The sequence below is a fragment of the Geobacillus sp. GHH01 genome, assembly GCF_000336445.1.
Taxonomy (GTDB): domain Bacteria; phylum Bacillota; class Bacilli; order Bacillales; family Anoxybacillaceae; genus Geobacillus; species Geobacillus zalihae.
In genome coordinates this window covers 2,653,539-2,768,881 of record NC_020210.1, presented here as the reverse complement: position 1 = coordinate 2,768,881, position 115,343 = coordinate 2,653,539, and the positions used below count along the sequence as shown (strand labels likewise).

Genomic DNA, 115,343 nt, shown 5'->3' with positions numbered 1-115,343 from the left:
ATGACATTCGCCGCTCGATCGACGACCATGGCGAAGTGTTGGATGCCGCAAGCGACCGCCTCCGCTCGCTGCGCGGGCAAATTCGGTCAGTGGAAGCGCGCATCCGCGAGAAACTCGAGAACATCATCCGCTCGCCGTCGGCGCAAAAGCGGCTGTCGGACGCCATCATTACGATCCGCAATGACCGATATGTCATCCCGGTGAAACAAGAGTATCGCGGCGCCTACGGCGGCATCGTCCACGACCAGTCAGCGTCCGGGGCGACGCTGTTTATTGAACCGCAGGCGGTCGTCGAGTTGAACAACGCGCTCCGCGAAGCGCGGGCGAAAGAAAAGCAAGAAATCGAACGCATTTTGCGCGAACTTTCGGCAAAAGTCGCTGAGCAGGCCGAGCCGCTTGCGCGGGCGGTTGAGTCGCTTGCGGCGCTTGATTTTGCGTTCGCCAAGGCGAAATACGCCCGCCGGCTGCAAGCCGCGAAGCCAGCGGTCAATAGCCGAGGCTATCTTCGTTTTTTGCAGGCACGCCATCCGCTGCTGGATCAAGAAAAGGCGGTGCCGAATGACATTGAACTCGGCGGCGACTATACGACGATCGTCATCACCGGGCCGAACACCGGCGGAAAAACGGTGACGTTAAAAACGATCGGCTTGTTGACGCTCATGGCGCAAGCGGGGCTGTTCATCCCGGCGGCCGACGGATCGGAAGCAGCGGTGTTCCGTTCCGTTTTCGCCGATATTGGCGACGAGCAGTCGATCGAACAAAGCTTGAGCACGTTCTCGTCCCATATGGTCAATATCGTTGACATTTTGCGCCATGTCGATGGTGAAAGCCTTGTGCTGTTTGACGAGCTTGGGGCTGGCACCGACCCGCAGGAAGGGGCGGCGCTCGCGATCGCCATCTTGGATGAAGTGCACGGGCGCGGGTCGCGGACGGTGGCGACGACGCATTATCCCGAATTGAAAGCGTACGGCTACAACCGCCCCGGTGTCGTGAATGCGAGCGTCGAGTTTGACACCGAAACGCTCCGCCCGACGTATAAACTGTTGATCGGCATCCCCGGCCGCAGCAACGCCTTTGATATTTCGCGCCGCCTTGGGCTTGATGAACGCATCATCGAGCGGGCGAAAGCGCAAGTGAGCGCGGAAAGCCATAACGTCGAAAACATGATCGCGTCGCTTGAACGGAGCAAAAAGCAAGCGGAGGAAGAGGAAGCGCGGGCGCGGGCGGCGCTGGAGGAGGCTGAGCGTCTGCGCGCCGAATGGGAACAAAAATGGGAAGAGCTCGAAGAAGAAAAAGCGGAGCGGCTGGCGGAAGCAACGCAAAAAGCAGCCGACATCATCCGCGCCGCGGAACGCGAAGCCGAGCGGATCATTCAAGAGCTGCGCCGCTTGCAAAAAGAAAAGCAGGCGGAAGTGAAAGAGCATGAGCTCGTCGAGGCGAAAAAGCGGCTCGCTGCCGCTATGCCGAAAGTGGAGAAGCGGAAAAAGGCGAAAAAGGCTGCTTCACGCCATGTGTTCCAGCCGGGTGATGAAGTGAAGGTGACGAGCCTCAACCAAAAAGGCTACTTGATCGAAAAAGTGTCGGACGACGAATGGCAAGTGCAGCTTGGCATTTTAAAAATGAAAATCCGTGAACGCGATTTGGAGTATATCGGCAGTGCGCCGGCGAACGACGTGACGCCGATTGCGACGGTGAAAGGCAAGGACGCCCATGTGAGCCTCGAGCTTGACTTGCGCGGCGAACGGTACGAAGACGCTCTCCTTCGGCTTGAGAAGTACTTGGATGATGCTGTGCTCGCTGGCTATGCGCGTGTTTCGATCATTCACGGCAAAGGAACGGGCGCGCTCCGCCAAGGAGTACAGCAGTTTTTGAAGCAGCATCGGGCGGTGAAAAGCTTCCGATTTGGTGAGGCGAATGAAGGCGGCACTGGGGTGACGATCGTGGAACTGAAATGATGGGGGCGATGGCAATGGCGTCGTTTTGGGAGCACGACATGGTGAAAACGGCGGCCAATTTCAGCGTCGCCGTGCTGTGCATCGTCGTCTTTTTAGCCGTATTTGAATTGGTGACGAAGTACAAAAACTGGGAAGAGATTCGCAAAGGCAATGTGGCGGTGGCGATGGCAACCGGCGGAAAGATTTTTGGCATCGCCAACATTTTTCGCTATGCGCTCGCCCGCCATGAATCGCTGCCGTCGATGATCGGCTGGGGGCTGTACGGGTTTTTGCTTCTGCTGGCCGCGTACTTTATTTACGAATTTTTGACGCCGAAATTCAATATTGATGACGAAATTGCCAATGACAACCGGGCCGTCGGCTTGATTTCCATGGTGATTTCCGTCGGTTTGTCGTTTGTCATCGGCGAAGGGATTCAGTAAAGGGGAACAAACGAATGAACGCAGTAGTCAAATGGTTGTTGATCGCAGTCGGACTGCTTTTGATCGCCGGCATCGTCTATATGGCCGTGCGCAACCGATCGGTTGATGTGTTGGCGAAAATCTTGTTTGTCATTTGCGCGTGCTTTTTCTTCGTTGGTTTGGTGTACTGGTTTTGGTGACGTCTCGCTCAGGCGAGGCGTTTTTTTGATGAAAAATTAGAAAAAGTAAAATAAAATAGAAGTAAGGGGGGATTGGGATGGAAAAACCGTGGCTCGCTCACTACCCGCCGGAGATTCCGCATACGCTCGACTATCCAAAGAAAACGCTTTCCGACTATTTGCGGGAGACGGCGGAACAATTCGGAGACCATGAGGCGATCGACTTTTTCGGAAAGACGATGACGTTTCGCGAGCTGTACGAGCAAGCATTGACATTCGCGCATTATTTGCGGACGATCGGATTGAAAAAAGGGGATCGGGTGGCGGTGATGCTGCCGAACTGCCCGCAGGCCGTCATCAGCTACTATGGGACGCTCCTAGCCGGCGGCATCGTCGTGCAGACGAATCCGCTTTACACCGAGTATGAGCTTGAATACCAGCTGAACGACAGCGGCGCCTCGGTGCTCGTGACGATGGATCTTCTGTATCCAAAGGCGGAAAAGGTGAAAGGGAGGACGCCAGTCAAACATTGGATTGTCACGAGAATGCAAGATTATTTGCCCACGGTGAAGAAATGGCTGTATCCGCTTGTGCAGCGGAAGCAAAACATGCCGATTGTCCGCATCGCGGAAAGCGAAACTGTTCATCTGTTCCGCACGATCATGAGCTGCAAAGAGACGGCGCCGATCGGGGAGGACATTGATCCGGTGGAAGATGTGGCGCTGCTGCAATATACAGGCGGCACGACGGGGCATCCGAAAGCGGCCATGTTGACGCATCGCAATTTGATCGCCAATACGCTCATGTGCGCTCATTGGGTGTATAAATGCGAAAAAGGAAAAGAAACGGTGCTCGGTGTGCTTCCGTTTTTCCACGTGTACGGCATGACGACGGTGATGAATTTGTCCGTGATGATGGCGAGCAAAATGGTGCTGCTCCCGCGCTTTGATGTCAAGCAAACATTAAAAGCAATCGAGCGCACCCGGCCGACGATGTTCCCAGGCGCGCCGACGATGTATATCGCTTTGTTGAATGAGCCCGACTTGGCCAAATATGATTTATCCTCGATCAACGTCTGCATCAGCGGCTCCGCTCCGTTGCCGGTTGAGGTGCAGGAGCAGTTTGAACGGGTGACGGGCGGAAAATTGATTGAAGGCTATGGGTTGACCGAGGCGTCCCCTGTCACCCACAGCAACTTCCTTTGGGATGGGGAGCGGGTGAAAGGAAGCATCGGCGTTCCGTGGCCGGATACGGACGCGAAAATCATTTCCTTGGAAACGGGTGAGGAAGCAAAGCCGGGCGAGCGTGGAGAACTCGTCGTGCGCGGGCCGCAAGTGATGAAAGGCTATTGGAACCGTCCGGAGGAGACCGAGCAAGTGCTGCGCGACGGTTGGCTGTATACAGGTGACATCGGCTATATGGATGAGCGGGGGTATTTTTATATCGTCGACCGCAAGAAAGATGTCATTATCGCCGGCGGTTACAACATTTACCCGCGCGAAGTCGAAGAAGCGCTGTACGAGCACCCGAAAGTGCAGGAAGCGGCCGTGATCGGCGTTCCGGATCCGTACCGCGGCGAGACGGTGAAAGCGTTCGTCGTGTTAAAGCCGGGGGAGATGTGCAGCGAACAGGAGCTTGACGCGTTTATGCGCCAGCGCCTGGCTGCTTACAAAGTGCCGCGCATCTACGAGTTCCGCAGCGAATTGCCGAAGACGGCGGTCGGCAAAATTTTGCGCCGCGTGTTGGTGGAAGAGGAGAAAAAGAAGCTTGACAAATCGGCAGAATTGCCCGTAAAATGAAAATATGAATGATGGTTCATTCATTTGGCGGATGGAAAGTGAGAAAAGGAGAATCCATATTGCGGAGGGAAAAGCCGAAATTTAAGCAAATCATTGACGCTGCCGTCGTCGTCATCGCCGAGCACGGCTACCATCAAGCACAGGTGTCGAAAATCGCCAAGCAGGCCGGTGTCGCCGACGGCACGATCTACCTTTATTTTAAAAACAAAGAGGATATTTTAATTTCGCTTTTTCAGGAAAAGATGGGGGCGTTCATCGAGAAAATTGAACAAGAGACAGAAGGAATTTCAAGCCCCCTAGAGAAATTGTATGTATTGGTGAAAACTCATTTTTCCGCCCTCGCCGCTGATCCGCATATGGCGGTCGTGACGCAGCTTGAGCTGCGCCAGTCGAACAAAGAGCTGCGCCATCGCATCAATGAGGTGCTGAAAGGATATTTGCGGCTCATCGACCGCATCATCATGGAGGGGATGGAAAAAGGGGAGTTTCGCCAAGATTTAGACGTCCGGCTCACTCGGCAAATGATCTTTGGCACCCTTGATGAAACGGTGACGACGTGGGTGATGAACGAGCAAAAGTATGACTTGGCCGCCCTCGCCGATCCGGTGTACGAACTGCTCGTCAAAGGGTGCGCCGCCGGGCGTTAGGAAAGGCAGAAAGGGGAGAGGCTTCATGGAGCATTTTCGCATAGCGAAAGAGGAGTTCGTCGCCGTCGTGACGTTTTCGCGGCCGCCGGCGAACGCCCTTTCATCAGCGGTTTTGAAAGAGCTTTCAACCGTGTTGGACGAGCTCGAGACCGATCCGGAAGTACGCGTCGTGCTGCTTCATGGCGAAGGAAGATTTTTCTCAGCCGGCGCCGATATTAAAGAATTCACGTCCATCGCTTCCGCTGAGGAGGCATCCGGCTTGTCGCGCAACGGCCAACTCGTGATGGAGCGGATCGAACGCTTTTCCAAACCAGTCATTGCGGCGATTCACGGCGCCGCATTAGGCGGTGGGTTGGAGCTGGCTATGAGCTGCCACATTCGCGTGGTGGCGGAAAACGCCAAACTCGGCCTTCCGGAGCTGCAGCTTGGCATCATCCCTGGATTTGCTGGCACGCAGCGGCTTGTGCGCTACGTCGGCTTTGGCAAAGCGGCGGAAATGATGTGGACGAGCGAGCCGATCACCGGACTCGAAGCGGTTGAATGGGGGCTTGCCAACAAGGCGGTGCCGGAAGAGCGGCTTCTTGATGAAGCAAAAGCGTTGGCGAAAAAGATCGCCGCCAAAAGTCCGCTTTCCGTCCGTGCGACGATTGAACTGCTCAACGCCGCGAAGGAAAAATCGTTTGCCGAGGCAGTGCGCGAGGAAGCGGAATGGTTTGGCCGCGTGTTTGGATCCGAGGATGCAAAAGAAGGCGTGCAGGCGTTTTTGGAAAAACGGCCGCCTGTCTTTAAAGGGAAATGATCCCTGTAAATATCTGAATGTTGGAACATGAAACAATGTTCGACCAAACCGAGGAGGGGAACGACATGAACATTTTTGTGTTGATGAAACGCACCTTTGACACGGAAGAAAAAATCTCCATCGTCAATGGCAAGATCAACGAGGAAGGCGCTGAATTCATCATCAACCCGTACGACGAATACGCCATTGAAGAAGCCATTCAAGTCCGCGACAAACACGGCGGTGAAGTGACGGTCGTCACCGTCGGCAGCGAGGAAGCGGAAAAAGAGCTGCGCACGGCGCTCGCCATGGGCTGCGATAAAGCGGTGCTCATCAACATTGACGATGATGTCGAAGAACAAGACCAATATACGACGGCGAAAGTGCTCGCTGAATACTTAAAAGACAAAAACCCGGACTTGATTTTAGCCGGCAACGTCGCTATTGACGGCGGTTCCGGGCAAGTCGGCCCGCGCGTTGCGGAATTGCTCGGCATTCCGTATGTGACGACGATCACGAAGCTCGACATTGCCGACGGCGGCAAAGTGACCGTTGTGCGCGACGTCGAGGGGGATGAGGAAATCATCGAAACGTCGCTGCCGCTCCTTGTCACCGCTCAACAAGGGCTGAATGAACCGCGCTATCCGTCGTTGCCGGGCATTATGAAGGCGAAGAAAAAGCCGCTTGACGAGTTGGAGCTTGACGACCTGGATCTTGATGAAGAGGATGTCGAAGCAAAAACGAAAACGATCGAAGTGTTCTTGCCGCCGAAGCGCGAAGCGGGCAAAATTTTGCAAGGCGAGATCGCTGATCAAGTGAAGGAACTCGTTCAGCTGCTCCGCTCCGAAGCGAAAGTGGTATAAGCGGAAACCGCTGTCGGCGTTCGGATGAAGCACAACGGGGAATCAAAGGATAGGGGGACTGAAACATGGCACGTAAAGTATTGACCTTAGCAGAAGTGCGGGATGGATCGCTGCGGAACGTTTCGTTTGAAGCCATTGCAGCGGCCAAAACGATCGCCGAAGGCGGGGAAGTCGTCTCGGTGCTCGTCGGCGACCAAGTGCAGGCGCATGCGAACGAACTCATTTACCGCGGTGCCGACCGCGTCGTCGTCATCGAACATCCGAATTTGAAATTTTATACATCAGATGGCTATTCGCAAGCGTTAAAAGCCGTGATTGACAAAGAGCAGCCGGAAGGCATCGTCTTCGGCCATACGGCGCTCGGCAAAGACTTGTCGCCGAAATTGGCCATCAAGCTCGACGCCGGCCTCGTTTCCGACGTCATCGCCGTCGAAGAGGCAGGCGGCAACATCGTCTTTACCCGTCCGATCTACTCCGGCAAGGCGTTTGAAAAGAAAATTGTCACCGATGGCATCATCTTCGCGACCGTGCGTCCGAACAACATCGCGCCGCTTGAGCGCGACGAGTCGCGCACAGGCAGCGTGGAAGCGCTCGCCGTCGAGATTAAAGACTTGCGCGCGATTGTCAAAGAAGTCGTCCGCAAAACGGCGGAAGGCGTCGACTTGACCGAGGCGAAAGTGATCGTCGCCGGCGGCCGCGGCGTCAAAAGCGCCGAAGGCTTCAAGCCGCTCAAAGAGCTCGCCGAAGTGTTGGGCGGCGCGGTCGGCGCTTCGCGCGGGGCGTGCGATGCCGGCTATTGCGACTACTCGCTGCAAATCGGACAAACGGGAAAAGTCGTCACGCCGGACCTTTACATCGCCTGCGGCATCTCAGGCGCCATCCAGCATTTAGCGGGGATGTCCAACTCGAAAGTCATCGTCGCCATTAACAAAGACCCGGAAGCCAACATCTTTAAAGTCGCGGACTACGGCATTGTCGGCGATTTGTTCGAAGTCGTTCCGCTCCTCACCGAAGAGTTCAAAAAACTGAAAGTGCATTCGTAATGAACAACACGGGCGGCTGCAGCCGTCCGTTTTTTGACGGATAAATTCCGCGGCAAAAGCGAATAGTAGAAACGAAGCAAAACATTCGCGCCGACTTGCATTCCATGGTATACTTTGCTTGCAGCATTCAAGAAGATGGGAGGGAATCCATATGGCGATTGTCAACGCCACTGACCAAACGTTCGCCGCAGAAACGAAAGACGGCCTCACGCTCGTTGACTTTTGGGCGCCATGGTGCGGACCGTGCCGCATGATCGCTCCGGTGCTGGAAGAGCTTGACCGCGAAATGGGCGACAAAGTGAAAATCGTCAAAGTGAATGTCGATGAAAACCAAGAAACAGCGTCGAAGTTCGGCGTCATGAGCATCCCGACGCTGCTTCTGTTCAAAGATGGCCAACTTGTCGACAAAGCGATCGGCTATCAGCCGAAAGAGGCGCTTGTGGAGTTTGTGAGCAAGCATGCGTAATGTCGATGACCAAAAATCCAGAGGGAGGGACCTCTGGATTTTTTTGATGGCCTCAAAAAATGATTGACAACAGGAAGCATTTTCTTTATATTAATAACCAACAATTCATATTGGTTATATAGGAATTATACATTTTTTATTCATAGTTTTTCTATAGTTATAGTTTATTTTTGGGAGGTGATGCCGCTTCGCTTTATTCCGTTGCGAATTAGATGAGGAAAACGAGGAGGGACAATGATGGATCAATGGTTAAAACAGAAGAAAGCACTATGGATGCTGGCCATCGTCTTTTTGTTATGGATGGGCTCCGGATGCGACGCACATAGCGGGAAGGAAGACAAAGGATCTGCTTCGTCGCAAAAAGGGGAAGCAAGCGAGGTCATTCGGATCGGCTATCAAAAATATGGCACGCTCAATATGCTAAAAGCGCGCGGGGATTTGGAAAAACGATTGAAAAAGTTGGGGTATACGGTGCAATGGTCGCTGTTTCCCGGTGGGCCCCAACTGCTTGAGGCGATGAACGCGGGCAGCTTGGATTTTGGCCATACAGGTGAAGCGCCGCCTGTATTTGCCCAAGCAGCTGGAACACCGCTTTTATACGTGGCGACCACGCCGCCGAATCCGGCTGCTGAAGCGATTTTAGTCCCCAAAAATTCGCCAATTCGCACGATCGCGGACTTGAAAGGGAAAAAAGTGGCGTTGAACAAAGGATCGAACGTTCACTATTTGCTTGTCCAGGCGTTGGAAAAAGCAGGATTGAAACTTTCTGACATCCAGCCCGTTTATTTGCCTCCCGCAGACGCGCGCGCTGCTTTTGAGCAAGGAAGCGTCGATGCGTGGGTCATTTGGGATCCGTTCTACGCCGCGGCGGAGCAAGGCGGAAAAGCGCGTGTCATAGCAGACGGGCAAGGATTAGCAGCCAACCGGGAGTTTTTCTTTGCTTCTCGATCGTTTGCGGAAAAGCATGCGGATGTTGTCAACATCATTTTGGAAGAGCTGAAGAAGGTCGATCGCTGGGCAAGCAATGATCCGAAAGGAGTAGCCGCGTTTTTGGCTCCGGAGCTCGGCATTGATGAACAGGCGCTGGAGACGGCAGCCAAACGGCGCACATACAACATTGAGCCGGTCACCGATGAAGTCGTGGCTCAACAGCAGCAAATCGCCGACCAGTTTTTTCAGTTAGGGCTGCTGCCAAAGAAAATAGACGTGAAAGAGGCGGTTTGGCGTGAGGGGAAATGAAGAAATGCGCACAAGAGTGATGAGAGGCTGAATGTATGATAGAAAGCCGGTCTGCCTCCTTGACAACATGATCGTGGTTAGGTTCGAATGCGTCATCCAACAGGCTGAAAGGGCAGACAACTTTTGGACGAGAATCGATGGAAAGGAGTGGAAATGAAGTGAAATTATCAAGGTGGACGGGATGGGCTGGGGGGAAGGCTGTGCCGTGGGCGTTGCCGATCGGTCTACTCGCTGCATGGCAAGCGGCAGCAGCAGCTGGTTGGCTGTCTTCGCGAGTGCTGCCGGCGCCGACTGATGTGATTGTTGCGGCGTGGAATCTTGCTTCGAACGGAGAATTATGGAAACATTTGTCCGTCAGTTTTTGGAGAGCGCTGACTGGCTTTGCCATCGGCGGATCGATCGGATTTCTTCTCGGCTTGCTCAATGGAGTGTTTCGTCCGGCTGAGCGATTGTTGGACACATCGATCCAAATGATTCGCAATATTCCGCATTTAGCATTGATCCCGCTCGTTATCTTATGGTTTGGCATTGGAGAGGAGGCGAAAGTGTTTCTTGTCGCGTTAGGCGTGCTGTTCCCGATGTATGTCAACACCTTGCACGGCATCCGCAATGTCGACGCCGGCTTGCTGGAAATGGGGCGCGTCTATGGGCTTGGACCATGGCAGCTGTTTTGGCGCATTTGGCTGCCTGGTGCGTTGCCTTCGATTTTAGTTGGATTGCGCTATGCCCTTGGCATTATGTGGTTGACGCTCATCGTCGCGGAAACGATCGCGGCCGACCGCGGCATTGGATATTTGGCCATGAATGCGCGCGAGTTTATGCAGACCGATGTCGTTGTTTTCAGCATTTTGCTTTACGCGCTGTTCGGCAAGCTGGCCGACAGCATCGCCCGTTTTCTAGAAAGAAGATGGCTTCGTTGGAACGTCAATTATCAGCATATATGAAAATCGCCAAACAATGTCAGGCGCTTCAACAAATGTCCATAAGGCTTGGAAACGAATGTTGGAAGGAGGATCAATGAATGGGACCGGGACGAGGGGCGGAGTTGATTTTGGAACAAGTGGGAAAACAGTTTGGGGACAAACACGCGTTGCGCCGCGTCAATTTGGTGGTGAAGAGGGGAGAGTTTGTCGCCATCATTGGCCGCAGCGGATGCGGCAAAAGCACTCTGTTGCGCTTGGCCGCCGGATTGGAGGAGCCGACGTCCGGCCGGATCCTGGTGGATGGGGAGGAGCTGCGTGGGCTCAATGAGAAGGCACGTGTCATGTTTCAGGACGCCCGCTTGCTGCCGTGGCGGCGCGTCATGGATAACGTCGGGCTCGGATTGAAAGGGGAATGGGAGCCGAAAGCGCTGGAGGTGCTCGAGCAAGTGGGGCTGGCTGACCGTGCGGACGATTGGCCGACCGTGCTGTCAGGAGGACAGCGCCAGCGCGTGGCCCTTGCCCGCGCCCTCATCAGCCATCCGCAGCTACTGTTGCTCGATGAACCACTTGGAGCTCTTGATGCGCTCACTCGGATTGACATGCAGCGTCTCATTGAACGGCTTTGGCTTGAACAGAAGTTTACGGCTTTGCTTGTTACGCACGATGTTGATGAAGCGGTGATGCTGGCGGATCGAGTAATCCTCATCGAAGACGGGGTGTGCACACTTGATGTGCCTGTGCGTCTGCCGCGGCCGCGCCAGCGCGGCGATGCGGCGTTCGCCGATTTGGTGGATACGATTTTGCGTCGCATTTTAGGCACAAAGCCGGAGGAGAGAGCGATCGCTTCAGTTTCCATCGGTGAGAAAAGGAGGGCGTTGTAGATGAAAAAACGGTTGGTTTGGCTATCTGTGTTAAGCGCATGCTTATGCCTGCTGCTGGCGGCTTGCGGGCAAGAACGAGGCGCCTCCCCCGCCTCGTCCAAGGATTCGGCGTCAGCCGATTCATGGCCGAAAGAGCTGCATATTGGCTATCAAAAATCATCGTTTTGACTATTTTTGAAAGAAAAAGGATACTTGGAAAAACAATTACAAAAGCATGGTGTTCAAGTCAAATGGTTTGAATTCCAATCCGGTCCCCCCCTTCTGGAAGCGTTGAATGCCGGACAAATCGACATCGGTTATGTCGGCGGGGCTCCCGCGGTGTTGGCGCAGGCGAACCCGGATTCACAGTTGGTGTATCTTGCCTACGAACCGGAAGTTGCGCGGGCGATCATTGTGCCCAAAACATCGTCGATTCAAACCGTTGCTGATTTGAAAGGAAAAAAAGTGGCTTTCGGCAAAGGATCAAGCGCCCATTATACACTATTGACGGCATTAGAGACAGCTGGATTGACACTTAACGACATTACTCCGGTGTATTTGCAGCCGTCTGAAGCGCGAACTGCGTTTGAGCGTGGTGATGTGGACGCCTGGGTCATTTGGGATCCGTTCTTGGCCGATGCCGAAGTGAACGGCGGTGCGCGCATTTTGATGGATGCGAAAGGACTTCCCAAACAATATGGATTTATCGTAGGACGGAATGGGTATGTGAAGCAGTATGCAGATGTAGCGAAGACGGTCATTGCACAACTGAATAAAGTTCATCAAGAAATCCACTCCTCTCCCGATGAAGCCGCCAAACTATTGGCTAAAGAAACGAAAATTGGCGAAGAGATTTGGAAACGGACGTTGAGCCGAAGAGGATATGGGGTGTTTCCGCTGACGAAGGAGGTGGTCGACGCCCAGAAACGCATTGCGGATCGTTTTTATGAGGCCGGGGTGATTCCAAAACGGGTCAAAGTGGAAGACGCTGTGGTCGTCATAAAGGGACAATAAGGAAATCCTGTAACATTCACACTTCATCAATACAAGCTGTTCCACTGAAAATGATAGGGCATTGTGAAAAGCCGAATTCCCCTTGAACAACGCTCTTCCAAGGGGATGTTAAGGACAGCGGGGCATAAAAGAATGTGGGGGGAAAACAAATGACAACGGTGGCCATTATTTCTGGAAGTCCGTCGCGCGCCTCGAAAACGAATCGAGTGGCCGAATGGGTGAGCGAGCAATTGCAACGGATCGGCCATACGGTATATTTCATCCGATTGCGCGATTTGCCGGCGGAAGATTTGCTTTATGCGCATTCATCAAGCGATTCGATTGTGAAAACACATGATTGGATCCGCCAGTCACGAGTGGTGGTTGTACTAAGTCCAGTGTATAAGGGAAGTTACACCGGCATTTTAAAAGCGTATTTGGATTTGCTGCCGGAAAAGGCGTTTGCTGGGAAGCTAGTTGTGCCGATTGTTACGGGGGGGACCATTGCTCATCTGTTGGCTCTCGAATACGCGCTCAAACCCATTTTCTCCATTTTGGGAGCGCGGGAAATCTTGCATGGCGTCTTTATTTTGGATTGGACATTGGGGCATGATGACGAAGGCCGCCTCGTGTTTTCGGACGACTTGTTGTCGAGGATGGAAGAGGTGATTCATTCCATTTCCCATGGCTCTGAAAAAACGATCATGAGATAAGGAGGAAAACAATATGAAAGTCCTTTGGTTTATTCCTTCTCATGGCGACGGACGGTATTTAGGGACGGCAAAAGGCGGCCGCTCGCCGGAATACAGCTATTTCAAACAAGTGGCCCAAGCGGCTGATCGATTGGGATACGAAGGGGTGCTCATTCCAACGGGGAAATCGTGCGAAGATCCATGGCTGTTGGCGGCAGCGCTGGCAGCGGAAACGAGGCGATTGCGTTTTCTTGTCGCTGTTCGCCCAGGATTGATGACGCCAACATTGGCGGCGCGCATGGCCTCCACGTTCGATCGCATTTCCGATGGCCGGCTGCTTGTAAATGTCGTCACCGGCGGCGACCCCGTTGAGTTGGCGGGGGATGGGCTGTTTTTGTCACATGACGAACGGTATGAAGCGACGGACGAGTTTTTGACGATTTGGCGCCGATTGCTGGAAGGAGAAGAAGTGACGTTTGCAGGAAAGCACGTGTCAGTCAAAGGGGCGAAATTGTTGTTCCCGGCTGTGCAAAAACCGTATCCGCGCCTCTTTTTCGGCGGATCGTCGGATGCCGGCCAACAGGTTGCCGCCCGCCATGCGGACGTCTACTTGACTTGGGGGGAGCCGCCTAGACAGGTGAAAGAAAAAATAGAACGGGTAAGGGAACTCGCTCGCCAAGAAGGGAGAGAAATCGAATTTGGCATTCGTCTCCACATCATTGTTCGCGAAACAGAAAAAGAAGCGTGGGAAGCGGCAGAGCGATTGATTCAGTATGTAGATGACCGGACGATTGAAGAGGCGCAGCGGGTGTTTTCCCGTTATGACTCTGTCGGGCAGCAACGGATGCGCGAGCTGCACAGGGGGAGGAAAGAGTCGTTGGAGATCAGCCCAAACCTTTGGGCGGGGATTGGGCTCGTTCGCGGCGGCGCGGGCACCGCGCTTGTCGGTGATCCGGAAACAGTGGCTGAACGTCTCCGTGAATACGAGCAACTCGGCATCCGTTACTTCATTTTATCAGGTTATCCGCATTTGGAAGAGGCGTATCGCGTGGCGGAATTGTTATTCCCGTTGTTGTCATTGGATGTTCCTTCTTCTTCCATTCGCAGCGAGGTAGTGGGTCACGAGTTTTTTCCAAATGTGATTAAGGTGTGATCGGTTCTAAAAAAGGGGGGATGCGCTGCAAAAGAGCATCCATCCTTTTTTATTTTTGATTGACTTTGAAATTCATGTTCTTTTATAATCGTGCTTGTGTGATATTGATTATCATTTTTAATGGTCTATGGGGGGATCGATCATGTCATGGAAATGGAAGTGGCTCGCCGTGTTCGCCGCCGCGGCGTTGGCGCTTGGCGCGTGCGGCCAGAGCAAACAGACGGCGGGAACAGAAAAAGAAAGCAGCAACCAAACGGCTGTGGAAAAACAAGAAAAGCCGAAAGAGGAAGAGAAGACGGAGAACGAGAAGGAAGAAGCGGAAGTCGATTATGCGGGAGCGTTCAGCGAAGCGCTCGCGGAGCTTGAGAAGGCGAAGCAAGGCGGGGCGGTCGACTTCGGCAAAGTGGAGAGCATCTACAAAGAAAAGCTGCAGCCGCTTGTACAAAAACGTGACGCGGAATTTGAAGATACGCTTGACCAACATATTACCAACGCACTGGCCGCCGGCAAAGACGGGTCGCTTGAGCCGTTGGTTGTCAAGCAAATTTTTGACAAGCTGATGCAAAAAGTGTTTTACACGACGATCAAACATGAGTTTACCGAAGCAGAAGAGCATTGGGCCAATAAGGAAGAAGTAAAGGAAGAGCTTGAGGAAGCGAAGGCATTTTACGCGATTTTGCAGTCGACCGTGGAAAAGCGCGATGTGGCTTACGGAACGAAGTTGGTTGACGCGATCAACGGGGCGTTTGCCCAAATGGAGCAAGCGGTGCAAAACGATGATGCGCTCTCATTTGCCCTCGGCAAGCAAGTCGTGGACAAAACATTGATGAAAACATTCTATTTAGCGAGCGGAGCGCTGCCGCACGGTTATGCAGCGAAGGCGGCAGCCGAGGCGAAAGAAAACGCGGAAGACGCGAAAGTGGAACAGGCGGAAGGCTGGGCGTTTTATCAATCCGTCTATCCGTATATGAAACGGCATGCTGCGGAGGAGGCGGACTACATTTTGAAACAGTTTGACCTGCAAACCGATGTCAAAACGCTCGATCCGAAAGCGGTGAACCATGCGTTCGTGCGCGGATGGGCGAAAGTGGCGCTTCACGAATATGAAGAAAGCAAAGAAAATTGGGGGCAAGACAAGTCGGTGATCACCGCCTTAGAAGGCGCGCTCTTTATTAACATGATCGAACAGGATATCAAAACGCTGCTCGGCGACAAAGCATACACCGACTTGAACGAACAGGCGACACGCTACCTAGAGGCGGCAAAGGCAAAAAACAAAGCTGAGGGTGACAAATGGCTGCCGCAAATTGAAGCCGCCCTGCAACAAGTGATCGAAAAAGCGAAATAACCTAGCAAACAAGGGCGTCCTGTGGACGCCCTTGTTTGACGAAGGAGGCAGCAGATTTGATGTCGGCAGAGTGCTCGAGGGTGGATGTCAGGCAGCTTGTGTGCCTTCAGGGCAGCCGTCTGTCCGGAAACGTTTGGTTTTTTTCATGACGCCGCGACTTTTCCGAGCGGCTGTGGTAAGATGCTGATGGATAGTCCATTTTGTAATGGGGTGAAACCGTTGAAAATCGTTGTCACTGGAGGAGCCGGATTTATTGGCAGCCATCTAGCCGCCCGGTTAAGCGGACTCGGATATGACGTGGCTGCAGTGGATTGTTTTCATCCCTATTATCCTGCCGAACGGAAAGCGCGGCAGTTTCAGACACTCACCGGCGGTCGGGTGCCGCTTGTCCGCTTGGATTTGCTTGATGGGGAGCGAACGAAAAGGTGGCTGGTCGAGTTTCGCCCCGATGTCGTCTACCATTTGGCGGCGCTGCCGGGCGTGCCGTATTCCCTCGAGGAGCCGTTCGCGTATATCGATTATGACATCAAAGCGACGGTCAATGTGTTGGCGGCGGCGGGGGAAGCGGGAGTCAGCCATGTGCTGTTTGCTTCGTCGTCATCCGTCTATGGCGACCGCGGCAACGTGCCGCTGAAAGAAGAAATGGCTGATGGCCGCGTCGTGTCGCCGTATGCGGCGGCGAAATACGGAGCGGAATCGTTTTGTCATGCCTATGCCCATTTGTATGGCTACCAAATGACGATTTTCCGCTATTTCACCGTTTACGGGCCGTGGGGTCGTCCGGATATGGCGATCGGCACGTTTTTGCGCCGATTGTTGGTGGGCGAGGAGATTGTCGTGTATGGCAAGGGGACGGCGCGCGATTATACGTACATCGATGATATTGTCGCCGGCATGGCCGCGGCGCTTCACCGCAGCGGCGGGCGAAGCGAAGTGTTCAACTTGGGCGCCGGGGCGCCCGTCACCATGGAGCAGCTGCTCGCTGAGTTGCGGAAGCACTTTCCCGATATGAAAATCGTGCACGCGCCGGAGCGGAAAGGCGATGTGAAAGCGACATGGGCGGACATCACAAAGGCGGAGCGGGCGTTTGGTTACAAGCCGAAGGTGGCGTTTGCCGAAGGGCTCGCCCGCACGGTGGCGTGGGCGCGCGAATATGAGCGGTAGGGCGGCCAAGGCGGGGCTGCAGGCCGCCGGGGTGGCCATGGTTGTTCTGTTTGGTTGGATGACGTATCGCTATTTTGACGGCCGTGCGTTGCTTCGGCATCTCGCCGGGCTGGCCCGCCATCCGGCGGATATGGCTGCCGCCGTTTTCGTGTATGGCGCGTCCTTTTGGCTGCGGGCATGGGCATGGAAGCAATATGTCGGGAAACCGATCGCCTTTGCCGTCTATTGGCGTGGGGTGTTGCTCAGCTTGTTGATCAATCATCTCGTCCCCGTCAAAATGGGCGATGCCGCCCGCGTCGCTGTGCTTGCCCGCCAGCCGGGTGTTTCCGCCGCTGAGGCGATCGAGTCGGTTGCGGTCATGCGGTTATTGGACATGGCGGTGCTGGGCGGTTTTGCGGCAGCGGGGGTGTATGTGTACATGCATCGGATTCCCGGCCTTCCGCTGGTGGGGGCGGCCGCTGCCGCAGGGGGGGCGCTTGTGCTCGTGATGTTTCGCCGTCCGCTCCGCCTCGAACGGTTATGGCGCCGATGGCGGACGGTGTTGCAGGGCCGCCGCGGCGCGGAGATCGCTGCGGCTGTGGCGGCGAGCTGGTTGTGTGAAGCGGCCGTCATTGGCGTGATCGCCAAAGCAGTCGGCATCCCGCTTTCCTTTGGACAGGCGGTGTGGGCAAACAGCGCGGCCGTTTCCGGCCAGATCGCCCAAGTCGTCCCCGGCGGGATCGGAACGTATGAGGCGGTGATGGCGTTTGCGTTGACCCGGCTCGGCGCACCATGGGAGAAAGCGTATGCGGCGGCAGTGTTGACCCATGCGTTTAAGTTTTTGTTTTCTTACGCCGCCGGGGCCATGGTATTGTTGCTTTGGCGGTCCGATTGGCAGATGGTGCGGGGTGTATGGAAAAAGGAAAGGGAGAGGCGATGAAAGAAGCGTCACGATTCGAAAAAATGGCGGCGCGCTGCTGGAATTTGCTGAATGAAGGAAAGCCGTTTACGCCGATTTTTGTCGCGGGAACGATGACGATCTACCATGCCGCTGATTGGATGGGCGGCTCATGGGGATGGATGCTTGGTCTGGCGGCGGCGCTGCCGCTGTTTGTCATCTACTATGTCTATGATTATCCGCTGTTTTTGCGCAATTATTTATGGATTCCTTACGTTGTGTTTCTCATCGTTTGGTCGTTTGCTGATGCGGCGCTGCTGCTGTTGGCGTCGGGGCTTTACTTTTTCTTTACCGTCTTTTTTTGGGGAACGCTCTATTACCATTTGCGCATCGGCACGTCATGGTGGAATTTCACCCGCTTTTGGAAGCTCGTGCTGAAAAACAGCGATTCGACGAGCGGCAACGCTCAAGAGCAGCTGCCGAAAGTCTTTCTCCTTTTATCTGTTTGGGAATATGCGTCGATCCAAGTGGAACGAGGGGCGGATTTGGCGCCGCTGTGCGGGGCGCTTTGGCTGTTTGCTGCTTTGGTGTGGCTGTTTTCATGGATTTTGCATCGGAATTTGTTCGACTGGCAGCCCGAGATCATTCCGACTTATACGAACAATGTGCCGAGTCCAACCGTGCCGATCAGTGACAAAGTGTATGTCATCGTGATTGATGGGATGCGCAAAGACCGGTTTGAAGCGGCCAACGCCCCGTTTTTGAAACGGCTGCGCGCGCAAGGGACGGAATTTGCGCAAATGGAGACCGTGTACCCGGCGCGTACGGTCGTTTGCTTTACATCGATGTTGACGGGCACGTATCCGTTTGAGCACGGGATTCGCTCGAATATGGTATGGAAGCTCGGAGCGAAAGTGGAAACGATCTTTGACTCGCTCCGCAAAGTAGGGAAAACAGGCCGCTTGCTTGGCATCGCTCATTTGGTCGATTCGTTCGGAGATGATGTCGAAACGGTGACGGCCGTCATGCCTAACGAACTAGCTGACCGCTATATTATCGAGCGGGCGAAACGCATTGTGGAAGAGCAGCACCCGGACTTGCTTGTCGTACAATTGATCGCCACCGACCAGACCGGCCATAGCCGCGGGGTGCTGTATGACGAGTATATTGAAAAAATTGAAGAAGCCGATGCGCTGATCGCCGAGTTTGTCGCCTGGCTTGAGGAGCGAGGCGAGCTTGAGCGCGCGACGCTGATCGTCTGCGCCGACCATGGCCAAGCGGATGGCATCGGCGGCCACGGCCATCTCGATGAAGGGGAGCGGTATGTGCCGTTTTTCATGTACGGTCCGGCGATTGAGGCAGGGAAACGGGTTGATGAGAAAAGAAGCCTCGTCTCGCTGGCGCCGACGATCGCCTATTTGCTTGGCGCGCCGTATCCAAGCCATAGCCGCGGCCCGGTTTTGATCGAAGCGATGCGAAAGGAGGAGAGCGATGAAACAGCAACACGTCATCGTTTTTTTGCCGGCGCACAATGAGGAAGGGGCGATCGGAGAGGTGATTCGCCGCATTCCGCGTCATTTCCATCCCGATGTAGAGGTCAGCGTCTTGGTCATTGATGACGGGTCGACCGACCGGACTGCTGAAGCGGCGCAAGAAGCGGGAGCCGATTACATTTGCCGCTGGCCGGAAAACCGCGGCCTCGGGGCGGCGGTGCGGCGAGGGCTCAAAGAGTGTGTCCGTCTTGGCGCGGATATCGGCGTGATGATCGATGCCGATAACGAATATCCGCCGGAACAAATTCCTGACCTTTTGGCGCCGATTTTCGCCGGTGAGGCCGACTATACGATCGGCTCGCGCTTCCTTGGCACGATTCGCGGCATGAAATGGCACCGCCGCCTCGGCAACTATGCCTTTACGTGGCTGCAGTCGCTCCTGCTCGGCCAGCGGCTGTACGACGGGCAATCCGGCATGCGCGCGTTTTCCCGCCAAGCGATGGAAGAGGCGGAAATCATCCACGATTACAATTACGCCCAAGTGTTGACGCTCAACTTAGTGCGCAAAGGGTTTCGACTAAAGGAAGTGCCGATCCGCTACCAAGTGCGGACGACCGGCCGTTCGTTCATCAAGTTCACCGCCTATATGACCGCGGTCATCCCGGCCATCTGGAAGGAAATGCGCCGCCCGGTAACAAAAGCGGTCATTGACCGAAAAGCGCATCTGCTTTCTTTGGAGCGGGAGCGCCATTGTTCGTGAGGCGGCCGCCTTGGGCCGCCGGCCATTTTTCCAATATTGACAATGATGGTGATAATGATTATCATTGATCTTGATGGAGGGGGATCAGAAACGTGAAAACATCCCGTTTCTTTTTTTACATAGCAGTGATCATTATTCTCAATCTCATTCCGCTGAAAGCGTTCGCCTATTCGTATGGAGATCCGAACAAAGAAGCGGTTGCTGAGGCGTATAAAGAGATGAAAGAAAAGTTGAACGAGCAGCCGCCGAACTTTGCCGCAGCGAAGGAAATTTTCGGAACCATAAAAGAAGAAATCGACATGCACATGGGGCCTGAGCCGTCCAAGGCGGTGCTTGCAGCCATCGAAGCGAAGGACCGCCAGGCGGTGATCAAAGACATGGAAAAAATTTTAGTGCTCAATATCGCCCGACGTTTGGACAATATTGAGGCGAACTTTGATCAGTACGACACGAGCAAGCGGCTGTTGGCGAAGGCGTTTGCGACGTATGAGGCGCTGTCGCCGATCATCCAAGGGAAAGACCCTGCGCTTGACAAACAGCTGCGCACCGAGTTTGACAAGGCGCTTCAGTCGCTTGGCAACCCGGGGCTGTTTGGCGTCGGCGAGAAAAAATCAGACATCGAAACGTTCAAGAAAAGCAAGGAAACCATTTTATCGGCGTTGCAAAAGCAATTTGGCCTCAAAAGCCTAAAAGTCGGCCATTTTTCGGAAAGCGCCACGGAAAAGCCGGATGCAGTGCAAAAGAAAGAGTGGACCGATTTGTCCGAGGCCAAAAACTGGATTCCGCTCATCGTCATCGCTGTGGTGATCATCGGGACTGTCTTGATTTACGCACGTCGCCGGAAGCGTGCTTAGTCTAAACTGAATGGGAGGCGGGGGCATGGAAGTTCAAGCGCTGCTTATCACGTTTCGTGAAGCGCTGGAAGCGCTGCTGATTGTCGGCATCATTACATCGTATTTGAAACGGGTCGGTCACCGTGAATACACGAAATATGTATGGCTTGGCGCCGCTCTTGCTGTGGCGGCGAGCGTCGGCGTCGCCATGTTGTTTCAGCTCGTCTTTACCGGTTTTGCGGCAATGGGAAGCGAGACGTATTTGAAAATCGGCATCATGGTCATTTCCGCGTTGCTCTTGACGCAAATGGTGTTCTGGATGGCCGAACATAGTCGGGACATGAAAAAAAGCGTGGAAGGGAAAATGGATCAGTTTGTCACCGCCGGCAATGTCGCCGGCATGGTCATCCACTCGTTTTTGGTCGTGCTGCGCGAAGGAGTGGAAACGGTCTTCTTCTTCGCCGCCATTACGCACGGCAACATCGGCGCGGCGATGCAAGGCTGGGGAGCGGCGACCGGGGTCGTCATTGCCGCTTTTGTCAGCTACTTCTTCTTTAAAGGGACGATGCGCATTCCGTTGAAGACGTTCTTTAAAGTGACTGGCGCGTTTATCGTCCTAATTGCCGCCGGACTGCTCGTGCAAGCCATTTCGATGATGCAGGACATCGGCCTCATCGGCAGCGTCATGCCGCACGTATACGATTTGACGTGGCTGCTTCCGGAACATCCGATCGATTACGAACATTACGTGCGCGACCATGGCGTCGCCCCTGTCTTTTCCGGCGAAGTCGGCGTCTTTTTAAAAGCGCTGTTCGGTTATTCTTCAATGCCGTCGCTTGAAGAAGTGTTGGCCTATATCGGCTACTTCGTCGTCGTGTATTTGTTGGTGGCGAGCCGCCGCGGTCAAAAGAAGGCCGTGGTTGAGAAGCCGGCGGTTGCCTCGTTGGAGGAACAAGCCAAAAACGTCATGTAACGTACAAGGACGCTGCGCCTTGTACGTTTTCTTTGGAGGGAAACACGGTGGACAAACGGTTGGGCGATGATCGCTTTTGGATGAGCTTTGGTGTCGGAATGGCTGCTTTGTTGGCCGGCGCCGGTTTGTATGGGGCGAACCCGTATGCGGCCTCGTGGGACGAAGTTGACTTTGCGCGGGCGCTGGAACGCTATGATTTATTGGCCATGCAGCCGCATTTCCCGGGCTATCCGTATTTGATTCTTGGCGGCATGGCAGTGCACGCTCTGGTCGCCAATCCGGCCAAAGCGCTTTCGATCTTGAATGTGCTCGTGTTGTTTTCCGCCGCCTTTCCCATCGTTTGGCTGCTCGCTCGCCATATGCCGCGTTCAGCGGCGCTATGGGCGGCGCTTTCGGTGCTTTCTTCAAGCTACGTGCTCCTTGCCGCCGCCAGACCGATGTCGGACGGCGCGGCGCTTGGCGTGCTTTGGTGGTACATATGGGCGGTGGAATGGGCGCGGCGGCGAACAACATGGATGGCGCAGCTTTGGCCGGCCGCGTTGTTCAGCATCCTCATGGGCATCCGTTTGTCTTATGCCCCGTTTGCTGCTGCGTTGTTGATCCTTTGGCATGAAGACTGGAAAACGCACCGCCGCCTCGGCCGCGTGGCGGCATCGCTGTTGGCGGCGGCCGCCTTTCAATTTGTTTGGGTGGCGGCGGTCGCGGCGACGGAAGGCGGCCTTTGGCCGTTTTTCAAGCTTGGCTGGGCGTTTGTCGTCGGTCATTTCAGCGACTGGGGGGGAACGGCGGCGGCGAGCCCGCTTCCATTTTGGGAGCGGGTGCGCCGCTTTGTCCTTGACAACTTTCTTTGGACCGGCATGGCCAGCCGAAATGCTTGGCTGCTGGCTGCCTATGCAGTGGTCGGCGCCATCGCCTGGCGCACTGGGCCGTTTCGGCTGCCGCGCCCGCTTGTCGTTTCCGCGTTGCTGTATGCTTTGTGGGCGCTTTTCGGACAAAACATTGACAAGCCGCGTCATCTCCTTCCGCTCGTTCACATTGCGCTCGTTTTCGTGTGGGGGCGCGTATTGGCTGCACCGCGATCATGGAAGCATGTGTTGGCGGCGGCGGTTGTGCTGCTGCAGGCTGCAATCGGCATCGGGCAGCTGTGCGAGCAGGCAAAGACGCCGCCGGCAGTGTATCAGCTTGCGGACGATTTGCGTGACAAACGGCAGCCGTTTGTGGTATATACGTGGGAAGAGACGCGCGTCCTAGACTATTTGAACGTGCCCTTTCCACATAAAGACGTGCTCCATTTTTCCTTCTTTTTGCAAGACAAAGAAAACTACCGCCATGCTGCGATATATATGACCAATCACGTTGTCCAAGGGTTCGAGGCTCAAGGGATCGATGTTTCCCGCCATGTGCGCAAAGTGAAAACGTATCGTTCCAGTCTGCTTGCTGATCCGGTGTATGGGACGATTACGCTGTACGAATGGGTGGATGGAGAGTGAGGTGATGGCCAATGAACGAGCGGCTGAAAGAAAAGCTGGCCGTGCTGCCGGAACAGCCGGGTTGCTATTTGATGAAAGACAAACACGGAACGGTCATTTACGTCGGCAAAGCGAAGTCGCTGAAAGCGCGCGTCCGCTCGTATTTCACCGGGACGCATGACGGCAAGACGCAGCGGCTTGTTGAGGAGATCGCTGATTTCGAATACATCGTCACCTCGTCAAACGCCGAGGCGCTCATTTTGGAGATGAATTTGATCAAAAAGCATGATCCGAAATACAACGTCATGCTGAAAGATGATAAAAGCTACCCGTTTATTAAAATCACCGCGGAAAAGCATCCGCGCCTGCTGATCACCCGCAAAGTGAAAAAAGACGGGGGCAAATATTTCGGCCCGTATCCAAACGTGCAGGCGGCGAACGAAACGAAAAAGCTGCTCGACCGCTTATATCCGCTCCGCAAATGTTCGACGCTGCCTTCGCGCGCCTGTTTGTATTACCATATGGGCCAATGCCTCGCCCCGTGCGTCCACCCGGTGTCGGACGAACAAAATAAGGCGATGGTTGAACAAATCGTCCGCTTTTTAAACGGCGGGTATGAAGACGTGAAGCGGGAGTTGGCCGAGAAAATGCACGAGGCGGCGGAAGCGCTCGAGTTTGAACGGGCGAAAGAATACCGCGATCAAATCGCAGCGATTGAGATGACGATGGAAAAGCAAAAAATGATGCTCAACGACTTCATCGACCGCGATGTATTCGGCTATGCGTACGACAAAGGCTGGATGTGCGTGCAAGTGTTTTTCCTCCGCCAAGGAAAGCTGATCGAGCGCGACGTGTCGATCTTCCCGCTTTACCAAGACCCGGATGAGGAAATGCTTACGTTTTTGGGTCAGTTTTATGCGAAAGCGCATCATTTGAAGCCAAAAGAAGTCGTCCTCCCGTCCGACATTGACGGCGAGCTCGCCCGCGAATTGCTCGGCGTTGCCGTCGTCCAGCCGAAAAAAGGGAAGAAAAAAGAGCTTGTTGAGCTGGCGAGCAAAAACGCGGCCATTGCTCTGAAAGAAAAATTTTATTTCATCGAGCGGGACGAAGAACGGACGATCAAAGCGGTCGAACGTCTCGGAGAGCGTCTTGGCATTCCGGCGCCGCGCCGCATCGAGGCGTTTGACAACTCGAACATTTACGGGGCCGATCCGGTCTCGGCGCTTGTCGTTTTCCTCGATGGCAAGCCGGCGAAAAAAGAATACCGGAAATATAAGGTGAAAACGGTCGCGGGGCCGAACGATTATGAAACGATGCGCGAAGTCGTGCGCCGCCGCTATACGCGCGTGTTGAAAGAAGGATTGCCGCTTCCCGATTTGATCATCATCGACGGCGGCAAAGGACACTTGTCGGCGGTGCGGGATGTGCTCGAAAACGAACTTGGACTGGATGTGCCGCTGGCTGGATTGGCGAAAGACGAAAAACATCGCACATCAGAGCTTTTGGCCGGCGACCCGCCGGATGTCGTGCCGCTTGACCGGCAAAGCCAAGAGTTTTATTTATTGCAGCGCATCCAGGATGAAGTGCATCGGTTTGCCGTTATGTTTCACCGAAAGACGCGGCAGAAAACGATGTTCCATTCCGTGCTTGATGACATTCCCGGCGTCGGGGAAAAGCGGAAAAAAGCGCTGTTAAACTATTTCGGATCAGTCAAAAAGATGAAAGAGGCGACCGTTGATGAGCTGCAACGGGCGAACATTCCACGGGCGGTGGCGGAGAAAATCTATGAAAAACTGCGTCAACTACCCCCACTTAGCTAACGCTTGAAGTGGGGGCTTGCAACTCCCCAGAAGTGCGAGCGGACTTTGTCCTCCTTCCTTGACTTGGGGTTGCATCAGGGGCAGGTTGACAACTGCCCAACGACACAGGTCATGCCTGCATCGTTACCGATTCTCTCGGTGTGTCTGTTGGCAGTACTTGGCTTCCACACACAACAGACGGACCTACGCTCGATGTTTTGCGGTTGCAACGTTTCCTGCAACCAACTCCATCCATCGAGCAGCCGTGATTGGAGTGCCTTTATTAAACGGTTGTCTCCACATCTTTATTCTATCATACACAAAAGAAAGGGGGAACGCGCATTCCTCTCCCACTTACTCCCTTTGGTCGTTGAAGTGGGAGTCTCCTGCGCGAAATAGGATGAATAATGGCTGAACGGACGCCCGTTTTGCGAGCGGACGCCCGTTCTTTGCATGTCATTCGATCGCCTGCTTCCGATCCCATTTCACCAAAATGCGCGCTTTGCCGTCCCGCTTTGGCGGCAGTTCGACCGCTTCGGTGACGAACCGCTTTTGTTGTTCGATTTGCTGGGCGAGAAATCCAGCCTCAAGCTGGAACGAGCAGCTGCCGTACAAGGAAAAGCGGGCGGCGATGATGGGGCCCGACAGCTCGATATAGAGTTCGTCGTTTCGCTCTTCGCCGGTTGATAGCTCCCCCCAGCCCGCCCGTTCAAAAAATACGGCGACGTCATCGAGCGTTCCGAGCGGGTAGCTCCGCGCCAGCTGTTTGCCGGCCCAGTACAGCAGCGAAGCGGCATCTTTGCCAAGCAGCTCGGGAAGAAGCGAATGGCGAAGCAGCTCAGTCCCGAAGGCGGAAAGCGCAATTGACCCAAACATTTGATATTGGTCCTCTAATGGTGGCTGTTTCATCGTTTTCCCCTCTTTCTATCCATTTCCCCATTATAGCTGAATTGCTGCCGGAGTGCATCCTCTTTCCTAAGGTGGCGCAACTATGAGAATGTTTGAACATTTTGTGTCAGTGTTTTCTTGACGCTTGTACAATGTGGGAGTACAATGAATGTGACAAGCGAATAGGGGAATGGAAGACGTTTCCGTTTCCGCATGGCGAGCGAGAGGGACATATTTTTTATTCAATTGAAGGGGGTTTACATAATGGCAGGGAATCGCGAGTTTTACTATCGCCGGCTCCATTCGCTGCTGGGGGTTGTTCCCGTCGGCATCTTTTTAGTGCAGCACTTGGTCGTCAACCATTTTGCGACCCGTGGGCCGGAAGCGTTTAACCGGGCGGCGGCGTTTATGGAAAACTTGCCGTTCCGCTATTTTCTTGAAATTTTTGTTATTTTTCTTCCATTGTTGTTCCACGCTGTATACGGCATTTATATCGCGTTTACAGCCAAATTCAACACTCGCCAGTACGGCTATTTCCGCAACTGGATGTTCATGCTTCAGCGGATCACCGGCATCATTACATTGATTTTTGTCGTCTGGCATGTGTATGAAACGCGGGTGCAGGCTGCATTCGGCGCCGAAGTGAACTACGACATGATGGCCAACATTGTCGACAATCCGTTTATGCTCGGATTTTATATTGTTGGAATCTTGTCCACGGTCTTTCACTTCGCCAACGGCTTATGGTCGTTCTGCGTCAGCTGGGGGTTGACGGTGTCCCCTCGTTCGCAGCAAGTATTTACGTACATTACGATGATCATTTTCATCGCGCTTTCCATTGTCGGCATTCGCGCCATCTTGGCGTTTGCGTAAGACAAGCGTTCCATTCCTAAGGAATGATTCAACGATGAACTGCTGCGTTGGCTCGTGACAAACGTGCTCTAGCCGTTCGCCGAACGATCGCTTGGTCGATGGCGGGCCGGCAAGGCAAAACGTGCGGCATGCAAGCAAAAGCAGCAATCTATTAGGGAGTGAGTAGCTATGAAAAAAGGGAAAATCATCGTTGTTGGCGGTGGGTTGGCCGGTTTGATGGCCACGATTAAAATCGCCGAAGCAGGAGTGCCTGTCGAACTGTTTTCGCTCGTTCCGGTAAAGCGTTCTCACTCCGTCTGTGCCCAAGGCGGCATTAACGGAGCGGTCAACACGAAAGGGGAAGGCGACTCGCCGTGGGAGCATTTTGACGACACCGTCTATGGCGGGGACTTCTTGGCGAACCAGCCTCCGGTCAAAGCGATGTGTGAAGCGGCGCCGGGGATCATTTACATGCTCGATCGGATGGGCGTCATGTTCAACCGGACGCCGGAAGGGTTGCTTGATTTCCGTCGTTTCGGGGGGACGCAGCATCACCGGACCGCCTATGCTGGAGCCACGACCGGGCAGCAAATTTTGTATGCACTTGATGAACAGGTGCGCCGCCATGAAGTGGCCGGGCTCGTCACGAAGTACGAGCATTGGGAGTTTTTAGGCGTCGTTTTGGATGACGAGCAAATTTGCCGCGGCATCGTCGCACAAGATTTGCGGTCCATGGAAATCAAAGCGTTTCCAGCCGATGCCGTCATTTTGGCGACCGGCGGCCCGGGGATCATTTTTGGGAAATCGACGAACTCGGTCATCAACACTGGTTCAGCGGCTTCGATCGCCTATCAGCAAGGCGTTTACTACGCGAACGGCGAGTTCATCCAAATTCACCCGACCGCGATCCCAGGCGATGACAAGCTTCGGTTGATGAGCGAATCGGCGCGCGGGGAAGGCGGACGCATTTGGACGTATAAGGACGGGAAACCGTGGTACTTCCTTGAGGAAAAATATCCGGCTTACGGAAACTTGGTGCCGCGCGACATCGCCGCCCGGGAAATTTTCCACGTCTGCGTCGATTTGAAGCTCGGCATCAACGGCGAAAACATGGTGTATTTGGATTTGTCACATAAAGATCCGAAAGAGTTGGATGTCAAGCTCGGCGGCATTATCGAAATTTACGAGAAGTTCATGGGCGAAGACCCGCGCAAAGTGCCAATGAAGGTGTTCCCGGCCGTTCACTACTCGATGGGCGGCTTATGGGTCGACTATGACCAAATGACGAACATCAAAGGGTTGTTTGCTGCCGGCGAGTGCGATTATTCGATTCACGGCGCGAACCGCCTCGGGGCAAACTCGCTTCTGTCGGCGATTTACGGCGGAATGGTCGCCGGCCCGAACGCCGTCCGCTACATCCGCGGTCTCGAGAAATCGGCCGATGCGATGCCGTCGACGTTATACGACAGCTATGTGAAACGGGAGCAAGAAAAGTGGGAAAACATTTTGGCGATGGACGGCACGGAAAACGCCTACGTGCTGCATAAAGAGCTCGGTGAATGGATGACGGCAAACGTGACGATCGTCCGCTACAACGACCGGCTGCTGAAGACCGATGAGAAAATTCAAGAGCTGATGGAGCGGTATAAAAACATCAGCGTCACCGATACGTCGAGATGGAGCAACCAAGGAGCGACGTTTATCCGCCAGCTGTACAACATGCTGCAGCTCGCCCGCGTCATTACGCTTGGCGCTTACTATCGCAATGAAAGCCGCGGCGCGCACTACAAGCCGGAGTTTCCGGAGCGCAACGACGAAGAATGGCTGAAAACGACGATGGCCCGCTACACGCCAGACGGTCCGGCGTTCCATTATGAAGACGTTGACGTCTCGTTGATTAAACCGCGCAAGCGCGACTACAGCAAAAAGAAAGAGGAAGTGAAGTAAGATGAGCGAGAACAAAACGGTTCGATTCATCATCACCCGTCAAGATCGTCCGGATTCTGCTCCGTATGAAGAGGAGTTTGTCATTCCGTACCGCCCGAACATGAACGTCATTTCGGCGCTCATGGAAATTCGCCGCAATCCGGTCAACGCCAAAGGGGAAAAAACGACGCCGGTCGCTTGGGAAATGAACTGTCTGGAAGAAGTATGCGGAGCCTGTTCGATGGTCATTAACGGCAAACCGCGCCAGGCGTGCGCCGCACTCATTGACAAACTCGAGCAGCCGATCCGCCTTGAGCCGATGCGCACATTCCCTGTCATCCGCGACTTGGTCATCGACCGGAGCCGGATGTTTGATGCGTTGAAGCGAGTGAAAGCATGGATTCCGATCGACGGAACGTACGACTTGGGCCCGGGGCCGCGCATGCCGGAGCGGAAGCGGCAATGGGCGTACGAGCTGTCCAAATGCATGACGTGCGGCGTCTGCCTGGAAGCGTGCCCGAACGTCAACAGCAAGTCGAACTTTATCGGCCCGGCGCCGCTGTCGCAAGTGCGGCTGTTTAACGCCCATCCGACCGGGGCGATGCATAAAGCCGAACGGTTGCGGGCGATTATGGGCGACGGCGGACTGGCCAACTGCGGCAACTCGCAAAACTGCGTGCAATCGTGCCCGAAGGGCATTCCGTTGACGACATCGATCGCGGCGTTAAACCGCGAAACGACGATTCAAATGTTCCGCGATTTCTTTGGCAGCGACGAAGTGTAGCGGCAGAATCAAAATCCCCTTCATTCGAACAGACATGAGGGGGATTTTTTGTTTTGCTGGACAAGCGGCAGCCAACCGTCTCCGGCGAATCGAAAGATAAAGAAGAAAAGGCTCTTCATCACAAAGTGTACTTGAAAAAGAAAGACGATCATGATAAAGAAAAACCAAAACAGCATTTTTTCCTTTTTATACCACACATCTCTTTGAACAACATTGCTATCATGTTTGTCTTTAAAAGTCATTTGGTGATGAACCGAAAAAAAAAAAGACCCATTTTTCTATTAGATAAGCAAATTTTCGTCACCGCCGCTCTTGCTCTCACATACGATATGGCGAGGAAATACCCATCCGGCAGTTCGGGCCCATTGAGAGCAAGGAGGGTTACAACCGTTGAAGGACAAATCATTTCAATCGAAGCCGCTTTTGACAAAAAGAGAAAAAGAAGTCTTCGAATTGCTCGTGCAAGACAAGACGACGAAAGAGATCGCCAAAGAGCTGTTTATCAGCGAGAAAACGGTCCGCAACCATATTTCGAATGCGATGCAAAAGCTTGGGGTCAAGGGGCGCTCGCAAGCTGTCATTGAATTGCTTCGAATGGGCGAACTTGAACTATAAACGATGCCGGCTTTCCTTGTTGGACAGCCGGCTGTTATGTTCCCTTGCGGCCGGACGAGGCTTGGCGCCCGTCCGGCCTTCGTCCGCGGCGGCCGCCGCATTTTTTTGTTGATTATCTTTGCCGGTGTTGTAAAATGAAAAGTAAGAATAGCTGTCGACGCAAGCCGCCGTTTGAGGCTGGCCGCGGAAACGATCAAGGAGAGATGGTATGCCGTCTGCGATGAATGAACAAACGGTCGCCGAGTTGGAAAAATTGCTTCGCTATATCGCCGCCAATTTGAAACAGCGCGGCCGTGAAATTTTAACCAACTATCCGATCACCCCACCGCAATTTGTCGCCCTGCAGTGGCTGCTTGAAGAAGGGGACTTGACGGTCGGCGAGTTATCGAACAAAATGTATTTGGCGTGCAGCACGACGACCGACTTGGTCGACCGTATGGAGCGGAACGGACTTGTCGCCAGAGTCCGCGATGAACACGACCGCCGCGTCGTCCGCATTCACTTGTTGGAAAAAGGCGAGCGCATCATTGAGGAAGTGATTGAAAAACGCCAGAGAGATTTAGCTAAAGTGTTGGAAAATTTTTCTGAAGAGGAAATCGTTCTCTTTGAGCGTTGTTTGCGCAAATTGCATCAAGAAATGACGAAAGAATGAGGCGATCACTTGGAAAGAGCAATTGGTGTCATTGACTCAGGAGTCGGCGGTTTGACCGTCGCCAAAGAAATTATGAGGCAGCTGCCGAAAGAACAAATTATTTACTTAGGCGACACCGCCCGTTGCCCGTACGGGCCGCGGCCGGTGGAAGAAGTCCGTCGATTTACGTGGCAAATGATTGATTACTTGCGGCAATATCCCTTGAAAATGCTTGTTATCGCCTGCAACACCGCGACGGCGGTCGCGCTTGACGACGTGCGGGCGAAGCTTGACATTCCTGTGCTTGGCGTTATTCATCCCGGCGCTCGCGCGGCCCTGAAAGCGACTAGGCGCGGGCACATCGGCGTCATCGGCACGATTGGCACGATCCGAAGCCGGGCGTATGAAAAGGCGCTTCAATCCATCAATCCGCGCGTCCAAGTCGAGAGCTTGGCCTGTCCGAAATTCGTTCCGCTTGTGGAAAGCGGCGACTTTGAAGGGCAGGAGGCGATGGCGATCGTCGCCGAATCGCTCGCTCCGCTCCGTCCGCTGCCGATCGATGTGCTGATTTTAGGCTGCACGCATTATCCGTTGCTCGCGCCGCTCATTCGCACGTATATGGGCAAACGCGTGAAGCTCATTTGCTCGGGCGGTGAGACGGCTCGTGAAGTGAGCGCGATTTTGCACCACAGCCAGCTCCTTTACACCGGCGAGCGCGAACCGGAGCATTTGTTTTTCACGACCGGGCCGAAAGAGCTGTTTGAAAAGATTTCCGGGAAGTGGTTTGGCAAGCCGATCGGCACGGTCGAAGCGATTCGGCTGTAACCAACCAATCCTTTAGCGTCCATGCGCTAAAGGATTTTTTTATTCTATTTTGGAAAACGGCTCGTATACATAGTAGTACAAACTACGAGTAGGAGGGAACGTCAATGAAACGGACGACTCAAATATGGGCGGCGCCGCTGCTCGCCTCGCTGTTGTTGCTTGGCGGCTGCGGTTTGTTTGGGCGAGATGAGGCGGTGAAGGAGATCGATCCGCCGCAAGAGACGAGTTATGTCAAAGACGGCCAAGCGCTTCAGGAAGCGACGGAAAGCCAAAAGGAAGGGAAAGAGAAAGCGAAGGCCACCGAGACGGTGAAAAGAGAGCTGTACTTGATTGACAAAAACGGCTTTGTCGTGCCGCAAACAGTGGAATTGCCGAAAACGCAGGCCGTGGCGAAACAAGTACTCGAATATTTGGTTGAAGACGGACCCGTGTCAGAAATGTTACCGAACGGCTTCCGCGCGGTCATTCCGGCCGGAACGACGGTGCTTGGCACAAAATTGGAAAAAGACGGAACGTTGATCGCTGACTTTTCGCCGGAATTTAAAAACTATAAGCCGGAGGACGAAAAACGAATTTTGCAGTCCATTACGTGGACATTGACGCAATTTGACAATATCAAGCGCGTCAAAATCCGCATCAACGGCTACGATCAAAACGTGATGCCGGTCAATAAAACGCCGATCCAAGATGGGGTAAGCCGCGCCGATGGCATCAATATGGAAGCGAACGGCGTGCCAGACATTACGAATACGCATCCGGTCACCGTTTATTTTGTCGCCCAACAAGGGAACAGCACATACTATGTGCCGGTGACACGGCGTGTGTCCAATAAGGAGAAAGATGATATTGCCGCGGCCGTCAACGAACTGATTCAAGGACCAGAGCAAGGGAGCGGGCTTGTCGGCGTCTTTCAGCCGGACGCGAAGCTTGTCGATGCCCCGAAATACGAGGATGGCAAAGTGACGCTCAACTTTAACGAAGGCATTTATGGAAGCAACAAGAAAAATGTCATTTCCGACGTCGTGTTGAATTCTCTCGTTTTGTCGCTCACGGAGCAAAAAGGAGTCGAAAGCGTGGCGATCACCGTCAATGGCAAAGCCAATCTTGTCACGGAAGATGGCAAGCCGCTCACCAAACCGGTCGCTCGGCCGCAAAACGTCAATACCGGGACATTTTAACCGGTTGGTGCTGACTGGCTGGAAACGAATAGGACGTTATGGTATAACAAAGAGGTGGAAACGTATTCTGCCTCTTTCTTTTTTTCGCTAGGCGGAAAGAAATGCGGCGTCTGGCATTCCGTTGAAGATGGAGAAAAGGAGGACTCAGTTGATGAGAGCGGACGGACGAAGCAGTTGCGAGCTGCGCCCTGTACATATACACCCGCATTACATGAAGCACGCTGAAGGGTCGGTGCTCATTGAAATCGGCGACACGAAAGTCATTTGCACGGCGACGGTCGAAGAGAAAGTGCCGTCGTTTATGCGCGGCGGCGGCAAAGGATGGATTACGGCCGAATATGGGATGCTGCCGCGGGCGACAGAGCAGCGGAATGTGAGGGAAGCGAGCAAAGGAAAAGTGTCGGGGCGGACGATGGAAATTCAGCGCTTAATCGGCCGCGCGCTTCGCTCGGTTGTTGATCTTGAACAGCTTGGCGAGCGGACCATTTGGATCGATTGCGACGTCATTCAGGCGGATGGCGGAACGCGGACGGCGTCGATCACTGGTGCGTATGTGGCGCTTGTGTTGGCGCTTGCCAGACTGGTGGAAGAAGGGAAGCTCGAGGCGCTTCCGATCCGCGATTTTCTCGCCGCTACCTCGGTCGGCATCGATCCGGAGCATGGGGTGATTCTTGATTTAGATTACAACGAGGATGCGCGGGCGAAAGTGGATATGAACGTCGTCATGACCGGAGCCGGTCAATTTGTTGAGATTCAAGGAACCGGAGAGGAAGCAGTTTTTTCGCGCGCCGAGCTTGATGAATTGCTTGAAGCGGCGCAAATCGGCATCGAGCAGCTCATCGCCGTTCAGCGCCGCGCATTGGGCGAGTGGGCGGCGCGCATCGGCGAAAAAAAAGAAGCGGCAGAGGAGGACACAGAGTGAAGGAGATCGTCATCGCGACCAAAAACGCTGGCAAAGTGCGCGAGTTCGCCGCTTTGTTTGCCAAGCGGGGCGTCGAAGTGAAATCGTTGCTTGACTTTCCGGACGCTCCGGATGTCGCAGAAACGGGAAGCACGTTTGCGGACAATGCCGTGCTCAAAGCAGAAGCGGCGTCGCGGCGTCTAAAGCGGCCGGTGATCGCCGATGATTCCGGGCTCGTGGTCGATGCGCTCGGCGGCCGGCCGGGCGTTCATTCGGCCCGTTATGCCGGGGAAGATAAAAACGATGCACGCAACATCGCCAAGCTGCTTCGCGAGCTTGACGGGGTGCCGATGGAGCAGCGCACGGCTCGTTTTCATTGCGCGCTCGCCGTCGCGATCCCAGGGCGGCCGACCGCCGTTGTCGAAGCGACATGCGATGGTTATATCGCCGAAGTGCCGCGTGGGGAGGGGGGCTTTGGCTATGATCCAATCTTTTACCTTCCGGAGTGGGGAAAAACGATGGCGGAGCTTGCGCCGGAGGAAAAAAATCAAATCAGTCATCGCGCCAAGGCGCTGACGAAGCTCGATGAGCAGTGGGAGGAGATCGTCGGTGGAAAGGGGCGGACGGAATGAAGGCGGTGATTGTGAGCGACAGCCATGGGCTGACTGCCGAACTTGCTGAAATTGTCAACCGTCATCGCCATGAAGCGGATTTGTTTATCCATTGCGGTGACTCGGAGTTGGAGGTGGGGGCGGACGAGATCGCCCCGTTTGCCGTCGTGCGCGGCAACTGCGATTTCGCCGCGTTTCCTGCTGAGCGCATCGAAGAGGCAGGCGGCGTTCGGTTGTTTGTCACCCACGGCCATTTATACGGGGTGAAAACGTCGCTTTTGCGTTTATCCTATCGCGCGCAAGAAACAGGGGCTCACGTCGTTTGTTTCGGTCACTCGCATTTGGCCGGCGCCGAGCAAATGGATGGGCGGTTGTTCATCAACCCCGGCAGCATTGCTTTGCCGCGCGGAAGAAAAGAAAAAACGTACGCGGTGTTGACCATCGGCGGCGGGCGCGTGCATGTCCAATTTTATGAAGTGAATGGGCAGCCCGTTTCCGGAATGGAACGAACCTTTTCGATCTAAGCGGACAAAACGTCCGCTATTTTTTGTTTTTCGTCTTTGGCAGTTAGAGCGCGTCCGCTTTCTATGAGCCGCCAAGAAAGAAAAAATTTTTGAATCGGCAAAACCTTGATTCTATCATAATGTAAGCGCATTCAAATAGTTTGACCAATCGGAATTTTCGAAAAACGTTATTGACGGCGCAAAGGTTTCGGATTATTATAATTTTCAAATAAGAGAAACGACTCAATACAATGATCAAGCCGTTCAAAGCAACTGCTGACTGATCAAGGAAGAGGGGAACCGAAGTGGGCGAACAATGGATCTTTTTAAACGGAGAATTTGTGACAAAAGAAAACGCCAAAATTTCCGTGTATGACCATGGATTTTTGTATGGCGACGGGGTATTTGAAGGCATTCGCGTCTATAGCGGCAACGTATTCCGCCTCGAAGAACATATAGATCGGCTATACAATTCCGCGAAATCGATTTTGCTCGACATTCCGTACACGAAGGAAGAAATGATTGGCCACGTGCTCGAAACGATCCGCCGCAACGGCTATCAAGATGCGTACATCCGCCTGGTTGTTTCGCGCGGGGTCGGCGATTTAGGACTGGATCCGTACAAATGCAAAACGCCGCAAATCGTGATTATCGTCGAGCCGCTCGCGCTCTTCCCGAAGCATTTATATGAAACCGGCATCGAAGTGGTGACAGTGGCGACGCGCCGCAACCGCTCTGATGTGCTGAGCCCGAAAGTCAAATCGCTCAACTACCTAAACAATGTGCTTGTCAAAATCGAGGCGCATTTGGCGAACGTAAGCGAAGCGCTGATCTTAAACGATCAAGGCTATGTCGCGGAAGGTTCGGGAGACAATGTTTTCATCATCAAAAACGGCGTCATTTACACGCCGCCTGGGTATGTCGGGGCGCTTGAAGGCATTACGCGCCAAGCGATCATCGAAATCGCGGAGGATCTCGGCTATACGGTGAAAGAGGAGCCGTTTACCCGCCATGACGTCTATGTCGCGGATGAAGTGTTTTTGACGGGGACGGCGGCCGAAGTCATTTCGGTCATTAAAGTCGATGGCCGGACGATCGGCGACGGGACGCCGGGACCGCATACCAAGCGGTTGCTTGAAGAATTCCGCCGCCGCGTGGTCGTCGAAGGAGTAAAGGTGTATCCGACGAACGCCAATGTCGGTTGATCGTCCATGACAAGTGGATAGCGAAAAAGCGTTGACGAGGATAAGTAGTCAGCGGGGCCAACATCCACAGAGAGCCGGGGGAGCTGCGAACCGGTGATGTTGCCGCTTGATGAACTCACCTCTGAGCGCCAGCCTGAACGCCGGACGGCTAGTAGGGCTGGACGAGTGGAGACGCGCGCTTCACTCGTTACCAAAATGAGCGGCCGGCTTCGGCTGGCCGCTCCTGAGGCGGCCGTCACGGCCGTGAAGAAGGGTGGTACCGCGGAAAGGAAACCTTTTCGCCCCTTTGGCTGGAAATGACAGCCATCGTGGGCGGAAAGGTTTTTTATATGGATGACAAATCACAGGGAGGATCGATGATGACAAAAATGAAAGTCGAGGAACAAGAAAAAGCGAGGACGAAGGCGAGAATGAGCGGGTCGCTGATGCTCATTGAAGCGCTCAAGGAAGAAAAAGTCGAAGTCATCTTCGGCTATCCAGGGGGGGCGGTGCTCCCGCTGTATGACGAGTTGTATAAAGCCGGCGTGTTCCACGTGCTGACGCGGCATGAGCAAGGGGCCATCCATGCGGCGGAAGGATATGCGCGCATTTCTGGAAAACCGGGGGTCGTCATCGCCACCTCCGGCCCGGGAGCGACCAACATCGTCACCGGGTTGACCGACGCGATGATGGATTCGCTGCCGCTCGTCGTCTTTACCGGGCAAGTGGCGACAAGCGTCATCGGTTCGGATGCGTTTCAGGAGGCGGACGTTGTCGGCATTACGATGCCGATTACGAAACACAACTACCAAGTGCGCGACATCAGCGAGCTGCCGAGAATCATTAAAGAGGCGTTTCACATCGCGACGACCGGGCGCCCCGGACCGGTGTTGATCGATATTCCAAAAGACATTACGACGGCCGAAGGGGAGTTTGATTACGATCAAGACGTTCATTTGCCTGGCTATCAGCCGACGACGCAGCCGAACCATTGGCAAATCCGCCGGCTTGTCGAGGCGGTCAGCCAATCAAAGCGGCCGGTCATTTTAGCCGGCGCTGGCGTCTTGCACGCCAATGCGTCCAATGAATTGCGGCAATACGCCGAACAGCAAAACATTCCGGTCATTCATACGCTCCTTGGCCTTGGCGGTTTCCCGGCCGACCATCCGCTGTTTTTAGGCATGGCCGGCATGCACGGTACGTATACGGCGAATATGGCGCTGTGTGAATGCGATTTGCTCATCAACATCGGCGCCCGCTTCGATGACCGGGTCACCGGCAATTTAAACTATTTCGCGCCGAAAGCGACCGTCGCCCATATCGACATCGATCCGGCGGAAATCGGCAAAAACGTGCCGACGAAAATTCCAATCGTCAGCGATGCGAAAGCCGCCTTGCAAGAGCTGATCGCCCAGCAAGGCAAGCCGGCGGACACCGCGGCGTGGCTTGAGCAGCTTGACGAATGGAAGCGGCGCTTCCCGCTCCATTATGAGCCGGAAGCCGGCACGATCAAACCGCAAAAACTGATCGAGATGATCTATGAAATGACAAACGGCGAGGCGATCGTGACGACGGACGTCGGCCAGCACCAAATGTGGGCGGCGCAATATTACAAGTTCAATCGACCGCACCGGTGGGTGACGTCCGGGGGGCTCGGCACGATGGGCTTCGGGCTTCCGGCAGCGATCGGCGCCCAGCTCGCCGACCGGAGCGCTACGGTCGTTTCGATCGTCGGCGACGGCGGCTTCCAAATGACGTTCCAAGAACTGTCGGTCATTCAAGAGCTGGGGTTGCCAATTAAAATCGTCATCGTCAACAACCAGGCGCTCGGCATGGTGCGGCAATGGCAGGAGCTGTTTTACGAAAAACGGTACTCCCATTCGCTCATCCCGAATCAGCCGGATTTTGTAAAACTCGCTGAAGCATACGGCATACCGGGGCTGCGGGCGAAGACGGAGGCGGAAGCAGCTGAAGTGTTAAAACAAGCGTTTGCGATGGATGGGCCGGTGCTGCTTGATTTCCATGTCCGCGCCGACGAGAACGTGTATCCGATGGTGGCGCCCGGCAAAGGGCTTCATGAAATGGTGGGGGTGAAAGCGTGCGAAGAATTATCACGATGACGGTCAACAACCGCCCGGGCGTGTTAAACCGCATCACCGGGCTGTTTACGAAGCGGCATTACAATATCGAAAGCATTACGGTCGGGCATACGGAAATCGAGGGCGTTTCGCGGATGACGTTCGTCGTCAACGTTGACGATGAACGGACGGCGGAGCAAATCATTAAGCAGCTGAACAAGCAGATTGATGTGTTGAAGGTGAATGACATCACCGACCAAGCGATCGTCGCCCGCGAGCTGGCGCTCATTAAAGTTGCCGCTCCTCCGGCGGTCCGCCAGGAAATTTACACGCTCATCGAGCCGTTCCGCGCCTCGATCGTCGACGTAAGCAAAGACAGCCTCGTCATTCAAGTGACCGGCGAGCCGGAGAAAGTCGAGGCGTTGATTGAACTATTGCGCCCGTACGGCATTAAGGAAGTGGCGCGCACGGGAACAACCGCGTTCACCCGCGGGGCGCAAAAAGCGACCACGAACCAGAAAACGGCGTTTATCATTTAACAACCATCAATACAAAACCGCACCCATGCGCAGTCATGGCGCCATCGCAGCATTTGCGCTGTTTCTTGACCAACATTTATCTACAGGACAAAGGAGAGGGTAATCATGGCAAAAGTCTACTATAACGGGGATGCAAACGAACAATATTTGCAAGGGAAAACGGTCGCGATCATCGGCTACGGCTCACAAGGCCACGCCCATGCGCAAAACTTGCGCGACAGCGGCGTCCGCGTCATCGTCGGGCTGCGAAAAGGAAAATCGTGGGAGCAAGCAGAGCAAGACGGGTTTGAGGTGTATTCCGTCCGCGAAGCGGCGAAGCAGGCTGATATCGTCATGGTGCTGCTGCCGGATGAGAAGCAGCCGGCCGTGTACAAAGAGGAAATCGAGCCGGAACTCGAGCCAGGCAATGCGCTTGTGTTTGCGCACGGCTTTAACATCCATTTCAGCCAAATCGTCCCGCCGAATCATGTTGACGTCTTCTTGGTTGCGCCGAAAGGCCCAGGCCATCTCGTGCGGCGCACATATACGGAAGGAGCGGGCGTGCCGGCGCTCATCGCCGTCTACCAAGATGTGACCGGACACGCGAGAGAAACGGCGCTCGCCTACGCGAAAGCGATCGGCGCTGCTCGAGCTGGGGTGTTGGAGACGACGTTCAAAGAAGAGACGGAAACCGACTTGTTCGGTGAACAAGCGGTGCTGTGCGGTGGGCTGACGGCGCTCATCAAAGCCGGGTTTGAAACGCTCGTTGAAGCCGGGTATCAGCCGGAAGTCGCCTATTTTGAGTGTTTGCATGAGATGAAGCTCATCGTCGATCTCCTTTACGAAGGCGGTTTGTCGTGGATGCGCTATTCGATTTCCGATACGGCGCAATGGGGCGACTTTATCACCGGCCCGCGCATTATTAACGACGCTGTGAAAGCGGAAATGAAAAAGGTGCTCGATGACATTCAAACCGGCAAATTCGCGAAGAGCTGGATTTTGGAAAACCAAGCGAACCGTCCGGAGTTCAACGCCATCAACCGGCGTGAGAATGAGCATTTGATTGAGATTGTCGGACGCGAACTGCGAAGCATGATGCCGTTTGTGAAGGCAAAACAAGTCGAGGCGGTGGTGCCAGGTGCGAAAAATTAAGTTTTTTGATACCACATTGCGTGATGGGGAACAATCCGCTGGTGTGAACTTGAATTTGCAAGAAAAGTTGGAAATTGCCCGTCAACTTGAACGGCTGCGGGTTGACATCATCGAGGCGGGTTTCCCCGCCTCATCGAAAGGCGATTTTGAGGCGGTCAAACAAATTGCCGAAACGGTGAGAACATGCTCGGTCACCGGGCTGTCGCGCTCGGTCCGAAGCGACATTGATGCGGCGTGGGAGGCGTTAAAAGGCGGCGCGGAGCCGCGGCTCCACCTATTCATCGCCACCTCGCCGATCCATATGGTGCATAAATTGCGGATGACGCCGGAACAAGTGATTGAAGCGGCGGTTGAGGCGGTGAAATACGCGAAGCGCTTTTTCCCGATCGTCCAATGGTCGGCGGAAGATGCGTGCCGAAGCGAGTTGCCGTTTTTGGCGAAAATCGTCGCCGAAGTGATCAAAGCCGGCGCCTCGGTGATCAACATTCCGGATACGGTCGGCTATATTACGCCGAAAGAATACGGGGAAATTTTCCTCTATTTGCAAAACAATGTTCCGAATATTGAAAAGGTTTCACTCTCCGCTCATTGTCATGATGACTTGGGCATGGCGGTGGTGAACTCGCTATCGGCCATTGAACATGGAGCGACGCAGGTCGAGTGCACGATCAACGGCATCGGCGAGCGGGCCGGCAATGCGGCGCTTGAGGAAATCGCTGTCGCCCTTCACATCCGCAAAGACTACTATCAAGTGGAAACGCGCCTCAATTTGCAGGAAATTAAGCGCACAAGCAATCTTGTCAGCAAGCTGACCGGGGTCGTCGTTCCACCCAACAAAGCGGTCGTCGGCAAAAACGCGTTTGCGCATGAATCGGGCATCCATCAAGACGGCGTCTTAAAAGAAAAAACGACATACGAAATCATTTCGCCGGAGCTCGTCGGCGTGCCGTCGAATTCGATGGTGCTCGGCAAACATTCCGGCCGCCATGCGCTTCGCAACCGGGTTGAGGAGCTCGGCTACACGTTGTCCGATGAAGAAATCAATCAGCTGTTTGTCCGTTTTAAAGAATTGGCGGACAAAAAGAAGGACATTACCGACGACGATTTAATCGCGTTGATTTTCGAAGAGAAGTTCGACCACTTTAAAGATTTTTACCAATTGTCTTCCATTCAAGTGCAATACGGGACGAATCAAATTCCGACAGCGGTAGTTGTACTGAAAGACGGGAAGGGGAATGAAATCCAAGAAGCGGCGACCGGCGCCGGCAGCGTCGAGGCGCTGTACAATACATTGGAACGTTGCTTCCAAACGCCGGTGACGCTGCTTGACTACCGGATCGAATCGGTCGGCGGCGGCCGCGATGCGTTGGCCCAAGTGTTCGTCAAAGTGCGCGCCCATGACATCGAGACGAGCGGGCGCGGCACTGCACAAGACGTGTTGGAAGCATCGGCGAAAGCGTACATCAACGCCATCAACCGTGTGTTTATGATCGAAGCGATGCGCGGCGAAAACGAGAAAGTGGCAACACCATAAAACGGGGGGATTCAGAATGGGAAACTATCGGATTGCCGTCTTGCCAGGGGATGGCATCGGAAAAGAAGTGACGTCCGGAGCGGTCGAGGTATTGAAAGCGGTCGGCATCCGGTTTGGCCACGAGTTTACGTTTGAATATGGATTGATCGGTGGAGCGGCGATCGATGAGGCGGGGACGCCGCTCCCCGAGGAAACGCTCCGCCTTTGCCGAGAAAGCGATGCGGTGCTGCTTGGGGCGGTCGGCGGTCCGAAGTGGGATGACAACCCTCCGCATTTGCGCCCGGAAAAAGGATTGCTTGCCATTCGCAAGCAGCTCGACTTATATGCCAACTTGCGGCCGGTTGTTTGCTATGACAGTTTGGTTTCCGCTTCGCCGTTAAAACCGGATCTCGTGCAAGGCGTCGATTTTGTCATCGTCCGCGAGCTGACCGGCGGCATTTACTTCGGCCAGCCGAGCGGCCGCGTCGTCGAAAACGGCGAAGAAAAAGCAGTGGACACCTTGCTATATAAAAAGGAAGAAATTGAGCGGATCGTCCGCATGGCGTTTATACTCGCACGCGGGCGGAAGAAAAAAGTGACTTCGGTCGACAAGGCGAACGTCCTTTCGTCAAGCCGTCTATGGAGGGAAGTGGCCGAAGAGGTGGCGAAGCAGTTTCCGGACGTCACGCTTGAGCATATGCTTGTTGACAATGCCGCGATGCAGCTCATCCGTGCGCCGAAGCAGTTTGATGTCATTGTGACAGAAAACATGTTTGGCGACATTTTAAGCGATGAAGCCTCCATGTTGTCCGGTTCGCTCGGGATGCTGCCGTCAGCCAGCTTATCCGCTTCCGGTCCGAGCTTGTATGAGCCGGTGCACGGTTCAGCGCCTGATATCGCCGGCATGAACAAAGCCAATCCGATTGCGGCGATTTTGTCAGCTGCGATGATGCTTCGCCTGTCGTTCGGGCTCACCGCGGAAGCGGAGGCGGTCGAGCACGCGGTGCGGCAGGCGCTCGATCAAGGTTTGCGCACTGCCGACTTGGCGCCAAGCGGCGGCCGCATCGTATCAACGAACGAAATGGTCGAAGAAATCAAAACAGCGGTGCTGGATTATACGGCCATTGCTCAAATTATGACCGTTTATGCCTAAGACGTGCGAGGTGAAAGCCAATGAAGCCGAAAACGATCATCGATAAAATTTGGGAAAACCACGTCGTCTACCGTGAGGAGGGCAAACCGGATTTATTGTACATCGATTTGCACTTAGTGCATGAAGTGACCTCGCCGCAAGCGTTTGAAGGGTTGCGGCAAAAAGGACGGAAGGTGCGGCGGCCGGATTTGACCTTTGCGACGATGGACCATAACGTGCCGACCGTTAACCGATTTGTGATTACCGACGAAGTGGCGCGCAACCAAATCGCTGCGCTTGAGCGCAACTGCCGCGAGTTCGGCATTCCGCTCGCCGACCTAAACAGCGAAGAGCAAGGAATCGTTCACGTCATCGGCCCAGAGCTCGGGTTGACCCAGCCGGGAAAAACGATCGTTTGCGGCGACAGCCATACGTCGACGCACGGGGCGTTTGGCGCCTTGGCGTTTGGCATCGGCACGAGCGAAGTCGAGCATGTATTGGCGACGCAAACGCTTTGGCAGCATAAGCCGAAAACGCTGCAAATCTGCATCAACGGCCGCCTCGGCAAAGGAGTGACCGCCAAAGACGTCATCTTGGCCATTATCGGCCGCTATGGCGTTGGCGTCGGCACCGGTTATATTATCGAATTTACAGGGGAAGCGATCCGACGCATGTCGATGGAAGAGCGAATGACGATTTGCAACATGTCGATTGAAGCTGGGGCGAGAGCCGGCCTCATCAGCCCGGATGAAACGACGTTTGCCTATTTGCGCGGCCGCAAATATGCGCCAAAAGGCGAGGAGTTTGACAAGGCGGTGGAACGGTGGCGGGCGCTTGCAAGCGATGAGGGGGCGGAATACGATAAAACGATTGAAATCGATGCGTCGACGATCGCTCCGATGGTGACGTGGGGGACGAACCCCGCGATGAGCACTTCCGTCGATGGCGTCGTGCCGCATCCCGAGCAATTTGAAAGCAAAACAGAGCAAAACGCGGTGCGCCGGGCGCTTGAGTACATGGGGCTCAAGCCGGGCACGCCGATTACGGATATTCCGGTGCAGCACGTCTTCATCGGTTCGTGCACCAACTCACGCCTCAGCGATTTGCGCGCGGCGGCGAGCATCGTGAAAGGGAAAAAAGTGGCTCCGGGTGTACGGGCGCTCGTCGTGCCTGGATCGCAGCAAGTGAAAAAACAAGCCGAGGCGGAAGGGTTGGCGCAAATTTTCATCGACGCCGGTTTTGAATGGCGCGACTCCGGCTGCAGCGCCTGTTTGGGCATGAACCCGGACATCATTCCGGAAGGCGAGCACTGTGCGTCAACGTCGAATCGCAACTTTGAAGGGCGGCAAGGAAAAGGGGCGCGCACGCATCTCGTCAGCCCGGTGATGGCCGCGGCGGCTGCGATTTACGGACATTTTGTCGATGTGCGCCAGCTTGAAGCCGAGCCGGTCTGTTAAATTGACGATCGTGATGGCAAAAGAGGCGGCGCGGCATCCTAGGAAGCCGAGCTCCTTTGCCATCAGTGACATCCATAACGGAAGGGGGAAAGGACGATGAAGCCGTTTACGATCCATCGCGGAAAAACCGCCGGCATCGATCGTGCGAATATTGATACCGATCAAATCATTCCAAAGCAGTTTTTGAAACGGATTGAACGCACTGGCTTTGGCCAGTTTCTCTTTTACGATTGGCGGTATTTGAGCGACGGCACGCCAAATCCGGAGTTTGAGCTCAACCGCCCGGAAAACGAAGGGGCGACGATTTTAGTCGCCGATGAAAACTTCGGCTGCGGCTCATCGCGCGAACATGCGCCGTGGGCGCTGCAAGATTACGGATTCCGCGTCATCATTGCCCCATCGTTTGCCGATATTTTTTACAACAACTGCTTAAAAAATGGGCTGTTGCCGATCCGGCTGGATAAAGAGGATGTCCGCTACTTGCTGCGCCAAAGCGAGCGCGCAGACTATGAACTGACGGTTTCGCTTGAAGAACAGCGGGTATTTGACGATGAAGGATTTTCGCGTCCGTTTGACATCGACCCGTATCGAAAACAGCTGTTGCTAAAAGGATGGGACGAAATTGATTTGACGTTTGTGTACGAAGCGCATATCGCCGCCTACGAACGACGGCATTGTCCACGGCCGTAAGCGCCATGTGTTCCGGGAGGCAAGGAGAGATGGGCTGCTCTGCCAATCGGCGGGAGCAGCCTTTTTCGCGTTTGACGGCGCCTGCGTCCAGAGGCCGGCTGCTTTTTGGCAAACAAGCGGTTTGTGTTACCCAGCAAGGCGCGGGTTGTTTCGCTAGGGAAAACTTGTTACACTGATGGTAAATGCAAATGGGAGCGGGCGAAGATGGCCGGGAAAAAAGGAAAAATCATCATGTTTCCGCAAACGAAAGAACGGCTGATGGAAGAGGCGTTTGCTGCGCTCGAGGCGAAGCGGTATAAAGAAGCGCTCCGCTTTTTGCGCGCCGCCGAACAGCTTGGCGACCACAGCTTTCCGGTTCGGCTTGGGCTGGCTGTCTGTTGCTATGAGCTTGGGGAATATGATGAGGCGGAGCGGCGTCTTGCCGGTTTGCTTGACGAGCAACCGGGCAACGGTGAACTGTTGCAAATGTATATTGCCATATTGTTGCAAACGAATCGATACAGCAAGGCCGAAACCGTGATCCGCCACGCCTTGCGCCGTCCGTCGTTATCCGTTTCGCTGCGCGAACAGCTTCACCAGCTGCTTCGATTCAGTGAAAAAATGAATGCCCGCACGCTTCCGCCCGCGGAGTGGAAGCGGGTGAGACGGCTGCTTGAGTCCGGGGACATTGCTGAGCAGCTGCAACTGATTAAACAACTGGAAAAAGAAGACATCGAGCCGGTGCTGCCGTTGCTCAAGCAATATTTACGCGCACCGGAAAAAAGCCCGATGGCGAAAACGATGCTCCTTCGCCTGTTGACAGGGAAGCGAGTCAACGAAACGGTGACGGTTGAGAAATTTGGCCGTTGCATGGAGGTCGTCCCGTCAGCGTTGGACGAACAGACGGAAACGGAATTTGCTTCATCGCTGCTGGGTCGGCTTGAACAGCAGCTCGCGGCGGAAAGCCCGAGTTTGTATGAAACGGCGGCGGACATTTGGCTTCGCTATGCATATGTGTTGTACCCGTTTCCGCCAGAGCCGGCGGATGCAGCGGCCTGGCTTGCTGCTCTCCATTGGATGGCGAGCCGGTTTTTAGGCTTGGATGCTGACGCGACCGCCTTGGCCGACCGCTACGGTGTGGAGGCGGCGGAGATGGCAACGCTTTGCCAAAAGCTATACGAAATAGAGGAACTTTCCTCCCTCTAATGGCTCGTTCTCTGTTGAAACATGGCTGTTGTATGTTATAATATAATGGCTGTGCTATGTATCTGTTTTCGCATACTTGTCTACATAATTGGGCATCATAAAAAGATCTGGACAAGCGGAGTGCGCTATGGTCCGAGCAATGATTTCAGGTGGAGGGAACAAGGATGTCAGTCAAATGGGAAAAGCTTGAAGGGAACGAAGGCGTATTGACCGTTGAGGTCGACGCCGAGAAAGTGAACAAAGGCTTGGACGCCGCGTTTAAAAAAGTGGTGAAAAACATCACGCTTCCGGGCTTCCGCAAGGGGAAAGTGCCGCGCGTTCTGTTTGAAAAACGCTTCGGCGTCGAAGCGCTCTATCAAGATGCGCTCGACATTTTGCTGCCAGAGGCGTATGCCAAAGCCGTCGAAGAGGCAGGCATCGAACCGGTGTCAATGCCGGAGATTGACATTGAGCAAATGGAAAAAGGCAAAAGCTTAATTTTCAAAGCGAAAGTGACCGTAAAGCCGGAAGTGAAGCTCGGTCAATACAAAGGGCTTGAAGTGGAAAAAATGGATACAACCGTGACGGACGAAGATGTCGAAAACGAATTGAAACGTTTGCAAGAAAATTACGCCGAACTTGTCGTGAAAGAAGACGGGACGGTGGAAAACGGCGATACGGTCGTCATCGATTTCGAAGGGTTTGTCGACGGCGAGCCGTTTGAAGGCGGCAAGGCGGAGAACTATTCGCTTGAAATCGGCTCTGGAACGTTCATTCCGGGGTTTGAAGAACAGCTTGTCGGCATGAAAGCCGGCGAGGAAAAAGAAATCCAAGTCACATTCCCGGATGAATACCACGCGAAGCAATTGGCCGGCAAACCGGCGACGTTTAAAGTGAAAGTGCATGAAGTGAAAGCGAAGCAATTGCCGGCTTTGGACGATGAGTTTGCCAAAGACGTCGATGAAGAAGTCGAAACGCTTGACGAACTAAAGGCGAAAATTCGCGCCCGTTTGGAAGAGGCGAAAAAGAACGAGGCGGAGACTGCCTTGCGCAATGCGGTTGTCGAAAAAGCGGCAGCCAACGCCGAAATGGATATTCCGGAGGTTATGATCAAAAACGAAACCGACCGGATGCTTCGCGAATTTGACCAACGCCTGCAAATGCAAGGTTTGAACTTGCAGTTGTATTATCAATTCTCCGGCCAAGATGAAGCGTCGTTGCGCGAGCAAATGAAAGAAGATGCCGAAAAACGGGTGCGCGCGGCGTTGACGCTTGAAGCGATCGCGAAGGCCGAAAACATTGAAGTGACCGACGAGGAAGTAAACAAAGAGCTCGAAAAAATGGCGGAAGCCTACAAGCTGAGCGTGGACAAGCTGAAAGAGCTGCTCGGCAGCTTAGATGGCGTCAAAGAAGATTTGAAATGGCGGAAAACAGTTGATTTTCTTGTAGAGCACAGCAAGGTTGCGGCATAATATATCTTAAGGAAGGAACAAGGCGCGAGACTTCGTGCCTTGTTCTTTATCCACAACCATGGCGCCTGAATGGCAATTTTCAAACTTTTCCAAATGGACGACGGTTTTTTCATTCGCTTTCTCAGGAACATGTATGGTAAAATAGCGAATACATACGTTTTTACGACATAAGAGATGGCGGAAATGGATACATAAGCAGGCGCGATTTCGTTGGCAAGGGGTGAATGATATGTTTAAATTCAATGATGAAAAAGGGCAGTTGAAATGCTCGTTCTGCGGCAAAACACAGGATCAAGTGCGAAAGCTCGTTGCCGGTCCGGGGGTTTACATTTGCGACGAGTGCATTGAGCTATGCACGGAAATTGTTGAAGAGGAGCTCGGCAATGAAGAGGAATTTGAATTTAAAGACGTGCCGAAACCGTTGGAAATTCGGGAAATTCTAGATGAGTACGTCATCGGTCAAGATGAGGCGAAAAAATCGCTCGCCGTTGCGGTTTACAATCATTATAAACGGATCAATTCCGGCAGCAAAATCGATGATGTCGAGCTGTCGAAAAGCAACATTTTAATGATCGGGCCGACCGGGAGCGGGAAAACGCTGCTGGCGCAAACATTGGCGCGCATTTTGAACGTGCCGTTTGCCATCGCCGATGCCACCTCGCTTACAGAGGCCGGCTATGTTGGCGAAGACGTCGAAAACATTTTGTTAAAGCTCATCCAAGCGGCGGATTATGACGTCGAACGGGCGGAAAAAGGCATTATTTACATCGATGAAATTGACAAAATCGCCCGCAAATCGGAAAACCCTTCCATCACTCGCGACGTATCCGGCGAAGGGGTGCAACAGGCGCTGTTGAAAATTTTAGAAGGCACCATTGCCAGCGTTCCGCCGCAGGGCGGTCGCAAACATCCGCATCAAGAATTCATTCAAATCGATACGACGAACATTTTGTTCATTTGCGGTGGAGCGTTTGATGGCATTGAGCCGATCATCAAGCGCCGTCTTGGCAAAAAAGTGATCGGTTTTGGCGCGGAAATGAACCAGACGGATGTCGACGAGAAAAACTTGTTGTCGAAAGTGCTGCCGGAAGACTTGCTCAAATTCGGACTGATTCCGGAGTTCATCGGCCGTCTGCCGGTCATTACGACGCTCGAGCCGCTCGACGAACAGGCGTTGATCGACATTTTGACGAAACCGAAAAATGCCATTGTCAAGCAATACCAAAAAATGCTTGAGCTTGACGGCGTTGAGCTCGAGTTTGAAGAAGCGGCGCTCCGTGAAATCGCGAAAAAAGCGATTGAGCGGAAAACGGGCGCGCGCGGCCTTCGCTCGATCATCGAAGGCATTATGCTCGATGTGATGTTTGAGCTGCCGTCGCGCGAAGATGTGCAAAAGTGCATCATCACGCTCGACACGGTGCGCGGCACAAAGCCGCCGACGCTGATCCGTCATGACGGCACCGTCATCGAGCTGGAACGGAAAACATCTGCCTGATGGGAAAACCGCCTTTTTTCGGCGGTTTCTTTTTTTGCCGCCCATGCCCTGGGCGCCGGTCGGCGCTTTTTTTGTTTATTCCCGCCAGTTCGCGGAGATACTATCATACTACATACCATCTAAAGGCAGGAGGATATCGGGGCATGGATTGGACGAACATCGTACTGGTCATCCAGCTGTTTTTCGGGGTCATCATCGGCCTTTATTTTTGGAATTTGCTAAGAGGGCAACGTGTGCAAAAAGTTTCGATTGATAAAGAGTCGCGCAAAGAGATGGAACAGCTCCGCAAGCTGCGTTCGATTTCGCTCACCGAGCCGCTGGCGGAAAAAGTGCGGCCGAAAAGTTTTGACGACATCGTCGGTCAGGAAGACGGCATCAAGGCGTTAAAAGCTGCTTTATGCGGCCCCAACCCGCAACATGTCATCATTTACGGGCCGCCCGGCGTCGGCAAGACGGCAGCTGCTCGGCTCGTGCTTGAGGAAGCGAAAAAAAATCCGCTCTCCCCGTTTAAGAAAAATGCGGTATTCGTGGAGCTTGACGCGACGACGGCGCGCTTTGACGAGCGCGGCATCGCCGACCCCCTCATCGGCTCGGTGCACGACCCGATTTACCAAGGGGCCGGGGCGATGGGGCAAGCCGGCATTCCTCAGCCGAAGCAAGGGGCGGTGACGAACGCCCACGGGGGCGTTTTATTCATCGACGAAATCGGCGAGCTTCATCCGATCCAAATGAACAAGTTGTTGAAAGTGCTTGAGGACCGGAAAGTATTTTTTGAAAGCGCCTATTACAGCAAAGAAAATCCGCAAATCCCAAGCCATATTCACGATATTTTCCAAAATGGACTGCCGGCTGATTTCCGTCTTGTCGGGGCGACGACGCGCACGCCGAACGAAATTCCTCCGGCCATTCGCTCTCGCTGCCTGGAAGTATTTTTCCGTGAATTGGACCAAGATGAAATCGCCCTCATCGCGAAAAAGGCGGCGGAAAAAATCCGCTTGAACGTGTCAGAAAGCGGCATTCGCCTCCTTGCCGCCTATGCGCGCAACGGGCGGGAGGCGGTCAACATGATGCAAATTGCCGCTGGCCTAGCCATCACGGAAAACCGAGAACACATTTTGGACAAAGATATTGAATGGGTCATTCAATCGAGCCAAATGACTCCGCGCTATGAGAAGAAAATCGCTTCCGCTCCGGCGGTCGGCGTCGTCAATGGCCTTGCCGTGTACGGCCCGAACACCGGCGCGCTGTTGGAAATTGAGGTGACCGCTTTGCCGGCCAAAGGGAAAGGGTCGATCAATGTCACCGGCATTGTCGAGGAGGAAAGCATCGGCAGTGCAGAAAAATCGGTGCGGCGCAAAAGCATGGCGCGCGGCTCGGCGGAAAACGTCATTACGGTGTTGCGGGCGATGGGCGTGCCAGCGGACCGCTACGACATTCATGTCAACTTTCCGGGCGGGGTGCCGGTTGACGGCCCGTCAGCCGGGGTGGCGATTGCCGTCGGTATTTATTCCGCCATCTACCAGCTGCCAGTCGATCATACGGTCGCGATGACCGGAGAAATCAGCATCCGTGGCTGCGTGAAACCGGTCGGCGGCGTGTTCGCCAAAATCAAAGCGGCCAAACAAGCCGGGGCGAAAAAAGTCATCATCCCGATTGAGAATATGCAATCGTTGCTAGGCGAAGTCAGCGGCATTCAAATCATCGCCGTCCGCCGCCTCGAGGAAGTGCTCGTCCATGTGTTCGGCGAAGAGGCGCTCCGCCGCGGCCCCGCGCTGCTGCCAGCGGCTATGGACCGCTCGGAGAAAAAGCTCGTCTAGCCAAAGGAAACGGCGGCAAGGCGAACGATTGGCAACGAAAGCGGGCGGTCCGCTCGCAACCGAGTCGGGCGGTTCGCCCGGCCTCTCTTTTATGTACGGCTTCGGCGCAAGCGGATCGTCGCTGAAGTCGGTTTTTCTTTGCCTGCAGACGGAGCGCCGCGCGCTTTTTCGTTCGTCAAATTTTACAAACCCTGCTGCCGTACTATACAATAAACGAATAGAAGCGAGAGATGGAGGTGTTCGGCGTGAACGGAAAGAAAAAGGAGACGGTCGTTCCGCTTTTGCCGCTGCGTGGGCTGCTCGTGTTTCCGACGATGGTGCTCCATTTGGATGTCGGGCGCGAGAAATCGGTCAAAGCGCTCGAACAAGCCATGGTTGAGGATCATATGATTTTGCTGACGTCGCAAAAAGACGTTGCCATCGACGAACCGGACATGGATGACTTATATAAAATGGGAACGATCGCGCGCGTCAAGCAACTTCTAAAACTCCCGAACGGCACGTTCCGCGTGCTTGTCGAAGGCGTCGCTCGGGCGCTCATTACGGAAGTGATCAGCGAGGAGCCGTACTTTCTCGTCAAAGTCGAAAAGTTTGCTGATCGGGCGGCGAAAGATTTAGAAGATGAGGCGCTCAAGCGGACGATGCTTGAATATTTCGAGCAGTACATAAACTTGTCCAAGCGGCTGTCGGTCGACATTTACGCCTCGATCGTCGACATCGATGAGCCGGGGCGAATGGCGGACATCATCGCCTCGCACTTGCCGCTTAAGCTTGAGGAAAAGCAGCGCATTTTAGAAACGATCGACGTGAAAGAGCGCCTCAATAAAATCATCCAAATTTTGCACAACGAAAAAGAAGTGCTCCAGCTTGAGAAAAAGATCAGCGCCCGCGTCAAGCAGTCGATGGAGCGGACGCAAAAAGAGTATTATTTGCGCGAGCAAATGAAGGCGATTCAAAAAGAGCTTGGCGAAAAAGAAGGAAAAACGGGCGAAGTCGAGGAGCTGAAAGAAAAAATCGAGGCGGCCGGCATGCCGGAGCATGTGAAACAAACGGCATTGAAAGAGCTTGACCGCTATGAAAAAATTCCGGCGACCTCAGCGGAAAGCGCAGTCATTCGCAACTACCTCGATTGGCTCATCGCCTTGCCGTGGTCGAAAGAAACGGAAGACATCCACGACATTAAGCGGGCGGAAGCGATTTTAAACGAGGAGCATTACGGGCTCGATAAAGTGAAAGAACGGGTGCTTGAATTTTTATCCGTCAAGCAGCTGACGAAATCGTTAAAAGGTCCGATTCTTTGCCTCGCCGGACCGCCGGGGGTCGGCAAAACGTCGCTCGCCCGCTCGATCGCCAAAGCGCTCGGCCGCCGCTTCGTCCGCGTTTCGCTCGGCGGCGTCCGCGACGAATCGGAAATTCGCGGCCATCGCCGCACGTATGTCGGCGCCATGCCGGGACGCATTATCCAGGGGATGAAAAAAGCAGGCACGATCAACCCCGTCTTCTTGCTTGATGAAATCGACAAAATGTCGAGCGATTTCCGCGGCGATCCATCGGCGGCCATGCTGGAGGTGCTGGATCCAGAGCAAAATCATACGTTCAGCGACCATTACATTGAAGAGCCGTACGATCTATCGAAAGTCATGTTTATCGCCACGGCCAACCATTTGTCGGCGATTCCGCAGCCGCTCTTGGACCGGATGGAAGTGATCCACATACCAGGCTACACAGAAGTGGAGAAGCTGCATATCGCCAAGCGGCATTTGCTGCCGAAACAAATCACCGAGCACGGGCTGAAAAAGGCGGCGTTGCAAATTCGCGATGACGCGATGCTCGATATCATCCGCCATTATACGCGCGAAGCCGGGGTGCGGGAGCTTGAGCGGCAGCTCGCCGCTATCTGCCGAAAAGCGGCCCGCCTCATCGTTTCCGGCGAGAAAAAGCGGGTTGTGATCACAGAAAACAATCTTGAGGAATTTTTAGGGAAGCGAAAATACCGCTACGGCCGAGCGGAGGCGGAAGACCAAGTTGGCGTGGCGACCGGGCTGGCGTATACGGCGTTTGGCGGCGATACGCTCGCCATCGAAGTGTCGCTCGCGCCAGGCAATGGGAAACTCGTGCTGACCGGCAAGCTCGGCGATGTCATGAAAGAATCAGCGCAAGCGGCGTTCAGCTACGTGCGGTCGCGCGCTGAGGAGCTTGACATTGATCCGAAGTTCCATGAGAAATATGATATTCACATCCACGTTCCGGAAGGAGCGGTGCCGAAAGACGGGCCATCGGCCGGCATTACGATTGCGACCGCACTCATTTCCGCTTTGACGGGCAAGCCGGTGAGCCGCTTTGTCGGCATGACCGGGGAAATTACGCTGCGCGGCCGCGTTCTTGCGATCGGGGGGCTGAAAGAGAAAACGTTAAGCGCCCATCGTGCCGGATTGAAAACCGTCATTTTGCCGAAAGACAATGAAAAAGATTTGGCTGACATTCCGGAAACGGTGAAGCGCGACTTGCGCTTTGTGCTTGTCTCTCATCTCGATGAGGTGCTGCCGCACGCGCTGGTGGGGTGGAAGCGATGAATGTGAAGAAAGCAGAGCTTGTGACCAGTGCCGTCAAGCCGGAACAATATCCGGACGGCGGACGGCCGGAGGTGGCGCTCGCCGGCCGTTCGAACGTCGGCAAATCATCATTCATCAACAAAATGATCAACCGGAAAAACTTGGCGCGCACCTCCTCAAAGCCAGGGAAAACGCAAACGTTGAATTTTTATTTGATTAACGACTCGTTTTACTTTGTGGACGTGCCAGGTTATGGGTTCGCCCGCGTGTCGAAGCAGGAGCGGCAAAAATGGGGGAACATGATGGAGACGTACTTTACGACGCGCGAGGTGCTGAAGGCGGCGGTCCTGCTCGTTGATTTGCGCCATCCGCCGACGAAAGACGATGTGATGATGTACGAGTTTTTAAAACATTACGAGATCCCGGTGATCGTCATTGCGACGAAAGCGGATAAAGTGCCGCGCGGCAAGCATCAAAAACACGCGAAAATCGCGCGCGAGACGCTGCGGATGGCGGACGGCGACCCGCTCATTTTGTTTTCCGCCGAGACCGGACAAGGGAAAGACGAAGCATGGGCGGCGCTTTTGCCGTTTGTGGCCTCATGACGAAAACACCAGCGATTCCGCTGGTGTTTTCACTTCCAAGGCTATTTTCGCCTAGTCCATAATATATAGACGCCGATGGCGATGAGTCCGAGCGGCCAAAACTTCCAGACAGAGGAAAGTCCGGCTTGGACGAGGTGAAAGAATGGCTGGCCGCGCCCGGAAAACGTCAGCACGACAGCGAGAAGCAAAAAAAGCACGCCAAAGCCGGCCCCGCCTTTTTGTTTGCGGCTGCTGGCGAAAAAAGCGAGCGCGATGAGGAAAAAAAACATGTTCACGCCGCGGGGCCAGGCCGAAAATGCACTCGCAAGGAGCAACTCAACGCCAAATCCGAGTAAAAGAAAGCCGGGGAAAAGGTAAGCATATTCGCGCGCTGAATGCGCCTGGCCAAGCAAAGCCGCGCCGCAAATGGCAAGCAAGGCCGGCCACCCTTGGAAGAAATGGAAAAGGGGGGATTCCATCTGTCCGGCGAGAAAATACAGTCCGAGGCCAATGAATAAGATGCCGGCGAATACCGTTCGGGTTTTCATGATCGTCGCGTCCTCCGTTTCCCTTTTGGACATGTTTATGATAGAATGATCACTGTCTACAGTTTAGCATAGCTTTGAAGGCATGTTCACAATTTTTTCAAACCAGAACGATGGACGGTTGTGATATAATGATAAAAGGGATTCGGTCAATAAGGGGGTTGGCATCGTGCAAATCGTAGTCGTTGGCGTCGACTATAAAACCGCCCCTGTAGAAATCCGCGAAAAGCTCGCGTTTGCGGAAGCGGAACTCGGTGCGGCGATGAAACAGCTCGCCAAGCAAAAAAGCGTGCTCGAAAATGTGATCGTCTCGACTTGCAACCGGACGGAAGTTTATGCAGTGGTTGATCAACTGCATACCGGCCGTTACTATATGAAAGCATTTTTAGCCGAATGGTTTGGCGTCAAGGTGGAAGCGATTGCTCCGTATTTGCGTGTGCTTGAAGGAGAGGCGGCCATCAAGCATTTGTTCCGCGTGGCGGCCGGCCTTGATTCGATGGTGCTTGGGGAAACGCAAATTTTAGGGCAAGTGAAAGACAGCTATTTGCTCGCTCAAGAGGTCGGGACGAGCGGCACGATTTTCAATCATCTGTTCAAGCAGGCGGTGACGTTTGCGAAGCGCGCCCACTCGGAAACGGGCATCGGTGCGCACGCTGTATCGGTCAGCTATGCGGCGGTTGAGCTGGCGAAGAAGATTTTCGGCCGCCTTGCCGGCAAGCACGTCTTGATTATCGGGGCCGGCAAAATGGGGACGCTGGCGGCGCAAAACTTGTACGGCAGCGGCGTTGGCAAAGTCACAGTCGTCAACCGGACGCTCGAAAAAGCGAAGCAGCTCGCCAAGCAGTTCGCCGGCGAAGCAAAGCCGCTCAGTGAGCTGTCGTGTGCGCTTCTGGAAGCGGATATCGTCATCAGCTCGACGGGAGCCAAAGGCTATATTTTGACGAAGGAAATGGTGGCGCCGCTTGAGAAAATGCGCAAAGGCCGTCCGCTTTTTATGGTTGATATTGCGGTGCCGCGCGATTTGGATCCGGCGTTGGCCGAGTTGGAGACGGTCTTTTTGTATGATATTGACGATTTGCAAGATGTGGTGGCCGCCAATTTGGCCGAGCGGCAAAAGGCAGCGGCCCGCATTGAAACGATGATGGAGGCCGAACTCGTTGCGTTCAGCCAATGGCTGCAGACGCTCGGCGTCGTGCCAGTCATTGCCGCATTGCGCGAAAAGGCGCTGGCCATCCAAGCGGAAACGATGAAAAGTTTGGAGCGGAAACTGCCGCATTTGTCGGAGCGCGACTGGAAAGTGTTGAATAAGCATACGAAAAGCATTATTAACCAGCTGCTCCGCGATCCGATTTTGCAGGCGAAGGAACTCGCTGCCGGCCCGAATGCCGGGGAAGCACTCGAGCTGTTTATGAAAATTTTTAATATCGAAGATGCGGTGAAAGCGCAGCAGCAAGGGATGAAACGGGAAGAAACCGTGCGGAACGACCGGCAGCAAGCGGAAGCGGCCCGCCCATCGTGGCAGCTGTAAGGTGGGATGGTTGTGGCGCCGTTGTACGAACTGTCGATTTTGCTTTACATTGCGTCCATCCTGCTATACTTCATTGATTTTTTGCAGCAAAACCGGAAGGCGAACGACATCGCCTTCTGGTTGCTTTCTATTGTGTGGCTTTTGCAGACCGTGACGTTTGTTTCCCGCATCATGGAGACGAAGCGCTTTCCGATTTTAACGATGTCGGAAGGGCTTTATTTTTACGCTTGGCTGCTCATTACGCTGTCGCTCGTGATCAATCGGCTGCTGCGCGTCGATTTCATCGTCTTTTTTACGAACGTGCTTGCTTTTTTTATTTTGGCCATTCATACGTTCGCACCGTCTTCGCAGTCGCCGGCTGTTGCGGAGCGGCTCGTTTCGGAGCTGCTTATCATCCACATCACCCTTTCGCTCGGAGCGTATGCGGCGTTTACGCTGTCGTTTCTGTTTTCGGTGCTTTACATGTTGCAGTACAGTTTGCTGAAAAAGAAAAAGTGGGGGGCGCGCCTTTGGCGCATGGCGGATTTGTCGCGGCTTGATTTTTTGTCGTATGTTTTAAATGCGCTCGGCTTGCCTATGTTGTTATTAGGGCTCATTCTTGGCGTGATTTGGGCGTATATTCAAATCGACCATTTCCATTGGTATGATGCGAAAGTGCTCGGGTCGTTTGTCGTTCTTCTCGTCTATGGCGTCTATTTTTACAAGCGAGCCGTCCGGCAGATGCAAGGGAAGGCGATCGCGCTATGGAATATCGGTTCGTTTTTATTTTTGCTTGTCAACTTTTTCTTGTTTGGCAGTTTGTCAAAATTTCATTTTTGGTATTCGTAATTGAGGTGGAACGAGATGCGGAACATTGTCGTTGGCTCGCGGCGCAGCAAGCTTGCCTTGACCCAGACGAAGTGGGTGATCAACGAATTGAAACAGCTTGGGGCGCCGTTTACGTTTGAAGTGAAAGAAATCGTCACGAAAGGAGATCGGGTGCTTGATGTTACGCTCTCGAAAGTCGGGGGCAAAGGGTTGTTTGTGAAAGAGATTGAGCATGAATTGCTCGCCGGCGGCATCGATATGGCGGTCCATAGCATGAAAGATATGCCGGCTGTGCTGCCCGAAGGTTTGGTGATCGGTGCGGTTCCGCGCCGCGAAGATGCACGCGATGTGCTTGTCAGCAAAGGAAACCGGATGCTCTCCGACTTGCCGCCTGGGTCGGTCATTGGCACGAGCAGCTTGCGCCGTTCGGCGCAGTTGCTTGCCTATCGCCCGGATTTGACGATCAAATGGATTCGCGGCAATATTGACACAAGGTTGGCGAAGCTCGAAAGCGAAGAGTACGATGCGATCGTGCTGGCGGCGGCGGGTCTTGCGCGCATGGGTTGGGGCGATGACGTCATCAGCGACTATCTTCCTTTTGATGTCTGTGTTCCGGCGGTCGGCCAAGGGGCGCTGGCGGTCGAATGCCGGGAGGATGATGACGAATTGCGCCAATGGCTCAGCCGGTTAAACGACGAGCAAACCGAGCGGGCTGTTCGGGCGGAGCGCACCTTTTTGCAGCAAATGGAAGGAGGCTGTCAAGTGCCGATTGCCGGCTACGCGGAAGTGAAGGAGGGGACGGTGCGTCTTACCGCGCTTGTCGCCTCCCCGGATGGCAAAGAAATGTATAAAGAAATCGTCACTGGCGCCGATCCGGAGGCCGTCGGCCGGCAGGCGGCCGCTGTCTTGATCGAACAAGGGGCGAAAGCGCTCATCGAGCGGGTGAAACAGGAGTTGAGCCAATCATGATACACAGCGCGCTCGCCGGCAAAACGGTGCTTGTGACGCGCGGCAAAGAGCAGGCGGCATCGTTTTCTGCCAAGCTGCGCGCTGTCGGCGCCGTGCCGGTCGAGATCCCGCTCATTGCCATCCGACCGGCGGCGCCGGAAGAAATCGCTTCTATGGTTGAGCGGCTTGGCGAATACCGTTGGCTCGTTTTCACAAGCGCGAACGCCGTCCGCTTCTTTTTTCCGCACGTTTCGTTGCCGCGGCCGCTGCCGGAGATGGCTGTCGTCGGCCGGAAAACAGCGGCGGCGCTCGCCGAGCATGGTCTTTCCCCGGCGCTTGTGCCGGATGATTACACCGCTGAACGGCTGGCTGACTTGCTCATGCCGCGCGTCAAACAAGGCGACCGGGTGCTGTTTGTCAAAGGCAATTTGGCGCGCCCGACCTTGCCTGAGGCGTTGCGAAACGCCGGCGCCGCGGTCGACGAGCTCACGGTGTATGAGACCGAGCCTGATGAAAACGGCCGGGAGCGGTTGTTGTCGCTGCTGCGCCGGCGGGAGCTTGATGCGGTCACCTTGATGAGCCCGTCGGCGGTTGACAGCCTTGTCCGCCTTCTCGACAAAGAAGTGGATGCCCTTCTTTCCGGTGTTGCGGTCGCCTGCATCGGACCGGTGACGAAAGAAGCGGCCGAGCGGGCGGGCATTCCGGTCCATATTTGTCCGACGGATTACACCACGGATGGTATAATCAAAGCGATGGAACAATATTTTTCCATGGAGGGACGATGAATGGCACTGTCATTTGACCGCCATCGCCGTTTGCGGCAAACGGCTGCGATTCGGGCGATGGTGCGTGAGACGCATCTTCGCGTCGAGGATCTCATTTATCCGCTGTTTGTGGTCGAGGGAAGCGGCATTAAGCGGGAAGTGCCGTCGATGCCAGGGGTTTACCATTTATCGCTTGACCGTTTATCTGAGGAAGTGGACGACATCGCCAAGCTTGGCATTCCCGCCGTCATGGTGTTTGGTGTGCCGAATGAAAAAGATGAAGTCGGTTCGCAGGCGTATTGCGAAACAGGGATTGTTCAGCGGGCGATCCGCCAAATCAAAGCTGAACACAAAGATCTAGTCGTCATTGCGGATACGTGTTTATGTGAATATACGAGCCACGGCCATTGCGGCGTCGTCGAAAACGAGCGCGTGCTGAACGACCCGTCGCTCGAGCTCCTCACCAAAACGGCGGTGAGCCAAGCGCAAGCCGGCGCCGACATCATCGCGCCGTCGAACATGATGGACGGCTTTGTCGCCGCCATTCGCCGTGGGCTTGATGAAGCAGGGTTTGAGTATGTGCCGATCATGTCGTATGCAATCAAATACGCTTCGGCATTTTACGGCCCGTTCCGTGATGCCGCCGACAGCGCGCCGCAGTTTGGCGACCGGAAGACGTACCAAATGGATCCGGCCAACCGCCTTGAGGCGTTTCGCGAGGCGGAGTCGGATGTCAAAGAAGGCGCTGATTTCTTGATGGTGAAGCCAGCGCTTGCCTACATGGATATTATCCGCGACGTCAAAAACCGTTTTCCGCTTCCGCTTGTCGCCTATAACGTGAGCGGCGAGTATGCGATGGTCAAAGCGGCGGCGCAAAACGGCTGGATCGATGAGAAGCCGGTCGTCATGGAAATGTTGACAGGGATGAAACGGGCGGGCGCGGATTTGATCATTACGTATTTTGCTAAAGATGTCGCCCGCTGGCTGGCGGAATAAAGAGGAGGACGGAATGATGCGGAGCTATGAACGGTCAAAGGCAGCATACGAAGAAGCGGTGAAATTGATGCCAGGCGGGGTGAACAGCCCGGTGCGCGCCTTCAAGTCGGTCGGGATGACGCCGATTTTTATGGCGCGCGGCCAAGGAGCGAAAATTTACGATATTGACGGCAATGAATACATCGATTATGTGCTGTCATGGGGTCCGCTCATTTTAGGGCATGCCAACCCGCAGGTCGTGGAAGCGTTGAAGCGCGTGGCGGAACAAGGCACGAGTTTTGGCGCTCCGACATTGCTTGAAAATGAGCTCGCTAAGCTCGTCATCGAGCGGGTGCCGTCCGTCGAGGTTGTGCGCATGGTCAACTCCGGCACCGAGGCGACGATGAGCGCCCTCCGTTTAGCGCGCGGCTATACGAAGCGCAACAAAATTATCAAATTTGAAGGCAGCTACCATGGCCATGGCGATTCGCTGCTCATTAAAGCCGGCTCTGGCGTGGCGACGCTCGGCCTGCCGGACAGCCCGGGCGTGCCGGAGTCGATCGCCCAGCATACGATCACCGTGCCGTACAACGACTTGGACAGCGTCCGCTATGCGTTTGAGCGGTTTGGCGAAGACATCGCCGCGGTGATCGTCGAACCGGTCGCCGGCAATATGGGCGTCGTTCCGCCAGTGCCTGGCTTTTTGGAAGGGCTGCGCGAGGTGACGAAACAATACGGCGCTTTATTGATTTTTGATGAGGTCATGACCGGATTCCGCGTCGATTACCATTGCGCCCAAGGGTATTACGGCATTGAGCCGGATTTGACGTGCCTTGGCAAAGTGATTGGCGGCGGCTTGCCAGTCGGAGCGTACGGGGGCAAAGCCGAGATCATGGAGCTTGTCGCGCCGAGCGGCCCGGTGTACCAAGCCGGCACGCTTTCCGGCAACCCGCTCGCCATGACGGCCGGGTACGAGACGCTCCGCCAGCTGACGCCGAAAACGTACGAAGAGCTTGGCCGCAAAGCGGCGCGCCTTGCGGATGGTCTTCATCAGGCGGCGGAGAAGTACGGCATTCCGCATACGATCAACCGCGCTGGATCGATGATCGGCTTTTTCTTCACGAACGAGCCGGTGGTCAACTACGAGACAGCGAAAACGTCCGACTTGAAGCTGTTTGCCGCCTATTATCAGGAAATGGCGAATGAGGGTATTTTCCTGCCGCCGTCGCAATTTGAGGGGCTGTTTTTGTCGACGGCGCACAGTGATGATGATATTGAATATACGATTGCCGCTGCTGAGCGGGTGTTTGCCCGTCTGCGTGGATAAGGAAAGGGGCTGCCGACGGTCGGCAGCCCAATTTTTTATCATACCGCCTCTTTTCCGTTCATACAATGGATAATGTCATAGAAACTATTTGCCGAAGGGACGGAAGGAGGAGGCCCGGTTGGAGCAATCGTATTTGCGTTTTTCATTGGAAGAATCGGTCTGGTTTAAAAGAGGACAGGAAGTCGCCGAGTTTTTATCCATTTCTCTTGATCCGGTCATTTCCGTCGATGAGTACGACCAATATATTACGATCCGCGGCGCGCTTGAGTTGAGCGGCGAATTCCGCCAAGCGGACGAAGGGCAGGCCGAAGCGGATGACGACGTGTTTGAGCTGGCCAGCTATCGGTTCATTCAGCACATTGCGGTGCGCGAAGACGGGATCAGCGAACTGTCGCACCGGTTTCCAATCGATATTACGATTCCAAAAAACCGCATTCGTTCCCTTGAGGATGTATACGTGACGGTTGAATCGTTTGATTATGATTTGGATGAAAACGGAAGATTGCTGATCACTGCCGACATTTCGATCAGTGGGATCAGTGAAGCGCCGCTTGACGATGATTTGCCGGACGATGAGGAGGACGATGAGCCGCTGTTTGCCCCGTTTGAATCAATCGCCCGCAAGGAAGCGGCCGGTGAGGAAGCGTTTGCTTCCGTGGATGATCTCGCCGATGAGGCGGATGAACAGCCGGCTTTTGCCGCCGGCGAAACGACGGTTTCCGTCATGGAGCCGGCCGCCATGCGTCATGAAGAAACGGAGGCTGAGGAAGAAGAGGAGGCCAAAGAGCCGTTTTTGCCGCTTGAGACGGAAACGAAGACGGTCAGCGCACAGACGGAGGAAGACATCGCTTCGCTGCTGCCGCCAACTGAGGCGAAGGTATCGATCGGGGCGGCGAAAAAGGCGGTTGAGGAAGAAGAGGAAGAAGAAACGAAAACAAAAAGCGAAAATGCGCTTTACTTGACGAAACTGTTTGCGAAAAGCGAGGCGGAAGAGTTTACGAAACTGAAAATTTGCATCGTCCAGCAAGGAGATTCATTGGACAAGATTGCCGAACGGTATGATGTGACCGTCTCGCAGCTTTTGCGCGCCAATGATTTGGAAAGCCCAGATGACGTGCACGAGGGGCAGCTTTTGTATATTCCGGCCATGGCGGGAAGCCGTCCTTTCTCATAAAAGGGACGCTTTCCGTTTCTTTTGCCGATAAGGGGGCGTAACGATGGCCGCACAGTCTGACCGATATGATGCTGTGCTCGTCCAGTATGGGCTTCGTCCAGTGCGCATGGAGCAGCGAGGCAAAGCCGTCAAGGTATACACGAACCGCGGCGTTTTCGCTTTAAAGACGCTTGAAAGCGAGCAAGAAGCCGCCGCCGTTTGGCAGTCTCTTCAGCATGGCGGCCCCCGTTGTCTCCCGCTTTACCTGACGCGGCGGCGGTCGCTGTTTGCCACAGAAGGCGGCCGTCTTTATTATTTGCAAGCATGGCATGACGGCGAATCAAAGGTGGAGAAGGATGCCGTGGACGCCTTTTTTCGCGAGCTCGCCCGCCTCCATCGCACCACCGTCCGCACGATCGAGGTGAGTGAGGAAGAGGCGGCGGCGTACCGAAAGAAAAAAAAGGACGAATGGCAACGGGCGCGGACGGTGTGGGAAGAACGGATTGAGCGGTACGAAGCGGCGTGGTACATGTCTCCGTTTCAGCTCCAATGCTGCACGTATTTTCATGAGGTGATGCGCGCGTACTCGTTCGCTGAAGAACGGCTCGATGTGTGGGAAGAGACGCTCAAAGAGACGAAGCAATGGCGCATCGCTTGGGTGCACGGCAAAGCGCGCCTCTCCCACTATATCCCGCCGTATTGGATCAGTTGGGAGCGGGCGCATTGGAATTCGCCGCTCTTTGATGTGATCGCCGCGCTCCGTTTTCACGTACAGACAATGCCGCCGCTTGGGCGCGAGTGGCTTGAAGGAATGGAGGAGTACGAGAAGGAGTTGCCGCTGTCCGACGGGGAGCGGGCGTTTTTATACAGCCATTTGGCGGAGCCGCGTGGGTTTGTCCGCTGTTTGGAGCGGTATGAGGCCGCTTCGCGAAACGAGCGGAACGAACGGGAATATGTGGCCGCGTTGCAGCGTCGTTATTTGGCGTTCAAAAATATGGAGGCGCTCGTTATGCACCTTGTCCAACGCGACGCCGTGCGGCAGCAGGAAGAAGCGGTAGACAACGAACCGCCGGCGGATGAAAGCAGCAATGATTAAATGGGTTTTGAATGCAGCCCAAACAAAACGGCGTCGCACTAAATCCATTCCAGATGGAGCGCCACGGCAATGAAAACGAAGATGGCCAATAAAATGACATCAAACGTCGTTGGCAGAAAAATGGTGCGGATCGCTTGAAAAATGGTGAGCGGGATGATCACTTGGGCGCAGACGGCGCGCACTTGCCTCAGCCACGGCGGCCACGAATACGGGTTGAATCGCCGCATCGACATTCCCTCCTTCTCCGGTTTACTATACAATATGAAACGTGCGATGGTTTGTCACCAAATGCACACGGATGGAATAAATAAATAAAAACTTGGCAAAGATGATGGACAATGGTAGTATAATAATCGAACCATGATGACAAAAGCGAAGACGGGGAGGAGTACAGCGGTCCGCGCCTGCAGAGAGGGGAATCAGAAGCTGCGAGATTTCCTAGGATGACGGCTGCTGGAAGGTCGCCCTTGAGCTGCTTCTTTGAAAGGCGCTGCTGCCGAGTAGAGGAAGCCGGCGTCATGCCGTTATGCCAATGAAGCGCTTAAGCTTCTAGAAGGTTGGTCAACTCAACCTTTTGGCTCGCCAAACGAAGCCGGTTTTTCACCGGTGGTTTGGCCGTGTTGCAGACCTTTCCATCACCAGCCTTCTAGGCTTAAGAAAAAAGGTGGTACCGCGAAAGCAGCTCCTTTCGTCCTTTTTGGATGAAAGGGGCTTTTTTGCTTGCCGGCTGCGCGGCATTGCTCAGTGGGAAGCCGCCGTCGGCCGCATTGTCCATTATGTTGAAGGAGGGAAATGAAACATGGCACAGCACGAAGTGTCGATGCCGCCCAAATACGACCACCGCGCGGTCGAAGCGGGGCGCTACGAATGGTGGCTGAAAGGAAAATTTTTTGAAGCGACCGGTGATCCGAACAAACGACCGTTTACGATCGTCATCCCGCCGCCCAACGTCACCGGCAAATTGCACTTAGGGCATGCGTGGGATACGACGCTGCAAGACATCATTACGCGCATGAAACGGATGCAAGGGTATGACGTCCTGTGGCTTCCGGGAATGGATCACGCCGGCATCGCCACCCAGGCGAAAGTGGAAGAGAAGCTGCGCCAGCAAGGGCTGTCGCGCTACGATTTAGGCCGGGAAAAATTTTTAGAAGAAACGTGGAAGTGGAAGGAAGAATACGCCGGCCATATTCGCAGCCAATGGGCGAAGTTGGGGCTTGGCCTCGATTACACGCGCGAGCGGTTCACACTCGATGAAGGGCTCTCAAAAGCGGTGCGCGAAGTGTTCGTCTCTCTCTACCGGAAAGGGCTTATTTACCGCGGCGAGTACATCATCAACTGGGACCCGGTGACGAAAACCGCGTTGTCGGACATTGAGGTCGTGTATAAAGAGGTCAAAGGCGCGCTCTACCATATGCGCTATCCGCTCGCCGACGGCTCCGGCTTCATCGAAGTGGCCACGACCCGCCCGGAAACGATGCTCGGCGATACGGCCGTTGCCGTCCATCCGGATGATGAGCGGTACAAGCATTTGATCGGCAAAACGGTCAAGCTGCCGATCGTCGGCCGTGAAATTCCGATCATTGCCGATGAGTACGTCGACATGGAGTTCGGCTCTGGGGCGGTCAAAATTACGCCGGCGCACGACCCGAACGACTTTGAAATCGGGAACCGCCACAACTTGCCGCGCATTCTCGTCATGAACGAAGACGGCACGATGAACGAAAACGCCTTGCAATACCAAGGGCTTGACCGGTTTGAATGCCGGAAGCAGATCGTCCGCGATTTGCAAGAACAAGGCGTTCTCTTTAAGATTGAAGAGCATGTTCACTCGGTCGGCCATAGCGAACGAAGCGGCGCAGTTATTGAACCGTATTTGTCGACGCAATGGTTCGTGAAAATGAAGCCGCTCGCCGAAGCCGCCATCAAGCTCCAGCAAACCGACGGCAAAGTGCAGTTCGTGCCGGAACGGTTTGAAAAAACGTATTTGCATTGGCTTGAAAACATCCGCGACTGGTGCATTTCACGCCAGCTTTGGTGGGGGCATCGCATCCCGGCATGGTACCATAAAGAAACGGGTGAAATTTACGTCGACCATGAACCGCCCAAAGACATCGAAAACTGGGAACAAGACCCCGATGTGCTCGACACATGGTTCAGCTCGGCGCTTTGGCCGTTCTCGACCATGGGCTGGCCGGATACAGAATCGCCGGATTACAAGCGCTACTACCCGACCGATGTGCTTGTCACCGGTTATGACATCATTTTCTTCTGGGTGTCGCGCATGATTTTTCAAGGGCTCGAATTCACCGGCAAGCGCCCGTTCAAAGACGTGCTCATCCACGGCCTCGTCCGCGACGCCCAAGGGCGGAAAATGAGCAAGTCGCTCGGCAACGGCGTCGATCCGATGGATGTGATCGACCAGTACGGCGCCGATGCGCTCCGTTACTTCTTGGCGACCGGCAGCTCGCCGGGGCAAGACTTGCGCTTCAGCACAGAAAAAGTCGAAGCGACGTGGAATTTTGCTAACAAAATTTGGAACGCCTCGCGCTTTGCCTTGATGAACATGGGCGGCATGACGTACGAGGAGCTTGATTTGAGCGGCGAAAAAACGGTCGCCGACCATTGGATTTTAACGCGTCTCAACGAAACGATCGAGACGGTGACGAAGCTCGCTGAGAAATACGAATTCGGCGAAGCGGGGCGTACGCTGTACAACTTTATTTGGGACGACTTGTGCGACTGGTACATTGAAATGGCGAAATTGCCGCTTTACGGTGACGACGAAGCGGCGAAAAAGACGACGCGCTCCGTGTTGGCGTATGTGCTCGACAACACGATGCGCCTGCTTCACCCGTTCATGCCGTTCATTACCGAGGAAATTTGGCAAAACTTGCCGCATGAAGGCGAATCGATCACCGTCGCTCCGTGGCCGCAAGTGCGCCCTGAGCTGTCGAACGAAGAAGCCGCGGAAGAAATGCGGCTGTTGGTTGACATCATCCGCGCCGTCCGCAACGTCCGCGCCGAAGTGAACACGCCGCCGAGCAAGCCGATTGCGCTCTATATTAAGGTGAAAGATGAACAAGTGCGGGCGGTGCTCATGAAAAACCGCGCCTATCTTGAGCGGTTCTGCAACCCGAGCGAGCTCTTGATTGATACAAACGTTCCCGCGCCGGACAAAGCGATGACGGCGGTCGTCACCGGCGCCGAGCTCATCATGCCGCTTGAAGGATTGATCAATATTGAGGAAGAAATTAAGCGGCTTGAAAAAGAGCTTGACAAATGGAACAAAGAAGTCGAGCGCGTCGAAAAGAAACTGGCGAATGAAGGCTTTTTGGCGAAAGCGCCGGCTCATGTCGTCGAAGAAGAGCGGCGCAAGCGGCAAGATTACATCGAAAAACGCGAAGCCGTCAAGGCGCGCCTCGCCGAGCTCAAACGGTAGACAAACGATCTGGCGGTTGATTATGATGAAGACGAATCCGCTTTCCTGTGGATTCGTCTTTTTCGATGGATCATGATGGAAGGTTTGTCATATTCTGAGAAGAGGTTTGTTGTCAACATATACTCGCTTTCGCCACGCTTCTCGATGTGTGGCGCATCTGCCGCATGAAGCCGGCAGGGGGCGGCAAGACACCAATGGAAAAAGGAGGACGATGAACATGGTTCGAACGTATGAAGAAGCAGTCGCTTGGATTCACGGGCGGCTGCGGCTCGGCATGAAACCGGGATTGAAACGGATGGAATGGATGATGGAACAACTCGGCCACCCGGAACGCCGCGTCCGCGCCGTCCATATCGGGGGAACGAACGGCAAAGGGTCAACGGTCGCCTATTTGCGCTCGATTTTGCAGGCGGCGGGCTATTCGGTCGGCACGTTCACCTCGCCGTATGTCGAGCAGTTTAACGAACGAATCAGCATCAACGGCGAACCGATTTCCGATCAAGAGATCGTCGAGCTCGTGCGAGTCATTCAGCCGCTTGCCGATGAGTTGGAACAAACAGAGTTTGGCGGACCGACCGAGTTTGAAGTGATCACGGCGATGATGCTGTATTATTTTGGAAAACAGAACATTCAAGACATCGTGCTCATTGAAGTCGGGCTCGGCGGCCGCTTGGACTCAACTAACATCATTTATCCGCTCGTTTCTGTCATTACAAACGTCAGCTACGATCATATGAACATTTTAGGCGATACGCTTGGGCAAATCGCCGCGGAGAAAGCCGGAATCATCAAATCGGGCGTGCCGCTTGTGACGGCGGTGAAGGAACCGGAGGCGTGGGAAGTGATCGCCAAAACGGCGGCGGAGCGGAAGGCGAAAACATATCGTCTCGGCGTTGATTTTACTGTAACAGACTGGAAAACGATCGCCGAAGGAGAGCAGTTTTCCCTCGCCACGCCGTTTGCCGAATACCGCGATTTGCGCATTCAAATGCCCGGCGCCCATCAAGTCGACAATGCGGCGGTGGCGGTGATGGCGGCAGAATTGTTGCGCCTTGGCTATTCGTTTTTAATCGAGCCGGAGCATATCGCCGATGGGCTGGCCACTGCTGCTTGGCCCGGCCGGTTTGAGCGGGTGAGCGGCAAACCGCTCATCATTCTCGACGGCGCCCATAACGAAGCCGGCATTCGCGCCCTTGTCGAGACGGTGCGCGCTCATTATCCCGACAAGCGCGTCCATGTCTTGTTCGCCGCGCTGACCGACAAGCCGCTGGAGCGGATGATTCGGCAGCTTGATGAGCTTGCAGATACGATCACGTTTACCACGTTTGACTTTCCGCGCGCGGCGGCGGCGGAACAGCTGGCGGACCTTTCGTCCCATCCGCAGAAAGCGGTGACAGGTGATTGGATCGGTTGGATCGGGGAAAAGAAAAACCAAATGGGGAGCGATGAGTTGATGCTCATTACAGGATCGCTTTACTTTATATCTGAAGTGCGAAAACGTTTAAAAAAATAATGCCAAGCGATGAAAAGGATTGATATAATGGAAGAAAGATAGTTCTTTTGGCGCGGGAGGGGAGGCGCATGAAGCGGTGGCGCGGTTGGCTTTTATGGGGAATGTTGTTTTGGCTGATGGCAAGCCTATGGCCGATGAAAGCAGGTGTTGTGTATGCCGATCAAACAGAGGGGGCCATTACGTTCGTTTCGGATGAGAAGATTGAGGGATGGGCGACCGCACCAGGGAGCGGCAACGGGCAAGGGAACAGCATTCGCTACTTTATGATTCGCATTCAGCCGAAGGAACAAAGCGGCACGGCAGTCAGCTACCGAGCCGAAGCGGTGGAAACGCCGGCGGACCGAAACGGTGAGAAAAAGTATACGTTTTCTCTTGATATGCGCGAGAATTGGCCGTCGGCTCCGGGAACGAGGGAGACTTACCAAATCACCGTCGATGCGTATCGTGTGTTAGGAAATGGAAAAGAGGATGTGTATTTTTCGTTCCCACAGACGCCTTATCAATATACGAGGCAAACTGAGGCGAGCACGGCTAAATTGGATTTTTCCCTTTCGTTTTCACAGCCGGAATACGCCAAGCCGCCGAACGGCAATGCCGAAGGACGGCTCGATGTGACGCTCATTCCACAAGGGGCCGTTTCGTCGCCCGTCCGTCCGCCGATCGACGTTGTGTTTGTGTTTGACGTCTCCGGCTCGATGACATGGGAGAAGCTTTCGAGCGCCAAGACGGCGCTCCGCTCGGCTGTCGATTACTTTAAAGCTCATTCGCATCCGAATGACCGTTTTGCCCTTATTCCATTTTCTGACTCGGTGAGAGATATCGTGCCGTTTGGGGATCAGCCGAATGTCGCCGCCCAACTCGAGAAAATTCGGACGGTCGGCGACAGTTTGACCGCTGGAGGCGGCACGAACTATTCGGCGGCGCTGTCGCTTGCGCAGTCGTATTTTAACGACCCGGTGCGAAAAAAGTATGTAATTTTCTTGACAGACGGGATGCCGACCACCCTTAACGCAACAGAAACAATCACCTATCGGGAAGTCGAACGGATTCTTTGGTTCTACTACTATACAGGAGAAAAAATCACGGCGCCGTTGCCGCTGACGTATGAACTATATACAAACGGGACGGCCGGCATTCGTTTTACTGACAAGCGTGGCTTTTCCCGCCTGTTTACAAGCGATGGATGGGATTATGTAAACGATGCTGATGTCCCTTTAGGCCGGAGCGACTATCCGTTTCGTTACGGCAGCATAGAGAAGAAAATTCGCAGCCATGCCATCAGCGTGGCCAAAGCGCTTGGACTGAACAATATTACGCTCTATTCCATCGGCTTCGGCGACAATGATGAAGTTGATATGGACTATTTACGGTCGCTTTCAGCGACTGCCGGCGGCGAGGCGCGCCAAGGAACGGCGCAAAACTTGACCGCTTTATTCCAGCAGTTTTCCCAGCTCGCCACCACCCCGGCGGTCACCGGAACGATTCGCATTCCGCTGTCGTCATTTGGCGGCAATGTCGCCGTTGCGGAAAATGGCCAAGTATGGCTGGATGAAAATAAGCAAAATGCGTATATTTCGTTTTCGATTCCGTATGAGGTCGGGAAGCCGGCGCCGGCTCCTATTACGATTCCGGTTTCCGTCTCCTTTAAGCAAAAAGGGACCTATACGTTGACCGCAGAGTTGACATACCGCGATGTGTATGGGCAACTGCAGCCGCCGATCGCAAAATCGGCCACGATCTCGATCGTTGTCAAGGTTCATAGCTTGACATTTGGTAATTACGAACAGACGATGAACGTTGGCCAAATGCAAACCATTCCAGTGACGATCGAGCCGAGCGACGCGACGAACCCAACGCTTGCGTGGACATCAAGCGACCCGAATGTCGCATCCGTAGACCAAAACGGCACGGTGACAGCGCTAAAGCCTGGAACGGTTACGATCACCGTCCGCGCGACCGATGGCGGCAACTCGTCGGCATCGGCGGTCATCAAGGTGATTGATCCGTACGTAGCGCTCACAGGCATGGCTTTCCGCAACCCGGTGATCTATATGAATCCGGGCGATCGGCTCGAAGTGGCGGAGCAGATCCGCTTTATCCCGGAAAATGCGACGGATAAAACGCTCCGCTCTGTGACATCGTCTGACTCCCGGTTTGTCGACGTTGTCCAAGAAAATGGCCGATGGTATTTGGAAGCAGTGGATGTCGGCTATGCGTATGTGACGGCGACCGCCAATGCGAGAACGCCGGATGGCAGGCCAATTCAAGCCTCAGTGTGGGTCTTTGTCCAACCGCGTGAAGATGAGGGGGGAAGCGGCAGCAGTGGTGGGCGTTGGTGATGATGGAAAAAGCGGCCTCCTGAATTGGAGAGCCGCTTTTTTTCATTGTGTCCAAGGGATCGAGAGGATGAGAGAGGGAATTTAGCCGTCTTCGTTCACTCAACTTCAAGCCGGTCGGCGACGAGCGAGATTTGATTGACAAACGGCAATCCTGTTCCTTGTTCGACTAACACCCGTGGATTATATTTGACGATCAGACGGGATTGTTGCATGTCAGAGCTTGGAATGAAGTTCCCCGGCTCACCGTCTTTCGGCTCGATCCGGCCGCGAAAGGCGTTGATGACGAGCCCGTTGATGTCTGTATCCGGAGCAGCCGCTCCGTTCCCGCGGGCGAACAACCCGCCTTCAATGTACAAATACGATCCGACAGCATAAATCGTCGCGCTGCTGTCCGTATAAAAATACCCTTTTAAGTTCGGGATTTCACTTGAGTCTTGAAATTCATTGATGCGGGCGATATCGAGCGTGCCTTTGGACAACAACACGAGCCCTTTTCCATCCGCTCCGTCGATATGGCTGTTGTAAATGGTCGTCTTGCCAGTGACGTAAATGCTCGCGTTCAACGCCAAGTTTCCGGTGAGCGTCAAATCACCGAACACGATCAAATTGCCGCGTACAGCCGCTGTTGATTTTGTCGGTCCTTCAATGCGGAGATCGCCATTGACAATGAGCCATTGGTTTTGGCCATTTTGCCGCACGTCAATGTCGCGATAAAGGGTGATCTCCTTCCCTTCTGCGTCCAACCAAAGCGGCTTGTCTTTTGGCATCTGATTGATGGATTGTTCATACGGCGTTTCGTCGTCTGTCACGACCCGAGCCAAATTCCCTTCTTGCTCAAGCTCCCACGCTACATCGAGCGGCGCCTGGTGATCGTTTTCAATGCGCTCGATATACGCTTGTTGGGTTTCAGGCGACAACGGCGAGAGACCGGCCGCTTGAAGCAATTTATCTTTCACGGTGCGCTCGAAATCAGTATCGATGAAATCGTCCGTCTCTTGTTGAATGAGAGGGCCGCCATCGTCCGGCCATCCTGGGAAGAAAAGACCTTCTTCCATTTGGAAAGCTCGGCCGCCAGTCTTCCAGCAACTGCTCGTTTGCGTGCATGAAAACAGCAGCTTGTCATGAATGTGCCAAATCGAATCGCTCATTGATGCGGGCAGTCCGGCATCGATAGGAGCGATCGTTAACTCGCCGCTTTTTTTCACGTAGTTTGCCGCGTTGCTGATGTAAGCGTTTTGTCCGGCGTATACGTTCCCTTGCTCCACGTAGACGCCGCCGTTTAAGATGACGGTTTCTTTTGATCCGAGCGCGTATTTGAGAAAGCTGGGCGTATTCGTTAAAAAGACGAGCCGTTTGACTTTCCGCTCGCGATGGCCGTCCGTAAACGGTTTGGACAAATTGAGCGCGCGGAGGAACACTTTGTTCGTCGGAATGTTGTACAAGCGATAGGACACGTTTTCCACCTCCACGCCGTAGCGCGCTTTCAGCTTGCCGGTGATCGTCTCCGGGCTGGGGGTGTCCTCGTTAATGCCGAGAAATGCATCCCATTGACTGGGGGTGAAAATGTCATGGTGAACAAAAAAATCATCGTCTGAAAGCTCAGCTTTAAGCTCAGCAATTGCTTCATTAAGGGCTGTTTTGGCTTCGTGAAACGATTCGATGTTCTCGACGCGCACCGCGGTAAATCGCGCTTGCTGGACGGCGACTGTAAAAATCGTCAAGCCGAGCAAAAAAAAGAGGGTGATCATGAGCATTGTTGTCACCAAACTGTAGCCAGCGGCGTTCAAGCGCAGTCGGTTCATCGCAGCCCCTCCCTTCGCAGACAAAGTTTTGGAATGTAATACTTAAAAACCAAATTCCGTTGTCAATGTAAACGGCGGCACATACAGCCAACCACTCGGGTCGGCGTGTCGACGGTCGGAGACAATGAGACGGATCGTCATGACGCCGCTGCGGCACAGGTTGCCTTCTTTTCGTGCGCAACGGAATGAAAACGATGAAGAGTCGCCCAGCAAAAAGCGGGAAGAGGTGATCGTTTCGCCATTGATCGCGAGCGCGCCGTCTTGGATGGACAGCGTCATCCGCTCGATGCTTTCCGGCTTTTTCTCTTCACGGGAGACAAGCCCGGTGTCCGCATCGGCTTTGAATTCTTGGTTTTTCACAAAGGTGACGGCCGTTAACGGCGTGTTTTCCTCTTGACTTTCCATTCCATCTGGAGAGAGCGTGTACAGCTCGTTCATTATTCGGGCCATGGTGTAGTCCGCTTCGCTGCGCAAGTCGTTTTCGATGCCGATGCGCTCGTAGGCGCGAATGCCGGTTAAAAACACCGTGTAGATAGCGCCGATGATGAGCAAAGAAATGGAAACGGCGGCCAACAGCTCGATCATCGTCATACCGGCTTCGCTTCTAGCGGATCGTTTCATCGGTGATCACCCCTTCGACCCACGCCGTTTCGTTCGTGCGCTCGCCCCAACGGACGGTGGTGTATAATTTGGTCATGTAGCCGCCGGCGTTTGATTCGGCTGCTTTTTCCGTTTCAGCGCGGATGCGCGCCTGCAGCGGCGCAGGCAAGGAAGCGAATTCCGACGATGAAGTGAATGCATCCCATGCCTCCTTGTCGTATCGGACAAGGTAAACGGAAGCTTCGTAACGGACATTGTTGATTTTCGGGGCGAACTGCGCTTCACATACCGTATGCGGTTGGCCAGATTCACCGGGAAAAAACAGCGCCGCCAACGATTCGTTGCCGCAGTCGTCTTTTGTTAGCTTAAGAAACGGTGTTTGATGGTCTTCCATATACTCTTTTAGCCGGGAGAAATCTGCGTTTTTTTCAAAATAGACAGCGACGCCGCGGGCGACGTTGACGGCCACCGTCCGACCTTGGTTGTAAGACGTATGCATCATCGCATTCGTGAAAAAGTAAAACAAACCGATCGCGACGCCCGATAAAAGAGTGATGGCCAGCAACGTTTCGATCAACGTAAATCCTGCTTGACGACTAGGAAGAGGAAAATTGCTTCCCGCCATTTGTCATAACCTTCTTTCAAAATATGTAACTTTATTATACAATATTTTCGAGTCGAACCATGTAGAATTTTAGGATAAGAGAACGAGCAATGGCATATTTGTCGCGTTATTGCCAATGATACGCCGGGAAGGAACGGGTGGGCATGTGGAAAGAGGCGGTTGTTTACGTTGTTGCATTCATAGTGGCGCTGTTGGCCGTTTGGCTGCTGCCGCTTGGCTTCAGCAGGGCCGGGGGCGCGGCGGTGGTGGCAGCTGCCTTTTTGGCTGCGGGGCTGGCGCAGTTGGCCGAATCGGTGATTCCGTTATGGCAAATCGTCCTGCTCGTCGGGCTTTTGCTGTTGGCGGGCTCGTATTTGCTTGATCGTTGGTTCGGTCCGCTTCTTTACCGGTCGGTGGAGACGGAGGAAGCTGGGGAACGGAGAAAGGGAGGATGGAAAGGGAGTGGCGATCGGACGGCAGCGGGCGATAGGTACGGGACGATGGTCCAGAATGCAACGGAACATCTAGTCGATTCGGCCTGGCCGGCAGCTTTTGGACAAAACGGCGCTTCGAGGGAATTTCAAGGCGTTGACTCGGGTGGGGAGGCGTTGCGATCGCACGTGCAGGAAACCGGTAACACCGCTTCAGGAGCGTCGCCTGCAGAGTCGGAAGCAGCTTCGGGAGAGACGGAGCGGGCACCGAAATCCAGCGAGGAGCCCTGGGAAGAACAGACTGCTTTCTTGCTTCGATCGATGGATGGCATAGAGGAAGCCGCTTCCGATCCCGGAGCGGATCAAACCGAGCCGGAGGAGCTGCTTTCGTTGGATTCGGCCGATGCGGAGCAAAAAATGCGCTCCGTGGACCGAGACGATGCCGAGCAAGAGGAGTTTTTCCCGTTGGATTCGGATCGTGTGGAGCTGGAGAAGTTGTCCGCCTTGGATTTGGATGCAGTAGAGCCGACCGCCATGACGGGTGACGGTGGCGGGCTGAATGTTGAGCCGGCGCGCCGTCTGCGCGATTGGCTCGATGAGCTGCCGGTCTCGATGACGCCAGACATCGAAGCGGCGGTGCTGCAGGCGGGAGCGGCCGCCGACGGCCGCGGCCTGTTGCAGGCGCTTGATCTCAGCCATGAAGAAGAGGAGGGGCAACTTTCCGCGTTCATGTCTTCTAGCTCGGCGGGCGTTTCTGCTGTAGAAAACGGGCTGCCTTCCGGCCAGGCAATGCCGCGTGAAGGGGCGCTTTTGGAAGAAGCAATGCCGGGTATTGTCGACTGTTCGCTGCCGGAAACGGACGAGGCTGCCGAACCGCCCCGTCAGGAGGACGCGATGAAAGCAGAGCCTGACAGGCAGGAAGGGCAACGAGCGGAGCATGGCCGGTCGGAAGGCGAACAATCAACCGAGCGCCGCGAGCCGGAAGAAGATGGGCAAACGGAAAGCCGGCGGGAGGAAGAGAGCGAACGGCCAGCGCGAATGATCGGTCCGGAAGTCGTGCAGGCGATCGTTCTTGAATTGCGCCTCAACCGCCGTCGTTTGGGCGCCGCCGATTACGAACGCTGCATCCGCCGCTGTTTGGACGCTCCGCTTTCTGACCGCGATTATTACGTATTGGCCCGTTTGTTAATGGAACATTATGTAGTAGAACAACAGTACGGCAAGCTCGCAGCGTGGCTTGAGGAGCTCGCTGACCGTTTTCGCGCCTATCCGGCTGTGGCCGAAGAGTTGGCGCTTTGGCGGCAGTTTGCCGCAACACTAAATAGTTGGGGTGAACAAGATGAAAGCTAGCGCGCAAATCATTGGACTGCCGATCATCAGCATTGCTGACGGTGCACAAATCGGCACGGTGAAAAGTTTGGTGATCAACCCGGACAAAGGGTCGATCGATTTTTTGACCGTGGAACAAGACGATGTGCAGCTCAGTTTAAAGGCGATTCCGTTTAAAAAAGTCGTTGGCATCGGCGAGTTTGCCGTGACGGTGGAGCAAGGGCACGATGTAATTGACCTCTCGGAAATTCCGATCGCCAATCAGCTCGTCAATAAGCAAATCCGGATTAAAAATACGAAAGCCATCACGCGCAAAGGGCAGCTGCTCGGCGAAGCCCGCGAGTTTTTCGTTGATGAAGAGTCAGGGGATATTGTCGGCATCGCTCTTCAGCTCGAGAAAGGGGAAGCGGTGCTGCCGGCCTCGGAAGTGTTGACGTACGGCAAAGATATTTTGATCATCAACGACGGAGCGAACGAGTCGCTTCTTGATGACCCGGCGCAGTTGTTGAAGGCAGAGAGCATCGAGCCAACCGGCGGCATGGCGGAAGAGGACGTTTCCGCGCAAATGGAGGCGATGGCCGAAAGCGTGGAAAATGTTGAAGCGCTGCAGTCGCTGAGGGAAAAACAAGTTGCGCTGTTAGCTGGAAAGCGGCTGACAAAAGATATTTATGATGCAGACGGCCGCCTGCTGTTTAAAGCGGGCACTCTGCTTGGAGAAGAGGATGTGCGCAGGGCGCAAGAGGCGGGGCCAAGCGTCATCGTCGATGTCTCGATGAATGTGGAGGCGTAATGGAGGAGGGTCGGCGGTGAAAAAGGCTGCCGCGTGGAAATTGTTTGTTGTCATGGCTGTTTGCACCGTTTATTTTATCGCTTTTTCGCATCTGGGCACCTTCGCCTATGATGTTTTGGCCCCGGATGACGGCCGCCTTGGCCCGGGCACGGCGGTCGGTCCGGTGTCACTCTCCGGCATGACGCCGGAAAGAGCCCGAGAGGCGGTTGTCGAGCGGGTGAACGAGTGGCGGGCGACCGCTTCCATTTCTTTGCAGTACCAAGAAAAGCGCATTGACCTGCCGGCGGACGCGTTTGCGTTCCGTCTTGCCGAGAGCACGAAGCGGTTTGTCGACGGGAGGCGCACGCCGCTGTTTGTGATCGCTGATTTAGAAAAATGCCTCCAAGCGGCGGCAGCCATCGTTCCGCCGGCGGCGTTATCGGCGCTTGACATCAAGAAGCTTGGGGCGGATTTAGAGGGACAGGCGGCTCAGCTGCAAAAGCCATCATCTCCGATCGACTTGGCTCGCTACATATCGTTTGCAAACGGCCGGCAACCGGTCGTCAGCGAAGCGGCCGCATCGGCGCCTGACTCTTCGGCCGTCCGCTGGCTGTCTGGCGAGCGGCGCGCGGTGATCAAAGCGAAACAGCTGTTTTCGTTTGGCGATTATATGAAAAAGGTGAAGGCCGATTTGTCCGATGAAGCGGCCGATGCGATCGCTTCAGCGGTGTACCGGGCGGTGCTGGCGACCAATTTCACTGTCGTGGAGCGCTATACGAGCCGTATGTTGCCGGATGGAGTGACGCCCGGTTTTGAGGCGGCCATTAGCGGCGGCCGCGATTTGGAATGGTTCAACCCCAACACGACCGACTACACGCTTCTTCTCCGGCATGATGGACGAAAGGTGCGTGTTGCCATTATCGGATTGCCGTTTGCCTATCAATATATCATTCGCCTAGGCGAGGCGGAGTCTATCGAACCGCGTGTCATCGTCCGCTATGACGCGCGCCTGGCGCCGGACGAGAAGAGGACGGAACAGATCGGGCGGCCGGGGCTGGTTGTGACGGTGGAACGCGAAGTGCGCGACGGCGCTCGGCTCGTGCGCAAAGAAACGGTGAGCGAAGATTTTTATCCGCCAACGTATACGATTCACGTGCGCGGCCTTGAAGTGCCGGAAAGCAATGTTGGGCAAAGCGGCGACGGAGAAGGCGGAACGATGGAGCCGGCGAATGGGGTGACGGAAAACAACGGAGCGGCGAACCAACCGGATTCGACTGCGGAAAACAGCGGCGGGAATATAGAGAGCGGGACCGGGTCAAAGAAAGGCGATGAGGCGGGCAACGGGGAATCGGCCCCCGCCGCTGGCAGTGAAGAGAAGACGGATGCGGGCGGAGGGAAGGAAAAATGAGCAAAAAGCAGGAACGGAAACGGCTTGGTGATTTGCTTGTCGAAGCGGGGTTGATCACCGAAAGCCAGCTGGCCGAGGCGCTGCGCGAGAAGGCGCCCGGGCAAAAGCTCGGCGACGCCTTGTTGCAGCGCGGCTACATCACCGAACAGCAGCTGATTGAGGCGCTCGAGTTTCAGCTCGGCATTCCGCACGTCAGTTTGTACCGGTACCCGATCGATCCGAAAGCGACAAACCTCGTGCCGAAAGAGTTTGCCCGCCGCCATATGGTCATGCCGCTCAAGGTGGAAGGCGATCGGCTGTTCGTTGCCATGGCCGACCCAATGGACTTTTTCGCCATCGACGATTTGCGCCTATCGACCGGGTTTCAAATTGAAACGGCGATCGCTTCAAAAGACGATATTTTGCGGGCGATCAATAAATATTACGACATCGACGAAGCATTTGAGGATTTTTTGCAAACGCCGCCGCCTGAGGTGCGCGACGACGAGCGGGCTGCTGAGGACGATTCTCCCATCGTTCGTTTGGTGAACCAAATTTTGCAGCTTGCTGTTGAACAGCGGGCGAGCGACATTCATATCGATCCACAGGAGACGAAAGTGCTCATCCGCTATCGGATCGACGGCCTGCTTCGCACCGAACGCGCGCTGCCGAAACATATGCAAAGCATGTTGACGGCGAGAATTAAAATTTTGGCCAATATGGACATCACCGAACACCGCGTGCCGCAAGACGGACGGATCAAAATGGACATCGATTTTCATCCGGTTGATTTGCGCGTTTCAACGCTGCCGACCGTATACGGTGAGAAAATCGTCATGCGCGTCCTCGACTTGGGCGCAGCGTTAAACGATATTCATAAACTTGGTTTCAACCCGGTCAATTTAGATCGGTTCATCCGCTTGATCGAGCGGCCGAACGGCATCGTCTTGATCACCGGACCGACCGGTTCGGGGAAATCGTCGACGCTCTATGCGGCGCTCAACCATTTAAACAGCGAGCACGTGAACATTATTACGATTGAAGATCCAGTCGAATATCAGATCGAGGGCGTCAACCAAATTCAAGTCAACCCGAATGTCGGCTTGACGTTCGCCCAAGGGCTCCGCTCGATTTTGCGTCAAGACCCGAACATCATCATGGTTGGGGAGATTCGCGACCGCGAGACGGCGGAAGTGGCGATCCGCGCTTCGCTCACCGGTCATTTAGTGTTGAGCACGCTCCATACGAACGATGCATTAAGCACGATCACCCGCCTGATCGATATGGGGATTGAGCCGTTTTTAGTGGCCACATCGCTCGCCGGCGTTGTCTCGCAGCGGCTTGTGCGCCGCGTCTGCCGCGACTGTCAAGAGGTGTATGAGCCGACGAAGCGGGAGCGGGACATTTTCGCCCGCCGCGGCATTGAGGTTCATCAACTTGTCCGCGGCCGCGGCTGCCCGATGTGCAACATGACCGGTTACCGCGGACGGCTGGCGATTCACGAGCTGCTTGTTGTCACCGATGAGATGCGGCGCGTCATTTTAAACAACGAGCCGTTTTCGAAATTGCGCGAGCTTGCCCTGCAAAACAAAATGATTTTTTTGCTGGATGATGGGCTGTTGAAAGTGAAGCAAGGGTTGACCACGCTTGAAGAAGTGCTGAAAGTGGCCATTTTGCATTGATGGGTGAGATGGATGAAGGAAAAGCTTGAGGCGTTATTGCGCGCGGCCTTTGAATGCCGCGCTTCCGACGTGCATTTAACCGTCGGCGCGCCGCCGATTTTTCGCGTGAACGGGGAGTTGAGAGCTTACGGCCATGAGCGCCTGCACCCGGAGGAAACAGAGCAAATGGCGAAAGCCGTCATTCCGGCGCCGCTTTGGCAGCAGTTTCAGGAAACCGGAGAGCTTGATTTTTCGTATGGCATTGCCGGCGTTTCCCGCTTTCGCTTAAACGTGTTTAAACAGCGGTCATGCGTGTCGCTCGCCGTGCGCCTCATCCCGGTGCGCATCCCGACGCTGGAGGAACTTGGCCTGCCGGATGTTTTAAAGCGCATCGCCGAAAAGCCGCACGGACTTGTGCTTGTCACCGGACCGACCGGCAGCGGCAAATCGACGACATTGGCGGCGATGATCGACTATATGAACAAAACGATGTCGAAACATATCATCACGCTGGAAGATCCAATCGAGTATTTGCATAAACACGGGAAATCGATCATCGACCAACGCGAGGTGGGATTCGACACTGGCAGTTTTGCCGCCGGATTGCGCGCTGCGCTTCGTCAAGATCCAGACGTCATTTTAGTCGGGGAAATGCGCGATTTGGAAACAATCCAAACGGCAATCACCGCCGCGGAAACGGGCCATTTAGTGCTTGGCACGCTTCATACGGCGAGCGCGCCGGCGGCGATTGAGCGGATGATTGACGTCTTTCCGCCGGCCCAGCAGGCGCAAATCCGGCTGCAGCTTGCTTCCGTGCTCGTGGCCATCATCGCTCAGCGCTTGTTTCCAAACAGACACAAAACCGGGCGGACGGCAGCGCTGGAAATTTTAGTGAACAATGCGGCCGTCGCCAACTTAATCCGCAACGAAAAAGAACATCAAATCATCAACATTATGCAAACGAGCCGCAGCCTCGGCATGCAGACGATGGAAATGAGCGTTAAGGAACTTGCAGCCGCTGGACGCATCGATCCGCTGGCGGCTGAAGTGTATTTGGCAGGGGAGCGTGGGGACGATGGCGCAGTTTAAGTACGAGGGGCGCGACCGAAGCGGACGGAAAAAAGCGGGAGTGATCACTGCCGTTTCGCGGCGCGAGGCGGCGGCAAAGCTTCGGGAAAAAGGAATTCGCCCGCTGGTGCTTGCCGAAGTGCCGCCGTCTATATGGAACAAAGAAATTTCGTTTGGCCGCGCCGTCAAACTGCAGCACTTTGTCATCTTTTTGCGCCAGTTCGCAACGCTTGTGCGCGCCGGAGTGACGATCGTCGATTCGATCCGCATTTTGGCGGAGCAAACGGAAAGCAAGCCGCTCGCTAAGACGCTTCTTGACATCGAACAGTCATTGCGCAGCGGGAACCCGCTCTCAGCGGCAGCGGCGAATCATCCGCGCATCTTTCCGCCGCTGTTTGTCAACATGGTGCGCGCCGGTGAAGCGAGCGGGACGCTTGACGAGACGCTTGACCGCTTGGCCGATCATTTTGAAAAAATGCATCGGACGCGGCAAAAAATCGCCTCGGCGCTCGCCTATCCGATTGCTGTTGCCATCATTGCCACCGCGGTCGTTATTTTTTTGCTTGTCGCCGTTGTGCCAACGTTCGTCGAAATGTTCGCCGAGTTTCACGCCGAACTGCCGGCGATTACGAAGTTTGTGCTCAAGGCAAGCAGTGTGATGCAGCGGTATTGGTGGGCCGTCGTCCTGCTTTTTGCCGGCGTGTACGCATCGTTTGTGGCTTTTCGGCGGCAAAAGACAACGAAGTACTATTTGGATTATGCCGCCCTGCGGATGCCGATGTTCGGCACGCTCGTGCAAAAAGCGGCGCTCGCCCGCCTGACACGGACGCTCAGCTCGCTTGTTGCAAGCTCGGTGCCGATTTTAGAGGCGCTTTCCATCGCCGGGCGCGTCGTGGAAAATGAAGTGATCGCATCTGTGCTGGCTGAAGCGCGGACCTCCCTCGAGCGCGGGCAATCGCTCTCGGAGCCGCTCCGCCGCCATTGGGTGTTTCCGCCGCTTGTTGCGCAAATGATCACGATCGGCGAACAGACCGGTGCGCTTGACGCCATGCTCGGCAAAGTTGCTGATTTTTACGAAGCGGAAGTCGATGCAGCCACCGACCGGTTGAAATCGCTCATCGAACCGCTCATGATCGTGCTTCTCGCCGGCGTCGTCGGGACGATCGTCACTTCGATCATCGTGCCGATGTATGATATTTTCAACCATATTCAACAGTGAACTACCCCCACTTAATTTTCTAGCGAAAATTTGAAGTGGGGGCTTCCAAAGAAGTTTGACTGCTTCAAGCAATCCTTATTCTTTGAGGCGTGTCCACTTCGCCGCTAGAGCATAAGACACTCAGGTCTACAGCTTTACTTTTCTTTAAGATGTTTAATGCGCCATTGACATCAGCATTAACTAGTTTGCCAGACTTTGTTCGATACAAGCCGCGCTTAATACGTTTGCCGCTGAACTTATATTCTTTTGGATTGTCGGCATTATATTCAGGAATCTCATCGCCGTCAAAAAAGCTGGCTTGAGACGTATATGATTCTTCCTGTTTCAAGAATTCAATGCCGTAAAATTCACAAAGATATTCTAGTTTTTCTTTTATGTTACCGAGAGGAATATTGACAAAGTTTTGATTTGTCTTTTTTCCTAGATTCATATTGCGTTGCCATGTTTCCGCATAGCCAATGACAAGTTTGCCAATTTGATTTTCAATACAGTAGTTAATGATGTAACGGCAAGTCTTGTTGATATAATCATTCACTTTATTATTGCGATTCATAGCAAGCAAAGCCTGTTTACGAGTGGTGCCTTTGATTTTTTGCTTATCTTTTATGCTTTGAAGTCTGGCATTTTCTTTGTTAAACCATTGATTTATACTTTTTAATCTCCGCCCATCAATGATGAATGATCTGCCGTCTGATGTGACACAAGTGGCAAAATTGTTTAATCCTAAATCAATTGCCAGTGCTTTTTGGTCATTTAATTCTCTTTGATCTTCAGGCATTTCATATTTGTACTGAATCTCAAAGAACCTGGCATGATGCTTAGGAATGATTTCAATCTGCTTAATCTTTTTGTCCAGTAACACAGGCGGAATCGTTATCGTGATAGGCTTGTGAGTCTTTTTAAATAGGCGAGAATACGGTATCGTAAATTTGTTGCCGTCTATACGAATCTGGCCAATGATCAGTGAATGAAAGCCATCTTTTTTAAGATATTTTGGAATACTGATAGCCTTGTGGTCATATTTTCCTTGTTTGGCAAGACTGATCAAACCAAAGAAAGATTTAAAGGCTTCATTGACCTTTTTTAAAATTTGCTGTGCCATGTTGCTGTTTAACAGCTTATAGTTTTCGTTAGTTTTTCACGAGTGTTGATTATCCAAAATTAGACATACGCCTTCCATAAATTTGGGCATACTCAAACAAAGCAGCGGCCATCCCGGATTTCCAATCGAGAGGAAGCTGCCCAGAGAAAAAACGGCGAACGAACGAAATGAAGGAAAGAGAGACGTTCGTCTGTTTTTTGGTTTGTATCATACAGCCATCGCAGCAACACATACGCGATGAACGCCGCAAACAGTTGGTTGTATACCGCATTTTCCGTCGTGCCAAACAAGGTCGGGACATTCAGATATTGCTTCACCCAACGGAAAAAGACCTCAACAGTCCAACGTTGTTGGTACATGTCGGCAATGGTTTCCGCAGACGCATGGAAGAGGTTCGTCACGACCCGAATGTCGCGGCCATTCGCATCTCGAAAGATCACCACCCGGTGACGCTTGGTGGAGCGGCATTGTTTCGTCCCCAACTGGCACGTGAAGTCGGCTTGAACCGATGAGGATGTGCTGGAAAGGCGTTTCAAGCTTTTTTTCTGATGAAGTTCGATGTTGTCCTTCATCCGAATGACAAAGAGCTGATGCTGCTCCACAAATCGATCGAGGCGTTCGATTTTGAAATACGCCCGGTCTTCCACCAGCACTTGTTGAGCGTTCGTCAACTGTTCTCCCACCGGGCCATCATGACGCAGTCCGATGGTTTCCACCACGTCTGCCGGCAACGAGGATTCCGGCGAATACGCGACGTGCAGCTTCACTCCGGCGCGTTCGCCGTGATACGGCGCCCATGGCAGGCGGTTTTTCCCGACCGTGACGGTCGTCGAATCCACCACCCGAAGCGGTTTGGGAAACCGAAGCGAACGGCGGGTTTGGCGGTTGCACTTGGAAATGATCAACGCCAACAAGCGTTTCATGATGTCATAGGGAACTTCTTTCGCTTTCTTGGATACAGTTGAATAATGGAATCGCGGCAATCCATACAGAGGCCCCACATCGGCTCCGTGGCGAAAGCTTTTCCATTGATGCATGGCGGCCAGCAGGAAGAAGTGAATCAACTCGCGCAACGTAAAGGTTCGAGACGAATCACGATACCCAACCGCTTCGGCAATCAGTTGAATCTCTTCATCCGAAACAAGTTTTTGCATCAAATTCGGGAGTGTGGTATGCTTGTTCATAGAGAGCACCTCCTGGGTTTGTTTGTGTCGCTACTCACATTCTACAGGAAAGGTGCTCTTTTTTCTATACCCTTTGGATTTTATTGGATAATCAACACGCCTGTTAGTTTTTGCAAGATGATAGTTTTTCTCATAATTAAGAAATTCCTTGTGTTCAAAATAGTATTGTCTGACATTGTACAATCCGACGTTGTACATGTTCTTGGCAATATGGCACAGTTCTCGAAGAGTCAAGTATTCTTCTTTGGTCAAACCATTTAGCTGTTGTTTGATACAAAAATACATTTTTTCACCTCCCATCTAACTATATGATACTATATTTTACTGAATCTATCCTATTTTCAGCAAAATATAGTTAAGGCGATTCATCTCCCACTTACTCCGCTTCGCTTCGTTGAAGTGGGAGTCTTCTCGCCTAATTAAGATAAAATAAGAATATATTCCTATTTTTCTTCCTATGTTGTAGAATAATAGGGAAAACAGGCTAAAAATGAAAGAAAGGGAGAGTGAACCATGTTCAAACGGGTGTTGAAAAACGAGCGCGGCTTGACGCTCATCGAACTGCTCGCCGTCATCGTCATTTTAGGGATCGTCGCGGCGATTGCCATTCCGGCGATCGGGGGGTTGATTAATAAGTCAAAAGATGACGCCAAAATTGCTGAAGGAATTCAAATTATCAATGCAGCGAAATTGTATATGACGGCCAATACTCCAGAAACATTTCCACATACTTTAAGTAAAACGGAATTAGATTCTTATTTGGACAATGTTAAGGATGAAGGCAAAGATTATGAGGTTGAGGTCAGCAAAGACGATGAAAACGGAAAGTATTCTTATGTATTAAAAAACCATGACGCTAACACCGTGCTAGATGATGATGCATTAACAGAAGAAGAATTGCAAAATAAAAGAAGTGATGGTGCAAATAAATAATGAATCAGAAGAACAATAACAGCGCAAGGGTAACTTAAAATAAATTATTGGGGCTCTTGTAATGGCAAGTGACGTTGGGGTATATGTATATATCGCTTTAGTAGGATTGCTCCTCGCCTCATTTTTCAACGTTGTCGGGCTGCGGGTGCCGGTCGGGGAGTCAATCATCAGGCCGCGGTCGCATTGTCCGGCGTGCGGACGGACGCTATCGGCGGGGGAGCTCATTCCGGTTGTGTCGTATGTCGTGCAGCGCGGGCGGTGCAAAGGGTGCGGGGGGCGCATCTCCCCCCTTTACCCGGCGATGGAATTGGCCACCGCTGCCTTGTTTACGGCCGCGCCGATGTGGGTCGGCTGGGGCGGGCGGCTCGTTGTGGCGTGGACGTTGATCAGCTTGTTTGCCATCATTGTCGTCTCCGACCTTCGCTACATGCTCATCCCCGACCGGGTGCTTTTGGTGTTTGCCGGTTTGTTTTTGGTTGAACGGCTTGTGATCCCGTTTTTGCCGTGGGCCGATATGCTCCTTGGGGCGGCGGTCGGATTTTCGCTTTTATGGCTGATCGCCGTTTTGTCCAAAGGCGGGATGGGGGGCGGCGATGTGAAGCTGTTTGCCGTGCTTGGGTTTGTGCTCGGTTGGAAAATGGTGTTGCTCGCGTTTTTCTTGGCGACGTTGTACGGAACGGTGATCGGGCTTGTCGGCATGGCGTTGGGCCGCGTGCGGCGCGGCAAGCCGATGCCGTTTGCGCCGGCGATCGCACTCGGGGCGTTGACCGCGTTTTTCTTCGGAGAAGCGATCGTGCGCGCGTATATTTCACTCATTATGTAAAGACGGCAGAAAGGAAGCGGAATGAAGATGGCGTTATGGCGGCGAAAGGCGAAACAGGCGAATATCATCATCAAAGATCATGTCCTGCGCTATGTGGAAGCAAAGCCGGGGCAGCCGCCCGAGGCGAGGCGATGGGGCGAGCGAGCCTTGCCGCCCGGCATCATTCGCGATGGAAAAATCGCCGATCGGGAAACGTTGGCGATGATTTTGGACGAATGTGTTGACGAATGGAAACTTGACGGGCGGCGTGTCCGCTTTGTCGTTCCCGATCCGTTTGTGATGATCCGCCATTTGCCGCTTCCCGCTCATTTGTCGGACGAGGACATCCGCGGCTATTTGTTTATGGAGCTTGGTGAATCGATTCCGCTTCCGTTCGCCGATCCGGTGTTTGACTACGTCGTGGCCGAGAGAACAAACGAGGTGCTGAACGTGCTGTTGTTTGCCGCGCCGGAAGAGGCGGTGGCCGAATATGCGGCGCTCTTGGAAGACGCAGGCCTGCGCCCGGTGGCGGCCGATGTGTCCCCGCTTTGCGCCTATCGCCCGTTTTTTGTTGCCGGACAAGCCGCGGCGGACGACCACATTTTGCTTGTCCAGTTTGACGAATCGGCTGTCAATTTGAGCGTCTTCCACCGCCATTTGCCGCAGTTTATGCGCCATGTGCCGCTTGAGGCGCCCGGGGAGCCGACGGCGGCGATCGTCGACCCGTTTATTGACGTGTATAAAGAAATCGAGCGGATGATGAGCTTTTATTCGTTTTCCATCCAGCAAGGAAAACAGCAAATTACGCGCCTCTTCCTCACCGGCGACCATCCGCGGCTTGACGATGTGTTTGCCGTTATGTCAGAGCGGCTTGATGTGCCGCCGGAGCGGCTTTCTCGCTCGATTGATCCGTTGCCGGATCGTTATCATCTCGCCTGGGGATTGGCGTTGAAAGAAGGAATGGCTGACCATGATCGTTGACATCAACTTGCTGCCGCGCAAAGAGCCGCGCCGTGCGGCGGGCGCCGTGCTGGCGGCCTTCGCCGTTTTGCTTCTGCTGCTTGGCGCTGGGGGAGGCTACTGGCTGATGGAGCGTGCGAATCAACGGCTCGCGGCGCTTGAAGGGGAGCTTCGGCAAGTGCGCGCCGAGCAGGCGGCGATGGAGGCGAAGGGAAAAACGACGGAGCAGCAGCAAGCTGAGCAAGAGCTTGCTAAAGCGGTCGAATGGGCGAACCGTTATCCGCTCAAAACGGTGCCGCTGTTGCGTGCGTTGGCCAAACAACTGCCGGAGCGCGGCTTTATCATGAACTTTTCGTATGCTGGTCAAAAGACGGTGACGATGACAGTGCAGTTTGATGCGGCGGAAGAAGCGGCCTATTATTTAGATCGGCTTGAGGAAGTTCATTTGGTCAAAGCCGTCAAATTGACCGGCATCTCGGCCAGCGGCGAAAGCGGCGGGGCAGAGGGGGAAACGATCGTGCCGCGGTATATCGCGCAATATGAGCTGGAACTTCAGCCGACAGGAAAAGAGGGGGACAACGAATGATGGGCCGTTTTGGAAAATGGCCGCTCGTGTTTACCGGGGTGTTTCTTCTTGCCGCTCTTTTGTTTGCCGCTTTCTATGTTTTTGTGCTCATGCCGCGCTACGAACAAATGGATCGGCTCGAGGCGGTCGTACAAAGCGAGAAAAACGTGTTGGCTGCAATGAAAAAGCAGGCGGCGGGGAATCGAGAAGAAACGGCAGAGAGCCTGGCGGCTTTGCAGAGGAAAGTGCCGGTGCGCCCGTTCGCCGACCAACTGTTGCTGACGTTTCAAAAAGCGGAATATATTTCTGACAGCCGGCTATTGAGCGTCAGCTTCGCTGAAGGGCAAGGAACCGGAGAATCTCCTTCGCAAGGGAACGCGAATGGAGCGGAAAGCAAGGCGTCCGGAGACAAGGCGTTGATTCCTCCAAGCGGCATCCAGTCTATTACCGCCCAATTGACGGTGGAATCTCCCTCCTATTATCAGCTTGAACGGTTTTTAGAGGTGCTTGAGCACTCCGAGCGCATTTTGGCGGTGGAAGGATTGACGTTTACCGGCCCGCCGGAGTTGACGTCCACCGCTGTCGACGTGCAACCGCTCGCCTATTCCATCAATGTCCGCGCCTTTTACGCGCCGCAGCTTGAGAAATGGAAGCAGCTCATTCCCATCCGCGATGTCCCTCCGCCAAGCGGCAAAGACAATCCGCTCGTGGAAATGGCGCCGTCTTCGGGCCGGTAGCGGGGATGGTGGAAGTCCGATATGCTCATTCGCATGAAGCGGGGGATGACCCTCATTGAGCTTTTGGCTGTGTTGGTGATCATCGGCATTGTGGCGATGATCGTCGGTCTTGCCATGTGGACGGTGATTGATCGGGCGCGCGAGCGGGCGTTTGTTTCGGATGCTTATGGCTTGTATGAAGCGGCGCGGCTGTATGTCGGCGCCGAGAAAGTGGAATTTTTGCCAGCCCGTTCTTCTGCCATATTGTCGTATGGAGAATTGGTGGGCAACGGTTTGCTGGATCCAATCGAAGATCCGTTTACCGGAAATGTATTGCCGCCGGAAACGAATCCATCGTACGTGCTTGCCACGAAGCGGGAAGACGGCGGGATCGATTACGCCGTTTGCTTGAAAGGCGAGACAAAGCAGCTTTGCACCTATGAGGGGCGCGAGCAGCCGATTCCTGTCGAAGCGCTGGGGACCGAGGCGATTCGCAACCGTTGATGTCGGAAAATGAAGAACAGAAGCGGGGACAAGACGACAAATGTCTTGTTCTTTTTTTTTCCGTTTGTGGTAAGATAGGCGAAAGAAATCGAAGCAGGAAGAAGGACGGTGGCCAAATGGACAAGCAGCGCATGCGCATTATGGTGAATATCAACGGCAAGCCCCGCCCATTTACCGTGGAGCGTTCGTCGGAAGGACGGCCGTCCGAGGAGTCGGATGGATATCCGGTGGACAGCCATCTAGGGAAAGGACAGCGAGCAGAAAACGAGGCGGATGACAGCCGCCAAGTGAGCGCGTTTCAAGAAGGCGGGCCATCCGCAGGCAAGCCATCAACAGGCCTGTGGTTTACGGAGGATGGGCAAGTTCGAGAAGATGTTGAAACGACGGGTTGGGAAGAGGCGGCCGCCCTTGAGGCGGATGAACGGGTCATTTCCGTTTCCGAGGCGATGCAACAAAAGAAAAGCGCCAGACGTCGGACATGGCGGCTGCCGGCTCAAGCCAAGTCGCTGCTCGCCGCCGCGTTGGTCGCTGCGTTGGTCGGTATGGCGTTTGGCATGACGGTGCTGCGCATCATTCCGAAGGAAAAATCTGCTTCGTCGCCGGCATCTGAAGCGATGACGGAATTGACAAAGCCTGAAACAGCGGCGGGCGAAGAAGGAAGAGAAAGCGTCGTACGAGCGCCGTTTTCCATTGCGGTCATTCAAGCTGGCGTCTATTCGAATGCGGCGGCGGCCAAGCAGGCGTCCGAATCGATCAAAACAGCAGGCGTGCCGGTCGTCGTCGCGGGGCAAAAACCGGCAGCGCTCTATATCGCCGTCGGCGCGGATAAGGAAACGTTGCGGGCGGTCAACGACCAATACCGCCAAAGGGTGCCAAGCACGTATGTCAAAGAGCTGTCGTTTGCCGCCGAAGCGGCGGCGCGCCGGTCGGAGGCCATCCAAAAAGGGGAGGTTTTGTATGAAAACATGGCAGCGGTCTCCGCGGCTTTGCTTGGCGGCAGGAAAGCAGGAGAAGATGACTGGCAGGCGCTCCAAAAGGCGTATGACGCGTTAGAAAAAAGCAACGCTTCAAGCGACAAAACAGTCGGTCGGTATGTTGAAGCGCTGAAGCAGGCGTATGTCGCCCTTGCCGCATACAAAGAGCGACGGGATGAAGCGCTGTTGGCCAAAGCCCAGCAACAGCTGCTCGAGGCGCTCGCCGCTTATATCGAATTGGTGCCGCTAGGGAGCTAGAAGCCCCGTTTTTTTTTTTGCCTATTGCATAAGAATTTCCGATTTTTCGTTTCTATATTTATCTCCATACAAGTCGACTATGATATAACGTGGCGAGTGATCGGCTGGATGTAAAACAAAATTTCAACTTATATAGATGGCAACGAAAACGTTTCACATATCCTTGACGGAAAAGACGTTTGTCCATTTTTCGACTGTCGAAGGCAAGCCTGTGGCTTGGAAGCCCGAACAACCACCCGCTTCACAGACCCATACATGGGTCTGAAAGCGGCGTTGTTCGGTCGCCCGACAGTCGATCAAATGCCTAGTAAAATCTGCAAATGTTCATGCTTCAAATTGCATCTATACAGAAAATTGCCTTTCACCGCAAAATTTGCTACGATACAAGTGAATCTTCCGAACCGAAACGAGCGAAAGGAGAATGAGCGATGCCTCCACGGTTCGTGCTTGCATCCCGCTCCCCTCGACGAAGGCAGATCCTCGAGCTGGCCGGCTGGCCGTTTGATGTGCAGGAAAGCCATGCCGATGAGACGATTCCCCCCGGAACGCCCCCTGATGAAGCGGTTCAACTTCTTGCCCGCCGGAAAGTGGAGGCGGTGATGTCCTCTTTTCCCGACGCGTATGTTCTTGGCGCTGATACGATCGTTGTGTGCGATGGCCGCTTGTTAGGGAAGCCGCGCACGGAAGAAGAAGCATTCGCCATGCTGCGTCAGTTGTCCGGGCGGACGCATGACGTATGGACCGGTGTCGCCATCGCACTCCCTCAAGGGTCCATCACCTCGTTTGCGGAAAAAACAGCGGTGACGTTTTGGGAGCTCGATGACGAGGAAATCGCCGCCTATATTGCGACCGGGGAGCCGATGGACAAGGCGGGGGCGTATGGCATCCAAGGCCGCGCTGCCCTGTTTGTCAAACGGATCGAAGGCGACTATTTGACGGTCGTCGGCCTGCCGCTGTCGCGGACGGTGAGGGAATTGCGCCGGCTCGGGTGGCCGCCGGCATAGATCAAAGCAAAAGCGGCCGCCGTCTGGCGCTTTTTGGCAAAAGAACGCCCCCGCAAACGGATTCTGCTGTCGTACCGAGGGGCGGTTCAAGCCTCTCCATCTTTCGATGAAGCAAAACAAAAAAGGGGGAGTATGATGGCGTGGATGATCCGCGATGTTCCGAAAGACAGTCGGCCGCGTGAACGGCTGCTGTCATCAGGGCCGGAAAGTTTATCCGACCATGAACTGATCGCCATTTTGTTGCGCACGGGCACGAAGGAGGAGTCGGTCGTGCAGCTCGCCCAGCGTCTCCTTCGCCATTTTGAGGGGCTGAGACCGCTCAAAGACGCAACGGTCGAAGAAATGACGAACATCAAAGGGATCGGGCCGACGAAAGCCGTGCAAATTTTGGCGGCGTTGGAGCTCGGCCGACGCATCCACCAGTCCGGCTGCGCCGACCGCTATGTGATTCGCTGCCCGGAAGACGGAGCGAAATACGTCATGGAAGATATGCGCTTTTTATCGCAAGAACATTTTGTCGCCATTTATTTAAATACGAAAAATCAAGTCATCTACCGCAAAACGGTGTTCATCGGCAGTTTAAACGCCTCGATTGTCCATCCGCGCGAAGTGTTTAAAGAGGCGATCAAACGTTCCGCCGCCTCCGTCATTTGTGTGCATAACCACCCTTCTGGCGATCCGACTCCAAGCCGCGAAGACATCGATGTGACGAAACGGCTCGCGGAATGCGGCCGCATCATCGGCATCGAGCTCTTGGATCACCTCATCATCGGCGATCAAAAATTCGTCAGTTTGAAAGAAAAAGGCTACGTCTAGCGGTTCTCATTTTTTGTCGAATCAGTTATAATATCAACTATGGGTTTTTCCGAATCCGTTCGGGCGGTGTTGTACAATTTATAAATGACTTGACATCCGATCCATGTTGTCAATAGAAAATCATATGCATTTCGTTTCGGAAAGGAAGATCGATCATATGTTTGGAATTGGGACGAAAGATCTCGGGATTGATTTAGGAACAGCGAATACGCTCGTTTATGTGAAGGGAAAAGGGATCGTTTTGCGCGAGCCGTCGGTTGTCGCCATTCAGCGCGACACGAAGCAAATCGTCGCCGTCGGCAATGAAGCGAAAAACATGATCGGGCGCACGCCGGGCAACATCGTGGCGCTTCGTCCGATGAAAGACGGCGTCATCGCTGATTATGAAACGACGGCGACGATGATGAAATATTTCATTCGCAAGGCCGTCAAAACGAAAGGGTTGTTTGCCAGCAAGCCGTATGTGATGGTATGCGTGCCGTACGGCATCACAGCCGTGGAGGAGCGCGCGGTCATCGATGCGACTCGCCAGGCTGGAGCACGCGATGCCTATACGATTGAAGAACCATTTGCGGCCGCGATCGGCGCCAATTTGCCGGTGTGGGAGCCGACCGGGAGCATGGTCGTCGACATCGGCGGCGGTACGACTGAAGTGGCCGTGATTTCGCTCGGCGGCATCGTGACGAGCCAGTCGATTCGCATCGCCGGCGATGAAATGGATGAGGCGATCATTCAATACATCCGAAAAACGTACAATTTGATGATCGGAGAACGGACGGCGGAGGCGATTAAAGTCGAGATCGGCTCAGCCGGAAATCCGGAAGGAATCGGAAACATGGAAATTCGCGGCCGCGACTTGCTCACTGGGCTGCCAAAAACGATCGAAATCAGCGCCGAAGAAGTGGCTGAGGCGCTGCACGATACGGTCTATGCGATCGTCGAGTCGGTGAAAAACACGCTCGAAAAAACACCGCCGGAGCTAGCGGCTGACATTATGGACCGCGGCATCGTGCTGACAGGCGGCGGCGCTTTGTTGCGCAATTTGGACAAGGTCATCAGCAAAGAGACGGACATGCCGGTCATCGTCGCGGAAAATCCGCTTGATTGCGTGGCCATTGGCACCGGGAAAGCGCTCGACCACATCGACTTGTTTAAAAACAAGGCGAGAGACCATCGCTGACGGTAAGAAGGTGTGACGCATGCCACAGCTTTTTGGGAATAAGCGTCTCATTTTTTTGCTCGTCAGCATCGTCATCCTTGTCATGTTGATCGGCTTTTCCCTGCGCAGCCGCGAAGAATTGACGTGGCCGGAGCAGTTTGTAAAAGATACGGTCGGTTTTGTTCAGCTTCTGTTTGGGAAGCCCGCCCAGCAAGTCGCGGGCTTCTTTGAAAATGTGAGCGATCTTCGCCGTACATATAAGGAAAACGAACTGCTGAAGGCAAGACTTGAGGAATATGCGGCGCTTGAGACCGAGGTCGAGGCGCTGCGGCAAGAAAACGAACGGCTGCGCGCGTTGCTCGATAAAAAAGAGAGCTTGCGTGATTTTGTTTCGATTCAGGCGACGGTGATCGGGCGGAACCCGGATCGTTGGCGGGAAACGATCATCATCAACAAAGGCGAGCAACACGGCGTGAAAAAAGATATGGCCGTCATCACCCCAGCGGGGCTTGTCGGCAAGGTGCAGCACGCTTCCCAATTTACGTCCACTGTGCAGCTGTTAAGCGCGCTTGACCAAAACAACCGCATTTCCGCTTATATCCAAGGAAAGGAAAACGTGTTTGGGTTGATCGAAGGCTACGATGAGAAGCGACGCGAGTTGCTGCTCGGAGAAATTCCGATTGACGCCAAAGTGGAAAAAAGGCAAAAAGTGTTGACTTCCGGCCTTGGCGGCGTGTTTCCGAAAGGACTGCCGATCGGTGAGGTGACCGAGATCAAGCCGGACCAATACGGATTGACGAAAGTCGTCTATGTCAAGCCGTTTGCCAACTTGTATGATATTGACGACGTCATGATTGTGAAACGAACCATCGATGCAGCACTGCAGGAAAAGGAGGAGGCAAAGTGAACAAGTGGCGTCTCCCTTTCCTTGCGGTGTTATGTTTTGTGAGTGAGAGCCTGTTTGTTGATGTATGGCCAAAAGGCGACTTGTATGTCCACTATTTTTTTGTTCCCCGGTTTTTTCTTGTTTTTCTCGTGTTCACAGCGATGCATTTCGGCGGGACGCGGGCGATGGGGTACGGGTTCATCTTCGGTTTTCTGTATGACTGCGTCTACACAGAGCTGCTCGGTGTTTATGCGTTTGCCTATACGCTTATCGCCTACTTGGCGGGCAAAGCGATGAAATGGTTCCACCAAAACTGGTTCGTTGCATCGCTCTTGTCGCTGCTTTCCATTGTGCTGCTTGACAGTTATGTCTACGGCATCCAGCTGTTGATCGGGCGGACCGATTGGTCGTTTTCTGTTTTTTGGGACCGCCGTCTATGGCCGACGCTGCTTCTGAACGTCGCGTTTTTGCTCGTCTTTTCGTACCCGCTCGAACGGCGATTGGCCAAAATTCGCCGGTTTGAGCAGGAAGAATAAAAGAGGAAAAACGGCCCGTTTTGTAGAATTATTCGTTGGGGTGAACGTTGTGGCGAAACAAAAGCAGCAGTATGTGACGATTAAAGGGACGAAAGATGGGCTGACGCTGCATCTCGACGACCGCTGCTCGTATGACGATTTATTGAAAGAAATCGAGGAGCGGCTTGTCAAACAAGCTGGCGTCGCGCCAGACAGCCCCCTTGTCTCTGTTCATCTGAAAATTGGGAACCGCTATTTGACGCCTGCCCAAGAGGAAGAGGTGCGTGCGCTCATCCGCCGTTCAAAAAATTTGGTCGTCGATTCGATCGAAAGCAATGTCATGTCGAAAGCAGAAGCGATAGAATGGATGAGAAAAACGGAAATTGTGCCCGTTTCGCGCATTGTCCGTTCGGGACAAGTGCTTCATGTCGAAGGGGATTTGCTGCTGATCGGCGACGTGAACCCTGGCGGAACGGTCATTGCCGGAGGCAACATTTTCATTCTCGGCGCCTTGCGCGGCATCGCCCATGCCGGGTATGCCGGCAATAAACAGGCGATCATCGCTGCATCGGTCATGAAACCGATGCAGCTGCGCATCGGCGACATCATGAGCCGAGCGCCCGATTCGAAAACGGATGAAGGAAATGAAATGGAATGCGCCTATATTGATGAGCATAACCAAATTGTTGTCGACCGCCTTCAGCTGCTGATGCATTTGCGGCCGAATTTGACGCGCTTAGAAAGGAGAATGTGACCGTGGGAGAAGCGATCGTCATCACTTCCGGAAAAGGCGGCGTCGGCAAAACGACGACGACCGCGAACCTTGGGACGGCCCTCGCCATTCTAGGGAAGCGGGTGTGCCTTGTCGACACCGACATCGGGCTGCGCAACCTCGATGTCGTGCTTGGGCTTGAGAACCGAATTATTTATGATTTGGTCGATGTCGTGGAAGGGCGTTGCACAGTGCAAAAAGCGCTTGTGAAAGACAAGCGGTTCGATAACCATTTGTATTTGTTGCCGGCCGCGCAAACGAGCGATAAGTCGGCGGTCAACCCCGCGCAAATGAAACAGCTCATTGAGGAGCTGAAACAGGAATACGATTATGTGCTCATCGACTGTCCGGCTGGAATCGAACAAGGCTATCGCAACGCTGTCGCCGGCGCGGACGAAGCGATCGTCGTCACGACGCCGGAAGTGTCGGCGGTCCGCGACGCCGACCGCATCATCGGCTTGCTTGAAGCGGAGGAGCACGTCAAACCGCCGCGCCTCATCATCAACCGCATTCGCAGCCATATGGTGAAAAACGGCGATATGTTGGATGTCGACGAAATCATCTCGCATTTATCGATCGAGTTGCTCGGCATTATCGCCGACGATGAAAACGTGATCAAAGCGTCGAACCGCGGCGAGCCGATTGTGCTGGACCCAAACAGCAAAGCGTCGATCGCCTTCCGCAACATTGCCCGCCGCATCCTCGGCGAGTCGGTGCCGCTGCCGCCGCTAGAGGAAGAGGAGAAGGGGCTGTTTTCAAAGATTCGGAAAATATTTAGTTTGAAATCATGAAGTTGGCGCAAGAAGGCCGTTGAATGGGCCTTCTTTTTTTATTCATATTGTTGTGCCGTTTGGAATTCCTGATCTGTAACAACGGAAGCAGATGGTATCGATCGGTTGCGGCGCTCAGCCGAAACGTTGGTGTGAAACCGTTTGAGGGATTTGTTCGCGGACGTGTTCGGCGAGGCGCGGCGAAAAACGCTCGTTCATATTCCATGAGGTTGTCTCATAAATTAGTACAAACGTTGTTGGAAAGGTGGAGGGGGGACGTATGGATCGACGCGTCCGTGAGATGAAAAAACGCATTGAAAAACGAAGAAGGGAACGTCAATATAAGGGGCAGGTTCCAAAAGAATCTAGATGGAGCGCCGCTGATGAGGAGCGGTACGGGCTGCCGGTCGTCACGTATGACCGCTATTCGTTTGAATCCGCTCCCCATCCGTTGTTCCGCAAAGAATGGTTTTTATTCAAAACACTCATCGCTGCCTGTCTCGTGCTCGTGACGGCCATTTTGTTCCGGCATCCGTCCGCTTCCCTCGAGCCGGCGCGGCAGTTTATTGCCCGGACGATGGAAACCGAGTTTCAGTTTGCGGCTGTCTCAGCGTGGTATGAGAAAGCGTTCGGTGAGCCGCTCGCTTTTTTTGCACCGCAAAAAGAAACGAAGACGAAACCGGCGCCTTCCTACGCTGTGCCCGCTTCCGGCCGGGTGTTGGAGAGCTTTGACCAAAACGGGCAAGGAGTGATGATCGAAACCGAGAATGGAGCCAAAGTGGAAGCGATGAAAGAAGGAATTGTCACCTTTGCCGGTACGAAAGACCGTCTTGGCAAAACGGTCATCATCCAACATGCGGACGGCACGGAGACGTGGTACGGACATTTGGGGGCCATTTCAGTGAAATTGTATGACTTTGTTGAAATGGGGCAGGAAGTTGGCACGGCCGAGGCGAGCGAGACAAATAAACAGAAAGGGCTGTTTTATTTTGCGATTAAACAAGGAGATGAATTTATCGATCCGATTCAGGTGATCTCCTTTGAATAAGTATATGGCGCTGCTCGGGAAGATGCACGTCCACCCGCTGTTATGGCTGATCGGCGGTATCGCGGTGCTTACCGCCCATTTCAAGCAGCTTTGCCTGTTGTTTTTCATCGTCCTCGTTCATGAGCTCGGCCATGCGGCGGCAGCCGCGTTTTTCGCATGGCGGGTGAAGCGGATTTTGCTGCTGCCGTTCGGCGGAGTGGCGGAAGTCGAAGAGCACGGCAACCGGCCGTTTGGCGAGGAGTGGATCGTGACGCTCGCCGGGCCGGCCCAGCATCTGTGGCTCACAGCGGCGGCGTTTTTTTTGTGGAAGGCCGGCATGATGGATGGCGGGAGCTGGGAGCTCTTTTTTCGCTACAATGCGGCCATTTTCGCTTTGAACTTGCTGCCGATCTGGCCGCTGGATGGAGGCAAGCTATTGTTTTTGCTGCTGTCCTACCGCCGCCCGTTCAGCGAAGCGCACCGGAACACGGTCGCCATATCGGCCGCCGTGCTTGCTGTCGGCGTCGTTCTTTTGTTTGTGTTGGCGCCGCGCCAGCTTGATTTATGGGCGATCGCCGCCTTTTTGGCGCATGCTCTTTGGCAGGAGCAAAAGCAGCATCCGTATGTCGTTATGCGCTTTTTGCTTGAGCGGTATTATGGAAACAAAGGCGGCTATACAAAGCTGCGGACGATTACGGCGCCGGCGGACGAACGCATCTCGGCCGTGCTGCAGCGATTTTACCGCGGACAAAAGCATGCGATCATCGTCGTTCGCGACGGGCGCGAACGGGCGACGCTCGATGAAAACGAGCTGCTGCATGCGTTTTTTGCCGAAAAGCAAGCCGATGCGCCGCTTGGCGCTCTCATCTATTGATCGCGGCTATAGATAGATGCAACAAAAACGTTTCACATATCCTTGATGGAAAAGTTGCTTATCTATGTTTTTGACTGTCGGAGGCAAGCCTGTGGTTTGGGAGGCCGAACGACCGCTCGCTTCACAGACCCATACATGGGTCTGAAAGCGGCGTTGTTCGGTCGCTCGACAGTCGATCCAATGCTCGGTAAAAGCTGCAAATGTGAAAGCTTCAAATGGCATCTATATAGTCGTTTGCACCGTTTCATCATCGCCCGCCGGGGGACGAAGATGACGGTTGACGGACGGCCGTTTCTATGTTACGATAGATGACGTTGTAGACTTTTTGTCCTGCCAACAAGGGCAAAAGAGGGCGGCTGTCGCAAAAAGACGCACCCGCACTACAACCGCTCAGCGCGGGCGATGAAGCGCTCCGTCTTGGGCCGCCTTGGCGCTGGCGAGTCTGAGTCCATGAAGGAGGTGCGATGCATGTACGCAATTATCGAAACTGGCGGCAAACAATTGAAAGTCGAAGAAGGCCAAGAAATTTACATCGAAAAATTGGATGCGAATGAAGGCGATACGGTCACGTTTGACAAAGTGCTGTTCGTCGGCGGGGAAACGGTGAAAATCGGCAACCCGACGGTCGAAGGCGCAACCGTGACGGCGAGAGTGCAAAAACACGGCCGACAAAAGAAAATTATCGTCTTCAAATATAAAGCGAAAAAGAACTATCGCCGCAAACAAGGCCACCGTCAGCCGTACACGAAAGTCGTCATCGAAAAAATCAACGCGTAACGATGATCCGCGTCACGATTGAACGGGAAGCGGACGGCCGCATCCGCGCGTTTACGATGGAAGGGCACGCCCATTTTGCGAAACGCGGGCAGGACATTGTATGCGCCGGCGCTTCGGCGGTCTCGTTCGGCACGATCAACGCCATCGAGACACTTATTGGCGTAAGCCCGCATGTTTCGCTCGGCAAAGACGGCGGCTATCTCCGCTGCGAGCTTCCAAAGCTGGAAGGAGCGGCGGCAGAGAAAGTGCAGTTGTTGTTGGAAGCGATGGTCGTTTCGCTAAAGACGATCGAACGCGATTACGGAACATTTATCCGCGTGACATCCATCTAGCGGGAGGTGACTGCCATGCTGAGACTTGACCTGCAATTTTTTGCTTCGAAAAAAGGGGTCGGTTCGACGAAAAACGGCCGCGACTCGATCGCGAAACGTCTTGGCGCAAAACGGGCTGACGGTCAATTCGTCACCAGCGGTTCGATTTTGTACCGTCAACGCGGAACGAAAGTCCATCCGGGCTTGAACGTCGGCCGCGGCGGCGACGATACGCTGTATGCGAAAATCGACGGCATCGTCCGCTTCGAGCGGCTCGGCCGCGACCGCAAACGCGTCAGCGTCTACCCGGTCAGCCAAGAAGCGTAATCGATGTGAAAAAACTCTAACCGTTCGGTTAGAGTTTTTTCTTTTTGGCGTAGAAAAATCGTTCCCGTTCAATGTCAAAAAATGTTATAGTAAAAGTACATGCCTCCCCCATGGAGGCGGAAGTCCAAGCGAGGCAGGGAGCCTACGCTTAGTGGATAGGGGAGCGTTGGATGGAGAAGCGATGGACTGTCGTTGAGGTGATGCGCCATGCCCGCCATGACTGGCTGAACAAAATCCAGCTCATCAAAGGGCATTTGGCGCTCAATAAAATCGAACGGGTGCAGGAAATCATTGAAGACATGATCGCCGAGATGCATCAGGAAACACGGTTGACGAACTTGAAAGCCGAGCAGTTCGCTGAGCTTGTCATGACTTATAACTGGGAGCCGCGCCCGCTTTTTCTTGAGTATGAAATCACGGACGGCGAAGCCGATTGGTCGCGGTGCGATGAGCAGCTGACTGAATGGTGCCGCCAATTTTTTCACCTGCTTGAAGCGCAATCCGATGAGCGGACAGAAAACCATTTATGTTTGTCCATTGAGCTGTCCGACCGACGGGCGGCGCTGTTTTTGGATTATTGCGGCACGTTTCGAGATGGCGAAGCCATTCGCACTTGGCTTAAGCGCTGCGAACCATCACCGCCGCTTCGGCTCGCGTCGTTTGCCGTTGGCGAGGGCGAATTGACGGTGGAGCTTGAGCTTTTGGCGGCGGAATCTTGACCATTGGTTGGACGAAGGAAAATGGAAGGCAAAGCTTATTTTGCCCTAAGAGGTGCGAACGGATCGATCCAATCGGACCGAAAAGCGGCGGCTGGGCTTGAGCCGTCCCGCCAGCCCGCAGACGGCCGGTGCTTGCGTACATATTGACATCATGGAATCGACTCTGTATACAATAATAAGTATTAGTCATACTCATTTCGCCATGATACCATGATGGAAGCGAATCGGAGGAACAGCCATGTTTGTTGATCAGGTGAAAATTTATGTGAAAGGCGGGGACGGCGGAAACGGCATGGTCGCGTTCCGCCGGGAAAAATACGTCCCAAAAGGCGGGCCGGCCGGCGGAGACGGCGGCAAAGGCGGCGATGTCGTCTTTGTCGTTGATGAAGGGCTGCGGACGTTGATGGATTTCCGCTACCAGCGCCATTTTAAAGCGCCGCGCGGCGAAAACGGCATGTCGAAAAACCAGCATGGCAAAAATGCGGAAGACTTGATTGTCAAAGTGCCCCCAGGCACCGTTGTCATCGATGCGGATACGAACGAAGTGCTCGCCGATTTGACCGAGGCGGGGCAGCGGTTTGTCGTCGCCAAAGGCGGGCGCGGCGGGCGCGGCAACACCCGATTTGCGACGGCGTCCAACCCAGCGCCGGAAATTGCGGAAAACGGCGAACCGGGCGAAGAGCGCAACATCATTTTAGAGCTGAAGCTTCTCGCTGACGTCGGGCTGGTCGGGTTTCCAAGCGTCGGCAAATCGACGCTGCTGTCGGTCGTCTCCGCAGCCCGTCCGAAAATCGCCGAGTACCATTTTACGACGCTCGTTCCGAACTTGGGCGTTGTCGAAACGGAAGACGGGCGCAGTTTTGTGATGGCCGACTTGCCGGGATTGATTGAAGGGGCCCATCAAGGGGTCGGGCTCGGGCATCAGTTTTTGCGCCATATTGAACGGACGCGTGTCATCGTCCATGTCATCGACATGGCGGCGGTCGAAGGGCGCGATCCGTACAACGATTATCTCGTCATCAACGAAGAGCTGAAACAGTACAATTTGCGCTTGACCGAGCGGCCGCAAATTGTTGCCGCCAATAAAATGGACATGCCGAACGCCGAAGAAAATTTGCGCCGCTTCAAAGAGAAAGTCGGCGATGCGGTGCCAGTCTTTCCGATTTCTGCAGCGACAAGACAAGGAGTGCGCGAGCTGTTGTTTGCCATCGCCGACCTGTTGGAAACGACGCCGGAATTCCCGCTTCATGAACGGGAAGATCCGGCCGTGCAGCGCGTCGTGTACAAATATGAAAAAGAGGAGCCGCCGTTTACGATCACCCGCGCCAGCGACGGAGCATTCATTTTGGCGGGCGACAAAATTGAAAAGTTGTTTAAGATGACGGATTTCTCGCGCGAAGAATCGGTGCGCCGCTTCGCCCGCCAGCTGAAGGCGATGGGGGTGGATGATGCGCTGCGTGAGCGCGGCGCGAAAGACGGAGACACGATCCGGTTGCTTGATTACGAGTTCGAGTTTGTCGACGACTGGGATGAATAGAGCGGGGGAAGATGCGGTGGAGAAAAAATTTTATTTGGTGCGCGAAGACGTCCTGCCGGAAGCGATGAAGAAAGTCGTGCTCGCGAAACAGCTGCTTGAGCGGAAAAAAGCCGCCTCGGTTGCCGAGGCGGCGCAGCTCGCCAACATCAGCCGCGGTGTGTTTTACAAATACCGCGATGCCATTTTTCCGTTCCAAGCGGTGACGAAAGAAAACATCGTCACGCTCTTTTTCCATTTAGAAGACCGCTCCGGAACGTTGTCACAGCTGCTTGGCGTTGTGGCGGCGGCCGGCTGCAACGTGCTGACCATCCATCAAACGATTCCGCTTCAAGGGAGGGCGAACGTGACGCTGTCGGTCAGCACAAACGATATGAACGAGGAGATTGATGAGCTCCTCGCTAAGCTCAAACAGCTCGAATTTGTCGAAAAAGTGGAAATTGTCGGTTCGGGAGTGTATTAAAGCAAGGGAGAGGCAAACGAGATGAAAATCGGTTATTTAGGACCGAAGGCGACGTTCACCGAAGCGGCGGCTGCTCTTCTTTTTCCGTCGCAGCCGCGGGAGCCGTATGACACGATTCCCGATTGCATTGACGCCGCGGCGGCCGGAGAGATTGAAGCGGCCGTGGTGCCGCTCGAGAACGCCTTGGAAGGATCGGTCAATTTGACACTCGACTATTTAATTCACGAACAGCCGTTGCCGATCATCGGCGAAATCGTTGTGCCCATCGAGCAACATTTGATGGTGCACCCATATTTCACCCCGCATTGGCGCGAAGTGAAAGAAGTGTATTCCCACTCGCACGCCATTGCCCAATGCCGGAAGTTTTTGCATACGGTGCTGAAAGGGGCGAAGCAAGTGCCGATGACGTCAACGAGCGCCGCCGCGAAATTTGTGAGCGAGCATCCGCACTTGCCGGCGGCGGCGATCGCCAACCGGCTGGCGGCGGAAAAATACGGGCTGGTGATCGTGCAGGAAAACGTCCACGATTACGATTACAACCATACGCGCTTTATTGTCGTCAGCCGGCGCAAAGAGACGCTTTCGCCTGCTTCGCCTCTTTATGCCGGCGACAAGACGACCGTGGTCGTCATGCTGCCGCAAGACCGTCCGGGCGCACTCCATCAAGTGTTATCAGCGTTTGCCTGGCGGCGGCTCAACTTGACGAAAATCGAATCGCGCCCAGCGAAAACGGGCCTTGGAAATTATTTCTTTATTATTGACATCGACGCGCCGATGGATGACGTCCTCATCCCGGGGGCGATCGCGGAAATTGAGGCGCTCGGCTGCACTGTGCAGCTGTTGGGCAGCTATCCATATTATTTTGCTTGACACAGACAAAAACACGCGGGCGGTCTGCTGCCGTCCGCCTGTTCCTTTTTAGACGGCCCGCCGCGCAGTATTCCGCAGGGAATGAACCGATGTTCGGCCAGGTCCAGTTTACGCTTCGATGAGAAAGCCGGCTTGTTTCAAGGCGCGGCAGGCGGCGTCAAGCTTCACTGGTGAATCGGCTTCCAGCGTATGCAAATGGGTTCCGTCCGTCAGCTGCAACAAATACGACGATTTTGTCGCCTCGATTTTGGCGATGAATTGGTCGACTTCCAGGCGGTTGCTCACCATGATCGAGGCGGTTAAATCGCCGTAAACCGGATGCTCGATTTTGACGTCCTTGACTGTCACGCCGCAATCCACGAGCAAATACAACTCTTCTTTCGTCTGTTCTGGCGTATGGAAGCAGGCGACCGTCCTCGTGTACGTTTTGGCCGGTTCAGCCGGCTTTAAATACAAATAGCCTTGGCTTGTGGCGATGATTGGTTCGTTGCGCGCCTTTAACAGTGAAATGTCTTGGACGATCACTTGGCGGCTGACGTTCGTTTTCGCTGCCAGCTCAGCCCCCGTGAGCGGCGCTTCGCTTTCTTTCAACCATTGCAAAATGAGCTGGCGCCGCCTTTCCCCTAAAATTTTCTTTTCCTCTTTCACCTGCCATTCCTCCTTTCATGCCGATGTAAGTCGCTCCAATGTGGAAACGAACTGGTCGATCTCCGCTTCGGTCGTGGCCGCGCCCAATGAGACGCGGATGAATTGCTTCGCTTCTTCAGGCGTTTTCCCGACGGCGAGCATCGTCCGCGACGGCGCTTGCAGCCCGACTTGGCAGGCGCTGCCGGTGGAAATGGCGATGCCGGCGCGGTTGCATTCAAGCATCACAAGCTGCCCTTCGTACCCAGCGACGGACAAACCGATAATATGGGCAAGACGGAAATCGGGATGGCCTTCCACCGCCACCGGCAGCTGTTTGGCGGCGATGGCGTGAAGCAACCGATTCCGCAGTCGTTCCAAACGCGACTGTTCGTCCGCCATTCGTCGATGGAGCTGCTGCGCGGCCGTAATGAAGGCGGCAATACCCGGTACGTTGACCGTTCCCGGCCGAAAGCCTGATTCGTGCGTCGCTCCCGGGAATACCGGCTTCCAATGCCGGCGCGGGTTGATGTACACAGCGCCGACCCCTTTGGGACCGTACACTTTATGGGCGGAAACGGATAGGCTGTCTAGTCCTATCTCTTGAACATCTAGCTGTATTTTAGCAAAAGTTTGCACGCAGTCGCTATGAAAAAGGACGCCGTGCGCCCGCAGGAGGCGGCCGATGTCGGCAAGCGGCTGAATCGTGCCGATTTCCGAGTTGGCGTGCTGGATGGAAGCAAGGATTGTCTTCGGCGTGATCGCCCGCTCCAAATCGGCAAGTCGAATGCGCCCGAATCGGTCGACGGGCAAATACGTGACCGTATATCCTTCTGTTTCCAGCTGTTTGAACAGGTGATGGAGCGAGGCATGCTCGATTTCGGTCGTGATCAGGTGGTTTCCCTTATGCCGGTAGGCGGCAGCTAGCGAACGGATCGCGAGCACGTTCGCTTCCGTTCCGCCGCTTGTGAAATAGATCCCTTCCGCTTCTCCGTTAATCATGGCGGCGAGTTCGCGCCGGCATAAGGCAAGCAGTTGTTTCGCTTTCGTTCCGATGTCATGCAAGCTGCTTTCGTTGCCAAAGTAAACGGACGCCGCTTCAGCGTAAGCGGCGATCGCCTCTTGGCACATTGGCGTCGTTGCCGCGTAATCCAAATAAATCATATTCCCCCGCCTTTGCATCATTTTTTTCGCCAAACCTCTTGCCATTAGTTTAAATATGTGTAAATATAGATGTCAAGACAGTTGAAAAGAAAGGGGCGTCCGAGAGTGAAGGAAGGTGGCGTGATTATCGTCGGAAGCGGGCTGGCGGCGTTAACGGTCGCGTATCATTTATCTGAGCTCGACCATGTGATGATATTCACAAAAAAACGTTGCACCGACAGCAATTCATGGCGGGCGCAAGGAGGGGTGGCCGCGGCGCTGGCAGAGAGCGACGATTGGCGCGCTCATTTCCGCGATACGATGGTCGCCGGCTGCTTTCATAACGATGAACGAATGGTCGAACGGCTTGTCCGCGAAGGGCCGAGGCGGCTGCAAGAATGGATCAACGCCGGCATGGCGTTTGATCGGGACGAACGCGGCCGGTTTTGTTTCGGCCTTGAAGGCGGGCATAGCCACCGCCGGATTTTGCACGCCGGCGGCGATCAAACGGGCAAAGCACTCGTTTCGTTTTTGCTTGAGCGGCTCGAGGGACGCGTATGGATGGAAGAAGGCGAGCAGGTGATTGATTTGCTTGTGGAAGAGGGGCGTTGCGTCGGGGTGAAAACGAAGCGGGAAGACGGTTCGGTGTCCATTTGGCCGGCGTCGGCCGTCGTGTTGGCGACCGGTGGATGCGCCGGATTGTATACGTTCACTTCCAATGCGCCGACGGCGACTGGCGACGGCATTGCCATGGCGTACCGCGCCGGTGCGGCGGTGGCGGATATGGAGTTTATCCAATTTCATCCGACGATGCTCGTTGCCGGCGGAAAAGCGGTCGGGCTCGTCTCGGAAGCGGTGCGCGGCGAAGGGGCGGTGCTTGAGGCGGAAGACGGAAGACCGCTGATGGACGGCGTCCATCCGCTTCGCGATCTCGCTCCGCGCGACATCGTCGCCCGAGCGATCGCGGCGGAACTCGATCGCGGCGGCCGCGTCTATTTGAATATTTCCCGCGTGTCCCACTTCCGCCGCCGCTTTCCGACGATCGCCGCGCTATGTGAGGCCTATGGAGTCGACCTTGAAGCCGGCCGCCTTCCTGTCGCGCCGGGCGCCCATTTTTTAATGGGCGGCGTTGTCGTCAACGAGTGGGGGCAGACGACGGTTCCGGGCTTGTACGCCGTCGGGGAAGCGGCGTGCACCGGTGTGCACGGCGCCAACCGGCTCGCGAGCAACTCGTTGCTTGAAGCGATCGTCTTTGGATTCCGTGCAGCCTGCGCCATCCGCCGTCAGGCGGCGTGGCCGGAAACGGTGCACCGAGCGGATTCATCCAGCCCGCGTCGTTTGATTGTACCACGGCTGCCAGAGCGGGCGCTCATTCGCGAACAGCTGTCAACGTTTGTCGGCATCGTCCGCAACGGCGATCGGCTTCGCAAAGCGGTCGACTGGTTGGAACAGTTTTCGTTGCCGGATTGGCTGGATGGCGACCTTGAACGATTGTCGGCAGAGGAGATTGAAACAGGATACATGTTGCTAGTGGGCTGGCTTGTCGCTTCATCAGCGCTTGGGCGCACGGAAAGCCGCGGCGGCCATTACCGGAGCGATTTTCCGCGTGAATGCCCAAAGTGGCGGGGGCGGCGCCTCGTGCGGACGAAAGAAGAGTGGGCCCGCCTTGGGGCTGGGAGGTAAAGCGGCAAAGAAAACGGAGGGATGAAAGATGAACCGGTTGAAGCTCGAACAACTGTTGCGACAGTTTTTTCTTGAAGATATTGGCGACGGCGATGTGACGAGCGAGACGATTTTTCCGGCTCATGAACGGGCATCAGGCATGTTTATGGCCAAAGCCGATGGGGTGGTGGCCGGCGTCGGCATGATTGCGGCGGGCTATCAGCTGCTGGATCCGCGCGTCGAAGTAACCATCATGAAACAGGACGGCGAACGGGTCCAAGCCGGCGAAACGATCGCCGTCGCATCCGGCCCGGTCGGGCCGCTGTTGTCCGGTGAGCGCGTCATTTTAAACTTGCTGCAGCGGTTAAGCGGCATTGCCACCGTGACGCGACAGGCCGTTGACTTGCTTGGCAATAGCTCCACACGCATTTGCGACACGCGGAAAACGACGCCGGGGCTGCGCATGCTTGAAAAATATGCCGTCACATGCGGCGGCGGCTATAATCACCGCTTTGGTCTGTACGACGGTGTCATGATTAAAGACAACCATATCGCCTTTTGCGGATCGATCGCCCGCGCCGTCAAAACGGTGCGGGAGCGGCTTGGGCATATGGTGAAAATCGAAGTAGAGACCGAAACGGAAGACGAAGTGCTCGAGGCGGTCGAAGCCGGGGCGGATGTCATTATGTTTGACAACCGGACGCCGGATGAGGTGCGGGCGTTCGTCCGGCTTGTGCCAAAGCCGATCATCACGGAAGCGTCGGGGGGAATTACGCTCGCCAATGTGGCGGCGTACGGCGCGACCGGAGTCGACTACATTTCGCTCGGATGTTTAACCCATTCCGCCCCGGCGCTCGATATGAGTTTCAATTTGCGATAATGGAGGGGAGAACCGTGAACGTCCTTGAACAGTCGAAACGGCTGGATGAGATGCCGGAATGGTATAAAACGATGGAACGAAGCGAGCTCGAAGCACGCGCCCGCGCGGTGAAAGAACGGTTCGGCCGGCGCCTTTTCATCCCGGGTCATCACTACCAAAAGGATGAGGTCATTCAGTTCGCCGATGCGACCGGCGATTCGCTTCAGCTTGCCCAGCTCGCGGCAAAAAACAGCGAAGCCGAATATATTGTGTTTTGCGGCGTCCATTTTATGGCAGAAACCGCCGATATTTTAACGAGCGACGACCAAACGGTCATTTTGCCGGACTTGCGCGCCGGCTGTTCAATGGCCGATATGGCCGATCTTTTCCAAGTCGAGCGGGCATGGGCGGCGCTTATTGAGCGGTTTGGCGAGACGATCGTGCCGCTTGTGTACGTCAATTCGACCGCGGCGATTAAAGCGTTTGTCGGCCGCCATGGCGGAGCGACCGTCACCTCGTCGAACGCGAAAAAGATGATGGCTTGGGCGTTTTCACGGAATGAACGGATTTTCTTTTTGCCGGATCAGCATTTAGGGAGAAATACGGCCTATGCGCTCGGCATCCGTCTTGACGAGATGGCGGTGTGGGATCCGCATGAGGAGACGCTCCAAGGGGCGGACGATCTTGACAAGGTGAAAGTCATTCTTTGGAAAGGACATTGCTCCGTGCATGAAAACTTCACCGTGCGACAAATCGAGCATATTCGACGGATGAAGCCGGGAATCCATGTCATCGTCCATCCGGAATGCAGCTGGGAGGTCGTCCAGCAAGCAGACTACGCCGGTTCGACAAAATACATTATTGAAACGATCCGCAATGCTCCACCCGGCACCCAGTGGGCGATTGGAACGGAAATGAATTTGGTGAACCGGCTGAAGCATGAACATCCAGACAAAGAAATCGTTTCTCTCAATCCATATATGTGCCCGTGTTTAACGATGAATCGAATTGATTTGCCGCATTTCGTCTGGGCGCTCGAATCGCTTGAGCAAGGAGCGATCGTCAATCGCATCACCGTTCCGAAAGACATCGCCGCAGAGGCAAAAGAGGCGCTCGACCGCATGCTTTCGCTTGCCTAGCTTTTTCCCTGGCTTGACGAGGAGGGATCCTCGTTCGGTCAGGGATTTTTTTATCATAAATCAACGATCATCGTCATACATTGTGTTGAAAGACGATAACGGGAAACAAGCATGGTTCGATCGAGCGTAAACAGTCTCGGTTTAGGAGGGGAACGGAGTGAAAATCCATATTGTCCAAAAGGGCGACACCCTTTGGAAAATCGCCCAAAAATATGGAGTGGATTTTGAACAATTGAAAAAAATAAATGGGCATTTGAGCGACCCGAATATGATTATGCCTGGAATGAAAATCAAAGTGCCGACAGCAGGAGTGCCGGTCAAAAAAGAGACGAAAGCGCCTGTGTCACCCAAAAAAATGCACGTAAAAGAGCACCCGTACGCGGAGGCGAAACCGTTCGTCTCATTCCACATTGATACCGAGCTTGACACTGCTGTCGCCCCTGTTCCGGAAGGCGAGGCAGCGGTAAACGAACCGGCGGGTGAGGCGCCGAAAGCAGTGGTAAAGAAAACGCCCAAAGCAGTCGTAAAGGAAACACCGAAAGCGCCGGAGAAGAAGGCGGAGAATGTGCCAGTGAATGAAGCGCCGAACGTGCCGGTGAACGAAATGCCAAATGTATCAGTGAATGAAACGCCAAATGTGCCCATCAATGAAGCGCCAAAGGCACCGGCGGGTGAGGCGCCGAAAGCGGTGGTCAACGAAGCGCCAAAGGCCGTCGAGAAAAAAGCGCCAAAAGCGGCACCAAAAGCAGTGGTGAATGAAGCGCCGAACGTACCGGTGAACGAAACGCCGAATGCGCCCATCAATGAAGCGCCAAAGGCACCGGCGGGTGAGGCGCCGAAAGCGGAGGCAAAAGAAGGGGCAAAAGCGAAAGGCGCCTCTGTGCCGCCGCTTGTGCATACGATTCCGCCGGTGGTCCCGCCTCCTCAACTTTCGTTCGCTCAATCGCTGGCCAATGTGCCGCCGATTCCGCCGAAGCCGAGCAATATTTTGCCCAACATGATGAAAGAGGAGGATCATGAAAGCCCAGCTGAGTGGAAAGGGGAATCGGCGGCTGAGAGCGAAGACGCGCCGCCGCTGCCGAACATTCCATATGTTCCTGTCGCCCCGCCGACGGCCCCAACATTTGGAACTGACCAAGGATGTACGCCAGTGCCGCCAGTTTGGCCGGGGAGCGGATTTTACGCGCCGCCGCTTCCGGTCATGACGCCGTCCTATCCGCCATCGTCTGCGCCGCCGGCCGTTGAGAAAAGCGGCGAAAGTCCGGAAAACGGTTCAGCGCCGTTTTCCGGCATTAACGAAAGCAGCAGCGAATCATTAGAACCGCCGTTTTCTGGGCCTGGGGCTGCCGCCCCGTTTGCCCCGCCGGCGGGGGGCGTTTTCCCAACGCCCGGCGCTGCAACGCCAGTTTATGCGCCGCCTGCGGCGTACACTTCGCCTGCCGGCTATCCGCCTTTTGGGTATGCGCCGGCCTATGCACCGCCCCCGTACTATGGAGGGTACGCCCTGCCGGCTCCATACGGATATGCGCCGCAGTCAGCGCCGCCGCTTCCGTGGCCAGGCGTCGTTTATCCGACAAGTCCAGCGGGATACTCGCCGCCATCCTACCCGCCATCATCCGCCCAGCCGGTTGCCGGCCCCCGTTTGTTTAGCGAACCGCCGGATGAGGAGAGCGGGCATGGCGAGGAACAATAACCAAGTGAAAAGAGACGCCGCCGGCCGTCTCTTTTTTCTTCTTGACCGCCAATATCGGCTTGTTATTCAACAAGTTGTGGCATTGAAACCGCATGTCTTCGCCATTGCCGCCCGGCAAGGAATGTTTGTCGCCAAAGCGTATCGCTTTCCCGTTGCGGCCGCGCGGCACGCCTGGCTTCTTGCCGCATTAAGGAAGGCCGGTTTTTCCGCCGCGCCGGCCCCTATGCCGGTCGGGCGCGGAGGAGTGGTTGAAGCCGGCGGATGCTATTGGCTGCTGACGGAATATGTGGCCGGAGCGCGTCCAATCTCGTTTGCCGCTTGGGCTGACGCCGCTGACGGACTTCATTTGCTCGAACGTTACCATACCATAACGGCAAACATCGCCAGCAGCAAGCAGGAGGCAATGGGGCTGCCGCGTGCGCAGCTGTATGACAAATGGCGGCGCCGCTATGAGGAGTTTTGCCGACATTTGCCTGTTGTTGAAACGATCATGGACAAAGAAGACATTTTATTTACGCTGAGCTGGGCGGATTACTGTCTATCAACGTGTCGCGAGCATGCTCCAGAGTTGACGGCGGATTCTGCTGCCATCATTCATGGTGATGTCGCCTCCCATAATTTTTTGCGCACCACAACCGGCCAGATGTACCTCATCGACTATGACGCGGCCGCTCTTGCCTCGCCCGGGCTTGACTATTGCCAATACGCCAATCGCCTCTTGCCGTATATCGGTTGGTCATATTCAACACTCGCCCGTTTCGCTCCGCTTCGCCGTTGGTTGGAAAAACGCTGGTTTTTGCATGCGCTCTTATTTCCGGCTGATGTGTTTCGCGAATGGCGGTCAGCCGCCGCGCGCCGCCGCCCCCTTGTGTTTGACCGCAAGCGGAGAGAACGGTTTGTCCGCCGCCTTTATGCTATGCTACAATGAAGAATGGAATCTTTGGAAAAGGAGTCGAGGACGGATGCAAGAAAAAATTGACAAACTCGTGCAATGGTTGCGTGACCAAGTCTCATCAGCCGGTTTAAACGGGGCGGTCGTCGGCATTAGCGGCGGCATCGACTCGGCGGTTGTCGCCCATTTGATTAAGCGTGCCTTTCCGGACGATTCGCTGGGGCTGATCATGCCTTGCAAAAGCAATCCGAAAGATATGGAAGATGCGCTGAAAGTGGTGAAAAGCTGCGGCATCCGGCATTTGGTCATCGATTTGACCGAGGCGCACCGGACGTTGTTTGGCGCGGTCGAGGCCGAGCTGAAAGCCATCGGGGAATGGAGCGAAGAGCGCGCGCGCCTCGGCGATGCGAATACAAGGGCGCGTTTGCGCATGACGACGTTGTATGCGGTCGCCAACAATTACGGCTATCTCGTCGTCGGTACGGACAACGCCGCCGAATGGCATACGGGCTACTTTACGAAATACGGTGACGGTGGAGTCGATGTAGTGCCGCTCATTCACTTTACAAAAGGCGAAGTGCGCGAAATGGGCCGTCTGCTCGGCGTCCCGGAAGAAATTATCAAGAAAGCTCCAAGCGCCGGACTGTGGGAAGGGCAGACGGATGAAAGCGAAATGGGCACGACGTATGAAATGATCGATAAATATTTAAAAGGGGAAGATATTCCAGAACGCGATCGAAACATTATTGAACGGCTTCATGAACGTTCGCATCATAAACGGCAGTTGGCGATTGCGCCGCCGAAGTTTTAGCTGTCACCTCGTTGGGTTGAACTGACAGCGATAAACCCCCCGCGTTTGCCGCAAGCTAAACGTAAGGCTGGCTTCATGCCAGCCTTGGGCGAAGGAAACCAAGGGGGGTTTTCCATTGAGATACGCGGTCAGATGGATCGGCGCGTTGTCGGTCGCCGGATTGCTCGCCTCATGCACCAACTACCGGGCGAATGAGGAAGGGGCGCAGCGTTATCATGATGCGGCGAGACCGATCGGTTTTTACTCGACGGAGCGAGGCGACGATTTCCGCTATGGCCGATACGGGACGAATGCGCTCAATTATGACAACCGTTATATATGGGCGCGCCGCGGTCCGGTCACCGATTATTTGACGGACGGCGGCCGCCTCGGAGGACCAGCAGCGACCCGGTTTGACACGGACGTTCCGGCCCTTCCGCCCGACGTCGATTTCGGTGACAGCGATTACAACTACCATGGGCATTTGCACTCGCTAAACGTCGATCCGCACCCGTCGTACTACCGAAGCTATGCCGGCGGTTTGGCTGAGAAGCTCTCCCGCCGCGCCGCAGCGGTGAACGGAGTCGACGATGCCCGCGCGGTTGTGTATGGCGATCAGGCGCTCATCGCGATTGCCACAGACGACCGCCATCCCAAGCGGCTTGAGAAGCAAATCGAGCAAGCGGTCGCTCCGTACGCGGACGGCAAGCGGGTGCGCGTCACCTCGAATCCGAGCATGTACCACCGCATCCGCACGATTGACAACGCGCTTCGACGCGGGACTCCAATCAATATGGAAGAAATCCGCCGTGATTTGCGCACCATTTTTATCGATGGCACGATTCAAGAACGGCCGGAAAACACTCGGTGACAAACGAAAAAGGCGTCCCAAAAAAGCGGGGCGCCTTTTTTCATGGCTGCTCCTTCGCTGGAGCTTGGCTGACAATTTCCGCGTTTTTTGCTATAGTAATAGTCGGAACATTCCGTTGCGATGAGAGGAGAACTGTCGATGGCTGGACATTCGAAGTGGAAAAATATCCAACGGCGGAAAAATGCTCAAGATGCCAAACGCGGCAAACTGTTCATGAAACTGGCGAAGGAAATTTATGTGGCCGCCAAAAGCGGCGGAGGCGATCCAGCGTCCAATCCGAGCCTGCGCCTTGTCATTGAGAAGGCGAAAGCGGCCAACATGCCGAGCGAAAACATTGAACGGGCGATTAAAAAAGCAACTGGAACCCAAGAACATACCAACTATGAGGAAATTCGCTACGAAGGATATGGACCAGGCGGCGTTGCCGTCATGGTCGTTTGCCTGACGGATAATAAAAACCGCACCGCCGCCAACGTGCGTGCGGCGTTTTCGAAAAACGGCGGCAATTTAGGGGAAACGGGCTGCGTCTCCTATTTGTTCGAGCGCAAAGGGCTGCTCGTGATTGACCGCGAACAGCACAACGTTGATGAGGATGAATTGCTGCTGTTGGCCATTGAAGCGGGCGCCGAGGAGATGGAAACAACGGACGAATCGTTCGAAATTTATACAGCGCCCGAATCGTTTGAAACGGTGAAAGACGAACTGGAACAGCAAGGATTCACGTTTGCCAGCGCGGAAATTACGATGATTCCGCAAACGTATACGACGCTTGAGGGCGACGATTTGAAAAAAATGCTGAAGTTGATCGATACGCTTGAAGATGATGATGACGTCCAAGAAGTGTACCATAATTTGGACGAATCGGTGCTTGAGGAGTAGCGGCGTCCGTCGGCGAAGCCGGCGGATTTTTTTGTACATACATTCGAAGGTCGTGGAACATAATGGAATATGATGATCGAGCGCCGTTGGCTTGAATCCCCGCCCCATTTTTTGGATCGGCGGCAGCTTGCTTGGCAAAAAAGCTGATGGATCAAGGAATAAAATGGCGTCCGCTGGTGAAACTAGTGGCGTAAAGGAACCATCATCCGAGAAGAGAGGAACAAACGATGCGAATTCTTTCCCTCATACTGTGGATCGCCGCCATCGTGTTGCCGGTTCATTCGGCCTCCGCCGCACCGGTCAAGATGACGATTGTGCTCGAGCGGCAATACTTGGACGGAGAGATGAGTGAAGAGAAAGTCACCGAAACCGTCGATTCGATGACAGAAATATGGAAAAAATATCGCGGTTGGCAACTCGTGACGCTCGATGATCAGACGATCGTGTTTCGCAAAACCATCAACGACATTTCGCCGTTGTTAAAAACAAACGGCTACTTCGGAATTACGGACGATGGCACGTTGTCTATCTTCAACGGCAAACCGGGCCGGTCGAGCGAAATCATCCAGTCGTTTTTCCAAATCGACGTGCAAAAGCTCGAAAGCCGTCAGCAAGAAAAGCTGAAGAAAGGAATTCGCGTCCTCTCGAAAGAGCGGTATGAACAAGTGATCGAAATGTACCGCCATTTTGCGGTCGTCCAATAAACCAAGCGAAAGCCCGTGGTGCAAAGCGCATCGCGGGATTTCTTTTTGCTATAATGAAATCATATGATACAATGAAAGGACGAAAAAAGGAGAGGAGCATCCATTGATCGAGTTTATCCGTGGGTATGTCGATTACGTCTGCCCGGAATATATCGTCATCGACCATAACGGCATCGGCTACGAGATCTTTACGCCGAACCCGTTTGCGTTTCAGGAAAGCCGCGAGGCGGCGGTGACCGTCTATACATACGAATATGTGCGCGAAGGTGTGCACGCCTTGTACGGGTTCCCAACACGCGAGGAGCGCAACTTGTTCGCCAAGCTGCTGCAAGTGTCGGGCATCGGGCCGAAAGGCGGCCTCGCCATTTTGGCGGCCGGGCGTCCGGATGAACTGGCGCGGGCCATCGAGGAAGAAAACGAGGCGTTTTTATGCAAGTTTCCAGGCGTGGGCAAAAAGACGGCCCGGCAAATGATTTTGGATTTAAAAGGGAAGCTCGGGGCGCTTGCGGCGCCGGCGGCTGCACGTTCGGCCGCCCCGCTTTCCGGTGCGCTCGCCGAGGCGGTGGCGGCGCTCAAGGCGCTCGGCTACGCTGAACGGGAGATCGAGAAAATCATTCCGGCGCTCCGCGAAGAAGCGATGTCGACGGAACAGTATGTGAAGCGGGCGCTGGCGCTGCTTTTGGGATAAACAGCGGCCAAAGGGAGGGATGACGGTGAAGGAACGGCTTGTATCCGGGGAGGTCTTAGGGGAAGAGACTGCGCTTGAACCGAGTTTGCGCCCGCAATATTTGCATGAATATATCGGGCAAGATAAGATCAAAGAAAACTTAAAAGTGTTCATTGAAGCGGCCAAGCTCCGCGAAGAGACGCTCGACCATGTGCTGCTTTATGGACCGCCGGGACTTGGGAAAACGACGCTCGCCGTGATCATCGCCAATGAAATGGGCGTCAAGCTGCGAGCGACATCTGGACCGGCGCTCGAGCGGCCGGGAGATTTGGCGGCGCTTCTCACTTCGCTTGAGCCGGGGGATGTGCTCTTTATTGATGAGATCCACCGGCTGCCGCGGGCGGTGGAAGAGGTGCTCTATCCGGCGATGGAAGATTATTGCTTAGATATCGCGATCGGCAAAGGGCCGGATGCGCGCACGCTTCGCCTCGACTTGCCGCCATTTACGCTCGTTGGGGCGACGACGAGAGCCGGGGCGCTGTCGGCGCCGCTGCGCGACCGGTTTGGTGTCATCAGCCGGCTCGAATACTATCACGTCGACCAACTCGCCCAAATCATTGAGCGGGCGGCGGCCATCTTGCAAATCGGCATCGAGCGCGAAGCGGCGCTTGAGCTTGCCCGTCGGGCGCGCGGCACGCCGCGCATCGCCAACCGTTTGCTGCGGCGCGTCCGCGATTTTGCGCAAGTGCGCGGAGAGGGGGGAATTACGCTGCCGCTTGCTGTCGAGGCGCTCGAGCGGCTGCAAGTCGACCGGCTCGGGCTCGACCAAATCGACCATAAGCTGCTTTCAGCGATGATTGAAAAATTCGCCGGCGGCCCGGTCGGGCTCGAAACGCTGGCGGCCGTCATCGGCGAAGAAGCACAAACGATTGAAGAAGTGTATGAGCCGTACTTGATGCAGATCGGTCTCTTGCAGCGTACGCCGCGCGGGCGCGTCGTCACGCCGGCTGCGTACACCCATTTAGGAATGGAGGTTCCGAAGCGGTGAACAGCTTGCCAAAGTTGATCATGACGATCGGCGTTGTGCTCATCATTGTCGGGTTTGTCATGCAGTTTGTCAAACTCGGCCGCTTGCCGGGGGATATCGTCATCCGCAAAGGGAATATGACGTTTTATTTTCCCGTTGTGACATCCATCTTGCTGAGCGTTGTGTTATCATTGATTTTTTACGTGCTCGGACGATTTCGCTGAAGGAAGGAGAACTGCATGAAAGTCGATTTGTTTGATTTTCATTTGCCGGAAGAGTTGATTGCGCAAACGCCGCTTCCAGACCGGGCGGCATCAAGGCTCATGGTGCTCGATAAACGAACGGGCGCCATTCGCCATGAAACGTTTCGCAACATTATTTCGTACTTGAATCCGGGCGACTGCCTCGTTTTAAACGATACGCGCGTCATGCCGGCGCGGCTTTACGGCGAAAAAGAGGAAACGGGCGGAACGGTCGAAGTGCTGCTGTTAAAGCAATTGGACGGCGACCGTTGGGAGACGCTCGTTAAGCCGGGCAAACGGGTCAAGCCGGGGACGAAGCTCACCTTTGGCGGGGGGAAGCTTGAAGCCGTCTGCCTCGATACGCTGGAACACGGCGGGCGAGTGCTTGAGTTTTCGTATGACGGCCTGTTTTATGAAGTATTGGCCGAACTTGGGGAGATGCCGCTGCCCCCGTACATTAAAGAAAAGCTTGACGACCCGGAACGGTATCAGACGGTGTACGCCCGTGAAATTGGTTCGGCAGCGGCGCCAACCGCCGGTTTGCATTTCACCGAAGAGCTGCTTGACGCCATTCGCGAAAAAGGGGTGCATATCGTCTTCATCACCCTTCATGTCGGGCTTGGCACGTTTCGGCCGGTGCAAGTGGACGAAGTCGAGAAGCACGATATGCACGCCGAATTTTATCAAATGAGCGAGGAAACGGCCGAGACGTTAAACCGCGTCCGGGAGCAGGGCGGCCGCATCATCGCCGTCGGCACGACGTCGACACGGACGCTCGAGACGATCGCCGGCA

The 115,343-nt window shown here is 54.5% G+C and carries 110 protein-coding genes, 3 pseudogenes and 3 other annotated features (2 of these 116 cut by a window edge); of the genes and pseudogenes, 102 read left to right on the top strand and 11 right to left on the bottom strand.

What is annotated here, in order from left to right:
* The 25 genes from GHH_RS13675 to uvrC all read left to right on the top strand — a co-directional run.
* Positions 1–1,955 carry the 3' portion of an endonuclease MutS2 gene (locus GHH_RS13675; protein ID WP_371198452.1) on the top strand. The gene continues 400 nt to the left of window position 1, outside the view, so the window shows 1,955 of its 2,355 coding nt (coding positions 401–2,355); its start codon lies beyond the left edge, outside the window; it ends in the stop codon at positions 1,953–1,955.
* 14 nt (positions 1,956–1,969) lie between these two features.
* Positions 1,970–2,377 carry a DUF350 domain-containing protein gene (locus GHH_RS13670; RefSeq protein ID WP_015375560.1) on the top strand — a complete coding sequence of 136 codons (408 nt, stop codon included), beginning with the start codon at positions 1,970–1,972 and terminating at the stop codon, positions 2,375–2,377.
* 14 nt (positions 2,378–2,391) lie between these two features.
* Positions 2,392–2,556, top strand: coding sequence for a hypothetical protein (locus GHH_RS19220; RefSeq protein ID WP_013144552.1), 165 nt, complete (start codon positions 2,392–2,394; stop codon positions 2,554–2,556).
* 77 nt (positions 2,557–2,633) lie between these two features.
* Positions 2,634–4,334: a long-chain-fatty-acid--CoA ligase gene (locus GHH_RS13665; RefSeq protein ID WP_015375559.1), complete on the top strand. Its 1,701-nt coding sequence runs from the start codon at positions 2,634–2,636 to the stop codon at positions 4,332–4,334.
* 59 nt (positions 4,335–4,393) lie between these two features.
* A complete protein-coding gene (locus GHH_RS13660; RefSeq protein ID WP_011232163.1) occupies positions 4,394–4,981 on the top strand; it encodes a TetR/AcrR family transcriptional regulator in 588 nt (195 codons plus the stop codon).
* Between the two features lie 25 nt (positions 4,982–5,006).
* Positions 5,007–5,780 carry an enoyl-CoA hydratase gene (locus GHH_RS13655; RefSeq protein ID WP_015375558.1) on the top strand — a complete coding sequence of 258 codons (774 nt, stop codon included), beginning with the start codon at positions 5,007–5,009 and terminating at the stop codon, positions 5,778–5,780.
* A gap of 65 nt (positions 5,781–5,845) precedes the next feature.
* A complete protein-coding gene (locus tag GHH_RS13650) occupies positions 5,846–6,622 on the top strand; it encodes an electron transfer flavoprotein subunit beta/FixA family protein (RefSeq protein WP_013144555.1) in 777 nt (258 codons plus the stop codon).
* Positions 6,623–6,687: 65 nt separating this feature from the next.
* Complete coding sequence (locus GHH_RS13645) at positions 6,688–7,665, top strand: electron transfer flavoprotein subunit alpha/FixB family protein (protein ID WP_015375557.1); 978 nt, start codon at positions 6,688–6,690, stop codon at positions 7,663–7,665.
* 151 nt (positions 7,666–7,816) lie between these two features.
* Positions 7,817–8,131, top strand: a complete 315-nt coding sequence (trxA, locus tag GHH_RS13640; RefSeq protein WP_015375556.1) for a thioredoxin — start codon at positions 7,817–7,819, stop codon at positions 8,129–8,131.
* A 237-nt stretch (positions 8,132–8,368) separates the two neighbouring features.
* Positions 8,369–9,370, top strand: coding sequence for a sulfonate ABC transporter substrate-binding protein (locus GHH_RS13635; RefSeq protein WP_015375555.1), 1,002 nt, complete (start codon positions 8,369–8,371; stop codon positions 9,368–9,370).
* Positions 9,371–9,507: 137 nt separating this feature from the next.
* A complete protein-coding gene (ssuC, locus tag GHH_RS13630) occupies positions 9,508–10,314 on the top strand; it encodes an aliphatic sulfonate ABC transporter permease SsuC (protein ID WP_020755574.1) in 807 nt (268 codons plus the stop codon).
* A gap of 77 nt (positions 10,315–10,391) precedes the next feature.
* Complete coding sequence (locus GHH_RS13625; protein ID WP_015375553.1) at positions 10,392–11,174, top strand: ATP-binding cassette domain-containing protein; 783 nt, start codon at positions 10,392–10,394, stop codon at positions 11,172–11,174.
* Positions 11,175–11,342, top strand: coding sequence for a hypothetical protein (locus GHH_RS19565; RefSeq protein WP_236612569.1), 168 nt, complete (start codon positions 11,175–11,177; stop codon positions 11,340–11,342).
* 6 nt (positions 11,343–11,348) lie between these two features.
* Positions 11,349–12,167 carry an aliphatic sulfonate ABC transporter substrate-binding protein gene (locus tag GHH_RS13620; RefSeq protein WP_015375552.1) on the top strand — a complete coding sequence of 273 codons (819 nt, stop codon included), beginning with the start codon at positions 11,349–11,351 and terminating at the stop codon, positions 12,165–12,167.
* Positions 12,168–12,316: 149 nt separating this feature from the next.
* Positions 12,317–12,859, top strand: a complete 543-nt coding sequence (gene ssuE, locus GHH_RS13615) for an NADPH-dependent FMN reductase (RefSeq protein ID WP_015375551.1) — start codon at positions 12,317–12,319, stop codon at positions 12,857–12,859.
* 13 nt (positions 12,860–12,872) lie between these two features.
* Entirely contained in the window at positions 12,873–13,991 is a 1,119-nt protein-coding gene (gene ssuD / locus GHH_RS13610) for an FMNH2-dependent alkanesulfonate monooxygenase (RefSeq protein ID WP_015375550.1), read from the top strand.
* A gap of 142 nt (positions 13,992–14,133) precedes the next feature.
* The gene (locus GHH_RS13605) at positions 14,134–15,339 is read left to right on the top strand and encodes a hypothetical protein (protein WP_015375549.1); all 1,206 of its coding nucleotides are present in this window, start codon (positions 14,134–14,136) and stop codon (positions 15,337–15,339) included.
* A gap of 219 nt (positions 15,340–15,558) precedes the next feature.
* On the top strand, positions 15,559–16,503 hold the full coding sequence (locus GHH_RS13600) for an NAD-dependent epimerase/dehydratase family protein (protein ID WP_041470568.1): 945 nt from the start codon (positions 15,559–15,561) through the stop codon (positions 16,501–16,503).
* Positions 16,493–17,422: a lysylphosphatidylglycerol synthase transmembrane domain-containing protein gene (locus tag GHH_RS13595; protein ID WP_033005937.1), complete on the top strand. Its 930-nt coding sequence runs from the start codon at positions 16,493–16,495 to the stop codon at positions 17,420–17,422. The genes GHH_RS13600 and GHH_RS13595 overlap by 11 nt, the downstream gene beginning before the upstream one ends.
* A complete protein-coding gene (locus GHH_RS13590; protein ID WP_015375546.1) occupies positions 17,419–18,915 on the top strand; it encodes an alkaline phosphatase family protein in 1,497 nt (498 codons plus the stop codon). The genes GHH_RS13595 and GHH_RS13590 overlap by 4 nt, the downstream gene beginning before the upstream one ends.
* Positions 18,872–19,633, top strand: coding sequence for a glycosyltransferase family 2 protein (locus tag GHH_RS13585; protein WP_015375545.1), 762 nt, complete (start codon positions 18,872–18,874; stop codon positions 19,631–19,633). Before GHH_RS13590 ends, GHH_RS13585 begins: the two co-directional genes overlap by 44 nt.
* A 92-nt stretch (positions 19,634–19,725) precedes the next feature.
* The gene (locus GHH_RS13580) at positions 19,726–20,487 is read left to right on the top strand and encodes a hypothetical protein (protein ID WP_015375544.1); all 762 of its coding nucleotides are present in this window, start codon (positions 19,726–19,728) and stop codon (positions 20,485–20,487) included.
* Between the two features lie 25 nt (positions 20,488–20,512).
* The gene (locus GHH_RS13575) at positions 20,513–21,439 is read left to right on the top strand and encodes an FTR1 family protein (protein WP_015375543.1); all 927 of its coding nucleotides are present in this window, start codon (positions 20,513–20,515) and stop codon (positions 21,437–21,439) included.
* Positions 21,440–21,486: 47 nt separating this feature from the next.
* Positions 21,487–22,929, top strand: a complete 1,443-nt coding sequence (locus GHH_RS13570; RefSeq protein ID WP_015375542.1) for a hypothetical protein — start codon at positions 21,487–21,489, stop codon at positions 22,927–22,929.
* A gap of 11 nt (positions 22,930–22,940) precedes the next feature.
* Positions 22,941–24,728, top strand: a complete 1,788-nt coding sequence (uvrC, locus tag GHH_RS13565) for an excinuclease ABC subunit UvrC (RefSeq protein ID WP_015375541.1) — start codon at positions 22,941–22,943, stop codon at positions 24,726–24,728.
* Between the two features lie 435 nt (positions 24,729–25,163).
* Here the strand turns inward: uvrC and GHH_RS13560 are convergent, their stop codons facing one another.
* Positions 25,164–25,616 (bottom strand): YslB family protein, encoded by a 453-nt coding sequence (locus GHH_RS13560; RefSeq protein ID WP_015375540.1) that lies wholly within the window; start codon positions 25,614–25,616, stop codon positions 25,164–25,166.
* A 243-nt stretch (positions 25,617–25,859) separates the two neighbouring features.
* Between GHH_RS13560 and GHH_RS13555 the strand changes: the two genes are divergently transcribed.
* The 24 genes from GHH_RS13555 to yihA all read left to right on the top strand — a co-directional run bounded on the left by GHH_RS13555 (position 25,860) and on the right by yihA (position 53,250).
* Positions 25,860–26,468, top strand: a complete 609-nt coding sequence (locus GHH_RS13555; protein WP_011232147.1) for a succinate dehydrogenase cytochrome b558 subunit — start codon at positions 25,860–25,862, stop codon at positions 26,466–26,468.
* 168 nt (positions 26,469–26,636) lie between these two features.
* Positions 26,637–28,394 (top strand): succinate dehydrogenase flavoprotein subunit, encoded by a 1,758-nt coding sequence (gene sdhA / locus GHH_RS13550; protein ID WP_015375539.1) that lies wholly within the window; start codon positions 26,637–26,639, stop codon positions 28,392–28,394.
* A 1-nt stretch (position 28,395) separates the two neighbouring features.
* A complete protein-coding gene (gene sdhB / locus GHH_RS13545; protein WP_015375538.1) occupies positions 28,396–29,157 on the top strand; it encodes a succinate dehydrogenase iron-sulfur subunit in 762 nt (253 codons plus the stop codon).
* Positions 29,158–29,547: 390 nt separating this feature from the next.
* On the top strand, positions 29,548–29,772 hold the full coding sequence (locus tag GHH_RS13535; RefSeq protein WP_008881129.1) for a response regulator transcription factor: 225 nt from the start codon (positions 29,548–29,550) through the stop codon (positions 29,770–29,772).
* Positions 29,773–29,980: 208 nt separating this feature from the next.
* Positions 29,981–30,424: a MarR family winged helix-turn-helix transcriptional regulator gene (locus tag GHH_RS13530; RefSeq protein ID WP_015375537.1), complete on the top strand. Its 444-nt coding sequence runs from the start codon at positions 29,981–29,983 to the stop codon at positions 30,422–30,424.
* A 9-nt stretch (positions 30,425–30,433) separates the two neighbouring features.
* Positions 30,434–31,228 carry a glutamate racemase gene (gene racE / locus GHH_RS13525; RefSeq protein WP_011232143.1) on the top strand — a complete coding sequence of 265 codons (795 nt, stop codon included), beginning with the start codon at positions 30,434–30,436 and terminating at the stop codon, positions 31,226–31,228.
* Positions 31,229–31,332: 104 nt separating this feature from the next.
* Positions 31,333–32,406 carry a GerMN domain-containing protein gene (locus GHH_RS13520; protein WP_015375536.1) on the top strand — a complete coding sequence of 358 codons (1,074 nt, stop codon included), beginning with the start codon at positions 31,333–31,335 and terminating at the stop codon, positions 32,404–32,406.
* Positions 32,407–32,557: 151 nt separating this feature from the next.
* A complete protein-coding gene (gene rph / locus GHH_RS13515) occupies positions 32,558–33,328 on the top strand; it encodes a ribonuclease PH (protein WP_015375535.1) in 771 nt (256 codons plus the stop codon).
* Positions 33,325–33,939 carry an XTP/dITP diphosphatase gene (locus GHH_RS13510; RefSeq protein WP_015375534.1) on the top strand — a complete coding sequence of 205 codons (615 nt, stop codon included), beginning with the start codon at positions 33,325–33,327 and terminating at the stop codon, positions 33,937–33,939. Before rph ends, GHH_RS13510 begins: the two co-directional genes overlap by 4 nt.
* Entirely contained in the window at positions 33,936–34,442 is a 507-nt protein-coding gene (locus tag GHH_RS13505) for a metallophosphoesterase family protein (protein ID WP_033004987.1), read from the top strand. Before GHH_RS13510 ends, GHH_RS13505 begins: the two co-directional genes overlap by 4 nt.
* Before the next feature lie 284 nt (positions 34,443–34,726).
* Complete coding sequence (ilvE, locus tag GHH_RS13500; protein ID WP_011232138.1) at positions 34,727–35,626, top strand: branched-chain-amino-acid transaminase; 900 nt, start codon at positions 34,727–34,729, stop codon at positions 35,624–35,626.
* Between the two features lie 22 nt (positions 35,627–35,648).
* Positions 35,649–35,915: a binding site (T-box leader), on the top strand.
* 70 nt (positions 35,916–35,985) lie between these two features.
* Positions 35,986–37,725, top strand: a complete 1,740-nt coding sequence (gene ilvB / locus GHH_RS13490) for an acetolactate synthase large subunit (RefSeq protein WP_015375532.1) — start codon at positions 35,986–35,988, stop codon at positions 37,723–37,725.
* On the top strand, positions 37,704–38,222 hold the full coding sequence (gene ilvN, locus GHH_RS13485) for an acetolactate synthase small subunit (RefSeq protein WP_013144574.1): 519 nt from the start codon (positions 37,704–37,706) through the stop codon (positions 38,220–38,222). Before ilvB ends, ilvN begins: the two co-directional genes overlap by 22 nt.
* A gap of 105 nt (positions 38,223–38,327) precedes the next feature.
* Positions 38,328–39,353: a ketol-acid reductoisomerase gene (ilvC, locus tag GHH_RS13480; protein WP_011232135.1), complete on the top strand. Its 1,026-nt coding sequence runs from the start codon at positions 38,328–38,330 to the stop codon at positions 39,351–39,353.
* Positions 39,340–40,887: a 2-isopropylmalate synthase gene (locus GHH_RS13475; RefSeq protein ID WP_014196460.1), complete on the top strand. Its 1,548-nt coding sequence runs from the start codon at positions 39,340–39,342 to the stop codon at positions 40,885–40,887. The genes ilvC and GHH_RS13475 overlap by 14 nt, the downstream gene beginning before the upstream one ends.
* A 16-nt stretch (positions 40,888–40,903) precedes the next feature.
* On the top strand, positions 40,904–42,019 hold the full coding sequence (leuB, locus tag GHH_RS13470) for a 3-isopropylmalate dehydrogenase (RefSeq protein WP_011232133.1): 1,116 nt from the start codon (positions 40,904–40,906) through the stop codon (positions 42,017–42,019).
* Between the two features lie 20 nt (positions 42,020–42,039).
* The gene (gene leuC / locus GHH_RS13465; RefSeq protein ID WP_015375530.1) at positions 42,040–43,455 is read left to right on the top strand and encodes a 3-isopropylmalate dehydratase large subunit; all 1,416 of its coding nucleotides are present in this window, start codon (positions 42,040–42,042) and stop codon (positions 43,453–43,455) included.
* 96 nt (positions 43,456–43,551) lie between these two features.
* Positions 43,552–44,145: a 3-isopropylmalate dehydratase small subunit gene (gene leuD / locus GHH_RS13460; RefSeq protein ID WP_011232131.1), complete on the top strand. Its 594-nt coding sequence runs from the start codon at positions 43,552–43,554 to the stop codon at positions 44,143–44,145.
* Positions 44,146–44,349: 204 nt separating this feature from the next.
* Complete coding sequence (locus GHH_RS13455; RefSeq protein WP_014196456.1) at positions 44,350–45,330, top strand: M48 family metallopeptidase; 981 nt, start codon at positions 44,350–44,352, stop codon at positions 45,328–45,330.
* A 164-nt stretch (positions 45,331–45,494) separates the two neighbouring features.
* On the top strand, positions 45,495–46,781 hold the full coding sequence (gene tig, locus GHH_RS13450; protein ID WP_015375529.1) for a trigger factor: 1,287 nt from the start codon (positions 45,495–45,497) through the stop codon (positions 46,779–46,781).
* A 229-nt stretch (positions 46,782–47,010) separates the two neighbouring features.
* Complete coding sequence (gene clpX / locus GHH_RS13445; RefSeq protein WP_011232128.1) at positions 47,011–48,276, top strand: ATP-dependent protease ATP-binding subunit ClpX; 1,266 nt, start codon at positions 47,011–47,013, stop codon at positions 48,274–48,276.
* Between the two features lie 143 nt (positions 48,277–48,419).
* Positions 48,420–50,093, top strand: coding sequence for an ATP-dependent protease LonB (gene lonB / locus GHH_RS13440; protein ID WP_014196454.1), 1,674 nt, complete (start codon positions 48,420–48,422; stop codon positions 50,091–50,093).
* A gap of 230 nt (positions 50,094–50,323) precedes the next feature.
* Positions 50,324–52,666 (top strand): endopeptidase La, encoded by a 2,343-nt coding sequence (lon, locus tag GHH_RS13435; protein WP_041470564.1) that lies wholly within the window; start codon positions 50,324–50,326, stop codon positions 52,664–52,666.
* Positions 52,663–53,250: a ribosome biogenesis GTP-binding protein YihA/YsxC gene (yihA, locus tag GHH_RS13430; RefSeq protein WP_013144582.1), complete on the top strand. Its 588-nt coding sequence runs from the start codon at positions 52,663–52,665 to the stop codon at positions 53,248–53,250. The genes lon and yihA overlap by 4 nt, the downstream gene beginning before the upstream one ends.
* Before the next feature lie 41 nt (positions 53,251–53,291).
* On the opposite strand, the gene GHH_RS13425 is transcribed toward yihA, so the two are convergent.
* Positions 53,292–53,777: a LiaI-LiaF-like domain-containing protein gene (locus GHH_RS13425; protein ID WP_013144583.1), complete on the bottom strand. Its 486-nt coding sequence runs from the start codon at positions 53,775–53,777 to the stop codon at positions 53,292–53,294.
* Between the two features lie 166 nt (positions 53,778–53,943).
* Between GHH_RS13425 and hemA the strand changes: the two genes are divergently transcribed.
* The 8 genes from hemA (at position 53,944) to ysxE (ending at position 62,372) form a co-directional block, all read left to right on the top strand.
* On the top strand, positions 53,944–55,302 hold the full coding sequence (hemA, locus tag GHH_RS13420; RefSeq protein WP_015375527.1) for a glutamyl-tRNA reductase: 1,359 nt from the start codon (positions 53,944–53,946) through the stop codon (positions 55,300–55,302).
* Between the two features lie 6 nt (positions 55,303–55,308).
* Complete coding sequence (locus GHH_RS13415; RefSeq protein ID WP_041470563.1) at positions 55,309–56,130, top strand: inner membrane protein YpjD; 822 nt, start codon at positions 55,309–55,311, stop codon at positions 56,128–56,130.
* 15 nt (positions 56,131–56,145) lie between these two features.
* Positions 56,146–57,078: a hydroxymethylbilane synthase gene (gene hemC, locus GHH_RS13410; RefSeq protein ID WP_015375525.1), complete on the top strand. Its 933-nt coding sequence runs from the start codon at positions 56,146–56,148 to the stop codon at positions 57,076–57,078.
* Positions 57,075–57,842, top strand: coding sequence for a uroporphyrinogen-III synthase (locus GHH_RS13405; RefSeq protein ID WP_015375524.1), 768 nt, complete (start codon positions 57,075–57,077; stop codon positions 57,840–57,842). The genes hemC and GHH_RS13405 overlap by 4 nt, the downstream gene beginning before the upstream one ends.
* Positions 57,843–58,817, top strand: a complete 975-nt coding sequence (gene hemB / locus GHH_RS13400) for a porphobilinogen synthase (RefSeq protein ID WP_013144588.1) — start codon at positions 57,843–57,845, stop codon at positions 58,815–58,817.
* A gap of 16 nt (positions 58,818–58,833) precedes the next feature.
* Complete coding sequence (gene hemL, locus GHH_RS13395; RefSeq protein WP_031407912.1) at positions 58,834–60,123, top strand: glutamate-1-semialdehyde 2,1-aminomutase; 1,290 nt, start codon at positions 58,834–58,836, stop codon at positions 60,121–60,123.
* A 118-nt stretch (positions 60,124–60,241) separates the two neighbouring features.
* Positions 60,242–61,297 carry a stage VI sporulation protein D gene (spoVID, locus tag GHH_RS13390; RefSeq protein ID WP_015375522.1) on the top strand — a complete coding sequence of 352 codons (1,056 nt, stop codon included), beginning with the start codon at positions 60,242–60,244 and terminating at the stop codon, positions 61,295–61,297.
* Positions 61,298–61,340: 43 nt separating this feature from the next.
* Positions 61,341–62,372 carry a spore coat protein YsxE gene (gene ysxE / locus GHH_RS13385; protein ID WP_015375521.1) on the top strand — a complete coding sequence of 344 codons (1,032 nt, stop codon included), beginning with the start codon at positions 61,341–61,343 and terminating at the stop codon, positions 62,370–62,372.
* 38 nt (positions 62,373–62,410) lie between these two features.
* Here ysxE and GHH_RS13380 read toward each other — a convergent pair whose 3' ends face one another.
* Positions 62,411–62,599: a hypothetical protein gene (locus GHH_RS13380; RefSeq protein ID WP_011232115.1), complete on the bottom strand. Its 189-nt coding sequence runs from the start codon at positions 62,597–62,599 to the stop codon at positions 62,411–62,413.
* A 139-nt stretch (positions 62,600–62,738) separates the two neighbouring features.
* Positions 62,739–63,071, top strand: a binding site (T-box leader).
* Positions 63,072–63,171: 100 nt separating this feature from the next.
* Between GHH_RS13380 and GHH_RS13370 the strand changes: the two genes are divergently transcribed.
* The 3 genes from GHH_RS13370 (at position 63,172) to GHH_RS13360 (ending at position 69,666) form a co-directional block, all read left to right on the top strand.
* Complete coding sequence (locus tag GHH_RS13370) at positions 63,172–65,814, top strand: valine--tRNA ligase (protein ID WP_015375520.1); 2,643 nt, start codon at positions 63,172–63,174, stop codon at positions 65,812–65,814.
* Between the two features lie 217 nt (positions 65,815–66,031).
* Positions 66,032–67,327, top strand: coding sequence for a folylpolyglutamate synthase/dihydrofolate synthase family protein (locus GHH_RS13365; protein ID WP_015375519.1), 1,296 nt, complete (start codon positions 66,032–66,034; stop codon positions 67,325–67,327).
* Positions 67,328–67,395: 68 nt separating this feature from the next.
* Positions 67,396–69,666 carry a VWA domain-containing protein gene (locus GHH_RS13360; RefSeq protein WP_015375518.1) on the top strand — a complete coding sequence of 757 codons (2,271 nt, stop codon included), beginning with the start codon at positions 67,396–67,398 and terminating at the stop codon, positions 69,664–69,666.
* 95 nt (positions 69,667–69,761) lie between these two features.
* Here the strand turns inward: GHH_RS13360 and GHH_RS13355 are convergent, their stop codons facing one another.
* From GHH_RS13355 to GHH_RS13345, 3 genes are read right to left on the bottom strand one after another with little or no spacing between them, the layout of a single operon-like run.
* Complete coding sequence (locus tag GHH_RS13355; RefSeq protein WP_015375517.1) at positions 69,762–71,468, bottom strand: hypothetical protein; 1,707 nt, start codon at positions 71,466–71,468, stop codon at positions 69,762–69,764.
* A gap of 42 nt (positions 71,469–71,510) precedes the next feature.
* The gene (locus tag GHH_RS13350; RefSeq protein WP_014196441.1) at positions 71,511–72,089 is read right to left on the bottom strand and encodes a PilW family protein; all 579 of its coding nucleotides are present in this window, start codon (positions 72,087–72,089) and stop codon (positions 71,511–71,513) included.
* Positions 72,073–72,693: a prepilin-type N-terminal cleavage/methylation domain-containing protein gene (locus GHH_RS13345; protein ID WP_015375516.1), complete on the bottom strand. Its 621-nt coding sequence runs from the start codon at positions 72,691–72,693 to the stop codon at positions 72,073–72,075. Before GHH_RS13345 ends, GHH_RS13350 begins: the two co-directional genes overlap by 17 nt.
* A gap of 143 nt (positions 72,694–72,836) precedes the next feature.
* Between GHH_RS13345 and GHH_RS13340 the strand changes: the two genes are divergently transcribed.
* The 6 genes from GHH_RS13340 to GHH_RS13315 are packed head-to-tail and all read left to right on the top strand — an operon-like array spanning position 72,837 to position 80,536.
* The gene (locus tag GHH_RS13340; protein ID WP_015375515.1) at positions 72,837–74,453 is read left to right on the top strand and encodes a hypothetical protein; all 1,617 of its coding nucleotides are present in this window, start codon (positions 72,837–72,839) and stop codon (positions 74,451–74,453) included.
* A complete protein-coding gene (locus GHH_RS13335) occupies positions 74,443–75,222 on the top strand; it encodes a PRC-barrel domain-containing protein (RefSeq protein ID WP_015375514.1) in 780 nt (259 codons plus the stop codon). The genes GHH_RS13340 and GHH_RS13335 overlap by 11 nt, the downstream gene beginning before the upstream one ends.
* 16 nt (positions 75,223–75,238) lie before the next feature.
* The gene (locus GHH_RS13330; protein ID WP_015375513.1) at positions 75,239–76,609 is read left to right on the top strand and encodes a VanW family protein; all 1,371 of its coding nucleotides are present in this window, start codon (positions 75,239–75,241) and stop codon (positions 76,607–76,609) included.
* Positions 76,606–78,270, top strand: coding sequence for a GspE/PulE family protein (locus tag GHH_RS13325; protein WP_015375512.1), 1,665 nt, complete (start codon positions 76,606–76,608; stop codon positions 78,268–78,270). Before GHH_RS13330 ends, GHH_RS13325 begins: the two co-directional genes overlap by 4 nt.
* Positions 78,271–78,282: 12 nt before the next feature.
* Positions 78,283–79,338: a type IV pilus twitching motility protein PilT gene (locus tag GHH_RS13320; protein WP_041470558.1), complete on the top strand. Its 1,056-nt coding sequence runs from the start codon at positions 78,283–78,285 to the stop codon at positions 79,336–79,338.
* On the top strand, positions 79,325–80,536 hold the full coding sequence (locus GHH_RS13315) for a type II secretion system F family protein (protein ID WP_015375510.1): 1,212 nt from the start codon (positions 79,325–79,327) through the stop codon (positions 80,534–80,536). Before GHH_RS13320 ends, GHH_RS13315 begins: the two co-directional genes overlap by 14 nt.
* A gap of 64 nt (positions 80,537–80,600) precedes the next feature.
* Here the strand turns inward: GHH_RS13315 and GHH_RS13310 are convergent.
* From GHH_RS13310 to GHH_RS19560, 3 pseudogenes are all read right to left on the bottom strand, one after another.
* A pseudogene (locus tag GHH_RS13310) lies at positions 80,601–81,674 on the bottom strand (RNA-guided endonuclease InsQ/TnpB family protein); the annotation flags it as partial.
* Positions 81,675–81,687: 13 nt separating this feature from the next.
* Positions 81,688–82,822: pseudogene (locus GHH_RS13305) on the bottom strand (IS4-like element IS5377 family transposase).
* A gap of 102 nt (positions 82,823–82,924) precedes the next feature.
* Positions 82,925–83,107, bottom strand: a pseudogene (locus GHH_RS19560) (RNA-guided endonuclease TnpB family protein); the annotation flags it as partial.
* A 228-nt stretch (positions 83,108–83,335) separates the two neighbouring features.
* Between GHH_RS19560 and GHH_RS13295 the strand changes: the two are divergent.
* From GHH_RS13295 to pheA, 23 genes are all read left to right on the top strand, one after another.
* Positions 83,336–83,755 (top strand): type II secretion system protein, encoded by a 420-nt coding sequence (locus GHH_RS13295; RefSeq protein WP_015375506.1) that lies wholly within the window; start codon positions 83,336–83,338, stop codon positions 83,753–83,755.
* A 61-nt stretch (positions 83,756–83,816) separates the two neighbouring features.
* On the top strand, positions 83,817–84,578 hold the full coding sequence (locus GHH_RS13290) for an A24 family peptidase (RefSeq protein WP_015375505.1): 762 nt from the start codon (positions 83,817–83,819) through the stop codon (positions 84,576–84,578).
* Positions 84,579–84,599: 21 nt separating this feature from the next.
* Positions 84,600–85,538 (top strand): type IV pilus biogenesis protein PilM, encoded by a 939-nt coding sequence (gene pilM, locus GHH_RS13285; protein ID WP_015375504.1) that lies wholly within the window; start codon positions 84,600–84,602, stop codon positions 85,536–85,538.
* Positions 85,528–86,103 (top strand): fimbrial protein, encoded by a 576-nt coding sequence (locus GHH_RS13280; RefSeq protein WP_013144607.1) that lies wholly within the window; start codon positions 85,528–85,530, stop codon positions 86,101–86,103. The genes pilM and GHH_RS13280 overlap by 11 nt, the downstream gene beginning before the upstream one ends.
* Positions 86,100–86,819: a hypothetical protein gene (locus tag GHH_RS13275; RefSeq protein ID WP_014196429.1), complete on the top strand. Its 720-nt coding sequence runs from the start codon at positions 86,100–86,102 to the stop codon at positions 86,817–86,819. The genes GHH_RS13280 and GHH_RS13275 overlap by 4 nt, the downstream gene beginning before the upstream one ends.
* A gap of 21 nt (positions 86,820–86,840) precedes the next feature.
* Complete coding sequence (locus GHH_RS13270) at positions 86,841–87,302, top strand: type II secretion system protein (RefSeq protein ID WP_011232097.1); 462 nt, start codon at positions 86,841–86,843, stop codon at positions 87,300–87,302.
* Between the two features lie 116 nt (positions 87,303–87,418).
* Positions 87,419–88,534, top strand: coding sequence for a hypothetical protein (locus tag GHH_RS13265; protein ID WP_015375503.1), 1,116 nt, complete (start codon positions 87,419–87,421; stop codon positions 88,532–88,534).
* Between the two features lie 428 nt (positions 88,535–88,962).
* Positions 88,963–89,538 carry a nucleoside triphosphate pyrophosphatase gene (locus GHH_RS13260; protein ID WP_015375502.1) on the top strand — a complete coding sequence of 192 codons (576 nt, stop codon included), beginning with the start codon at positions 88,963–88,965 and terminating at the stop codon, positions 89,536–89,538.
* Positions 89,539–89,673: 135 nt separating this feature from the next.
* Positions 89,674–90,354, top strand: a complete 681-nt coding sequence (radC, locus tag GHH_RS13255) for a DNA repair protein RadC (protein WP_015375501.1) — start codon at positions 89,674–89,676, stop codon at positions 90,352–90,354.
* Between the two features lie 157 nt (positions 90,355–90,511).
* Positions 90,512–91,534 (top strand): rod shape-determining protein, encoded by a 1,023-nt coding sequence (locus GHH_RS13250; RefSeq protein WP_011232093.1) that lies wholly within the window; start codon positions 90,512–90,514, stop codon positions 91,532–91,534.
* A 19-nt stretch (positions 91,535–91,553) separates the two neighbouring features.
* Positions 91,554–92,420, top strand: a complete 867-nt coding sequence (mreC, locus tag GHH_RS13245) for a rod shape-determining protein MreC (protein ID WP_015375500.1) — start codon at positions 91,554–91,556, stop codon at positions 92,418–92,420.
* Positions 92,417–92,935, top strand: a complete 519-nt coding sequence (gene mreD / locus GHH_RS13240) for a rod shape-determining protein MreD (RefSeq protein ID WP_015375499.1) — start codon at positions 92,417–92,419, stop codon at positions 92,933–92,935. The genes mreC and mreD overlap by 4 nt, the downstream gene beginning before the upstream one ends.
* A gap of 40 nt (positions 92,936–92,975) precedes the next feature.
* Positions 92,976–93,668, top strand: coding sequence for a septum site-determining protein MinC (gene minC, locus GHH_RS13235; protein ID WP_013144614.1), 693 nt, complete (start codon positions 92,976–92,978; stop codon positions 93,666–93,668).
* Between the two features lie 2 nt (positions 93,669–93,670).
* Positions 93,671–94,477 (top strand): septum site-determining protein MinD, encoded by an 807-nt coding sequence (gene minD / locus GHH_RS13230; RefSeq protein WP_014196423.1) that lies wholly within the window; start codon positions 93,671–93,673, stop codon positions 94,475–94,477.
* 259 nt (positions 94,478–94,736) lie between these two features.
* Positions 94,737–95,504 carry a M23 family metallopeptidase gene (locus tag GHH_RS13225; RefSeq protein WP_015375498.1) on the top strand — a complete coding sequence of 256 codons (768 nt, stop codon included), beginning with the start codon at positions 94,737–94,739 and terminating at the stop codon, positions 95,502–95,504.
* Positions 95,497–96,357, top strand: coding sequence for a site-2 protease family protein (locus tag GHH_RS13220; protein ID WP_015375497.1), 861 nt, complete (start codon positions 95,497–95,499; stop codon positions 96,355–96,357). Before GHH_RS13225 ends, GHH_RS13220 begins: the two co-directional genes overlap by 8 nt.
* Before the next feature lie 374 nt (positions 96,358–96,731).
* Positions 96,732–96,811 (top strand) — a sequence feature (ribosomal protein L21 leader region).
* Between the two features lie 14 nt (positions 96,812–96,825).
* Complete coding sequence (rplU, locus tag GHH_RS13215; protein ID WP_011232086.1) at positions 96,826–97,134, top strand: 50S ribosomal protein L21; 309 nt, start codon at positions 96,826–96,828, stop codon at positions 97,132–97,134.
* Between the two features lie 2 nt (positions 97,135–97,136).
* On the top strand, positions 97,137–97,466 hold the full coding sequence (locus GHH_RS13210; protein WP_015375496.1) for a ribosomal-processing cysteine protease Prp: 330 nt from the start codon (positions 97,137–97,139) through the stop codon (positions 97,464–97,466).
* 15 nt (positions 97,467–97,481) lie between these two features.
* Positions 97,482–97,772, top strand: coding sequence for a 50S ribosomal protein L27 (gene rpmA, locus GHH_RS13205; RefSeq protein ID WP_011232084.1), 291 nt, complete (start codon positions 97,482–97,484; stop codon positions 97,770–97,772).
* 170 nt (positions 97,773–97,942) lie between these two features.
* Positions 97,943–98,491 carry a sporulation initiation phosphotransferase B gene (locus GHH_RS13200; RefSeq protein WP_015375495.1) on the top strand — a complete coding sequence of 183 codons (549 nt, stop codon included), beginning with the start codon at positions 97,943–97,945 and terminating at the stop codon, positions 98,489–98,491.
* Between the two features lie 238 nt (positions 98,492–98,729).
* Positions 98,730–100,028, top strand: coding sequence for a GTPase ObgE (gene obgE / locus GHH_RS13195; protein ID WP_011232082.1), 1,299 nt, complete (start codon positions 98,730–98,732; stop codon positions 100,026–100,028).
* A 16-nt stretch (positions 100,029–100,044) separates the two neighbouring features.
* Positions 100,045–100,488, top strand: coding sequence for an ACT domain-containing protein (locus GHH_RS13190; protein WP_011232081.1), 444 nt, complete (start codon positions 100,045–100,047; stop codon positions 100,486–100,488).
* 21 nt (positions 100,489–100,509) lie between these two features.
* A complete protein-coding gene (gene pheA / locus GHH_RS13185) occupies positions 100,510–101,358 on the top strand; it encodes a prephenate dehydratase (protein ID WP_015375494.1) in 849 nt (282 codons plus the stop codon).
* Between the two features lie 108 nt (positions 101,359–101,466).
* Here pheA and GHH_RS13180 read toward each other — a convergent pair whose 3' ends face one another.
* On the bottom strand, positions 101,467–102,006 hold the full coding sequence (locus tag GHH_RS13180; RefSeq protein ID WP_013144620.1) for a transcription repressor NadR: 540 nt from the start codon (positions 102,004–102,006) through the stop codon (positions 101,467–101,469).
* Between the two features lie 15 nt (positions 102,007–102,021).
* Positions 102,022–103,146, bottom strand: coding sequence for an IscS subfamily cysteine desulfurase (locus GHH_RS13175; RefSeq protein ID WP_013524233.1), 1,125 nt, complete (start codon positions 103,144–103,146; stop codon positions 102,022–102,024).
* Between the two features lie 69 nt (positions 103,147–103,215).
* Here GHH_RS13175 and nadB point away from each other — a divergent pair, with 69 nt between their 5' ends.
* From nadB to queA, 13 genes are all read left to right on the top strand, one after another.
* Positions 103,216–104,808 (top strand): L-aspartate oxidase, encoded by a 1,593-nt coding sequence (nadB, locus tag GHH_RS13170; RefSeq protein ID WP_201764076.1) that lies wholly within the window; start codon positions 103,216–103,218, stop codon positions 104,806–104,808.
* A 28-nt stretch (positions 104,809–104,836) separates the two neighbouring features.
* Positions 104,837–105,667 (top strand): carboxylating nicotinate-nucleotide diphosphorylase, encoded by an 831-nt coding sequence (nadC, locus tag GHH_RS13165; RefSeq protein WP_015375492.1) that lies wholly within the window; start codon positions 104,837–104,839, stop codon positions 105,665–105,667.
* A 14-nt stretch (positions 105,668–105,681) separates the two neighbouring features.
* Entirely contained in the window at positions 105,682–106,785 is a 1,104-nt protein-coding gene (gene nadA, locus GHH_RS13160) for a quinolinate synthase NadA (protein ID WP_015375491.1), read from the top strand.
* A gap of 157 nt (positions 106,786–106,942) precedes the next feature.
* Positions 106,943–108,478, top strand: a complete 1,536-nt coding sequence (gene safA / locus GHH_RS13155; protein WP_015375490.1) for a SafA/ExsA family spore coat assembly protein — start codon at positions 106,943–106,945, stop codon at positions 108,476–108,478.
* The gene (locus GHH_RS13150; RefSeq protein ID WP_015375489.1) at positions 108,462–109,406 is read left to right on the top strand and encodes a phosphotransferase; all 945 of its coding nucleotides are present in this window, start codon (positions 108,462–108,464) and stop codon (positions 109,404–109,406) included. The genes safA and GHH_RS13150 overlap by 17 nt, the downstream gene beginning before the upstream one ends.
* 34 nt (positions 109,407–109,440) lie before the next feature.
* A complete protein-coding gene (gene nadE, locus GHH_RS13145; protein ID WP_015375488.1) occupies positions 109,441–110,181 on the top strand; it encodes an NAD(+) synthase in 741 nt (246 codons plus the stop codon).
* A 115-nt stretch (positions 110,182–110,296) separates the two neighbouring features.
* A complete protein-coding gene (locus GHH_RS13140; protein ID WP_013144628.1) occupies positions 110,297–111,031 on the top strand; it encodes a YhcN/YlaJ family sporulation lipoprotein in 735 nt (244 codons plus the stop codon).
* Between the two features lie 138 nt (positions 111,032–111,169).
* The gene (locus tag GHH_RS13135) at positions 111,170–111,910 is read left to right on the top strand and encodes a YebC/PmpR family DNA-binding transcriptional regulator (RefSeq protein ID WP_014196414.1); all 741 of its coding nucleotides are present in this window, start codon (positions 111,170–111,172) and stop codon (positions 111,908–111,910) included.
* A gap of 227 nt (positions 111,911–112,137) precedes the next feature.
* A complete protein-coding gene (locus tag GHH_RS13130; RefSeq protein ID WP_011232069.1) occupies positions 112,138–112,614 on the top strand; it encodes an intercompartmental signaling factor BofC in 477 nt (158 codons plus the stop codon).
* A 103-nt stretch (positions 112,615–112,717) separates the two neighbouring features.
* Positions 112,718–113,302, top strand: a complete 585-nt coding sequence (gene ruvA, locus GHH_RS13125; RefSeq protein WP_011232068.1) for a Holliday junction branch migration protein RuvA — start codon at positions 112,718–112,720, stop codon at positions 113,300–113,302.
* A 25-nt stretch (positions 113,303–113,327) separates the two neighbouring features.
* Positions 113,328–114,329: a Holliday junction branch migration DNA helicase RuvB gene (ruvB, locus tag GHH_RS13120; protein WP_015375487.1), complete on the top strand. Its 1,002-nt coding sequence runs from the start codon at positions 113,328–113,330 to the stop codon at positions 114,327–114,329.
* Positions 114,326–114,532 (top strand): DUF2905 domain-containing protein, encoded by a 207-nt coding sequence (locus tag GHH_RS13115; protein WP_013524224.1) that lies wholly within the window; start codon positions 114,326–114,328, stop codon positions 114,530–114,532. The genes ruvB and GHH_RS13115 overlap by 4 nt, the downstream gene beginning before the upstream one ends.
* 15 nt (positions 114,533–114,547) lie before the next feature.
* Positions 114,548–115,343: the 5' portion of a tRNA preQ1(34) S-adenosylmethionine ribosyltransferase-isomerase QueA gene (gene queA, locus GHH_RS13110; RefSeq protein WP_013524223.1), read on the top strand. Its footprint extends 233 nt past the window's final position; only the first 796 of its 1,029 coding nucleotides appear in the window; its start codon is at positions 114,548–114,550; the stop codon falls past the right edge of the window.

Bases quoted from the DNA above. Each gene is read 5' to 3' on its own strand.
- GHH_RS13290 (WP_015375505.1), top strand. From the start codon at position 83,817: ATGGCAAGTGACGTTGGGGTATATGTATATATCGCTTTAGTAGGATTG.
- nadC (WP_015375492.1), top strand. From the start codon at position 104,837: ATGAACCGGTTGAAGCTCGAACAACTGTTGCGACAGTTTTTTCTTGAA.
- GHH_RS13425 (WP_013144583.1), bottom strand. From the start codon at position 53,777: ATGAAAACCCGAACGGTATTCGCCGGCATCTTATTCATTGGCCTCGGA.
- rpmA (WP_011232084.1), top strand. From the start codon at position 97,482: ATGCTGAGACTTGACCTGCAATTTTTTGCTTCGAAAAAAGGGGTCGGT.
- leuC (WP_015375530.1), top strand. From the start codon at position 42,040: ATGAAGCCGAAAACGATCATCGATAAAATTTGGGAAAACCACGTCGTC.
- GHH_RS13335 (WP_015375514.1), top strand. From the start codon at position 74,443: ATGAAAGCTAGCGCGCAAATCATTGGACTGCCGATCATCAGCATTGCT.
- GHH_RS13130 (WP_011232069.1), top strand. From the start codon at position 112,138: ATGCGAATTCTTTCCCTCATACTGTGGATCGCCGCCATCGTGTTGCCG.
- GHH_RS13250 (WP_011232093.1), top strand. From the start codon at position 90,512: ATGTTTGGAATTGGGACGAAAGATCTCGGGATTGATTTAGGAACAGCG.
- GHH_RS13360 (WP_015375518.1), top strand. From the start codon at position 67,396: ATGAAGCGGTGGCGCGGTTGGCTTTTATGGGGAATGTTGTTTTGGCTG.
- GHH_RS13200 (WP_015375495.1), top strand. From the start codon at position 97,943: ATGGAGAAGCGATGGACTGTCGTTGAGGTGATGCGCCATGCCCGCCAT.
- ysxE (WP_015375521.1), top strand. From the start codon at position 61,341: ATGGCCGCACAGTCTGACCGATATGATGCTGTGCTCGTCCAGTATGGG.
- ssuD (WP_015375550.1), top strand. From the start codon at position 12,873: ATGAAAGTCCTTTGGTTTATTCCTTCTCATGGCGACGGACGGTATTTA.
- GHH_RS13350 (WP_014196441.1), bottom strand. From the start codon at position 72,089: ATGAAACGATCCGCTAGAAGCGAAGCCGGTATGACGATGATCGAGCTG.
- GHH_RS13655 (WP_015375558.1), top strand. From the start codon at position 5,007: ATGGAGCATTTTCGCATAGCGAAAGAGGAGTTCGTCGCCGTCGTGACG.
- GHH_RS13605 (WP_015375549.1), top strand. From the start codon at position 14,134: ATGTCATGGAAATGGAAGTGGCTCGCCGTGTTCGCCGCCGCGGCGTTG.
- uvrC (WP_015375541.1), top strand. From the start codon at position 22,941: ATGAACGAGCGGCTGAAAGAAAAGCTGGCCGTGCTGCCGGAACAGCCG.
- GHH_RS13505 (WP_033004987.1), top strand. From the start codon at position 33,936: ATGAAGGCGGTGATTGTGAGCGACAGCCATGGGCTGACTGCCGAACTT.
- GHH_RS13625 (WP_015375553.1), top strand. From the start codon at position 10,392: ATGGGACCGGGACGAGGGGCGGAGTTGATTTTGGAACAAGTGGGAAAA.
- GHH_RS13520 (WP_015375536.1), top strand. From the start codon at position 31,333: ATGAAACGGACGACTCAAATATGGGCGGCGCCGCTGCTCGCCTCGCTG.
- GHH_RS13590 (WP_015375546.1), top strand. From the start codon at position 17,419: ATGAAAGAAGCGTCACGATTCGAAAAAATGGCGGCGCGCTGCTGGAAT.
- hemB (WP_013144588.1), top strand. From the start codon at position 57,843: ATGGCACTGTCATTTGACCGCCATCGCCGTTTGCGGCAAACGGCTGCG.
- sdhB (WP_015375538.1), top strand. From the start codon at position 28,396: ATGAGCGAGAACAAAACGGTTCGATTCATCATCACCCGTCAAGATCGT.
- GHH_RS13380 (WP_011232115.1), bottom strand. From the start codon at position 62,599: ATGCGGCGATTCAACCCGTATTCGTGGCCGCCGTGGCTGAGGCAAGTG.
- GHH_RS13315 (WP_015375510.1), top strand. From the start codon at position 79,325: ATGGCGCAGTTTAAGTACGAGGGGCGCGACCGAAGCGGACGGAAAAAA.
- ssuC (WP_020755574.1), top strand. From the start codon at position 9,508: ATGGAAAGGAGTGGAAATGAAGTGAAATTATCAAGGTGGACGGGATGG.
- GHH_RS13280 (WP_013144607.1), top strand. From the start codon at position 85,528: ATGATCGTTGACATCAACTTGCTGCCGCGCAAAGAGCCGCGCCGTGCG.
- GHH_RS13210 (WP_015375496.1), top strand. From the start codon at position 97,137: ATGATCCGCGTCACGATTGAACGGGAAGCGGACGGCCGCATCCGCGCG.
- GHH_RS13340 (WP_015375515.1), top strand. From the start codon at position 72,837: ATGTGGAAAGAGGCGGTTGTTTACGTTGTTGCATTCATAGTGGCGCTG.
- GHH_RS13295 (WP_015375506.1), top strand. From the start codon at position 83,336: ATGTTCAAACGGGTGTTGAAAAACGAGCGCGGCTTGACGCTCATCGAA.
- GHH_RS13585 (WP_015375545.1), top strand. From the start codon at position 18,872: ATGAAACAGCAACACGTCATCGTTTTTTTGCCGGCGCACAATGAGGAA.
- pilM (WP_015375504.1), top strand. From the start codon at position 84,600: ATGAAGATGGCGTTATGGCGGCGAAAGGCGAAACAGGCGAATATCATC.
- GHH_RS13225 (WP_015375498.1), top strand. From the start codon at position 94,737: ATGGATCGACGCGTCCGTGAGATGAAAAAACGCATTGAAAAACGAAGA.
- sdhA (WP_015375539.1), top strand. From the start codon at position 26,637: ATGAAAAAAGGGAAAATCATCGTTGTTGGCGGTGGGTTGGCCGGTTTG.
- hemL (WP_031407912.1), top strand. From the start codon at position 58,834: ATGCGGAGCTATGAACGGTCAAAGGCAGCATACGAAGAAGCGGTGAAA.
- GHH_RS13175 (WP_013524233.1), bottom strand. From the start codon at position 103,146: ATGATTTATTTGGATTACGCGGCAACGACGCCAATGTGCCAAGAGGCG.
- GHH_RS13135 (WP_014196414.1), top strand. From the start codon at position 111,170: ATGGCTGGACATTCGAAGTGGAAAAATATCCAACGGCGGAAAAATGCT.
- trxA (WP_015375556.1), top strand. From the start codon at position 7,817: ATGGCGATTGTCAACGCCACTGACCAAACGTTCGCCGCAGAAACGAAA.
- pheA (WP_015375494.1), top strand. From the start codon at position 100,510: ATGAAAATCGGTTATTTAGGACCGAAGGCGACGTTCACCGAAGCGGCG.
- GHH_RS13575 (WP_015375543.1), top strand. From the start codon at position 20,513: ATGGAAGTTCAAGCGCTGCTTATCACGTTTCGTGAAGCGCTGGAAGCG.
- GHH_RS19565 (WP_236612569.1), top strand. From the start codon at position 11,175: ATGAAAAAACGGTTGGTTTGGCTATCTGTGTTAAGCGCATGCTTATGC.
- GHH_RS13530 (WP_015375537.1), top strand. From the start codon at position 29,981: ATGCCGTCTGCGATGAATGAACAAACGGTCGCCGAGTTGGAAAAATTG.
- radC (WP_015375501.1), top strand. From the start codon at position 89,674: ATGGCGTGGATGATCCGCGATGTTCCGAAAGACAGTCGGCCGCGTGAA.
- yihA (WP_013144582.1), top strand. From the start codon at position 52,663: ATGAATGTGAAGAAAGCAGAGCTTGTGACCAGTGCCGTCAAGCCGGAA.
- GHH_RS13665 (WP_015375559.1), top strand. From the start codon at position 2,634: ATGGAAAAACCGTGGCTCGCTCACTACCCGCCGGAGATTCCGCATACG.
- rplU (WP_011232086.1), top strand. From the start codon at position 96,826: ATGTACGCAATTATCGAAACTGGCGGCAAACAATTGAAAGTCGAAGAA.
- lon (WP_041470564.1), top strand. From the start codon at position 50,324: ATGGAGGTGTTCGGCGTGAACGGAAAGAAAAAGGAGACGGTCGTTCCG.
- GHH_RS19220 (WP_013144552.1), top strand. From the start codon at position 2,392: ATGAACGCAGTAGTCAAATGGTTGTTGATCGCAGTCGGACTGCTTTTG.
- GHH_RS13405 (WP_015375524.1), top strand. From the start codon at position 57,075: ATGATACACAGCGCGCTCGCCGGCAAAACGGTGCTTGTGACGCGCGGC.
- GHH_RS13320 (WP_041470558.1), top strand. From the start codon at position 78,283: ATGAAGGAAAAGCTTGAGGCGTTATTGCGCGCGGCCTTTGAATGCCGC.
- ssuE (WP_015375551.1), top strand. From the start codon at position 12,317: ATGACAACGGTGGCCATTATTTCTGGAAGTCCGTCGCGCGCCTCGAAA.
- lonB (WP_014196454.1), top strand. From the start codon at position 48,420: ATGGATTGGACGAACATCGTACTGGTCATCCAGCTGTTTTTCGGGGTC.
- GHH_RS13650 (WP_013144555.1), top strand. From the start codon at position 5,846: ATGAACATTTTTGTGTTGATGAAACGCACCTTTGACACGGAAGAAAAA.
- GHH_RS13325 (WP_015375512.1), top strand. From the start codon at position 76,606: ATGAGCAAAAAGCAGGAACGGAAACGGCTTGGTGATTTGCTTGTCGAA.
- GHH_RS13645 (WP_015375557.1), top strand. From the start codon at position 6,688: ATGGCACGTAAAGTATTGACCTTAGCAGAAGTGCGGGATGGATCGCTG.
- ilvB (WP_015375532.1), top strand. From the start codon at position 35,986: ATGACAAAAATGAAAGTCGAGGAACAAGAAAAAGCGAGGACGAAGGCG.
- GHH_RS13415 (WP_041470563.1), top strand. From the start codon at position 55,309: ATGGTTGTGGCGCCGTTGTACGAACTGTCGATTTTGCTTTACATTGCG.
- hemC (WP_015375525.1), top strand. From the start codon at position 56,146: ATGCGGAACATTGTCGTTGGCTCGCGGCGCAGCAAGCTTGCCTTGACC.
- leuD (WP_011232131.1), top strand. From the start codon at position 43,552: ATGAAGCCGTTTACGATCCATCGCGGAAAAACCGCCGGCATCGATCGT.
- nadB (WP_201764076.1), top strand. From the start codon at position 103,216: ATGTCAAGACAGTTGAAAAGAAAGGGGCGTCCGAGAGTGAAGGAAGGT.
- GHH_RS13370 (WP_015375520.1), top strand. From the start codon at position 63,172: ATGGCACAGCACGAAGTGTCGATGCCGCCCAAATACGACCACCGCGCG.
- GHH_RS13455 (WP_014196456.1), top strand. From the start codon at position 44,350: ATGGCCGGGAAAAAAGGAAAAATCATCATGTTTCCGCAAACGAAAGAA.
- GHH_RS13345 (WP_015375516.1), bottom strand. From the start codon at position 72,693: ATGGCGGGAAGCAATTTTCCTCTTCCTAGTCGTCAAGCAGGATTTACG.
- GHH_RS13555 (WP_011232147.1), top strand. From the start codon at position 25,860: ATGGCAGGGAATCGCGAGTTTTACTATCGCCGGCTCCATTCGCTGCTG.
- GHH_RS13260 (WP_015375502.1), top strand. From the start codon at position 88,963: ATGCCTCCACGGTTCGTGCTTGCATCCCGCTCCCCTCGACGAAGGCAG.
- clpX (WP_011232128.1), top strand. From the start codon at position 47,011: ATGTTTAAATTCAATGATGAAAAAGGGCAGTTGAAATGCTCGTTCTGC.
- GHH_RS13275 (WP_014196429.1), top strand. From the start codon at position 86,100: ATGATGGGCCGTTTTGGAAAATGGCCGCTCGTGTTTACCGGGGTGTTT.
- obgE (WP_011232082.1), top strand. From the start codon at position 98,730: ATGTTTGTTGATCAGGTGAAAATTTATGTGAAAGGCGGGGACGGCGGA.
- GHH_RS13365 (WP_015375519.1), top strand. From the start codon at position 66,032: ATGGTTCGAACGTATGAAGAAGCAGTCGCTTGGATTCACGGGCGGCTG.
- rph (WP_015375535.1), top strand. From the start codon at position 32,558: ATGAGAGCGGACGGACGAAGCAGTTGCGAGCTGCGCCCTGTACATATA.
- mreC (WP_015375500.1), top strand. From the start codon at position 91,554: ATGCCACAGCTTTTTGGGAATAAGCGTCTCATTTTTTTGCTCGTCAGC.
- GHH_RS13560 (WP_015375540.1), bottom strand. From the start codon at position 25,616: ATGAAACAGCCACCATTAGAGGACCAATATCAAATGTTTGGGTCAATT.
- ilvC (WP_011232135.1), top strand. From the start codon at position 38,328: ATGGCAAAAGTCTACTATAACGGGGATGCAAACGAACAATATTTGCAA.
- GHH_RS13150 (WP_015375489.1), top strand. From the start codon at position 108,462: ATGGCGAGGAACAATAACCAAGTGAAAAGAGACGCCGCCGGCCGTCTC.
- GHH_RS13670 (WP_015375560.1), top strand. From the start codon at position 1,970: ATGGCGTCGTTTTGGGAGCACGACATGGTGAAAACGGCGGCCAATTTC.
- leuB (WP_011232133.1), top strand. From the start codon at position 40,904: ATGGGAAACTATCGGATTGCCGTCTTGCCAGGGGATGGCATCGGAAAA.
- GHH_RS13595 (WP_033005937.1), top strand. From the start codon at position 16,493: ATGAGCGGTAGGGCGGCCAAGGCGGGGCTGCAGGCCGCCGGGGTGGCC.
- nadE (WP_015375488.1), top strand. From the start codon at position 109,441: ATGCAAGAAAAAATTGACAAACTCGTGCAATGGTTGCGTGACCAAGTC.
- GHH_RS13355 (WP_015375517.1), bottom strand. From the start codon at position 71,468: ATGAACCGACTGCGCTTGAACGCCGCTGGCTACAGTTTGGTGACAACA.
- GHH_RS13635 (WP_015375555.1), top strand. From the start codon at position 8,369: ATGGATCAATGGTTAAAACAGAAGAAAGCACTATGGATGCTGGCCATC.
- tig (WP_015375529.1), top strand. From the start codon at position 45,495: ATGTCAGTCAAATGGGAAAAGCTTGAAGGGAACGAAGGCGTATTGACC.
- GHH_RS13270 (WP_011232097.1), top strand. From the start codon at position 86,841: ATGCTCATTCGCATGAAGCGGGGGATGACCCTCATTGAGCTTTTGGCT.
- GHH_RS13265 (WP_015375503.1), top strand. From the start codon at position 87,419: ATGGACAAGCAGCGCATGCGCATTATGGTGAATATCAACGGCAAGCCC.